Genomic DNA, 112,173 nt, shown 5'->3' on the forward strand with positions numbered 1-112,173 from the left:
CACTTTCCACGGTCTCGGCAGGCACGGGAACCGCCGGAGCCATCTCCTGGACAGCCGGACTTTCCACAGCATCCGCCTCGACCGTATCGTCAGTCTGCTCCTCACGGGCAATCTGAAAATCGCAGACATCACCAACCCAGTCGAAGACGGCCTGGATATCATCCTCGGCCGTGCCGCCCGGAGGTTCCGGCAGACGGACCGTCCAGCCCAGGCAAGCCTCCTCAGGCGCCAGCTCTGACAGCACGGGCAGGTCCTGCGTGTTGCAGGTTACATCCATGGCCCCGGCATCTTCGGCCGGCAGCAGCTCCTTCAGCCCCAGCAGAAGATTCCGGGCGTCATCGCCACGGCTGTACAGTTCAGCCTGTGGCCGGAAGGTCACGACCAGCTTCGGCCGGGAAGATTCACCGCTCTCTTCGGCTGGCTCATCAAAATCGAAGCCACCCAGATCTACCGTCACGGGGGTAAAATCTTCCGGAACAGGGGTTTCCCCCACGTCAGAAGCAGCGGGGGCATCCCCCCCTTGACCGATGATCGCCTCCAGCTTGCGGACAGTCTCGTCTATCCGCCCGCCATCAACCTCATCCCCGGCCTGTTTCGCCTCGGCCACCAGATCACTGAGAAGGTCCATCGCCAGAAAGAACGTCTTGATGATGGCCGGGTCCGGCTCCACCTGACCGGACCGCAGACCATCCAACGCACTTTCATAGACATGGGCAAAACGGACGAGACGGTCCAGACCGAAGGACGCCGCTCCACCCTTGATGGAATGTACCGCCCGGAAAATGGCATTGATGGTTTCCTGACTGGACTCCTCCGCAGAAAGTTCACCCAGCCCGCTTTCCAGCTCGGGGAGCAGCTCATCACATTCCTCAAAGAATATCTTGAGAATATCATCCATGACGTCGCCCATATCCACGCTCCCTTACGCTGTAACCCGCCGGATGGCCCATACGAGCTTCTCGGCATTGAAGGGCTTGGCTATCCACCCCGTAGCCCCGAGGGATCTGGCCCGGTTCTTCTTCTCCTCATCCGTTTCGGTCGTCAGGCAGATGATGGGAATACTGGAGAAAGCCTCCAGTTTCCGCACCGCCTCGATGAACTGGAAACCGTCCATCCGGGGCATGTTGATGTCCGTGATGATGGCCTGCGGCATGGGGTCCGCCTGCTGCAGCACCTCCAGCCCTTCAACACCATCACCCCCCTGGATGACATCATAACCGGCCTCACTGAGGGCCTTGCGCAGGACACCCTGCATGGTGCGGGAGTCATCAACCGTCAGGACTCTCACCTTCGGTTCATCCGTCATGGCGGCTCTCCTTCTCATCCATCGATTCCAGAAGCTGCTGCTGGACACCAAACAGCGTGAAGGCTTCCGCTGCCTTGTCAGAACACGGGCCAACTTTCAGCCCGCTGGCCAGAAGAAGCTGAAGGCACAGCCCCCCGACATAATCGACCCCGGAAGCATCCAGCAGTGGCGTCGTCCCGTCTGCCGCTCCGATCTCCTCCAGCAGAAGAGCCTTCAGCCCTGCCGCCGCACCGGTATCCAGACGCTGCGGCAGAGAAATGAGGGGGGTTCCCTCCTGTACTGCCGCCGCCATCAGAAATGATCCCAGCCTGCTTCATCATCAGAGTGGGTCGGCAATATCTTGCCATCCTGCTGGATCTCACCACGCTGGCTGCTCAGCATTGGCGTGCTGCTCTTCGGCTGTGTCTGGGCAGCTGTCTCATTGGGAAGGGCCGGACGCTCATGAGAAAGCTTCAGGCTCTGGCTGGAACCAATGGTAAAAGTTGCCAGTGTCTGACGCAGCTTGACGGTCTGGGTGGTCAGGTTATGGCTGGCTGCCGTGGATTCTTCGACCATCGCCGCATTCTGCTGGGTCATGCCATCCATGCTGCTCACAGCATCGGAGACTTCTGCCAGGCTGCGGGCCTGTTCCTCAGTCGCCTTGGAGACAACCTCCACCCGATCCGCCAGGGCTTCCGTCCCTTCTTCCACATCCTTGAGCAGACCGCTGGTCCGGGCCACAAGGCGGACACCCTCCTGCACATGGGCTGTGGCGGTTTCCAGCACGTCACGGATCATGTCAGCCGCCTTGGCGGACTGCTCTGCCAGGGACTGGACCTCCTTGGCGACCACGGCAAAACCACGTCCGGCTTCACCGGCACGGGCCGCCTCCACACTGGCATTGAGTGCCAGCACGTTGGTCTTGAACGCAATGTCACTGACAGAGCGTGTGATCTGCACGATATCATCAGACGAGGTCTTGATGGAGTTCATCGCCACGCTGGTCTGTTCCATCCCGTTAGAGGCCGTCTTGACCTTTTCCAGCGTTGCCTTGGTCTCGCTGCTGGCATGGGAACAGTTGCTGGCCGTGACCTTGAAGCCGGAAGCGATCGATTTGACAGAAGCCGTTACCTGGCCAAGGCTTGCGGCCTGACGCTCCGTACGCTTTGCCAGATCATCTGATGCCGTGGAGATTTCACTGGCCCCGTTGGCGATCATGTTGGAGCTTTCCGCCACGACGGACAAAGCGCCGCCAAGGCCTGTCAGGGATTCATTGAAAGCCTCCCGCACGGGACCGAATTCACCATCAAACAGGGCACTGGTAATGCGGATGGACAGATTGCCCTGTGCCAGAAGCTGCATGACACGGTTCAGCTCTTCCACGACGGCATGTGTGCGGGCCTCACGCTCCTTGAGCTTTTCCGTCGTTTCCAGCGCCTTGTTCACAGCCTCGCTGTGCGCCTTTTCTGCTGCCTTCTGCTCCTGGAGGCTCAGGGCGAAAGAGGCCAGCATCCGGCCAACGCGTCCAACACAGTTTGTCCTGTTATCATACAGGCTGAGATCAGGACTTTCACCACGGCTCAGGCCCATACCCATTGCCGTCAGCTTTTCAATGGGTTCGGTCAGGGCCTTGGTAAGGAAAAACCATACGGTCCAGACAAGCACCATCCCAAAGAGAAGTGTTGCCATATTGATGATGGAAACACGGCTGAAGATGCCACTCTGAACATAACCGACACCCTCCACGAGAAGCTGCACGGCGAGATAGAGCTCGATGGCCAGCATTGCCACCCGTACCTGCACGCGGAACGGGGCTGACTTATACAACCAGTTGAACATGAAAACGTCCCATCCCTCTAGAAATTTCATTCCTTCCGTCAACATGACCAAAGGCTTGGCTGATGACAGAGACTCAAGACATGAATTCTAAAAAAGACCATACAAATGCATGGTTTAGACTTGATTATGCCCAAAACATGATGAAATTTTTAACGGAATAAAAGACATTTTTTTGAAAACAATGAATAAACTATCAAAACTTAACCTGTTTTAAGGGTAAATCTGTATTTTATTTACTATCGACAGCTGTAAGATCACATGACTCCGGTCATGATCCCACAGCTTCAGATTGCTGAATTGGCACACCTCCCCGAGGAACTGTAAAATCGTGCGGACGTATTTTCTGCAGAACTCCATCACAACTGCTTTATGACCTGATGTTGTTCAGAATTTTACGATATGGGATCAGCCTTTCACCAATCCATCTTTTGAGACCAGCATGAAAAAACAGAAAAAGTGCCTCCCCAAACCCCTCTGCACCATTCTGGCCCTTGCGCTGCTGCTCCTGCCCGGCGCAGGCCGTGCAGGGTCCACAATTCAGGATGTCCGTGATACGGTCCGGGTCATTCCCATCAAGCTGGACACGGAAGCGCAGGTTCCCATCCAGAAAGGGGAAGTCCTGAAACTTCTCAAGCTCTATCACGACAATGCCAATGCGTGGTCATGGAACGAATATCTCGCCTTTGAACCCTGCCCCCGCGAAGCAGCCCTTCTCTGTGCCGTGCCTTTCCGGGACACGCAGGGAAAGGAGTACAGCCTGAGAGATGCACCACATGACGGTGAAGATGCCCTGACCACCGTTGGTTTCTACACAGTGCAGAGCGCACAGGGACGATGGAACCTGTTCATGATCCGCATGGAACGGCCTCTGGGGGATTCAACCTACGCAAAAACGGAAACAACAGCCCATGTCAGCCTCTTCAGGCTGGCTCCCCATGACACAGACGGGGCCACGCCGGAAAATAACCACTTCGAGGAAATTGCTACCCTGCCCATGGGCGGATACTGCAACAGCACGGTAGCTCTGGCCTCCTTCCTCAAACAGCCTCTTCCCCCCGGCACAGCACCCGATGGCTGCATGCAGGGCCAGTAAGACACATCACAGCTCCCTCCCAATGATCACGGAGGGAGCGAACCTCACGGTGCGATGTTGGAATCGATCGGACTGTTCATACGGTTGATCGTATCGGGACTGAGCTTGCGGATGCCCGCCAGATACTGGGAAAGAATGTTGGCACGGTCGGGCTGCATGTTGCCAATAACATCCGAAATCCGGCGGGGAATCATGTGCTGGGCCACAGGGACCAGCACCCGCATATCCAGAATATTGAACATGGCCGCCGCATCACGTGGAGGCATCTGCTCGTAGATATGGGCCAGCCGAGCAATGCTCTGCTCGACATCCTGCCGGCGCTGCTCCTGCTGGGCAGAAAGTTCGGAAGCATTCCGGCCCAGTGCCTGTAATTTTTCGTCCAGCTCCTTCTGCTCCTGCTCGAGAGCCTTCTGCTGGTGCTGGAAACGTTCCGCCTCTCCCTGCATGGCCTGCCGATGCGAGGCAAGGTCGTCATTCAGCCCCCGTTCAGCCAGACGGACACGGGAATCAGGCTGTTCCTCATCAACCTGCCCGGTGGCAGGATCATCATCCGCAAGACCATTGGCTGGCGTCCAGCCCTGGAGGTGGTTCAGAAACAGGCGCTGCCTGCTGGGCCGCACTGTCTCTGGCGCTTTCACACCCGCAGGCGGCGGTGCAGGTACCGCCTTTGCAGCCTTGCCCTGCGGGGCGGCCTCCCCCGACTTTCCATGAGCTGTCTCGGTCTGGGCAGAAGAACTGCTGATCTGTGCCGCAAGGGAATGAAGATTCAACGCCAGCAGCACCGTCATCAGGCAGGAGGCAAGATTGGTGATCCTGCTCAGGGAGAATCCCTTTTTTCTCATGGATCTGACATTCCCTCTCATGGCGTTCTTCCTCAATCCTTCATCAGATTGATGGCCCGTGCCAGCATGGACCGGGTCACCTGCATCGTATTGAGATTGGCCTCGTAAGAGTGCTGGGCATCGTGACTGTCCATGATCTCCACGATGGAGCTGACATTTGGCATCTTCACATAGCCCTGTTCATTGGCCGCCGGATGGGCCGGGTCATACCGCATCTGGAAGTCGGACTGATCCTCCCCGACAGAACGGATCGACACACTGGAAACACCACTCGCACGGTCCAGTGCTTCCCGGAATGTCACTGTCTTGCGGCGATACGGGTCAGCCCCGGGCGATGCACCCGTCGTCTCCGCATTGGCAAGATTCTCGGCAGCAACCCGCAGGCGGGCTGTCTGTGCTCTCATCCCGGCCGCTGAAACACCAATCGTGTCGGAAAAATCCATCCTCTCCTCCTCTCTCCTTTACCGCACCACGACTTACTGGCCACTACCGCCAAGGGCCATGCCGTAAAGCCCCATGTACCGGCCATATACGGTAGTGGCGAAACGCTGCTGATCACTCGTCTGGGCGATTTTCCCCAGCTCGTCCTCCAGCACCACACGGTTGCCATCCAGCGAGGCCCGACCGCCCTGCCTGCGGGCATGTGTTTCCCCCGCAGGCCCCAGCATGTGCCCCGGCTGTGTACGCGTCAGCGCCACGGCATGGGCAGTCTCCAGAACACCCTGAAACGGCGAAACATCCTTCGGGCTGTAATGAGGCGTGTTGGCATTGGCGACGTTGCCCGCCAGCACGGATTCACGATTCTGGAGCCAGCTCATCCGCCGCTCGGCCAGGTTCAGAAGGTCCGTCCCGCCCGTATGTGTCACACTCATCCCACGTCACTCCTTCCTCATGCGCTCACTGTGCCTGCTGGGCCGATACAAGAAGACGGAACATCCGTCCGGCATCACCCTCAAAAGGCCGATTCCCCACACGATTGCGTATCCACTCCAGCGCACCTGCATCTCCGGCCCGGGAAGCATCCGATGCCAGCCGCAGGGCAAGAAGCTGCTGGGACACCGTCATGTCTCCCTGCGGTGGCAGAAGCTGCATCACCATGCTGCGCAGATCCGCCACGGCAGGAGACCATTCTTCCCGATTCTCATGGATATGGGCCCGTATGTCCGCTGCCTGCGGGTCCTGATCCGCTCCCAGAAGATACAGGGCGACCTCCGGCTTGCCCGAGGCAGCCGCCATGCTGGCCATGAGACGGGTCCGGCGTGCCGTTTCCTGTGGGGGCAGGGACGCCCCACCCGTATCCGCCAATGTGGCCGAGGCCTTGTCCAGCTGCCCCCGTCTGATCTCATTCTCGGCCAAGGCATCCCCGGCAGCAGCCCGGTCCTGCGGGTCTGTCATCATGGGAATGGCCGTGTTCATGGCATTCCCGGCCTGTTCCTCCAGCCCCAGCCGGCCAAGCAGCCGCCCATAGGCCAACAGCAGGTTGCCCTTCTTTGCGCTGGCCGGGAGATCCTGCATGTGCGCCTTCAGCAGGGCGGCTTCATGCAGCAGGGTGGCCTCATTCTGCGACCCACCACCATCAGGCCCGGGCAGCCCCTGAACAACGCCCGACAGCGCTGCGGACAGCAGGGCCTGCATCCTTGCTTCATCATGAGGCGGTGCTGCCTGACGGGCCTGATCCAGCGCCTGAAGAGCAGCTTCCCACTGATGGGCCCGTATATCGGCCCCAGCCCGCAGCATGTTGACAATCCCATCACGACCAGACAGCCGGGCATCTGGCAAAAGCGACGCATATTGCCGGGCCGCTTTTTCTGCCGGGAGGTGCCCGTCCCGCAGGCTCAGGGCCACACCCTCTTCCATCGCCTTCTCGGCAATGACAGGGTCATGATCCACAGAGAGGGCCTCCAGCAGGCTGGTGGCCTTCTTCTCATCCCCATCCCGCAGAGCACGCACGGCCTGAATGAAACGGAATTCACTGCCCTCTGGCAGGGAATCCAGCGCCTTGCGGTCCGCTGGCGTGCCACGGCGGGCAATGAGTTCCGCCGCCATGGGCAGCAGAGACGCCCGCAACGGCTCCGGATAATTCAGCAGACGTGGCATGTCCCGGGCCAGCAGCCGGGCCGCCTCGGCGTCATTCCCCCCGGCGGCAGCCTCATACAGGCCCTGCCACAGTTTTGTGGCCCGCATGGCCTGCTCCGGCCATTCCTGCATCAGCTGGGCCGCACCTTTCATCCGGCCCGCCAGCAGGTCAGTCACCGCCAGAAAAAATCTTACATCCGGCCGGAAAGCTTCTTCCGGGTCATCTTCCAGAGCGACATCCATGATGGCCCGTGCATCGGGGAAGGCACCAACACCCAGAGCAGCACGGGCTGCGTCCAGCCGTTTGCCAAAACGTTCACCAGGGGATGAATCCGCTGCCGCCACAAGAGCCTGACGATAACGCTCCTGCGCCTGTGGAGCGGCAAGATGTTTCAGGCCAAGCCAGTTCAGGTCCACATCACTGGCGTAAACGGCCCGGTCCATATCAGCCAGAGGGCGGTCATCAGCCCGCTGGAGCAGGTCTCCCTGCATGATGGCCCGCATGACCACCTGCGGCGGCTCATGCTGGGCAATCACCACGCCTTCCATGGAAGGCCAGACATCATAATCCCTGCCCTTGCGCAGGGAGAGCAGGCCGCCATCATCCAGTGTCGTGGTCCCCACGACCAGAGACGTGCCTGATGCCGGGTCCTTGATGGAAAAGACACGTCCCGGCCGCCGCATGGGGAACAGGAGGCCATCCCCCCGTAACCGGGGCGTGATCTCCGGCCTGTCCGTATAATCCATGCCCGGCGGTGGCTGATCCCCTAGCACCCATCCATCACTCTGCTGGGAAAGGTAAAGCTGGCGCGTATCAGGCACTGGCAGGCTGATCATTGTCAGGTCAGGCAGGGTTGTCACACCCAGGCGGCTGAACATGCCATCCCCACGCAGGGCAGAGACATCCATGGGCTGACGGGCATCCACCAGAATGATGAAGCGGTCTCCACTCTGATAAGCCGCAATGCCCATCTGCCCGGGCACGGGAATCAGAATCCTGTTGCGGGACGGCGCAGATACAGCCGGTTCGTTTCCCGCTGGCTGGGAAGGCACAGCCAGCCCCGGTTTTGCAGCATCTGCCTCACGCCCCTCCGCCTGTAAAAATTGATGAAGGGACTGATCCCTGTGCTCCGCCCTGTGATCAGCTGAAGGCGCCTCTGGAGGTGTTTTCTGCGGGGGCGCCCCACCCTGGGCAGCACCAACACCAAGCACATGCGCCCCCCACCCCGCAGGAACCCCCTGCAAAAGCGGATCGCCTGCTTTCACATGGTCCTGCACCTGCAGGGGCGGCGGCACGGCAGGGCGCCCCCGCACCTGATGATGCGGAGAAACGGGACGGGGATGGCCATGATGGGGATTCGCCTGGGACTGCCTGTGCTCCGATGCTGGCTGAGAGTGTGACGGACCAGCTCCAGCCGAGGCCTCATCCATGAAGGGTGAAGACGTCCTGGCGGGCCCCTGCGCAGCCAGCGCCGTACCCGACAGCCACATCTGGCTGCCCACCACAGGCCCACCCAGCATGATGAGACCGGCAACACCACAGCCGGCCCTGCGCCAGATTCCATCGCCTGCCATGGCTTTAGAGACAGCCTTATGAACAGCGCATAGCATGGTGCTGCACCCCTTCATGCTCCTTGATCCGTTCCCGCATCCCCTATTTTCACGCAGAGCGGAGACCGCCCCGCATGACATGACCGGCCATCAGGCCAGAAGATTGACGAAGCTGGCCGTGGCAGAGTTTTTACGGACTCCTCTGGCACTGGGCACGACCTGACCCGTAGCATCGAACTGCATGGAGGCCTCCGCCCCATTGCTGCGCTGGGAAGAAACCTGCACACGGCCTGCCTTCTCCGACATGGCAGCTTTACGCATCTCATTGGCCTGCTGGGCTGTCTTGACCCGCATGGCTGAAGCGATTTCGGAAGCCACTGATGCGTCTGACATGATTCTTTTCTCCCTGATATTTCATTCTGCAACACTCAGATGGCCATTCTGATACCGAATACAGAAGGAAAAACAAAGCCATTTGCAGACGTATATATGAAAATAACCTTACATAAACCTTCTGTTAAAAGAAAAAGCATGGCGTTATGCCGAAATGGCTATTACAAACAGGCCACCATCATACCCATGACGGAAAGGAGGCCATAACCAGCCCATGTCCCTATCCAGCATTGCCAGTTCCGCAGCACAGAGCTTCGATGCCGGGCAGGCCTATGGCCGGGCACAGCAGCTCAGCCAGACCAGCAGCCCCGCCAGCGCAGGCCCTGCCGACGAAACAGAAAGCACCGATGCCGTTTCCAGCTTCAGCCACGTGCTGGACAACGCCATCCGGGGTGCCATCAACACAGGCAAGGTCGCCGAGAGCCAGACCGCCCAGGCACTTTCCGGCAAAGGCAACATGTCCGATGTCGTCGCCTCTGTCGAAGAAGCCAAACTGACACTCCAGACGGTCACCACCCTGCGGGACCGCTTTGTCAGCGCCTATCAGGATGTCATGCGGATGTCCGTCTGACCGGCACGGCAGGAAACAGGAGGACACCCATGGGTCACGCTGTTGATGTTCAGGAGATCCTGCGTCAGACACTGCTGGTTGCTGTCAAGCTGGGAGCTCCTTCTCTTCTGGCGTCCCTCCTGGCCGGGCTCTGTGTTTCACTGTTCCAGGCCATGACACAGGTCAGTGAGGCCACGCTGTCCTTCGTGCCGAAATTCATCGCCGCCATGGCCACGCTGATCCTGACAGCTTCCTTCATGCATGCCACCATCCATGCCTATGCGGAAATGATCTTCGACCAGCTCATCAAGGCCGGGGGAGTGTGAATGCTGTCCCTCTCCGACTTTTTCGGCTCGCCTGACCTCGCTGCCCCTCACGGATCGCTGGCCGTACTGACGGGCATGTTTGCCATCATTCTCTGCCGTGTCAGTGCGGTTGTCATGCTGGCACCAGGGCTGGGTGAAAGCGGAGCACCAGCACGGGTACGGGCCGGCCTCTGCCTGGTAATCACGCTGGCGCTTCTGCCCGTCCTCCAGCAGCGCCTGGTAGCCGTGTCAGGGGAGGCCCTGCGGATGCCCGCCATGGCTCTCCGACTGATTGCCGGGGAGCTCCTCTGTGGCTTCTTCCTCGGGATGCTGGCCCGGCTGCTGACCATGTCGCTGGCCATTGCCGGGCAGATCATTGCCGTCTTCACCGGCATGGCCAGTGTCATCCAGACAGACAGCCAGCTTGGGGCCTCCAGCACAGCCGTCAGCCACATGACAAGCGCTCTGGCGCCCATCATTCTCTTTTCCACCGGTCTGTACGCCCTGCCCCTGCTGGCGCTGTCCGGTTCCTACACGCTTTTCCCGGCGGGGCATGTCACAGCCATGATCGTCGGAGACATGGCCACCGACATGACACGGGCTGTCAGCACCAGCTTTCTCATTGCCATGCAGCTGGCAGCCCCCTATCTGCTGTTGGGCACCCTCTGGCCAGCCATGCTGGGCGTGCTGAACCGCCTCATGCCCTCCATACAGGTCTATTCCCTGGCCATTCCGGCCCAGATTCTGGGAGGCATCCTGCTCCTGGCCCTGCTGATCCAGATTCTGACAGGCACATGGGCCGAAAAGATGCAGCTCCACCTCTCCACCCTGCCAGGTCTCATCGCTCCCGCCAGTCCTCCGGTCTGACCTCCCATGGCGGAAGAGAATGGCAGTGGCGGTGGTGAAAAGTCACAAGCCCCAACAGAAAAGCGCCTCCAGAAAGCCCGTGAGGAAGGCAATGTTGCCCAGTCCAAGGAACTGCTGATCCTTGTGGCCCTGGGGACGTTTCTCCTCGTATTCGCCCTGAGCATTCCGGCCTCGGCACGCCAGTTCATGCATGAGATGAACGGCCTTCTTCTCAATTTCGGCCTTGTCCCCGACGACCCGGCTGCCCTGTATGGTTTCACCCTCCACGCCATCATGGCGGGCCTGCACCTCATCGCCCCGCTCATGGGCACAGGGGCCTGCGCCATCCTGATGGGCGGCGTGCTCCAGACAGGGTTCCTCTTCCGCCCCGCCGCCCTGAAGCCGGATATCAGCCGTCTTTCTCCCCTGAAAGGCATCAAGCGGATTGTCGGCCTCAATAATCTGATCGAGCTGCTCAAGACCATTGCCAAGATCACCGTATTCAGCCTGATTCTCTACAAGGTTGCCCTTCAGACCGTGTCTCTGGCCCCACAGACAGAACGATGGACAACCTGGCAGCTCGTCAACGCCATGAAGTCATGGTTCATCTACGCAGGTTTCATGGTGCTGGCCATACAGTGCATCATCACCGGGCTGGATGAGGTCTGGTCCCGCTATCACCGCTTTTCCAAACTGCGGATGAGCCTTCAGGACATCAAGGATGAGATGAAGCAGAGCGAGGGTGACCCGCAGATGAAAGCCCGCCTCCGGCAGCTCCGGCTGAGCCGCTCCCGCCGCCACATGAAAAAAGCCGTGCAGGAAGCCACGGTCATCGTGGTCAACCCGACCCATTATGCAGTTGCCATACGCTATGACCAGCATGACGGGACGGCTCCGCAGATCGTTGCCAAGGGAACGGACGAACTGGCATTCCGCATCCGTGACATCGCCCGGGAGGCGAAGATTCCTGTCATGTCCAACCCGCCACTGGCACGGGCCCTGCATGCCTTGCCGCTGGACAGTGAAATCCCCGAAGAATTCTGGAAACCTGTCGCCACCATCATTGCCTACGTCGTACGGCTCAAAACCCCTGGTGCCCGTGCAGCACGCCCTGCAGAAGCAGGTCCTTCCTGACTTTAACAGCCTGTTCATGAAATAAGCAGGTTATATTTGCTTTTATAAAAAGCGTTTTCTAGGGTTTGCCTACAAATAGCCTTAATCATCAGGTCACAGACAAGGATAGAATCATGTCCGGTGTGTTCAATGCACTTACGACGGCTGTCAGCGGCATCAATGCCCAGTCAGACGCCTTTACCAACCTGAGCAACAACATCGCCAACAGCCAGACCGTCGGCTACAAGGCCGACACGACATCCTTTGCCGACTTCGTGGCCGGCAACATCACCGGCAATTCCGCCTCGCAGGCGGAATCCAACACTGTCCAGGCCATTACTGTCCAGCATGTCGACAATTCCGGCACGGCCACCAGCAGCACCAATGGTCTGGCCATGGACATTTCCGGCAGTGGGATGTTCGTCACCTCCAAGCCGACAGGCGCCGGGACGGCCAATGCCGGTGTCACCAACTTCTCCGAACAGAAATTCTACACGAGGAATGGCGACTTCCAGCAGGACAAGAAAGGCTATCTGGTCAACACATCAGGCTATTACCTTGATGGCTACATGGCAGATTCCACCGGTACGCTGAACAATACCCTCACACCCATCAATGTCAGCAACATCGGCTTCAAGCCCACGGCCACAACAACCATGACACTGAATGCGGCCGTCGGGAAGCTGCCGGCCGATTCCACAAACTACACGCCGCAGAGCTATACCACCGCTCCCACCACGACATACGACTCCAGCTCCAATCCACACAAGATCGCCGTGCAGTGGCAGGAGAGCGACACCAATCCGCTCATCTGGACCGTCTCTGCCTATGATGCTGATGGCAACGGGACCGTCTCTCCGAACAGCTACCAGGTCGCTTTCGACCATTCCGGCTCCCTGGCCTCCATCACCGACATGCAGACAGGCAAGGCCGTTGGCTCCACCACGGCGGGATCCGCTGCGGAAATCCCCGTCACCGCCCATTACGCCAACAATGAAGAGCAGACCATGACGCTCTCTCTCGGCACGATTGGCGGAACCAGCGGTACGACCATGGTGACATCCAACAATTCGGCTGCAACCAACCAGGCCAACCCCCTCACCCTTTCCGGCACGAAACTCACCATGCCGGCCACCACGCTCGGCACCACCACCGACAGCCGACAGAGCTACATGAGCTCCCCCTTGACGGTGAGCAGCACGGACAAGAACGGCACGGCCACCAACACGCCTGTTGCCGTGAAATGGACACAGACAGCCGCCTCCCCGCCCACATGGTCCGTGCAGGCTGTAAATCCCTATGACGGCTCCGCCTCCTCTGCCGTGCAGATGGACAAAGCCCATTCCGTCATCTTCAACAAGGATGGCACGATGCAGAGCTTTGATGGCCAGCCTGTCAGCAAGGGCAGCCCGGTCACGGCAAATCTGACCATCAATGGCAGCAGCTACAGCCTGGACCTTTCCAACGCTTCTCTGACAACCGGCACTTCCACCGGAGCCGATACCAGTGCCCTGAGCAACGACAGCATCACCTCCGGGACCTACAAGGGTGCGGAGATTGAAAGCGATGGTTCTGTCATGGCGCAGTTCGACAACGGTTACAGCCAGCTGATCGGCAAGGTGGCTCTGACGAATTTCAACAACGTCAACGGGCTTCAGGCCGTCGATGGTCAGGCCTATCTGGCCACGGCACGGTCTGGCACACCCAAGACCGGTTTTGTTGGCGAAAATGGAACGGGCTCACTCGCCGTCGGGTATGTGGAATCCTCCACAACAAACCTGACAGGCGATCTTTCTGCCCTCATCGTGGCGCAGGAAGCCTACAGCGCCAATACGAAAACCGTCACGACGGCAGACAATCTGCTCCAGCAGACCATCGCCATGAAGCAGTAACATCTGCAAGACTTCACACAGGAAAAGGGCGCAGAGGGTTCATCCCCCTGCGCCCTTTCTGCATGGCCCTGGCGTGGCATCCTCATGCCTTGATGCGGGAGCGGCCTTTCTTCTTGCGGTCATAATGGCCAAGACCGGTCCTGGAGGCCTCCAGCTTCTTCATGGCCGAATAGCTCTCACAGGCCATGGGATAATCCGGGGACAGCCCCCAATAGACACGATAGCCATCCGGACTCTGGCGATGCTGCCGCTCGATATGGCGCTTCAGCATGCTGAAGGCCCCACCACAATGCAGACAGATGATCTCGTCACTGAAAATGGATTCTTCCGGGGCACAGTAAGGTTCATCACGGCTTGCGATCCACTGGCCGGGCTTTTCTTTCACTTCCGGGGACATGCCCTGCACGAAATGACCGCCAAACCCGTTCACACCGTGGCCTTCATGCTGTGCAGCCAGAGTGGAAAAACCGGCAAAAGAATGGCTGCCTTCCCGCTTCTCCGACGCCAGCCCTGCCTCCATCTTGCGGGCAATGATGGCAATCTCATCTGCGGCACTGGCCATGTCATGGATGATACCGACATCTGCAAGGCCAGAAAGGACATTCAGCACGGCACCCGCCCGGTCCGGATAATGGTGGGACAGTCCCAGCAAGGTTTCTGTCATCCCACGCAGACGCTCTGCCTGCCCAACAATATCGCTTAATGTCTGGGAAGGAGAAAACTCCTGCTGAAACCGTGACAGCAGGCGCCCAATCCCTTTTTCAATAAACGTACTGGCTGGTTGTGATGTCATATCCCACTCCCTTCTCCGGCCTATTCCTTAACGCCACATTAAATGATTGTTGCAGCCTTGCCTACAAGACCTTTCATAAGGCCATCACATTAATAAGATCAATACGATCCTATTTCAAACAGACAATGCCCATCAATCGGACAGTCATGACCATACTGCCGGAAAAAGCCAAAAAAATGGCCATATGAACATTTTCCGAAAATGGCCTTTAAAAAAATAAGACCCGCCGGAACAATCCCCCGGCAGGTCTCCCCGTAACAGATTGAAAAAAGTAGCCTCCCATGACCATTCACCCCCAAATGGGGATGATGCCACTCACAAAGGCAAATACAAGGTCATCCCTCCATGCCATCCACACTGAAGGCCACCATGCCTGCCAGCCCCAGCCCAGCATCCAGAGCCCGCTCATAAAGGCCCCTGTCCTGCTCATACCCTGCAACACACATGGCCGGAGGGCCGCAGCGTCTCAGCCTTCTACCCTGCCGGTCAGCTGAATCCACCATGCTCCCTTCAGCAAGCGCACGTATATCGGCAAGAAAATCCTTCATACGTCCCTCGGTTTCCGCAGGACAGGAAGAACCAGCTATACGAGGCATCAGGTAATCCTTCTCCAAAGTTTTGTCATGGCAGACCTTGTCCTCATATCACGTTGCCAAGAACACGGTACATAGGTCGATCATGTCACAGAAATCAGCAAAACCAGCCAGAAGTCTTTGCGTGCAAAGCTAACCGGGAGCGCTCATATACATTACTATCGTTAAATATATATTAAACAGCACTCACAGTAAGCATCACATAACCATCACAAAAGGCCAGAACAAAAATAACACCATGATTTCCCAGCATTTAATACTTTCTAAGCTATCATGACATGAGAAGGTCATAGACTGGCTGCCAGCAAAGTGGCCACATGATGCAGGAACCGTGAGATGACCCGTTTGCACTGTCCATCCATTGCCATCATTCTTCTTGCCCTGGCCGGCGGGGGCATCCTGCCTGCCAGAGCCCAGGGATTCTACGGCGGCAGTGAATACCTGCTCAGCCCGCCCCCTCCTCCGCCGCCGCCCACCGGGGAATTCACCCATCTGCCACCGCCCCCACCGCCGCCGCCATCCTTTTCCGGCACATGGCAGCAGGACCAGTACCGCCAGCAGGGCATACCGGCACCGTGGGCAGCGCCGCTCTGGGGAACGTACCAGACACCCCGTTACTCCCGCCAGAATGGCTGGGACGAACCCGGCTTCATGCCATGGAACACCTACATCCAGACCCAGGCCCCCTATCCCGGCCTGCCCTATCCGCCAGCCCCACCAAGCCGGAGCTGCATAGACCAGAACTGTACTGGCCCCTGAGACCAGCCTGCCATGCATTTCTGTATCGTCGGTGCCGGATTCAGCGGGGCGGTCACGGCCCGTCATCTGGCTGAGCGAGGCCACCGCATCACTGTCATTGATGAACGCCCACACAATGGTGGCAACTGCCATACAGCCCGGGACCCGCAGACGGGCATCATGCTTCACCATTATGGGCCCCATATCTTCCATACCGCACAGGAAACGGTCTGGCAGTATGTGCAGCGCTTCGGACGGTTTGCCCCCTACATCAATCGGGTCAAGGCCATCAGCCAGGGGCGGGTTTACACCCTTCCCATCACCCTGCTGACCATCAACCAGTTTTTCGGCAAGACCATGCAACCCGCAGAAGCCCGGGAATTCATCCGGCAGCAGGCCGTGCAGGACGTGGCTTCACCCCGCAATTTCGAGGAGCAGGCCCTGCACATGATCGGCCCTGCCCTCTATGAGGCCTTCTTCAAAGGTTACACGACCAAACAGTGGGGCCTGCCCCCGGCGGACCTTCCCGCCGCCATCCTGAAGAGACTGCCGGTACGCTTCAATTACGATGACAACTATTTCAGTCATCCCTATCAGGGCATTCCGGTGGAAGGCTATACCACCCTGATCGAAACGATTCTCGCCCATCCCCGCATCACCGTACGGCTGAACACGTCTTTCGAAACATTCCAGTCCTGCAACAGCATGGACCATACACTCTATACTGGCCCGCTGGACCGCTATTTCAGCTTCTGCCATGGCCGTCTTGGCTATCGCACGCTGAATTTTGAACGGATCGATGCGAAAGGTGACTATCAGGGGACGGCGGTCATCAATTACTGCGACGAATCCATCCCCTATACCCGCATCAGCGAGCACAAGCACTTCGCCCCCTGGGAGGCCGCACGCTTCAGCAGGACAGTCTGCTTCCGTGAATATAGCCGCCTGGCCGGGCCGGAAGATGCCCCCTATTACCCCATAAGGCTGGCAGGCGAGACAGCCATGCTGGACCGCTATGTCCGCACGGCCATGACTGCCCGAAACGTCTCTTTCCTCGGGCGGCTTGGGACCTACCGTTATCTGGACATGGATGTCACCATTGGTGAGGCTCTTGCGGCCTGCCAGATCATGGACGACCATCTCGCCGAGGGCAGGCCACTGCCAGTCTTTTTCACCAATCCGCTCTGAAGGGCGGGAAGGCGTTTCAGCCCTCCTGAATGGCCATTTCCAGCCCGTCCAGCACGTTGCGGGCTGTCTCTATGAGGGGAGCAAGGCTGAGCGTGGGGTCCAGCATGGCCCGTATGCCATACTTCTGGGCCTGATCGGCCATCCGGGCAAAAAGAAGCCTGTCTTCCGTCTCGACCATGCCAGCTTCCACCGCATTGGCACGCTGGATGAGCGACCAGAGACGCTGATTCTTCGCGATGACCTGATTCCGCGTGATGACATCCGTCTCATGGGCCACGCTTTCCAGCATGGCAATCAGCCTGCGGAAACATTCCGCATCCGCTTCCCTGTCCGACAGAGACGAACTGGCCGCCATACGATAAGCATTCATGGCGTTGTTCTGATACATGCTCCCTCACAACCTCCCGTTCCATCCGGCAGGCAGCCAATACGTCGTGGCTGCCTGCCCTGTTCATGCATCATCAGGCGCGATTCAGCTTGTGGCCTGCACGCTGGAGAGCGGAACCTCAGCCCCACCCATCATGACATTCATGCCCGTGCTGGTCTTCTTCATCCCCGTGACCGTGCCACGCACGGCAAAGGGCACGTCAGCCGTATTGCCCCGGCTGTCCACACTCTTCACCGCCACGCTATAGGCCCCATCACTGAGGGTCGTGCCATTGTCGTCCTTGCCATCCCAGTTCCAGGATGTCTGGCCGCCATCCGCCCGCACCACGTCGTGATAGACCACCTGCCCGGCACTGTTGGCCACGGAAATGCCAACCATCTGGCCCGCTCCTGCCTGGAAGGACAGACCAGCCGAACCGGACTGCAGGGGCAGCGTGGACCCGGAAGCACTGACCTGCCGCCCGACCAGCCCCTTGTCCTGCGTCAACTGGGCTGTCTCATTCAGAGAAATGAGGGTGTTGAGGTTGCTGTTTGTCTGGACCTGCTGCTCCACACTGGAGAACTGCGCCAGCTGGGCTGCCATGTTCTCCGTATTCATCGGGCTGCTGGGGTCCTGATGCTTCAGCTGGGCTGTCAGAAGGGTCAGGAAGTTGTTTTCATTCTTTGCCATCGAGGCAAAGGCACCTTCCGTGGTCCCTGCGGATGACCCGCTCTGCCCGGCGCCGGAGAGGGACGCTGCCCCACTGCGGGCGGCGCTGTCTGTCGCCTGCTGCAAGGCCAGAAGATTGTTGGAAGACAGTGAATTCACCATGTGGTTCTCCTTCCGAGATGATGCATGTCAGACTGAAATATTGAGATGGCCCATCCGTGCGGGCCTGACCGTGGCGGGGGTGACGGCACTTTCCTCTGCCTGAAGAGACGGTTCCTGCCGGGCTGGAGCAGGCACATCATCTCCCGAGCGGGAGCGCTGTTCCTGGGAGCTGCCGCCTTCCCCTCCAGAGAAAAAGGCACCGGCCTGCTGCCCTGAAGACTGATGCCCCCCCTGCCACTGATGCTGCGGCATGTTCTGCTCCTGGCCTCCGGCCATATGGCCGGCATCGGCAGGCAGGACATCAATCTTCATCAGGCTGGCATGAAGGCCTGCCTCATCCAGCTCTCTGGCCAGAACATGATGTGTTTTCTGAAGGGCCTCGGTCGTGCCATCATCCTGCCCCTGCAAGGAAAGGGCCGACAGACCTGCTGCGGAGCGGTCCAGCTGCACATGAACCGGCGTTGAATCCGCTGTCATGACGGTCATGGTCAGCGTCCCAGCCTGCCCGGCAGTCGCCCGCCCTGCCAGCACACCAGCTGCGGAACCACCTGTCTGAAGGGCAGAAAGACCTGTTTCTGCAGCGGCCTGCCGTGCTTCATGCGATGTCACGCCCGCTGTCACGCCACGGGTTTCCGGCTGGATGATGTGCCCCTCGGAGGATGTCACAAGGCCAGCGAAGGACGACAGGCTGCCCTGCACCTCCTGCCCGCCATCCCCACCAGAGCCTCCCGTCACCCCGGCACTCTCATGCCCGGGCATGTCCTGCCCCTCACCGGAAGCGCCCTGGTCGCCATGACCAGCAGAAAACGCCTCCGATTCTCCAGACGAAGCCTTCACCATAAGGCTGAACAGACTGTCTGTTGTCTGGCCCTCAGGCCCGCTGCGCAAATCCCCCTGCCGGGAGGCAGTCACCGTGTTTCCTACCATGGAAGACGGACCGGACAGGACACCCGCCATGCCGGACTGGAAATTCATCGCCTGCACAGCCGACAGTGCCCTGTCTTTCGGGCCCTGTGTGGCGGCATTCACCATTGTGGGAACCTGTGTGGACTGCCGGGCCAGCAGGGCTGCATCCATCATCCGTCCGGCGGCAGCATGACGGGACGACACGTCATCACGCACCCCGGTATCCTGCCCATGAGAAGACGCCGTATCACCGGACCTGCTGACGAGGCGCATCAGATCCGATGTCGAAACCATGGCAGAACTTCCAGCAGTGCCCGCCGCAGCGGAAGCCTGGGAAAGATGCTCCATGGATGAGAAAGAGGAAATGGCTGTGGCACTGGCCGTAGCATGAGCTGACGCCATGGAAGCCTCACCACCAGCCGGAACCGTACCCAGCCCCGCAAGCGCTGCCATTCCGGCATCACTCCGCCCGCCGGTCATCTGCCCAAGGCTGGAAGACGGCATGGCCGTGGCCGTCCCACCACCCGCCGGGCCAGACTGGGGCTGTCCCGCTTCCATCGTGACCATAGACACCTGAGGGGACGCCATGAACGCTGCCAGAGACAGACTCTGCGTGGCCAGCCCCTCTGGCGCTACCCCATTCTGGGACGACTGATCCCCTGTCATCTGCCGGTCAGCATGAGGCGCTGCCTTTGCAGATGTATCGGCCTTCTGCGACCCGTCCGCTCCGTCCCCCCTGTCGGCGGGAGAAGAAGCCGTCTGATCATCGTGAGCCCCGGCGGCCGGAGCAGATGACCTGCCCTGCGACCTGTCTCCACGATCTGTCCCATCCGTCCCGCCTGTATGAGGGGCGGCCGCCTTGGGCTGGTCCTGATCAGAAGGCGGCACATCCGCCCCGTCATGATCGGACGGTGTCTGCCCTGCCAGAACTCCGGCAAAGCCTTTCCCGCCCGATGAAGAGCGCACGGCGCCCCTCCCAGCGGACATGGCCGCCGAAGACCGGCTGCCACCAGCAGAAGGCAGGGGAAGGCTGGAGAGTGAAGGACGGGGCATTACCATGGCGTTCTCACATTCATTCAGGCAGCATCATGTCTGTCAGGTCAGCTCACTCAACATGCTGTCGACTTCTGCAAAGCCGGGCATGAATTCTTCCGGGATGTCCTTGCGGCCAATCTCGATGCACACCTGCGGCGGCTGCCCCTGCAGGTACGCCACCAGCACGGTGCGGATCGTTTCATAATAACGGTTGTCCATCTTCACGATGGCCTGCATCCGCGAGGCCAGCGGCCCGACCACACCATAGGCCAGCAGCACCCCGAGAAAGGTTCCCACAAGAGCACCGGCAATCATTTCCCCCAGCACGGCAGGCGGCTTGCTGATGGCAGCCATGGTCTTCACCACACCCAGCACGGCCGCCACAATGCCAAGAGCAGGCAGGGCATCGGAAATGCCGGAAAGTGATTCGGCAACGTGAAGATCCTCATGCAGGTTCTTCTTCAGCTCCCTGCCCATGATCTCGTCCAGCTGGTGGCTTTCATCCAGATTCATGCTGATGAGCCGCAGGTAGTCGCAGATCATGTCACGGGTCTTCTCATCCTGCTTGATGCGTGGAGACGTGGCAAAAATGCTGCTTTCCTGCGGCTCTTCAAAATCGTTTTCCAGAGAGGCGATGCCTTTCATGTTGGCCTGCCGCAGCAGGCGGTACATGAGGGCCAGAAGGTCCATGTAGCTCTGCTGACTGTGCCGGGGGCCTTTCACGACCAGCATCAGGTAGCCGAAAACCGACTTCAGCGCTGCCATGCTGTTGCTCATGACAAACACGCCCACGGCAGCCCCCAGGATGGTCAGCAGCTCAAACGGCATGGATGCCAGAAGTGGAGCCAGTGCCCCGCCCGAAGCCGCAAAGGAACCAAACACGCAGAGCAACGCAAAAATCAGCCCACCGATATATAGCATCCTATTGTTCCCCTCTCAAAACGGCTCTGACATCATGATCCATCATCTCTTCCTGCCTGTTCATCGTGCTGCCCCCTGCGGCGGGGCCTGCTGTGTACCGGCCTGAAAGGATGCCGGCAGCGGATGCAGACGATGGATGAGCAGAACAATCCGCCGGTTCTCCGGTGCCTCCGGGTGGGCGGGGTTGGCCAGACTGCGGTCCGCACGCCCTTCCACGCTCCTGATCCGCCGGTCTGGATAACCCGCCCGGACCAGAAGCTCCCTCACACGGTCGGCCCGCATCTCGGAGAGTGTCCAGTTGGACAGGCCATGTGGATTGACCTGCCGCAGATGGTACGGAACACCATCCGTCTCCCCGATGATGGAGATATCTTCCGGCAGGCTGCCAAGCCAGGAACCGATCTGCCCGAGCAGGGCCATGCCTTCCCTGTTGGGCATGGTCTCGCCATTGTCGAACATCGGCCTGTGGGCCGTATCCTGCACCTCGATGCGGATTTCATCCGCCCCCATCCTGAAGCCGAGATTATCCTTCAGCTCATTCAGTCCGGCCTGATGGGCCAGGCTGGCCTTCAGCCCTTCCACGGTCTGACGGAGATGGGCATCCTCCTGGGCGGCCTGATGCAGACCTGCCGCCACGCCTTCCGTACCAGCTTCATGGCTGCTCTCATGGTCGGCAGAAGCCCCGGTGGACTGAGCAGCAGAGGCTGGTCCCCCGGCACTGCCATCAGCAGCGGCATTGCCCTGGCCAACCTGGCCAACATTCTCTGCCGCCCCACTCTTCGGCCCTCCGAGAGGAATGATCTCGGGACGGCCGACACTGGCTTCATCCTCATCCGGACGGTCCGCCATACCGGGCGGAAGGATGCTGACGCCACTGGCGGTCAGGATACCCTCACTTGCCCGGCCGCCTCTTGAGCCCTGATCCTCTGGATGAGTCTCCGAGGAATCCGGCTTCGGCGGCGGCTCATGATCGGAATTGTGCACCGTACGCAGGGAGGAAGGTGCCGAAAGGGGCGAGGTTTCCAGCAGCGCCTGGTCTGATGTCGCCTTGCCCGTCCTGTCCGCCATCGGATTGAAGAACAGGGCAATGCCACGCTTCTGCTCATCCGTGGTGATGTTCAGCAGCCACATGAGCAGGAAGAATGCCATCATGGCTGTCATGAAGTCGGCATAAGCGACCTTCCAGGCACCGCCATGATGCCCTGCCTCCACAACCTCTTCCCGCTTGATGATGATGGGTCGGGCATTCTTCCGGTCAGCCATGGCAGCACCACCACGCCCCCGGGCCACCCATCACCGGCAGGCCACCAACGGTCCTGGCCATCATCAACGGCCCCTGTTATGGGCGATGCCCACACGTACGGACGGCATGCCGGAGAAAGACGCCGTGCCGGTGTGGGTCAACTCAATGGACGTATCCAGCCAGACCTCTCCACCAATCTCCCGCCAGCGTTTGCAGAACGTGTAATCTTCACTGAGATAGGTACCGCTCTCGGTATCCACGCTGCCCTCGAACAGGGCAAACCGTCGGCCATCCTCACCCTCGGGGGCATCAATGCGCCTGTATTCCAGCTCGGGATAGGCCTTGATCATGCGGCTGACCGCATGACGGCTGATCATCATGAATCCCGTCCCGGCATAGGCGGTCTGCAACAGCGGGCCACGTTCATAGGTCTCATGCATGGCCGCCGTCTCGCCCACATAACGCAAAGAGGCTGTCTGCTGGCGTTCCCCGGCAAGAATGTTGTGTTTTGTTTCTTCGTCCCAGAACCGCTCACGCAGTGGGTACATCCCGGCCACCACATCTTTCCCTGTTTCAAACAGACGTGTCGGGGCATTGGCGGGGAAGCTGATGTCAGCATCGACAAAAAGGATGTGCGAACAGTCTGACCGGAAATAGAAATTGGAAAGCAGTGTATTGCGTGCCCGTGTCACGAGGGCATCATCACCGACATGCATGACCGTCATGGGGATGCTCTGACCGCTGGAGGCATAACCGATGACGGACAGCATGTAGCCTGTCGTCACCATCCCGCCAAAGCAGGGCGTCGCCAGCATGATCTTGCCTGAAGGCGTGGTCCCCATCTGCATCGTTGCGATTCCCTCCATGAAGTATGCCCATGCGAAAAGGACATGAAAAAATAAGTTTAATCATGGCAATACCGCAGCGAATTGTTGAGTCTCAAGGCTTTTATAAGGAATAATATTAAATGATTGCCAAAACCACGCCCATGTAATCCTGATGGAACCAGATGGAAGCCTTTTCGTCATGGGAAGGAAATGTTCTGTTTACAGTTCCAGCTCTTCCAACATCTTCTGATGCTGCGCCCGTTCATCAAGAGCCACCTGTTCCTGCTGTCGCAGCCTGCCTGCCTGCTCCAGCCTGTCCTGCCGCAGCAGGCCATCCGTCGCCTCCTGTGCACGCACGCAGTCCATCACCCGGCCACGGGCTGCAGTACTTACCGCCCTGGCATTGTCCAGCGCCTGTTCCAGACGGTCCATCTCTTCCTGTGCGATGGGCAGCCAGTACCGGTATCCGTTCCACAGGGTCAGGTCCTGCGCTTCTTCCTCCCGGGCCTGACTGACAAGAATCCGGTTCTCCTGCATCTGGGCCTTCAGCTCGCTTATGCTGTTCTCAAGGCGTTTTTCCTCGGCCAGACAATGGGCCAGCTCTGTACGGGCCAAAGTCGTGTTACGCTTCTGGAGAGTAAGCAGAGATGTCAGGGCCTTGAGCCGTGCCGGTTTCATGACGTTCCCTCCTCACACGTCAGGCGGGGTGCGCTTCTACACGCTCACCCTGTGAGAGAAGCTCCCGCAGACCGGCAAAAGAGTCCTCAAGGGAGACACGCTCCGTCTTTTTCTGGATGAGGAATTCTTCCAGCTGCGGGCCAAGCTGTACGGCCAGATCGGCTTCCGGATCATTCCCAGCCTTGTAGGCGCCCAGCCGGACAAGGTCCCGCACCTCATCCCACTGGGACAGAAGACGCCGTGCCCGGACTGTCAGCTCATTTTCACTCTCGCTGTTGCAACCCGGTACGGAACGGGACAATGACCGCAGAACGTTGATGGCCGGATACCGGCCCGATTCAGCAATGGAGCGTTCCAGCACCACATGACCATCAAGAATCCCCCGTACCGTGTCCGTCACCGGTTCGTTCTGGTCATCCCCTTCCACGAGAACGGAGAAGAAAGCCGTCATCTGGCCTGCCTGGCCCTGTTCATCCAATGCACCGGGGCCAGCACGCTCCAGCAGGCGAGGCAGAGTTGCAAACACGCTGGGCGGATAACCACGGGTAGCAGGCACCTCTCCGGCTGAAAGACCTATCTCCCGCAGGGCCTGACAGAAGCGGGTCACACTGTCCATCAACAGCAGGACGGACTTGCCCTGATTGCGGAAATGCTCCGCCACGGCCATGGCGCTATAGGCAGCCTCCCGCCGCATGAGGGCGGAACTGTCCGAAGTAGCGACAACAAGCACGGACTTGGCCAACCCCTCCGGCCCCAGGTCATCCTCCATGAACTCCCGGACTTCCCGGCCCCGTTCCCCCACAAGAGAAATGACCGTGACATCGCAGGCCGTCTCCCGGGCCAGCATCCCCATGAGCGTGGATTTGCCCACACCGGAGCCCGCAAAAAGCCCCAGGCGCTGCCCCTGCCGACAGGTCGTGAAGAGGTTCAGGGCCTTGATTCCCAGATCAATCCTTGCCCCCAGCCGGGCCCGTCCGGCGGCTTCCGGCGGGCGGGCATGACGCTGCTGCCGGGCTGCCGATGGCAGAAGAGGCCCTCTACCGTCCAGCGGCTGCCCCATCGGGTCCACAACACGGCCAATCCATGATTCATTGACCGCCAGCCCGCCAGACAGACCCTGCCGCCCCTGGCCGTGAAGCTCATGAAAGACCGGACAGCCGGCCCCGATTCCTTCTATGGATTCGTAGGTCATCGCCAGTGCCTGACCATGGCGGAAGGCAATGATTTCCGCCAGAATGTCCCGGCCATCCAGCGTCCTGATGCGTATCTGGTCCCCTACGGCCGTAAAGGATGCCAGACCATCCACCGTCACGCACAAGCCAGAGACATCCACCACATGCCCGGTCAGCTCCCCTATGGGGGCATCCTCCGCAGCGGGGCGGATGGTCCCTGTCAGGGTCTCCATGAGATCCTTCTGCCGGGCAAGCTGGACGGAGAGCATCACATGGCGTTCCCGCACGGCCCGGCACTGGGTTTCAATATCCGGCAGGGTGAGGGCTCCGGGCATCAGAAGAGACCGGAGGACGAAGTCCCGCCATCACCGCTACCCCCAAACAGGGCGAGGATGCCGTCTCCACCATCATCCCCACCAAAAAGATCGATCATGCTGGCCGGCTTGTCATCACTGTTATAGCTGGGGTGAATCTGCAACTGCGTCAGGTACCGTTCGGCATAGCGCTGGACATTCTCCGGCTGCGAGAAGGTCTTCATGTCAACCTTGTTGCTGATGATGCGCTTCTGCTGGTCGAAATCCAGAGCCCCGAACTGGTCCGGATCATACCCGCTGACAACCTCTGCCACACGCAGCAGGGTCGGGTCCGCCATGAGGTCATCCACCGTCTTGATCTTGCCGGACTGCATCCTCCGGGTGAAATAGAGCGCATCCCCCACGCCATTCTTCTGCTGGGCATCGCTTGTCTCGTACTGGCGCTGCTCGTAGGCACTCACCGTCGATGCCATCATGTCTGAAGTAAAAGGCGTTGCACTGGCCGTGCCATGCCCCGCCCCCATGCTGGCGAAGGCATCAGCAAAGGCCAGCCAGCTGGCATTCCGGGAGGTCTGGGCCAGAGAAGAGGAGGAGGTGGGGTCCTGCGTCAGCAGGGCCTTTTCCACAGCCTGCTGCCCGCTGAGGGAACTGAGATTGTAGGCCTTCAGCACCACCTGATTGGCAGAGTAGTTGCTCATGAGCTGCTTGGCCGTGGTGATGGATGGTGCCTTGTCCTGGAAGTCCGACACCATGCGTTTGGCCGTATTGTCGCCCTTCACGCTGTCAGCTGCTGTCTGGACCTCATTTTTCTGGGCCATAAGAAACTGTGCCACGGGTGAAATGCCACCAAGCCCCATAAGCCGCCTCCTCCATAAAACCATAAGGCTGGCACGACATCTGCCAGCATCTGGCCTCACATTAAAACACGAATGATTAATGCAAGGCTAAAATGATCATGTTTTAACCATAACAGATATGGCATGACCTGGAAACATGCCATATCTTCGCAACACGACATGAAACAGGCCTGTCATGACAAGAAGGATATTCATGAAACATTACGTCATCAGCCTCGCCCGAACACCAGACCGGCTTGAGAGGTTCCGGCGGGTCAACCGGCATGGCCCTGACATCACTCATGCGCCCGGCATTGATGGCAAAACGCTGGACAAACAGGATGCCATACAGGCCGGCCTTCTGGCACAGGACTGCCACTTCACGGCCGGAGCCATTGGCTCGGGGCTGACCCATGTTGCCCTGTGGGGAACAGTCGCCCAGAGCGGAGAGCCTGCCAACATCTTTGAAGATGACGCTTTTCTCTGCCAGAATTTTGAACAGAAGAGCCAGCAGATCATCCAGCAGCTGCCGGAAGACTGGGAGATCATCCTGTGGGGACAGAATTCGGATGCCCCTCTCCATTATGAGGTTCTGCCGGGGCAGACAGACTGTTTCGCCTATTTCAACCAGGATGATGTTCGCTGCGGCATTGAGGAATTCCGGCACCAGACGGTCGAGACACTTCCTTTCCGCCTGAAGCAGGCCTTTGGCATCTGTGGTTACGCCCTGTCTCCCCGTGGGGCCGTCTCCCTCATGAAACGCTGCCTGCCCATGACCACACTGCCCATCAATTACCCTTCACTGGGCAACAGGACCCTGATGAGCACCAGTGTCGACCATCTCATGAACCGCCATTATGCCGACATGAAGGCCTATTGCTGTGTGCCGCCCCTGGTTCTGACGGACAATCAGACAGCCAAAAGCCTGAACCGGGAGTGACAACCATGGCCCAGACCATCCCCTCACCCTCTGCCATGGCGAGACATGCCTGCACGGCCCTGCTCGGCCTGGCTCTGGCTGGCTGCGTACGACCGGCCGCCCCCTATCTGGAGAAAGGCAGCCTGCTCAGCCATGCCGGATTTGTCGCCCACCCAGCCAACACGACCGCCCGTTTTGCCCTCATGAACAGCCTGCCACCCGGTAGCCTGACCTACCGCATGGCCCCGAGCGGGCAGCGCATCTACCTCTATGCTGACCCACTGGCCTGTGGCTGTGTGTATATGGGGGATGAAACCGCCTATGGCACCCTTCAGGCCCACATGCAGGCCATCATGCAGCGCAAACACGCCCATCATCCACCGCAGGACCCGCCCCTGCCCGCCATGACGGCTGAAAATTACCGGGATACAACCTCATGGGACTGGACCGTCTGGAGCCCGGCCGCAGACCCGGACAACAACCAGCCACGCCACATGATCGGCGGATACTGGTAAAAGAGACGCAACGGGCCTTTGGCCCGTTGCTCAGGCCCGGTCATTCAGTGAAAGTGACCCGCAGGACGTATCAGATCCCACCTCGCCCGTCCGGCCATAGCCATGACGGTTGGCCTCCACCGCACTTTCAATGAGCAGCTTCATCACGGCCTCCTGCGTGACAAGAGCCCGCTGCAACAGCTCCCCATTCTGGGCAGCAATTTCAGTAAAACGCCTCTGCACCTGCCGAAAGGCAGGAGAAAGATTCTCCACCCGTACATCATGCTTCCGTGCCCTGGCCACAAGGGCTGTCAGCTCTTCCATGGTCGCTGTCTTTTCAGGCAGAAGTGCTGCAGCAGCTGACACGTCATTATCCTGAAGAAAGCGGTTTTCCTGCGCCATGATGTCCGCGGCCCGGGCAAAACTGCCCATCAGATGGGGCAGGAAAGAGCCGTCCAGTTCATCCTCGTCCCGTCTGGAAAAATGCCCGGCAAGCCGACGTGCGGCTTTGCCAAGCCTCTGCAATGTCACGGTCTGTATCCTCCTGTCCTGTTGCTGGGATGTATGCTGCTGGCCTGGGCGGCCTGCTCCTGCATGGCCTTCATCCGGCCATAAACCTGGTGGGCAATCCCTATCCCCCCGCTACGGGCAACCTCCTTGCCCAGTTCCAGCACCTGCATGGAGCGGAACTGCTTCTCGGCATTGCCTCCCCCAAAGGGCGCTGCGGAATTGTCCACCGTATCGAACATGGGCTGAAGCATTTCTCCCAGCGCCATGGCCTCAAAATCCCGGGCCGTTTTACGGACCCTGTTTTCATCCTGCGGAGACATGGGATGGCTCCGGTCTGCCTGCTTTCCGGCAGACGGGGCCGCCACATGCGCAGACGCCGCATGTGAGACTGACGAAATACTCATGAACCGGTATTTTCTCCTGTAAAAGACAGACAGTCAGACTGGATTCATCCCTGCGATCAGCGCACTTCCAGCTCAGCCTGCAAGGCACCGTCCGCCTTGATGGCCTGGAGAATACTGATCATGTCTCTGGGGCCAACCCCAAGGGCATTCAGGCCCGTTACAAGATTGGCCAGGGAGGGGCCATCAGAGAGAATGCCCATCCTGTGTTCACGATCGGTCGTGGCATTGATCTGCGTCCTGGGCACGACTGCAGTCTGCCCTGCACCAAAGGCGTTGGGCTGGACAACTTCAGGGCTGTTGGTCACCTGCACGGTCAGGTTCCCCTGGGCAATGGCCACCGTGGTGATACGGACATTATCCCCGATGACGATGGTCCCAGCGGCTTCATCCACGATGACCTTGGCCATCGTGTCCGGCGTGACGGTCAGATCCCCGATCTCATACAGGGCCTCGGAGACGTTGCGCCCTGCCAGGTTGACGGCCACCGTCCTGGGATCATCCACCCGGGCTGTCCCCCGGCCCATGTGCCGGTTGATGACATCGGCAATGCGAACCGCCGTCGTGTAATTCGAATTCTTGAGAGACAGATGGATCACCCCACCAGCCCCCAGCAGAACGGGCACTTCCCGCTCCACCACGGCACCATTGGCGATGTGCCCACTGGTTGGCACATTACGGGTGGCGACGGCCCCCGGCCCTCTGGCCGTGAAGGCGTTCGTCACCAGCGACCCCTGCGCCACGGCATAAACCTCACCATCCGCAGCCTGAAGAGGCGTCACGATCAGCGTACCGCCTGTCAGGCTCTGGGCATCACCCACGGCAGAAACCGTTACGTCAATCCGGCTGCCACCATGCGAGAACGGCGGCAGACTGGCTGTCACCATGACAGCGGCCGTGTTGTGTGTCTGCAGCTGGATGGCCTTGTCCCGGATATTGACACCAAGACGGTTGAGCATGCCAACCAGGGTTTCACGGGTAAAAAGCGTATTGGTCAGCCGGTCCCCGGTGCCGTTCAGACCGACAACAAGCCCATAACCGACGAGCTGGTTGTCCCGGATTCCTTCATAATCCACAATATCCTTGATACGGACCGCAGAGGCATGGGCTGAGCCACCCGAAAACATGCCAGACAGCACGCATCCGAAGATCGCCAGCATCATACAGCGACAGGCAGGCCGAATCCCATCCAGACTTCGGGACAGCCAGGCGCAACAGCTCTTCAAAAACATCAAGCATAGTCTCCTACGCTCCAACTTAACCTTATATATGGATTATACAAGGAAAATTATTTAATGGTATTCCTTGGTTACCCTGAAAGTCCGCCAAAAGAAAGCCTTGAGAGACCCATGACCTCCATCTTTCAGCATGACAAACCCGGGCGCTGGCTCCACCTCGCCCTCTGGCGGGTCCCGGGGCTTCTTCTGGGCATGTTCCTGACCCCGCCTGCCATGGCCCAGATTTCACTCCCCCCCATGGACCCCACCCAGTCCCGCCTCTGCCGCACTGCCACGGAGCAGGTAGAACGGGCCCTGCGACTGCCGGATGGTTTCCTTTCGGCCATCAGCCGGGTGGAAACAGGCCGCCCGGATGGCAATGGCACCCTCACCCCATGGCCATGGAGCATCAATGTTGCCGGGACAGGTCACTATTATGCCTCACGCCAGGAAGCGGTAGAGGCTGTAAAAGCCTTCCAGCAGCAGGGCATACAGTCCATTGATGTCGGCTGCCTTCAGGTCAATCTCCTCCACCATCCAACAGCCTTCCCCTCTCTGGATACAGCCTTCGACCCCTACAGCAATGCCCGCTATGCTGGCCTGTTTCTCCAGAAAATGAAGGACCAGACCGGCAGCTGGCCACGGGCCGCTGCTGCTTATCATTCACAGACAGGCACCCTGGGCACGACCTACCTGCAACAGGTTCTCCAGCAATGGGCCACACCGCTGGACACTCCTCTGCCACACCCCCCTCTTTCCACATCGCCACATCCCGCTGTGGCGGCTGTCATGACTGGCGATCATTCTGGCGCTGGTCAGAACCACCCGGTGCAGACGACCAGGCCGTACCGGCCCTTCGTCATCAGGCCGGCATCAGCCTCCCCATCAGGGACCGGCATAACCCACGCCACTACAGGGCCCGCCAGTTTTCTGGCCGCTCTCCGCCATCAGGAAACAACACGCCCCCTGCCCCCTGTGGCGCAGCCTGCTGCTGCGGCCACACCGGGACAGGCTCCCTCACAGGGGCATCGTCCTTTCCGTCCCTTCCGGGGTTATTTCCGCCCTGCCATGCCCCCACCACCGCACCAGCGAATGAAAAGCTCACAGAATGGCCGGAGTCTTGCCGCCTACCGGGCCATGCCCGTCCACGCTGCCAGCAATGTCCCTTACGCCACGGCCTACTGACCATTCCGACAGGAGTGGCCCTCAGCGTCTGATATGACCAAGCAGCTCCACCATCACCTGTGACAGGCTGGCAAAGCCCTCCTGAAGCTGTGCCACCTGCCGGGACAGCTGCCCAAGCTGGGAACGCCCCAGATGATTCCCCTGGATGAAACCGGCCTGCATCTGTCTCAGGCGGTCTCCCCCCTGCATGGCCTTCCGGATGATGTCGTTCTTGTAGGCCAGCACGTAATCATGGGTCACCTCATGCTGGCTGGCATCATTGGCGTCACCGGTCGCAAGACGGTGATGGTATGAACAGAGGAACTCTTCCAGAATCCCGACCTCACCCGCCATCATGACACGCAGGAAGAGATCGTGGTCCTCGACGTAATCCAGCCGCGTTTCCACTCCACCCGCCACCGCCAGGGCCGTCCGGCGGAACAGGAAGGTGATCGGCATGATGACATACATGTGGGAGAGATACAGGCCGTAATCCACCAGCGAGCCACTCTTGCGGCCAAACTGGTCCGTCTTCCTGTCCGTGATGATCCGTCCATCCTCGATACGTTCATACACGTCATAATTGCTGGTCGTGACACCAGCATAGAAACCCGTCCCGTCCCGCTCCAGAAAGGCGACCGTCTCTGCCAGGAAAGAAGGCTCCAGCGTGTCATCATCATCATGGATGAGAATATAAGGCTCGTCGGACACGGCCAAGGCAAGGGCCAGTGCCTTGCTGCGCCCGACAGACCGGGGCAGGTCCACGCAGGAAAGGCGCTCCCCCCACAGCTTTCCCTGCTCCGCCACGCAGGCCTCCAGAAGGGCCTGATCCCCTCCGTCATTGATGACATGGATGCGAAAATCCTGAAAACTCTGCCCCGCCAGACTGTCCAGGGCACGACGCAGGAACAGCGGCCGGTTTCTGGTCCTCAGCAGGATGGCAACCTTGTGAGATGACATGATTCAGCCCTCCGCCACACGTTGTCTCAGGCAGTGTCCCACCTCCCGCAGGACAGGGCCGAGGGACAGCTCCTGTGCCCGGAAGATGCGCATGGTCGGATACCAGGGCGTCCGCTCCCCCTGATCACCCCACCGCCAGCAGGCATCCCATCGACTGACCAGCCAGACTTCCCGGCCCAGTGCCCCAGCCAGATGCAGCGGGGCCGTATCAACGGAAATGACAAGGTCCAGACTTTCCATCAAGGCAGCCGTATCCGCCATGTCCTGCACGTGTCCCATCAGATCATGCACGACCGCTCCCTGCCCCTCCACTGGCTCCAGCTCTCCCCGCCGGTCGCCATACTGAAGGCTGAACAGATCAGCCTCCACCGGCCCGAGGGCCTCCATCATCTCCGCAAAACTGCTGGAACGCCGCCTGTCTGCAGCCACATCCTGTGCGCTGGACCGAGAATCCCCTGCCCAGACGAGCCCTACACGCAGGCGCCGCCCGGCAGGACTGCGCCCCCCTGCCCGGCCACCCTGTGCCACGGCCTGCTCCACAAGTCGGGCAAAATGCTCCCGCCGCCGCACCGGAACTTCCAGATAGGGACTGAAAGCCGGAATATCAGCCACGTGCCTGAGATGACAGAGATAGGGAAGGTCCGGTATCGGGCAGGAAAAATCATACTCTGCCACACGCTCCGGATGGTCCAGAAGCTCCGTGATAAGGCAGACCTGCACCATGGGGTAGCTTTCCCTCAGCAGCCGGGCCAACGATGGCAGAACGGCCAGCGTGACCCGCCCTGCCCGGCGGACGATCTCCGGCAGGAAGCGAATGAACTGGATCGTATCGCCAAGCCCCTGCTCCTGATAGAAAAGAAGGTGGCGCCCTTCCAGCGGAACATCGTTCGTCAGTCTGGGCAGGTCCTGATAGAACCAGCAGTTCAGGCTCGGAATACGGGGCACACGCCTTACATAGCGGGCAAAGCCCTCCTCATACTCACCGGCTTTCAACAGGGCGATGGCATAGCCGAAGGAAACAGCCTCATGCCGGGAGGACAGCTCCATTCCCCGGCGATAATAGGCCAGGGCATCCCGGGAGCGGTTCAGCCGTCCCAGAGCGCAACCCATGTTGTTGTACAGCGAGACGGAGGGCGGTCCATCCGCAAGCCAGGCCAACAGCACCTGCTCAGCCTGATCCGCCAGCCCCGCCTCCAGCAGGGCCATTGAAAGATGCTCCCCGACAAGCACCCGATGTTCTGGCAGAGTCCGGGCAACATCCATGAAGAGGGCCATGGCCTCTTCCCGTTCGCCCGCCACCATGAGCGCCCCTGCCAGAAAAATCTTCACCTCGCCCCGCATGGAGGCCATGGCGGGTTCCGCCTCCGGCATCAAAAGCAGAGCCTTGCGGAAGACGGCAATCACCACCTCATGCCGGGGGGTGAAACGGACAAGAAAAAGGCCCGCCGCAAGAATGAGCGCCACATCCTGCGTCCCCTGGGCAATCTGTATGGCCAGACTGACAGCCTGGTCTCCCTCACCACGGGCAACAAGCTGCTGGCAGCAGGCTGTCACTTCCTGCGGGGTCAGTGCAGTCTGACCAGCCTCATGACTGCCATCTTCCACCCTGCCATGCTGCTCTGCTCCTGCCATCATGCTGCCTTTCTCCATGCCTTGAACCATCAATGACCTGACAGGTCATGTTCATGGCAAAACAACATGTCCCCATAAACCTTGATGGGCAAGACTTTAATGGCTAAATTGCAAACTCATAGATAACAGGCCTTAATAAACCTTGTTGCCACCTTCCCTACCCGTCACCCAAGCCGGGGAAGGCAGCACATCATCAGTCAGGATGACAATGCCCGCTCCTTCTTCTTCCCCGCAACGGTCAGGTTCTCCCGCCCCCAAGGCGGCTCCCGGTGCAGGGGGAGCTGGCGGACTGGGCGGAAGGCTGGGCACGCTGATACGAAACCCGGCAGACCTCTTCACACCCAACGGAGCGGCCTCCCGTCTTGCCGCCCGCCTGCCCGGCACCGACATCCTGCTGGCGCTGGGCGTGATCCTGCTCATCTCCATCCTCATCGTACCGCTCCCCACGCTAATCCTGGATGTCGGGCTGTCACTCTCCATCACCTCATCCGTGCTGATCCTCATGGTGGCGCTGTTTCTGGAACGGCCTCTGGACTTCACGTCTTTCCCTACATTGCTGCTGCTGACGACCATGTTCCGTCTCTCGCTGGAAGTGGCGACAACACGGCTCATCCTCAGCCATGGCAATGAAGGTGCCTATGCAGCCGGGCATGTTGTCGCCTCCTTTGGCGGCTTTCTCATGGGCAATGATGTGGTGATCGGCGGGATCGTCTTCTGCATCCTGCTGGTGGTGAACTTCATGGTCATCACCAAGGGGTCGGGCCGCATTGCGGAGGTCTCGGCCCGCTTCTTCCTCGATGCCATGCCCGGCAAACAGATGGCCATTGATGCCGACCTCGCCTCAGGGGCCATCAATGAGCGTGGTGCCCGCTCCAAACGCAAGGAACTGGAAGAGGAAAGCTCCTTCTACGGAGCCATGGATGGTGCTGCCAAATTTGTCCGCAATGATGCCATTGCCGGAATCCTCATCACCGCCATCAACATTCTGGGCGGTCTGACCATCGGCGTGCTGCGCCATGGCATGCCCATCAGTGAGGCGGCACAGACCTTCACCACCCTGACCATCGGTGATGGTCTCGTCTCCCAGATTCCTGCCCTGCTGGTCTCGCTGGCCGCCGGTATCGTCGTCACGAAGGGCGGTACGGATGGCTCGGCGGACGTAACACTTTTCCGCCAGCTGGCGGGCAATGCCAAGCCGCTGGCCATTGCGGCCACCCTGTCAGCCCTGTTTGCCGTCATGCCCGGCCTGCCGGCTTTCCCCTTCCTCATGATTGCCGCCGTGGCCGGGATCGGGGCGTGGATCCGCTACAGGACTCCCCGGCAGGATGAAGGTGAGGAAGCCCTCACCCAGCCCGCCGCTCCCACCACGCAACCCATTTCCGACCTTCTGAAAATCGACCTCCTGCGGCTGGAAATCGGTTATGGCCTGCTCCCGCTGGCCAGCGGGGACAATGCACAGATCACCAAACAGATCAAGGCCCTGCGCCGCAAGATGGCAGCGGACATGGGCTTCATTACGCCATCCGTGCGGATTCAGGACAACATCCAGCTGCCGACGGACCGTTACGTCATCAAGCTCAAGGAAATCGACATTGCCTCGGGTGAGGTCAGGCCCAACCACCTGCTGGCCATATGCCCGTCCCACAAGAATGGGCAGGCCCCCCTGCCGGGTGAGAAGACAACCGAACCCTCCTTCAACCTGCCTGCCATATGGATTGATCCCGACCTGAAGAAACAGGCCACAGACCAGGGATACACAGTGGTGGACCCGGTCACTGTCATCATCACCCACCTGACGGAATCCATCAGCCAGAATCTGGGCGATCTGCTGACCTATGCCGCCACGCAGTCCCTGCTGGATGATCTGCCGCAGGAAGAGCAGAAGCTCGTCAACGACCTCATCCCCTCACAGGTGTCCCTCAGCACGGTCCAGCGTGTTCTCCAGTCCCTGTTGCAGGAGCGCATCTCCATCCGTGACCTGCCCACCATTCTTGAAAGCATACAGGAAGGCCACGCCCTGGCCGCCAAGGGCATCAAGGCCCTGACAGCCCATGTCCGCATCCGCCTCGCCCGACAGATATGCAACAGCTATGTCGGGCCCTCTGGCTGCATTTCCATGATCACCCTCTCTGCAGACTGGGAGAGCAACATCCTCAACAACACGGTCGGACAGGGGGATGACCGCACGCTGGCCATGCCCCCAGCCATGCTGGACCGCTTCGTCACGGCCCTGCGCCGTGCCTTCGACCAGACAGCCACACTGGGGGAAATGCCCGTCATTGTCACGACCTCCGCCACACGGGATTCCGTGCGTATGATCGTGGACCGAATCCGCCCTTCGGTTGCCGTCATGGCACAGGCGGAAATCTATCCCCGGACCCGCATCCGTACCGTCGCCACAGTGAACTGACTGGCCCCGACAGACTGAAACCCCTCCAACACCGGACCTGACCCATGACCAGCTTTTCCTCCACCCAGACATCTCCCCAGCATCACACCGCCACAGGTGCTTCCGGCATGGCTGGCGGAGATGTCGCCCTGCCCGCCAATGCCCTGAGCATACCGGAGATTCTGGCGTGGCATTCCATCCCGCAGGAACTGATCAATGCCATGGCAGGCAGCAGCCTGGCGGCAGGGCTGGAACGTGTGATCAACTTTTCCCCTTTCCCGCTACGGCTGGGCGTGCCCATGGCACTGGGCGGGGCCTCTGGCTCTGGCAAGTCCCTGACACTGGCCAAACTGGCCGCCCGCTATGCCCGACAGGCCCGGCAGTCCGGCGGGAGGATCAGACGGCCGCTCGTCCTGGCCTGCGACAGCACGCCGGGCAGCTACATCAAGCTGGCCTCCATCCTGCGAGGCTGCGACATTGATCTGATGAAAGCCTATGGCGGCATCAACCCCCGCTTCATCGACAGCTACAACCGCATCATTCTGGTAGATCTGCCGGGGCTCTGCGTCTATTCCCCCAAGGCCATGAGCGAAATGAAGGATGTCGTGGCCCGTACGGAGGCCAGCCTGTCTCTCGTCATCCCCGCAGGGATGGACCCGGAGGAAAGCACGGATATTGCCGCCGCCTTCCTGCAATGTGGTGCAAAATCAATGATCGCCAGCCGCATGGAACAGTCCGGACGGATCGGCAGCATCATCACCGCCGCCGCCTGCGGCCTGCCGCTGACCTATGGCAGCTATTCCGGCAGCATCAATGAAGGCTTCACCCAGCTGACACCGACCATTCTGGCCCGCAGGCTTCTGGTCCTGCCGGGGTGAAAGGTGGCGGGGCTACCCCCCGCCAAAGCTACGGACCAGCCCGCCCGACACCATCTGGAACCCATCCACCAGCACAAAGAAAATCAGCTTGAAAGGCAGGGAAATGGTCGGGGGTGGCAGCATCATCATCCCCAGGCTCATCAGCACACTGGACGTGACAAGGTCGATCACCAGAAACGGCAGATAGAGCAGGAAGCCCATCTCGAACCCACGGCTCAGCTCACCGACCATGAAGGCCGGAACAATGACCCGCCATGGTGGAGCCGGAGCAGCTGCTCCATTGGCTGGTGCAGGCTGGGGCTTCAGCCCTGCCAGATGGTAAAAGATGGCCACGTCATTCGGACGGGCATTATGGACCATGAAATCACGGAACGGCTCAGCCGCCGCCTGGAGACCTGCCATCTCCTCCACCCGACCGTCCATCAGGGGTTCAATACCCTGCTGCCATGAGCGCTCCAGCGTCGGCTGCATGACAAACAGGGTCAGGATCAGCGCAAGGGCCACCAGAACCATGTTGGGCGGTGTCCCCTGCGCCCCGATGGCGCTCCGCAACAATGAGAGCGTGATGATGATACGGGTGAAGGCCGTCATCATCACCAGCAGGCTTGGTGCCAGGGACAGAAACGCCACAAGGGCCGTCAGCTGGATCAGACGGCTTGTTGTTCCGGCCTCACCAATTCCACCCCCCTTGCCCATATCCAGCGTGATGGACTGGGCTGTGGCCGGATGGGAAAGTACACACAGCAGCGTTATGCCAGCAGCCAGACAGCACAGCCCCACCGCTCCCAGAACCATGGCGCGCCGCAGGCGTTTCCAGCAGGCTGACATGTCTGCCACCATTCCGGTACCCGAACGGCCTTTCATGATACGATCTGCCCTCATGTCATTTCCTGCCCTCTTCCGCCACCTGTCCGCACTGTTTCGCCGGCATGGAGGCAGCACCGGCCCCCAGCCAGCCCACGCACAGGTCGGACGGCCCACCTGTCAGAATGATGGCTGTTGCCTGCCGCCCCTCTGCATCCCTGACAGCCACAGAAAAAAGGGTCCGCTTGCCACCGAGCGGTATGGCGTCCTGCACCTTCAGGGCACGATCTTTCAGGCCCTCATCCCGCAACAGGGCTGGCATCCGGTGTTTCAGCCGCCGCAGGCACCAGGGCGTGACAAAGATCAGCCCCACGACCAGCAGAAGAGCCAGAAGCGGATTCATGTGCAGGCCCGTGACAGCCTGCATCATGGCATCCGAGCCGTGCCTCTCTCCCACAGAAGGTGCCATCATGTACTGGCAGAGGAGGACATGATCTCCGTCATCGTCACGGCAATGTTGTCATCCTCAATGATGGTGATCTCGCCACGGGCGATCAGCCTGTCATTGGCGTAAATATCGATGGAAGACCCAAGCTTGCGGTTCAGCGGCACAACGGCACCACGGCCAAGACGGACCAGGTCCCGCACGGGCATCTTCACATCTCCCACCACAGCGGTGATCTTGACCGGGACATCCAGAATCGCTTCCCGCTCCCGTTCCCTGTCCTGCCGACCATCATGCTGGGTGGCGCCCTCCTCCGGCACCTCCGAGGAGAAATCGGCCAGATCGACCTCCGGCGTACTGGTCTGCTGTGTTTCTGGTGCTGTCTCCGGCGTGTTCATATCCTCTGCCATCGTCACTCTCCTTCATGCTGTGCTGTCTGTTCACCCTGAGGCTGGTCGGTAGCGGGATCAGCCTCCGGGGCCGGTGGACGGGTCAGGGCCACCATGGCATCGGCCACCCGCTGGCGAACCGTTTCCGCCCATTTTCCCTGGTCCAGAACAATCCGTGTCCTGTCTGCGGCAATCGTGAGATGCCCGGCCTGCTGCGCCGCCTCCACATGCAGGGAGACGGCCGCCATCCCGGACAGGGCGTGGCGCAGAGAGGCCTCATCCGCCGCAGCGCAGGTCAGACTGACCGGACCACTACAGTGCCGGACCAAGGCCGCCGCATCCTCTGCCAGGTCCCGCCCCAGTGTTGTCCGGGACAGATCGCCCGCCACCAGCTCTTCCACCGTCTGGCACACACCCTGCACGAAGAGATCGGCCATCCGGCTCACGATGTCATGGCGCCGGTTTTCCTCCTCCTCCATGAAAGCAAGCACCTGCTTCACAGAAGCGGCCATCTGGCTGGAAAGCTGCTGCCCGGCTGACATTTCCCCCTGCTCATGGCCCTGCTGCCAGGCCTCCTGCTTCAGTCTTTCCAGCTCATCAGGATGCAGCGTGACAACCGGCTCTGGAGCGGGGCTTTCATCCGCCGCATCCTCGTCAGCCACCGGCTCCGCTCCAGCGGCCAGAGACGGGTCATGAGCGGCAAAATCTTCCAGGCTTTCACTGAAGGCCTGACTTCCAGACCGGGAAGACGCCTGCGCTGCCCTATGCTGCACATCCTGTCCCATTGGCGTCACTCAATGATCTCATCGTCAGAAGAAGAAGGTGAAATATCGATCTCGCCATCATTGGCCATGGTCTTGATGAGCGTGATCAGCTCCATCTGGGCTGCTTCGGCGTCCCGCAGACGCACGGCACCCAGCCCCCGGATTTCATCCTCCAGCAAACCCGCCGCACGTTTGGAAACACAACCGAAGAAGAGCTGCCGGATGCTCTCGTTGCTGCCCTTGAGAGCCAGGGGCAGCCTGCTCTTGGCCTCACCATCACGATTGATGGCTGCCATGACACGCATCATGTCATCCGGTGTCAGACGCTTGATGTCATCGAAGGTGAATTTCAGCTTGTTCACCTTCTCCATGTCTTCCTCGCTCCGGCGGCCAAGCTGCTCTGTCAGCATGGCCTCGGTCTTGCGGTCGAAATTGTTGTAGACCTCCGCCACGAAAGCATAGCTGTCCCGCTTCGTGGAGCGGCCAAAGGCGGTGATGAACTCCTTGCGCAGGGTTGTCTCCAGGCTCTCAAGCACATCCTTGCTCACCGGGCTCATATGCAGGATGCGCATGATGACATCCGTAGCAAAATCTTCCGGGAAGAGGGACAGGACACGGGCGACATGCGCCGGTGAGATGTAACTGAGAATGACGGCCACTGTCTGTGGCTGCTCGTTGCGCAGATAGTTTGCCAGAGCGGTCTCCGGCATGTTGCCCATTTTTGCCCAGACGCTGCGCCCGGAGGGGCCCCTGATATCCTCCATGATCTTCTCGACCATTTCGGCAGGGAGGGCCTTCTTCAGATAATCTTCCGTTGTTTCGTAACTGCCGACGAAACCCTCTGCACTGGCGAATTTCTGCGAAAATTCATTGCAGACAGCCTCCACCACGGAAGCCTTGACCAACCCCAGGGAAGACATTGCCCGTGAAATGTCACGCACCTCATCCTCCTGGAGTGACCGGAAAATGCGAGCGGAATGTTCCTGCCCTATGGCGAGCATCAGGATGGCGGCCTTCCGGCTGCCACTCATCCCGGCCGTCAGGCTGGACGGAACCATGCCGGATGATGACGCTTCATTGCCTGCTGTCTCAGCGGAGATGTCCTGTTCTGCCATGATTGCGTCTCCTCAGCCTTCTGCTGTCTGCTTGGGGGGCTCCGGTTCTGCCAGCCAGTTGCGGACGACAGCGATGGCATCATCAGGATTTTCTTCAACACGCTGCGTCACACGGGCCAGAGCCTCACGGCGCATTTCCCCTTCCACACCGTCCACACTGATGCGATCACTCCGGCCTGCCTCACCACCTTCAGCAGAGCTGCCATCAGCTGCAGCTTCGGCCCCGGCAACAGCCCCTTCTGCCCCGGCCCCTTTGCGGGCACGCCGCAGGATGGGCCCAAGCAGCATGGCCGCCGCCCCCAGAAGAAGAAGAATGGGAACAATCCATTCCGCCAGATAAATGATCATCTCCCGGGTGAAGAAAGGCGTATCCTGATGAGGCATATCTGCCCCACCATCCACACGGAACGGCATGGACACCACATTGACCTCATCCCCGCGGGTCTTGTCATACCCGATGGCCGTCTGCACGAGCTGGGTCAGACGTTTGACCTCAGCTTCATCCAGCGGTTTCCACGAAGGTTTGCCAGCCTGGTCTGTCGTGACGGTCCCATCGACCATGACAGCGAGACTGATGCGAGAGACACGGGGCCGGGTCTGGTTGATGACACGGGTCCGTTTGCCGATCTCATAATTGTTTGTTTCGTCCGTCCGCTCTTCGCTGGAGCCAGTACGATTGTTCTGCCCTGCATTGGCATTGGGCAGATTGTTGCCAACGCTGGTGTTCTGGTTCGCCTCGCTGTTGGCGCTCTTGTCCGTGCTTGTGCTCTGGGAACGCAGGACCTGCTGGTTGGGATCGTAGGATTCATCCGTTTCATGGATGATGTCCGTATTCATTGTCACGGCAGCACGGGCCCGCACATGACCCAGGCCCAGCGTGGGGGTCAGGATATCTTCCACCGCCTGGGCAAGGCGCTGCTCTTCGGAATGACGCTGCTTCTCCAGCGAGGATTCCTGCCCTGCCAGACTGTCTGGGTCCCCCGGACGGGCCAGAACATCGCCCCGTGTGTCGACAATGGAAATCCCATGCATGCGCAGCCCCGGTACGGCAGCTGATACCAGATTCTGGATGGCCGCAATGGCATCCTCGGACACAGCACCAGAGCGGCCAACATCCAGAATGACACTGGCCTGCGAAGGATTCGTCTCCGTAGAAAACAGGTCCCTATGTGGCAGGACAAGGTGGACCCGCACATTCCGCACACCATGGATCAGACGGATGGAACGCTCCAGCTCACCTTCCAGCGCTCTGGTCTCATCAATGCCCTGTTCAAACTGGGTACTGGTCAGCGTGCCGCTCTTGTCGAACAGTTCATAGCCAACGGCCCCTCCCCCGGGCAGACCAGCCTTGGCCAGCAGAAGACGGGCCTGGGCCACATCATTCCCCGGAACATAAAGGCTGCGACCATCCGGCCCTGTTGTCGTGGGAATGTGAGCCTTGGCCAGATCATCCACCATCTCCGCCGCTTCATTCAGCTCCAGGTCCCCATAGAGCAGCGCCATGGGTTCTGACCGGTTGTGAAAGGCGATCACGCCGAGAGAGAGCAGCAGCAGCACGCCGACAACCCCGAGAGCCACAAGCCGCATGCGGCCCAGACTCTTCAGCCCTTCCATGATATTTGGCAAACGGAGCTTATCAAACTGCATATGAAGGGTATCTACCTGCTGCTTTCACCCCGGACGTCAGACATGCTGGTTCCGGTCATTCACCATACTCTGCCCTGCTCGGAAGAGGACAACCGACCGGCCATCAATTAACCTTGAGAAGAGCATGTGTAAAGCCAATAACAAGGTTAATAATGGCCCTATTTCATAACAATTTCATCATGGTGCATAATACTGGCTGGAGGGAGGAACTTTAGCTTCCGGCATCATGAGGCGGTTGGCATTCTGCTGGGTCGTCAGGCCACGGGGACCTTCATAGACTTCATGGGCCATGTTCGGGGTCAACTCAGGACGGGCCCAGCAATCCACGCCATTCCAGCTCTGGGTGCAGTAAGGCTGTGGAGGCAGGACACGTTCCGGTGGATTGCACCAGTCTTCCCCCTCCTCCAGATAACCGGCCTGGCAGTCCCGCCCTGTCAGCTTGCTGGCAATATAATCCGGGGCACAGGCTGACAGTCCCGCAAGAACAGGCAACAGAACCAGCATGTGCCGCCACGGGACCTGAACGGGAAAAGACCGCCTCATCATTCGTTTCTCTTTCATGCCAGCCCCATTACTGCCGCGAGGGCAACAGGGGCCCGTGCTGGGACATGGTCTCGTAGTGCAGATGTTCCACTGACGTATCAGTCGGCACATCATCCTGCCCGGTCGGAAGAACCACACCAGAGCCCCCCAGTGCCACGGGAACGGACAGAACAGCATGATGGAAATGCCGCACTCCCCCCAGATATTGCGACACCAGATTGACCCGGTCCGGCGACATGTGAGCCATGATGCCAGAGAGCTTGCGGATATTCATGGAAGCTGCGATGGCGATCAGCACGTGCGGGTCCATCACGTTGAAAACCGCTGCGGCCTCACGGGGGCGCATGGCCTCATAAATGCCCACCAGCCGGGCTGCTGCCTCCTGCGGGACAAGCTTGTGATTGTCCACATGGTCCGACAGTACAGCCATGGACTGGTTCAGCAGATGGAAGCGCATTTCCAGCGCCTTGCGGGCAGACCCCAGAATGCGCTGCTGCTCCTGCATCTGCTGGGCCATACCCTCATCAGGCATGGCCACGTCCTCCGCCACAGCCGCAGGACAGCCAACCTGCACCCCGCAAAACAGGGCAAGCGACAGAAAGACGGCGAACCAGCCGTCATGCTGATGGAAGCATCTCCTGAGCATCAGCCCCCCAGCGGAATGTCGGCATCCTGATCAGCCTCGCTGATGTCCGGCGTCTGGGCCGGCCAATGCAGGTCTGGCTCATCATCTCCAGCCGGGATATTGGCCTGTGGCGTGGCAGAACTGGTGCTGTTCGTTCTGCTGGAACCACTGCCGGAAGCAGAGCCCCCAGCCCCGCCCTTGCGGGACACGGAAATGCGTACATCCCCTTCAAAACAGGCATCTTCGTGAATGGCGCAGCCAGTCGGGCTGCCCATCTCGATCACACAGTCCGAAATACGGGCCCCGGCACCGGCAGAAAGCCGTGGCGTCGTGAAGGTCACCCCGGACACGCTGCCATCAATGACGATGGAGTCCGCCTCCACCTGACCATCTTTCATCACGCCTGTCTCCGTGACACAGAGATGCCCGGCCTGAAGCTCGACATTTTCCACCTCACCGGCGATGGTCAGCGCACCCTCCAGCGTACCGCAGAGATGGTCGATGACCAGGCCGCCAGGAATGAAGCCTTCCGGCTGTTTTGAATCAGACATTCACTACCCCCTCACTTTTACACCGCCACAATGGCCATCGCAGCACAGGCATCACAAGGCTATTTTCAAGATAAAATCTTCATAACCTGAAAACATTCAATGTTCAAACCATGCTTCCATGACAACTCAGAATGGAAGAACACTGTCCAGCACTTTCTGCCCATAACGGGGCTGCTGATACTGCGAGAGCTGCCCCCGTCCGCCATAGGAAATCCGGGCCTCCGCAATGCGGTCATGTGTGACGATGTTGTCTTCCGAAATATCCTGCGGCCGCACAACACCACTGACCATGATCTGCCTCAGCTCGCCATTCACCCTGACCTCCTGCCGTGCGACGACAACAAAATTGCCATTGGGCAGAACCTGCGTGATGACACCTGCCAGCGTCAGCGTGACCGTATCGATACGCCTGATGGTCCCGGCCCCGTTATTGGAGCTGGAACTGTTGGTCTGAAGAGCATCAGCACTGGTCAGATGGGAGATGAAGCGGCCCTTGAAGCCGAAAAAACTTGGAATCCCGAAAGCCTCGGCACCACTGCCGGAGGCTGTCGTGTTATTGGTCACGTTGGCCGTATCTGCCACCTGGATTTTCACTGTCAGAAGGTCACCCGCCTGCGCAGCCCGCTGGTCCTTGAAGAACGCCCGACTACCCGGCCGCCAGAGGCTGCCCACTTCAGTCGGCGGAGCCTGAAGGGGCGGGGTTGGCATCGTCACGGGGCGGTAATCCGGGGCCAGGGTGGGGTCGGCCGTCCGTGTCATGCGGGGTGGATGTCCCAGCTCACTGAGCGTACCAGCGCCCATGCAGCCTGCCAGCCCGGTCAGGACCACAACGAGCCCCGCCATGCAGGCACTCCTGTGAAGAAGATGGATCATGGATGGCTCCCGTCACCAAGCATCAGGCTGTTGATCCCCAGACGTTTCACTTCCTCCGAATCCGGCGGAATGGCTGTGGAAGAGGCATCAACCCGCACCTCGCCCGAAGCCGTGACCTTGCCGATGAGGACCATCCGGCTTCCCAGATTCAGGGCATGGACGAACTGCCCGCTTCCACCATCCTCCAGCGCCCGGCCTGTGGCTGTCAGCCGGATGCCGGTGCTGTTGTAGCTGAGCAGGACAGGGTCCCCCCGATGCACGAGCACGGCCCGCCGCAGGTCCGTACCCTGCACGGGCTGTCCGGCCCCGACAGTGCGGACAAGTGCCATGCCGATCATCCGCTCCGGCTCTGGCAGAGAACGGGCAAGCGGTGGCACCGTACCTGAAAAAGCGGGGTCGATATGCATGTCGTCCGGCTGGATGATGTGACCGGACGGCAGGGCATGGTCATACACCATCACCGGCTGCACGGGACGGATGCTGCCCCGCAGCGGGAACCTGTCCGCCCCGGCGTCTCCTGCTGCATGAGCAGGCTGTACAGTTGCCGAGAAAAGACCGGTCTTATGATCCCAGTTCAGATTCAGGAGGGTTGCCGGGTCCTGTTCATTCTCACCGGCAACGAGAGGAGTAAAGCTGGTGACATCCACCACGACACTGCCCGTCTCACCATCCTGCGAAATGGCCTTGCGGACAAGAGCGGCATATTCGTCCCGGCCCAGCACATGCCCGGCCCGGGTCAGCGACAGACTGGTGGATGATGACTGGTCATCCCAGTCCACACCGTACTGGTCCGCCAGTGCAATGAGCTGACTGCCCCCGATGGTGATGGTCTTGCCCGGCGCAGGAGCCGGGCCAAGCAGCCGGTCCTGTCCGGCATCCAGCCCATCAAAAACATCGGACAGATAGACCGATGCACCATGCACCACACCGGAAGGTCGCAAAGTCGCCGCCATGGCCGTACTGGCAGCGGGCTCTCCAGCCAGCACAAACCCGACCGCCAGCCAGAAGCAGGCTGGCAGGAAGCTACGCCCGGTACCCCGGTATCCAATGCCAAGAAGTGCCATGCCGCCCGCCTTCAGCGCAGGTTGGTCAGGGTCTGGAGCATCTCATCAGAGGCGGTGATGCTTTTGCTGTTCATCTCATAGGCACGCTGCGCCGTGATGAGATCCGTGATTTCCGTCACCGCATTGACGGCTGATTCCTCGACAAACCCCTGACGGATGGTCCCGAAACCTGTTGTCTCCGGGTTGCCGATGATCGGGTCACCCGAGGACGTGGTCTCCGTAAACAGGTTCTGCCCCATGGCTGCCAGACCATTCTCGTTCTGGAAGGTCGTCAGCTGGATCTGCCCGGCCACCTGGGAGTTGGGCTGACCGGAGAGCGTGTACTGCACCTGCCCGGTCTGATCGATGGTGATGTTTTCGGCATTGTTCGGGATGGAGATGTTCGGTGTCAGCGGATACCCGTCTGCCGTCACGATCGTACCATCCTGCGAGAGGGAGAATGTCCCGTCGCGGGTATAGGCATATTCCCCGTTGGGCAGCAGGATGCGAAAATAACCGCGGCCTTCCACGGCGAGGTCCAGCGCATTGCCGGTCTGGGACAGGGTTCCCTGCTCGTTGATGCGGTAAATGGCCGCCGTACGCACACCAAGCCCCACCTGAGCCCCGGCAGGCACACGGTACCCCGTGTCGGAACTCATCGTCCCGACACGACGCAGGTCCTGATAGATGAGGTCCTGGAATTCAGCCCGGCGGCGCTTGTACCCGGTTGTCGTCATGTTGGCGATGTTGTGGGAGATGGTCTCCACATTGGTGGACTGGGCCTGCATGCCCGTTGATGCAACATCCAATGATCTCAGCATAAATGAACATCCTCACGACTTGCCACAACCCACGCTCCCAGAAACGCAAGGCCACCCTGATGATGGCAGGCACCGAAACATTTTGACTGTGCCCTCCCATAAACCGACACGAAAAACATTATCAAGGTTAATTATCAGAATATGATATGAATTGAGCCGTTTGTTAATGTTCAAGCCCTATATTCTCTTCCAATAACCATGAACAAATGACATTATAACAAAACCTACCATGATATAGCCTTTAGGACAGTCTCCCATGGATGTGACCGGTTATCTCGCCCTTTCACGCATTGATGCGCTGACACGGGGGCTTGAGGTTACGGCCAACAATCTGGCCAACAGCAGCACGGATGGCTTCAAGGAACAGCGGGTTCTTTTCTCCGACTATCTGTCCCGCCAGAAGGGCGATCAGCTGGCCAATGGCGAGAAGACGCTCTCCTACAACCAGGACAGATCCACCTATCTGGACACGCTACAGGGTGAGCTGCGACAGACGGGAAATCCGCTGGACCTCGCCATAAACGGGCCGGGCTATTTCATGGTCCGCAGCCAGCAGGGAATCCGGCTGACCCGCAACGGCCAGTTCCACCGCAGTGAAGATGGCACTCTTGTCGATTCCCTGGGCAATGCCCTGCTGGACGACCAGCGCCAGCCCATTACCCTGACCCCTGATGATCAGGTGCTGCCCCTTGGCATCGGCTCTGATGGCATCATCTCGACAGAAAAAGGTGACATCACCCGCCTCGGCCTCTCGACAGTCGATAACCCCAATACACTCCATGCTGAGGGGAACCATCTTTTCAGGCCAGCCAACGAGAATGACCTCCGGGCCGTTCCTGCCCAGGAAATCCGGCAGGGAATGCTGGAATCCAGCAATGTGAACCCCGTGGAGGAAACCACGGCGATGATAAAAACCCAGCGGGAATATGATCTCAACTTCCAGCTGCTCCAGACCGAATTCACCCGCCGTCTGAACGCCATCGACAAGATTGCGACGGAAGTCACAGCCTAGCTGTTTTTGATCCAGATCAAGGACAAATCATCAAATACAGGCTTTCCATTTAACTTCCTGTAAACTCATGACCTTAGGATGGCCTTAGGGTGAGGTCGCCGGACCGTCATCCAGACCTGTCTGGCCTCGGCCAGTCCCTCATTCCGGAGAAAGACTGAAACCATGGATCTTGGCCTGTCCCTCAATATCGCCACGTCCGGCCTCAAGACGATTGAGAACGAACTCTCAACAGCCTCCAACAATGTCACGAACGCATCCACCCCGGGCTATGTGTCAGAGACTGCCAACACATCCTCGACGGTCGTCTCCGGCACTGGAGTCGGTGCGACTTCAGCGGCCAACCAGCTGAACATTTCCCAGCCTCTTCAGGATGCACTCTACCAGCAGAATGCCCGTGTCTCCGGCCTGACGGCCACCAGCAACTCCCTTGCGGCCGTCTCTGCCGTACAGGGAACGACGACAGGCTCTGATGGAGCCAATACCATCGGCACGCTGACCAACAACCTCCAGAATGTCAGTACGGCCTTCATCAGCCTCTCCAACACACCGCAGAACAGTGCTTCGCAGCAGGGCGTGGTCTCGGCTGCGCAGACCCTTGTCAGCAACATCCATACCCTCTCTTCGGTCTATCAGGCCCAGCGCCAGGGCGCACAGGATGCCATCACCAGCACAGTCTCCGGCATCAATACGGACCTGACAACCATTGGCCAGATCTCACAGCAGATCATGCTGGCACGCAGCTCCCACGCTGACACGGCAGACCTCGCCAACAAGCGCCTGGAAGCCATGCAGAGCCTTTCCAGCAAGCTGGGTGTTACCTTTACCGAAAAACCGAATGGCGACATGCTGGTCAGCACGCAGGACGGCACACGCCTGCCAACCCGCCCGGATCAGGCCGGATTGCCCAACGGACAGTTCCAGGCGCCCACGGCAACATGGCCCCTCTCCACGAAGTCCCCTGCCACACTGACACCAAGCATGTATCACGCCACCGATGGCAGCGATCAGGGTGTTGCCGGTATCATGTTGGCCGGAAAAGACATCACCTCCCACCTGACCGATGGCACGCTGGGTGCCAACCTGACCCTGCGGGACCAGACCTATCCACAGATGCAGGCGCAGCTCGATTCCTTCTCATACACGCTGATAAACCGCTTCAAGGCGGCCGGAGTGCCCCTCTTCACCAATGGCGGGACGCAGCCCCTCTCCAGCGATCCAACCAAAACAGCACCAGCAGGGCTGGTCGGGCTCTCCTCCAGGATTGCCATCTCCACGGACTATCAGCAGACTCCGTCCCTGCTGACAGCCAACAGCGATGGTGGACAGACCAGCGCCCTCGCCAATGCCGTGCTGAACAAAGCCATGGGCAGCGCCAGCGCCAGCACATCCGGCTCCCTGGCGGCACCCTCCACCTCTCTCGGGCCAGATGGCACACAGGCCACGGGCTATGACGGCACGCAAGGGCTTACACAGCTGGCAACCTCCCTCACCAGCAGCCAGGCCGGGGTGATCAGCCAGAACAGCAGTGACCTCTCCACGGCAACATCCATCAAGACATCCCTCACGACAAAGGTTGCCGATGTCTCTGGTGTGGATGTTAACAGCCAGATGTCCGCCATCGTGTCCCTGAAAAACTCTTACGCAGCCAATGCCAAGGTCGTCTCCATGGTGCAGTCCATGTTCAGCACGCTGCTGGATGCCGTCCACTGACGGACTGCCCCCACATGGCAGCCTGCCCGGCAATGAAACCGGGCAGGCCCTACCCTGACCTGCCCCCCTCACCCTACAGACCATCACAGGAGTGCCACCCATGAGCATGAATGTCAGCCAATATGGCGCCGCCGGTGCAAACCTGATCCTCAACACAGGCATCAGACAGATTGAATCCGAGCAGACAGACATTGCGTGGCAGACCTCACAGGGGACGACATCGTCCAGCATTTCCGGGTTGGGCAGTGACCGGCAGACCATCCTGTCCCTCAGCCCGAAACTGGCCGAGCTGACGGGCTATCAGAGCAACCTGTCTTCGGTACAGAACCGCCTCTCTCTCAGCTCCACAGCCCTCAAGCAGGTCACTGATCTGGCACAGTCCCTCAACTCCCAACTGCTGAGCATGCTCTCCTCTGAGGGCGGAGAAAAAGCATCCACCACAACCGCAGCTGACAGCGCCCGGACAGGGCTGGGCAGCCTGGGAACGATCCTCAACACATCCGATGGCAGCAGCTTCATCTTTGCTGGACAGAACACATCCACAGCGCCCGTCACCTCCCCCTCAACACTGAATGACAGCACGCTGGCCCATACCATCTCCCAGATCGTTTCCGGCCTGAAGGACGGCAACAGCGGGACAGTCTTCAGCCAGGCCACCGCCGCCAGTGCGGACAACAGTGCCAGCATGAGCGTCTTCTCTCAGGCTCTGTCACAACCTGCCGAACAGGCAGGGGCTCTTCAGGCTTCCGCCATCATCGGGCCGGACGGCTCCACCGTCCAGACCGGCCCGGTCGCCACACAGGGCGGGCAGGCCAGCAGCACGTCCACCGGCTCCCCCATCCGGGACCTCATGCGGGACATGATGATCATGACGTCCATGAAGGGAATGGACACGACCACACCCGGCTTCACCAATCTCGTCCGCCAGCTGCATACCTCACTGGGAACAACAGCCAACCAGCTCATCGACATGAACACCAGCGTCGGCGTGACGCAGAACACCCTGACACGCCAGCAGGGCATCTATTCCAGCCTTCAGCTGATGGTGAAAGAACAGCTCTCCAACGGCCTGAACGTCAATCTGGCCGAGGTGGCCACACGCTCCTCGGACCTCAGCCTCCAGCTGAAGGCCTCCTTCTCGCTCATCGCCGACATGAAGAACATGTCTCTGGCGGACTATCTCTGACCGTACCTTCCAGCACGATACCAGCCTGATGACGGGCCGTCTTCCACCGGGAGGCGGCCCGTTCTTTATCCCAGCCTGTACGGAACGCCCCTCCATTTATGGAAAATAAGGCAAGCTTTGCGCAGGATCCTTCTACCGCTGCGCCATGATGAAACCCTAGAAAAAGACTGTAACGCCAGACCAGACGAGGCGTTGAACCGCATCAAGGTCACTATGGAGACAGTCATGCAACATACTGGAAAAACAGACATATCCCATGACATCCTTCTGTCCGCCTACCGGCGCATGAAGACGATCCGTACGTTCGAGAACCGTCTGCATGAGGACTTCAAGGCTGGCATCGTCCCGGGCTTCACCCATCTCTATGCGGGACAGGAAGCAGTAGCCGTCGGCATTTGCAGCCATCTGACCGATCAGGACCAGATCGCCAGCACCCATCGTGGCCACGGCCACTGCATCGCCAAGGGTGTCGATGTCATGGCCATGATGAAGGAAATTCACGGGCGGCAGGGCGGCATCTGCAAGGGCAAGGGCGGCTCCATGCACATTGCCGACCTGAGCAAGGGCATGCTGGGGGCCAATGGCATCCTTGGGGCCGGGGCTCCACTGGCCTGTGGTGCCGCCCTCGCCGACAGGCTGGAGGGCAAGGGCCATGTTGCCGTCGTCTTCGGTGGTGATGGCGGCGTGAATGAAGGCGCCGTGCTGGAGAGCATGAATCTGGCCAGCGTCTGGAAGCTGCCCCTGATGTTCGTCGTGGAGAACAACGGTTATGCCCAGTCCACACCACAGCACAGGACAACCTCCGTCAGCAGCTATGAGGACCGGGCCAGAGGCTTCGGCATGCCTGCCGTCACGGTGGACGGGCTGGATTTCTTCGCCGTCTACCGTGCTGCCGGGGAGCTTATCGCCAGAATGCGGGCCGGAGGCGGACCTGTTCTTCTGGAATGCCGAACCGTCCGTTTTTACGGCCATTTTGAGGGAGACACCCAGCGTTACCGCCCTGCCGGAGACGTGAAGAACGCCTGGGAGGAACGGGACTGCCTGCGCCGCTTCGCCCAGACATCAGGCCTCAGCCCGGCGGAACTGGAAGCAGTGGACCGGGACGTGGAGCAGCTGGTCGATGCTTCCGTTCAGGAAGCCCTCAAGGCCCCGCACCCTGCCCTGAATGAACTCCATGACGGCGTGTACGTCTCCTACTGAACCCATCATCTGAAGGAAAATCTGTCATGACCAGACATGTCTCGCTGAAATCAGCCATCAACGAAGCTCTGGATCAGGAAATGGCCAGAGACCCGAAACTGCTCATCTTCGGGCAGGACACCGCCGGTGGTGTCGATGCTGGGGGAGAAACGGATACATGGGGTGGCGTGCTTGGTGTCACCAGGGGGCTCTATACCCGCTATGGTGACCGGGTGATTGATGCGCCCCCCACCGAGATGGCCTATGTCGGGGCTGCCGTCGGGGCCGCCCTCTCCGGCTTCCCCGTCGTGGCGGAAGTCCCGTTCATCGACTTCATGGGCGTCTGCTTCGACCAGCTGCTGAACCAGGCTGCCAAGATGCGCTACATGTTCGGCGGCACGGCCGAAATCCCGCTTGTCGTCCGCACGATGGTCGGGGCAGGCATCAATGGTGCAGCACAGCACTCCCAGATGCTGACGGCCATGTTCACCCACATTCCGGGCCTGAAGGTCGTCTGCCCCAGCACGCCGCATGATGCCAAGGGGCTGATGATCGAGGCCATCCGGGACCGGGGCCCCGTGATCTTCTGCGAGCCGAAATATCTCTATGAGACGACCGGCCCCGTTGCCGAGGCTCCTTACGCCATTCCCTTCGGGCAGGCCCATCTCGCCAGGGAAGGACATGACGTCTCCATCGTCACCTACGGGCCCATGGTCCCCCGGGCACTGGAGGCCGCCACCCGGCTGGCGGAAACGGGAATCGAGGCCGATGTCATAGACCTGCGGACTCTCTCCCCGCTGGACATTGCCACGGTCCTGAAGTCCGTACAGAAAACAGGTCGGCTTGTAGCGGCTGATGAGGCCCATCCCCGCTGCAACATGGCCACCGACATCGTGGCGCAGGTCACCGGGCAGTGCTTCACCAGCCTGAAAGCCGCCCCGCAGATGGTCAGTGCCCCACACACGCCCGTGCCCTTCTCGCCCGTGCTGGAGAAAGCCTACATCCCCGGTGCGGAGCAGATCATGGCCGCCGTGACCCGGATCATGGCATGAACAGGCATGGGAACAGTCAAAAGCAAGGAGTCCTCAGAAATGACTACCAGACACCATGTCTCACAGGCCACCATCACCTGTGAGGCCGCCAACAGCCTCGTGCAGGCTGTCCTCAAAGAAGGAGCTGCACAGAAGATTCCCGTTTCTGTCGCCATCGTGGATGCAGGCGGGCATCTCCAGGCCTTTGCCCGCCATGATGGAACAGCCTTCCTGACGGTCGAGATCGCCATCGACAAAGCATGGACGGCCTGCTCCTTCGGTCAGCCGACCCATGTCTGGAACCAGCTCGTGCAGAACCCCCACATGGCCCCCCTCGCCAGCAGACCCCACCTTGTGGCCGTAGGCGGTGGATGCCCCATTTTTGCCGGGGGGCAGCTGATCGGCGGCATTGGCGTCTCCGGCGGTACCTACGAGCAGGACCGGGACCTGGCTGAAAAGGCCCTGAACAGTCTGGGATTCGAGGTCGCCTGAAAACCCCTTCCATCCCTGCCAGACAGGCCATCTCTCCAACCGGAGGGATGGCCTGTCTGCCTGTTGCACGGCCAGGACAGCCCAAACCATCACAACGGCCTCTTTTCTCCCTCATGCATATTGGTTAATAAATAACTTACAAACTTTCTTTAAGAAAGTCAGAATGTTCATGGACGTACAATCACTTTCAGCGGATCGGACGGCCCTTTCATGAAGGCCCACCTCACTGTTGCGACGGGCCTGGATGAAAACAACCTCATTCCTGCTCTGGTCACCATACAGTCCACCATCAGCAATGCGCAGGACAAGTCCCGCCTGTCTTTTGCCCTCTTCCATACGGGACTCGATGACCATGTGAAACAGCTGGTAAAAGGGCTGCTCAACTCGTATGGCGTCGCTTTCTCCCTCATCAACATGCCCGGCATCCTTTCCGGCTTCACCTACAAAGACACCATCTGCACCCACCGTCTTTATCCCCTGCTCATTCCCCAATATTTCACATCACGAAATTTCGTACTCAGCATCGGGGCAGGTTCACTCATCCGGGGGGACATTCTGTCCCTTCTGTCCGATTTCCCTACCGGAGCAAAGATCGGGGCTGTCCGCTGCATGTATCATGCCCTCATGGACCAGCCCGACTCCGGGCCTGTCAGGTCGGAGGACCATTTCAGCCGCAACCTGCTTCTCTTCAACCGGCAGGCCATCTCCCCGGAGGAAGGGCAGGCCTGCATCCAGCTGCTGGACGAAAAATGGCCGGGACGGGACGAAACCATCCTTAACTACCTCTTCCGCCACGCACTGCACCTGTTCCCGCAGTCATGGAATCTCCAGATGCCGCTCTTCCAGCAGCCGGATGAGGCCTTCATCCCTTCCATACGGACAGCCATTACCTCCGCCCGCAACAACATGAACCTCGGCCAGTTCGCCAGCCATCTCGACCCTGATGACATGACAGCAGCCCTGGAGCAGACCAACATCCACGCCCGGGATTACAGAAAGATCGCCGCCTCCCTCATGCGTCAGATACAGGACAGGATGCCACCTCTCCTCTTCGACCCCATATGGACCGCCTTGCAGAACATTACATGATCCCTGCCAATGTCCGACCCATCCCCTGACGCACGCAAGTTGTCCCACATCATGCAGACCATTCCCATCGTCATGTCGCTGAATCAGGCGTATGTCGTCCCCGCCATCGCCACGATACGGTCCGTTCTCAACTCGATATCCGACAGGAACCGCATAGAATTCGTCATCTTCCACAAGGAGCTCTCACCAGCTGCCATCAGGATCATGACCACTCTGGTGAACGATTCGGGGGGACGGATCACCTTCATCAACGTGCAGGAGCATTTTGCAGGCCATAACCTGAAAAAAGAAGAAATGTACCATGCACTGCTCATACCGGGACTGATGGCAGGGCATGATTTTGTCTTTTTCCTTGATGCCGACATGATCGTGACGGGCGATCTGCTGTCTCTCATCCACGCCATGCCCGCAGACAAGAAAATAGGGGCTGTCCGCTGCTTCTTCCGCAACACCATCCTGCCTCCCAACGTACCCCGCCCCCTGCATGATCAGACACTCAGGACTGGCCTGAAGGACACAAGCCGGTATTTCAATGCCGGTCTCATGCTCTTCAACATGAAAGCCATAAGACCAGAGGATGGCAGACGCTGCCTCCAGCTCATCTCCCGCAGGTGGAAGGGCCATGCCGAAAGCATCCTCAATGTCGTTTTCCATGATTCCGTGCAGTTTTTTTCAGTCCGCTGGAATTACGCCATGACGCACATCGCCAAGGATGTTGTCCCCTTCCAGCCGGAGATACGGAAAGATGTCGAAGAGAGCAGACTGGACATCCAGGTCCAGCATTTCCTTTTCCTCTCCAAGCCGTGGCTACCCAAGGCCGAGCACGCCCTCTTCCTGAAGGAAGGAGACTGCCCGGAATTCAGATACCATGTGCAGAATTACAAAAACGCTCTGGCTGCCGTCATGAAGGATATTTCTCATGTGGCACCCCGCCTTCTGTGCGGGGCCTCATGGGAGATGACGGAACGCCATCTGGACCCCGAGGAGAAAGCCCTTCTGGCATAAAAAAAACGCCACCGTAAAAATACGGTGGCGTCTGGCACATGGTCGCCCGAAGGCTCCGGCCCAACAACAGGGCCGGATACTTCCCCTTACTGGAACAGGGACAGAATGTTCTGGGACTGACCGTTGGCGATGGAGAGGGACTTGATGCCCAGGGACTGCTTGGTCTGCAGGGATGTCAGCTTGGCAGACTCGGCAGACATGTCAGCATCCGTCAGAGCGCCGGAAGCAGCTGTCAGGGAGTCGGAAGACTTCTGACCATAGGAGCTCATGGAGTCGATGGTCTGCTGGTTGGAACCGAGATCAGACGTGACGTTCGTCATGGCAACGATGGCCTTCTGAACACGCCCGATCATGTCGGCAACAGCCTTCTTCGGATCGCTGGAGCTGTCAGCCAGGGAAGCACCCGTGGCGCTGGCGTTCAGGAAGACGTTGGAGGTCGGGTCAGAACCGGCCACACCATTCGTTGTCAGGCCCAGAACGTCGGTCAGGGTCGCACCCTTGGCACCTGTCGTGGCGGAAACGAGGGCGCCATAGCCGGTCAGTGTCTGTGTATCACCCTGGAGACCCGTAACGAAGGTCAGGCTGCTGGCCGTGATGCCCAGACCATCGGCTGTACCACCTGTCGTACCACCGGCCAGCAGGTTGATCCCCTTGGTCGTGGCGTTACGGGCGATGGTGTCAATGCTCTTCATGTAACCTGTCAGCTCCTTGTCGAGCTGGCCGAGGGAAGAAGAGTTGCCCAGGTTGTTACCGACAGTGGTCACAGCGTTCTGGACGTTCTGAAGGATGTTGATGATGCTGTTGGCAGCAGAGTTTGTGGAGCTGACAATCTGGGAAGCGTAGCTCAGGCCATCATTGACAGCGCTCTGGCCGGCAATGTCACCACCGATCTGGGAGGAAATGCCAAAAGCAGCCGGATTGTCGGAAGCATTGGCGACCTTCTTGCCGGTGGAGACGGCATTTTCCGTCTTGGCCAGATCGCCCTGTGTGGTGTTCAGTGTTTCCAGAGCAACCATGGAAGACTGGTTGGTATTGATGGAAAGACTCATGGTCTTCTCTCCTTGCACATCTGTATAGAAACCAACGAACTCATCGTTGACAGATGGATAGAAACACAGAACCCTTACATGTTTCTTACAGAGGACATTTCAAAATGACAGGCATGGCAAAATGCCTGCCTTAACCATCGGCCTCATTCTGCCTCATATAAGGCCTTGGGCTACGCAGGCGGCCCGGAACAGGCATGACAATCTCATCGGAGAAATGCGGGGCAGAATCGCCCTCAGCCGGGGCAGGCCCGGCGGCGGCCCTGCTCTGTTCCAGCGCCTTCTTCTGCATTTCCAGCTGTTCTTCCAGCTGTTGCAGCATGGCCTGGGCCGACTCCACGGCCTGGTTCAACCCGGCCTCCTGCTTTTCCGACCGCTCCAGAACACCAGAAAGCGAATCGGCAGTCTCCTGCGTCATCTTCTGCTGGTCCATCAGGTCCTCTTCAGCATTGCGGGCACGCTCCAGCAGGACAGACAGGCGCCTGTCCCCCTGGGTGACCTCATGCCGGACCCGCTCGAACATATGGTTCATCTGTTCTGTCGAAGCATCAAGCGTGGCCACCATCTCATTCAGTGCCGTATAGGAATCCCGGATGACCCCAAGCCGCCGGACAATGAGACGGGAGCTGACAATCCCGGCTATCAGGACGACCATCAGAAGAATCTCGATGATGAGCTGGCTATTTTTCAGAAGCATGATGTCCCCTCTGCTCTGCTGACTGCTGATCCACCGAAGCAGAACCAAGAGACGCCAGCAGTTCCGGCGTCAGATCTTCCTCCAGCGGGATGAGGCGCTGGTCTATCCGAACAGCCTGCATCCGATGCAGCCGCCCCAGCGTGCCCTCAAAAATTGGCGTTCCGTCACATTCCATCCGCACACGATGCGGCGCTTCGCCCTTACTGGGCAGATGGAGGACACTACCTTCCTTCAGCTCCAGAATCTGGGAAAGCGGGAAAGACGCCGTCTCAAACACGGTGGAAACGGTCACGCTCGTTTCCATGATTTCGGAAATGAGATGATTCTCCCATATGGAGTCATTGCCGAAATTGTCCCCCATGAACTGCTGGGAGAGTTTCTCTCTTACCGGTTCCAGCGTGGCATAGGGGATGACGATATCCATGTCCCCGCTCCTGTCGCCCATATCAATATGGAAGCGGGCCGCAATGGCCGCATTGGAGGGCCGGGCAATCACCGCCAGGCTGGAGCTGATCTCCAGCCGCTCGAAAGAGAGATCCACCTTGCCCACTGGCGCAAAAGCCTCGGAGAGATCCGCCAGCGTAATGACAATCAACTTCTCTATGAGGGCTCTCTCCAGAGCAGTGTGGGGCCGATTCTCTATGATCTTGGGTCCACCACCGCGCTCTCCGCCCATCAGGATGTCCACAATGGAATAGGACAGCGACGAATCCACAACAACCAGACCATAATTGCGCCACTGCTCTGCCCGGAAGACGGAAAACAGGGAGGAAGACGGCACTTCTCCCATATAGTCCCCAAAACGCAGGGACCGCATGTTCTCCATGGTGATGTCGACATTGTCGTTGGTAAAACCACGCAGGGTCGAAGAAAGGAAACGCACCAGCCGGTCAAACACGTTCTCCAGCATGGGCATACGCTCATAGGCCACAAAACCGGCCTTGATGATGCGCTCCATCCCGCTCTCTTCCCGCATGGCAGAACCGGAAAATGCATTGCCGAGCATGGCATCAATGGCAGACTGGTCCAGCGCATGGCCATCCGCCTCACCATCATCCCCCCCATGCGCAGCGACCCCGGAGGAGGATGTTCCTTCCTCTTCCGGGGCTTCAGTCCGTGCAGCATTGTCTTCTGTATCCGGGCCGGGCTGTTCCGCTCCCTGCCCTTCTGTCAGGTCAGGCTGGTCAGCCTGTGCCTGCTCCTCTTCATCCGCCATTGGGTCCAAATCCACCTTACTGGGTTAGAAGTTCCGTAATGTAAATGTTCGTGACATTCAGCGGGGCAAACGCCACACGCAGGCGCCTCAGCAGGGCCTCACGCAGGCGATAGAAGCCACTGCCATGCAGGTCCTGCGGGCGGCTTTCGTGCAGATAGGTCTGGAAAATGTCCTGCACCTCGGGAATACGCCCCTGAAGAGCTGCCAGTGTCTCAGCTCCCTCCACCTCGACACTGGCTGTCATCTTTACATAGACCGTCCGCCCGGCCCCGTTATCCAGATTGGCCGTGGCAGAGGGAACCGACAGAAGGAGGCGATGTGAGCCCGCCTCCCCGCCTTCCGCTGCGGCAACCTTGGGGGCAGGCTTCCCGCCACCGCCGAATGGTGGAAGGTGGGCCTGCCAGGCACCCACGCCCCCACCTATCAGCAGCAGAGGCACGGCAGCCATGATGGCCATTTTCTTCCTGGACATGCCCTTCCTGCCATCAGCCGAAGCGGCTGTACCATCACCTCCGGCGTCTGGACTGGTCTCATCACTCATGACGCTGCGCTCCGTTATCAGTCCTGATGAACCGGCTGTCTGGCGGCTTTCTCCACAGTGCGACGGCTTTCCGCCTCGCCTGCCATGGCTGTCACACCCAGACCCGCCGATACGGGCATGCTGGCCTCACGGATGGCCTGCTGGACAGGGTTGCACTCATCCTCGGCACGGGCACCCAGCGGCAGGAAGGCTTCCTCATTCAGCCGATACCCCATGCCCCAGCTCGTGATGAAGGGCTTCTGGATACCTCTTGCCCGCAGCTTCTGACGGATGCGGCAGACCATGACATCGATGGTCTTGCTGATGGGCTTCTCCCGCCCAGCATACAGGGTGGACAGGATGGCAGCCTTGTTCAGCAGGCTACCCCGACGACGCACCATGAGGGACATGATGTCATATTCACCCTGTGTCAGCGGCAGGAGGTCATCATCCACCAGCACCTCACGGGTGTCTTCCTTCACCGTCAGACGGCCGACCGTGATGATCTGGCTGGTCACGCCATGATCCATGACACGCCGGACAATCGCCTTCAGCCGGGCCAGCAGTTCTACCGGCCCTACCGTGATGGGCACGCAGTCATCAGCACCAGCGGCAAGGGCCTCGGCCACGTTGTGGGCTGTCAGATTCCGGGCAATGACCAGAATCGGCAGGCTGAAGCGGTTGTTGCGAATCGTTCTGATCAGAAGCGGATCCGGGTTGGTCTGCTGGATGACGGCCACATCGGACTGATCATTGCGCAGGGCGCTCAGCACGCCTTCCCTGCCAGAAATGCGCAGAAAGATTCCTCCTTCAGAAACCGCTTCAGAAAGAGTGGAGCAAGGCCGTCCGTCCATATTCTTTGGACTATCACCAACGCAGATCAACCTCATGGAAGTTTTCCTTTTCTTCATCGTTTCGTACTCCTCATTATCAAGACATAATGCTAACGCGACATTAAAATATCCTTCCATCTTTTAAATGCAATCAAAATATTCCTTTAAATTCGTTAAAATGCTGCCACAAAGCCCATGAGATTATGGCAATTCAATGGCCTTTTACAAAGCACTAAAGGCCATTTTCTCCCCTTGACACCAGCGGTTCCGATTAATGAACTGGACATCTTCATAACCCTCATGAAAGTCCCCCAATGACCCACATCCACCTCATCAACGGGGCGAAACCTTTTGCCCACTCTGCCGGAAAACTGAACCAGACCCTCCAGAATCTTGCCGCAACCTGCCTTCAGGAACACGGTTTGTCCGTCAGCCAGACCGTCATTGATGAAGGCTATGATGTCGAAAGCGAAATCCGGGCGATCCAGAAAGCGGACATCGTCATCTACCAGTTTCCGGGATGGTGGATGGGCACGCCGTGGCCTCTGAAAAAATATATGGATGAGGTTTTCACACAGGCACATGGCCTTTTTTACAGCAATGATGGCCGCAGCCGGCACGATCCCTCAAAGCGTTATGGCTCTGGTGGCCTGCTACAGGGCAAACGCTTCATGGTATCCACCACGTGGAATGCCCCACTTGAAGCCTTCGAAGACAGGGACCAGTTCTTCGGCGGCGGTGGTATTGATGCCGTGCTTTTCCCGTTCTATCGGGCCCATGCCTTTCTCGGCATGGACCGCCTGCCCACCTTTCTGGCAACGGATGTCATGAAGAACCCGGATGTCCCAGCCATGGAGGCTGCCTACCGGCGGCATATCGAGCAGGTCATCATCATGGCCTGACCGGCTCCACGGATCAGGAACAACCGGCACAGAGAAAGACTGCACCATGCCACAGGACCGACTCGCCGCCCTCCAGGCGGCTGTCAGCCGCCACTGCCCGGAAAAAGTCACCCATACGGCTTTCGACTTCCTGACCCTCTATCGCACCGGGACCGTGACCGATCCCGTTCTGGTCGTTTACGAACCCCGCATCTACATCGTCGTGCAGGGGCAGAAAATCCTTCACCTCCATGACCAGCCCCTGCCCTATGGCGAGGGCGAATATCTGATCTCCACACTGGACCTGCCCGTTTCCGGCCAGATCACCAGGGCCTCGGCGGAAAGACCCTATCTGGCCCTGTGCATCAGCTTCTCCTCCACGGAGATGGAGCAGCTCCTCCGGGAGAGCCAGTCCGCCCTCAACCGTCAGACCCGGAAACTGGCCCTCCGAAAGGAGAACAGCTCTCCCATATCCGCCATGGGAGTGAGCCGGATCACCGACGACCTGCTGGATGCCCTGCTGCGCCTGGTAGGGCTGCTCGCCCGGAATAGCGACCAGAAATTTCTGGCGCGGCTCTACAAGAAGGAGCTCCTCTATCTCTTTCTTCATGGCCAACAAGGCCATGTCCTTCAGGAAACGACCCACCTCCAGAGTGACCTCTCCCGCATCAACAGGGCCATCATCCATCTGCGCCACCATTTTCAGGAACGGTTCGAGATCGGCACGCTGGTGAAGATCGCCGGGATGGGCCAGTCCAGCTTCTACAAACGCTTCGGAGAGCTGACAGGCATGACGCCCGTCCAGTACCGCACGAAGCTGCGCCTGCAGGAAGCACGCCGCCTCATGGTGCATGAAGAGATGAGCGCTGCCAGCGCAGGCTTTCAGGTAGGATATGACAGTCCCTCCCAGTTCAGCCGTGAGTACAGGAAAACCTTCGCCCGCCCGCCCCAGGCCGACCTCCAGCACATCCGCCGCATGGGCGTGGATGCCTATACGGCCCAGCATGAAGATGTGTGGTTCTGAAGCAGACCTGCCATCCCTCCTGAAAGATTGAACAGAAGGTTAACGTTCCATAGGCTCGCAGCTGGCCCGTTCAATCGCCGCTCTTCAGGGAAGGATGATCCCATGCGCACCATTGGCTTTGCCTGCACCTCTGCCGAGGCCCCTCTCGCCCCCCTCCATTTTGACCGCCGCAATCCCCGCCCCAATGACGTGGTGATGGAGGTCCTCTATTGCGGGGTCTGTCACTCCGACCTGCACTGGGTGCGCAATGACTGGGGCCATACGTCCTATCCGGCCATTCCCGGCCACGAGATCATCGGCCGCGTGCTGGAGGTCGGCCCGGAGGTGACCCGCCACAAGGCCGGGGACATCGTTGCCGTCGGCTGCATGGTGGACAGCTGCATGACATGTGACCAGTGCCGCAAAGGTGAGGAACAGTATTGCCGGGAGGGCAGGAAATATCCCATCGGCATGAATGGGGTCTATGGTGGCATTGATGCCGTGGACGGAACTCCCAACATGGGCGGCTATTCCAGGCACCTCGTCGCCCGGCAGGAATTCGTCCTGAAAGTACCAGCAGGGCTGGATGCCTCCAGGGCGGCACCGCTGCTCTGTGCCGGCATCACCACATGGTCCCCCCTGCGGACATGGCGTACCGGGCCCGGATCACGGGTTGCCGTCATCGGCCTTGGCGGGCTGGGCCAGATGGCCGTGAAGCTGGCTTCCGCACTCGGGGCGGAAGTCACCGTCCTTTCACGCAGCGGGAAGAAAAAACAGGAAGCCCTCGCCCTGGGGGCAGACAGCTTCCTCGCCTCTGGCGATGAAAAGGCCATGCAGGAAGCGGCCAGCCGTTTTGACCTCATCATCGACACCATACCGGTGGAGCATGACATCAACCCCTACCTGTCCCTGCTGGATGTGGACGGCACGATCTCCCTTGTCGGGCAGGTCGGCCCCATACCGGCACTCTCAACCCTGCCGCTGGTCTATGGCCGCCGCAACATCACCAGCTCGCTCGCCGGAGGCATCCGTGAAACGCAGGAGCTTCTGGACTTCTGTGCCCGCAAAAACATCCTGCCCGACACGAAGACCATCGCCATGCAGGACATCAACGAGGCCTTCCGCCAGCTGGAACAGGGCGACACGCACTACCGCTTCGTGATCGACATGACCACACTGAAGACCGACTGACCGACCACCCCCGCCGGGACCGAACCCCGGCGGGGCCACCCCGTCACGCTCCGGCCAGCACCTCCCGCAAATATGGCCCTGTCCGGCTTTCAGGGGTCCTGACCACCTCCTCCGGCGGGCCGGAGGCAATGATCCTGCCGCCCTTTTCCCCGCTGCCGGGGCCAATATCGATCACCCAGTCACTCGCCGCCGCCACACGCATGTTATGTTCGGTCACAACCACGCTGTGCCCCTGCTCCACCAATGTCTGGAGCTGGCCCAGCAGCCTGTCCGTATCAGAAGGATGCAGGCCGGTCGTGGGTTCATCCAGAACATACAGCATGGGGGCGGGCCGCCGCTTCTGCAGTTCCGTTGCCAGCTTGAGCCGCTGCGCCTCACCGCCGGACAGTTCCGGTGCAGGCTGGCCAAGACGGAGATAGCCAAGGCCGGACTGCTCCAGCGTTTCCAGCCCGCGGGCCAGTGCCCCTTCTCCAGCAAAGAAGGTACAAGCCTCCTCCACGGTCATGGCCAGCACGTCGGCAATGTTCTTCTCCCGCAGCGTGATGGCCAGCACCTCATCCCTGTAGCGTGCCCCATGACAGACCGGACAGGGAGCCTCCACACCAGGCATGAAGAGCAGACCGACCGAGACCGTCCCCAACCCCTCGCAATGCGGGCACCGCCCCTTGGCCACATTGAAGCTGAAGCAGCTTTCATCCAGCTTCGCCCTGCGGGCGGCTTCCGTTGCGGCGAAGAGCCTGCGTATCTGGTCAAAAATGCCCGTATAGGTCGCCAGATTGGAGCGTGACGTCCGCCCGATGGGCTTCTGCGTGATGATGGCCAGACGCCGGACATGCTCCAGCCCTGCCACGATACGCCCTTCCGGCTGGGCCTCCACGGCCTCGTCCGCCAGTGGCGTGGTGTCGTCACCATCCTGCGGTTCGTCCGCTTCCTCGACCTTCTGGCCCAGCGCATGCCCCAGAAGGCTCACCAGAGCCTGACTGACCAGACTGGACTTGCCGGAACCGGAAACACCCGTCACGCCCACCAGAACACCCAGTGGCAGCTTCAGGGACAGGTCCTTCATGTTCCGCCATGTGATGCCCTCAAGCTGGAGCCACCGCTCCACCTGTCGGCCAGGACCACGCTCCAGAGGCGGCGGGTCAAAGAGATAAGGCCTTGTGCGGGAGGCCTCCACCTGCCGCAGACCATCCGGCGGCCCACTGTAAAGAACCTGCCCGCCATGACTGCCCGCACCGGGGCCGATATCCACCAGCCAGTCCGCCCGCCGCATGACGACAGGATCATGCTCCACGACCAGCAGGGAGTTTCCGGCCCGGGGCAGACGGGCCAGCACGTTCAGCAGGGCCTCGATATCCGCCGGATGCAGCCCGGCGGCGGGTTCATCCAGCACGTAGGCCACGCCGAACAGGGCGGAATGGACCTGCGTCCCCAGCCGCAGACGCTGATATTCGCCGGGGGAAAGGCTGTCCACGGTCCGGTCCGTCTGAAGATAGCCCAGCCCCAGCTCCAGCAGGATCTCCAGCCGCCGGAGCAGGGCCGTCCCGATTTCCTCAATCACACGCCCCTGTGCATCATCCCGCCGCTCTCCTGCCAGCTGGTCTTTCAGCACGGCATGAAGCCGTTCCAGCGGCAGGTGGAACAGGGCCGCAATATCCTGCCCCGCAAACGTCACGGCCAAGGCTTCAGGCTTCAGACGGGCACCGTGACAGACCGGGCAGCGTGTCGCCTGCATGAAGGTCGCCGCACGGGCACGCATCTTCGCACTCTTTGAGCCGTGGAAACTCTGCATCACATGGCGGCGTGCGCTGGCAAAGGTGCCCTGATAGGTCGCCGGCTCCCCCCGCTTCATGGCCGCCTGACTCTCGGCGTAGTTCAGGCCCCGGTAGATCGGTTCTGTCGGGGTTTCATCCGTGTACAGAATCCAGTCCCGTGTTTCCTTCGGCAGGTCCTGCCACGGCGTGTCCAGATCGACCCCACGCATCATGAGGATGTCCCGCAGGTTCTGCCCCTGCCACGCACCGGGCCATGCGGCCACGGCCTTTTCCCGCAGGGTCAGCGTCGGGTCGGGCACCATCTTTTCTTCCACGACGTCATAGAGCCATCCCGTGCCCTGACAGCGTGAACAGGCCCCCTGCGGCGTATTGGCGGAGAAATCGTCACTCTCCAGCATGGGCGCACCGGCTGGATACGTCCCTGCCCGGGAATAGAGCATACGCAGCAGATTGGAGAGGGTCGTCACGCTGCCCACGGATGACCGGCTGCTCGTGCCCACCTGCTGCTGAAGGGCAATGACAGGCGGCAGCCCTTCGATGCTGCGGATTTTCGGTGGAGGCAGCTGATGGAACAGCCGCCGTGCATAGGGAGCGACCGTCTCCAGATACCGCCGCTGCGCCTCGGCATAGAGCGTCCCAAACGCCAGAGACGACTTGCCCGACCCGGACACACCGGTAAACACCACCAGACAGCCCCGTGGAACCTCCAGCGAGACATCCTTCAGGTTATGCTCCTGTGCGCCTTCTAGGCGGATCATGTCCACTGATTTCCAGTCGTGAGAAGGCTGATTATCCGATGACACCATGGCCGTGCGCTCCTTCTGACCAGCTCCAGACATAACAATCGGAGCTGGTCGCTATCATGAAAAAAATACTAACATGACCATACGCAGCAAAATAGTTGGGGCCAACACACCCCTCTACCGGACTTTTTGAAACAGGCAACAGCATAATAGATCATGAACCAGATAACAGATAAAGCTGAATTACCCGATGATAAATGCCTTGTTCTTGGAGGAGATCTGACAGAAGCTGTCTGGACAAGCAATGGCCAGCCCATTCTTCTGGAAGACCTGCCCATAACGGACCAGCTCCGCACCAGACTAGACAAATGGATACGCCTTACCGATGATTTTGAATATTACCTGCCCAAAAAAGACCGCACCCCTTTTGACCTGAAAGGTTTTGCAGCTACCGGTCTAACCATTGCCAAAGACCTGAAAGGTGAACTCCCAGACTGGACCATACTCTATTGCGATGAATGGCTCTGGCAGAACCGGGATGATCTTTTTCTAGCGGACGATGACTGCCGCTATGAAGTAACAAAAGATACCCCAGCACAACCCCGCACACCACGCAAAGCCCCCGGCAGAAAGGGGTCGATCCATAGCTCTGAGCACCAAATAAACCGAGAGTTGCAAACTCCCAGAAGGGAATAATTTTTTGGGGCCTCGAAAAAGAAAAGCCGCCCTGTTTCTGGGGCGGCACTGCGCTTTTTCTGATTACCTGTGGTGGAGGGGGTTGGATTCGAACCAACGTAGGCGTACGCCAGCGGATTTACAGTCCGCCCCCTTTAGCCACTCGGGCACCCCTCCGAACTCAGGATGTGCGTGTGATAATATGCATTTACTGCTATGTCAATGCGAGCCAGAAAGATTATACAAAGACTTATGGCTAGAAAATCATCCTCCCGCCGTGTGGCCCTGCCCGAGGCGCAGAATCTCTCCCGCAACCGCTCCCGCCGCAGCACGACCCGGCACGGTGCCCCCGCCACGGGCAAGGGCTACTGGATCTACGGCCAGCACGCCGTGGAGGCCGCCCTGCTCAACCCTGCACGGGTCATCTACAGCCTTCTGGCGACAAAGGAAGCCGCCGACTCCCTGCCCGAGACGGCCCATCAGCCCCGCATCGTCAGCCGGGAAGAGCTGGATGCCCTCTGCGGGAAAGACGCCGTGCATCAGGGCGTCTGCCTGAATGTCGAACCACTGGAAAATCCCGCCATCGTGGATGTCATCGACCGCCCCGGCCCCATTCTGGTGCTGGACCAGGTCACGGACCCCCGCAACATCGGGGCCATCCTGCGCTCGGCCGCCGCCTTCGGGGCCGCTGCCCTTCTGGTGCAGGACCGCCATACACCTGATGAAACCGGCACCATGGCCAAAGCGGCCTCCGGCGGGCTGGATGTCGTGCCCATCATCCGGGAGACCAACATTTCCCGTGCCCTACAGGGCCTTCAAAAAGCCGGGTTCTGGGTCGTGGGGCTGGATGCAGGCGGCACAAGGCTGGACCGCAACCAGCTCGGCGACCGTCGTGTGGCTCTGGTTCTGGGGGCCGAAGGGGCCGGCCTGCGCCGCCTGACACGGGAAACCTGCGATGAAATCGCCTCCATCCACATGTCCGGCCCGATGGAGAGCCTGAACGTCTCCAACGCCTCCGCCGTTGCCCTGTACGAGCTGACCCGCCCGCTGGACTGATCCCAGACACAAAAACGGGGTGGGACCGGAGAACCCGGTCACCACCCCGCTCTCAAGCGATACTATCGGCCATCACTTGGCGAACGGATAATCCGTATAGCCCTTGGCTCCAATCGGGCCATACCATGTCGCCATGTCATCATCCTGAAGCGGCAGATCGTCCTTCAGGCGGCGCACGAGGTCCGGGTTGGCAATATAGGCACGACCAAAGCTTATGGCGTCAGCCCTGCCATCCGCCACGGCCTTCAGGGCCTCATCCCGTGTATATTCCTGATTCAGCACCAACGGACGGGTAAAGACCTTACGGATTTCCGGTGACAATTTCGGCTGTTCCGTAGCCCCAGCAAATGTGAAGGTGCTGGACGGGTTGGACTCACGGAGTTCCAACCACGCCACGCCCAGATCATTCAGCATCTTTGCCGCCGGGATGAAGACGGCCTCCGGGTTGCTATCAATCGTGCCCTGCACTTCCCCATTCGGAGAAAGACGGACGCCGACATGTTCGGCCCCAACTTCCTTGATGACAGCTTCCGTCACCTCACGCAGCAGGCGCAGACGATTCTCAACAGACCCGCCGTAAGCGTCCGTCCGGTGATTAGTGCTGTCCCGCAGGAACTCATCCAACAGATAGCCATTGGCAGAATGAATCTGCACACCATCAAAACCGGCCTTCATCGCATTGCGGGCCGCATGGGCATAGCTTTCCACAATCCCCGGAATCTCATCCAGACGCAGCGCACGGGCTTCCTCATAAGGGGCCTTGCCCTCATAAGTATGAATATGCCCCGGTGCCGTTGAGGGAGACGGTGCCACTGGCTGCTCGCCTGTAACGGAGGAATGAACCATCCGCCCCATGTGCCAGAGCTGGCAGACAATCTTGCCGCCCTTTTCATGCACGGCATCGGTAACGGCCTTCCAGCCCTTCACCTGCTCCTCATTCCAGATGCCCGTGGCATAGGCCCAGCCAAGCCCCTGACGGGAAATGCCCACCGCCTCGGAGATGATCAGACCGGCACTGGCCCGCTGGCCATAATATTCCGCCATGATGGGGGTCGGGACGGCATCCTTGCCTGCCCTTGCCCGTGTGAGCGGTGCCATGACGACACGGTTGGCCGCCTTGATGGCTCCGAAGGAAATGGGATCGAAAAGTGTTGGCATGGTGTTTTCTCCTGAAAAACATGACCAGACAGATGACGGGGACACATGGTGTCACCGCCCGTTCTTCTCAAACGCTAACACTTCCTTTTTGTTCTATCAACATAGAACAATGAAACCTTGACAAACGGCCCCCCGACTCCCGATACACGATCTCATGGCTGCGCTGTATCATCACCCCGCCCCGGAAGACATCACCCTCCTGCCCCTTCTGCGGGCCGTGGCGGACCCTGTCCGTCTGGGCATCATCTGCCACCTGCACGGCCTGAAGGAAGCCAACTGCACGACCCTTCTGCGTGGCAGGCCAAAATCAAGCATGTCGCACCATTTTCAGGTCCTGCGGGAGGCCGGCATCCTGCACACCCGTGTGGAAGGGGTCCAGCACCGCAACACGCTCCGTCTTGACGTGCTGGAGGACCGCTTCCCCGGCCTGATGGCCTCCATCCTGCGGGAATGTCCGGCAGAGTTTCCAGAAAAAGACTGACCCTCCAACGAGGGCCGTCCCCATCAATGAGCGGCAGGCCCCGTCAGGTCCAATTCCGCCACAAGGCGGGCCTGCTCCGGCTGCCAGAGCAGGATGCGGGCATCGCCCTGCCCTGTCTTGAGCGTGACGGCCAGAAGGCCATCAGGGCGGGCCGTGACGGCCATGACCTGCTCATCCGCCTGCCTGGGCAGTTTCAGCAGGGCTGGCCCTGCCAGAGAAGCAGGCCCTGCCGCTGCCCGTGAAAGCCCGGAAGCCGCCGGAGCGGGTGAAGCCGAAGAGTGGTTCATCATCCGATGAATGATGATTCCCACCAGCAGGACCGTCCCCAGAATGATCATCACCCCCATGATGATGACAGCCGCCACCAGAGCCCTGGGCGTGCGTGGCGGGTTCGACTCGCTGTTTTGTCCCGGCTCGACTAGATTGGGGGCCATGTCCGACTCACTCATCTCCGATTCTCTCCCTGCGGATGCGCCCGCTCTCTTCTCATTCACCATCACGCCCGAGCAGACAGGGCAGCGGGCCGACCGTATGCTGGCAGACGCCATCGGTACCCTCTCCCGCTCCCGTGTCAAAGCCCTGATTGAGACGGGCCACCTTACCTGCAACGGCACGCCCCGGCGAGACCCCGCCTTCGCCCTGCGAGAGGGAATGACGCTGGAGCTGCGCCTGCCCCCGCCAGAACCGGCCCGCCCGCAGGCCGAAAGCATCCCGCTAGACATCCTCTTTGAGGACAGGGACCTCATCGTGCTGGACAAACCAGCCGGGCTGGTCGTCCATCCCGCCCCCGGCAATGAAACAGGCACACTCGTCAATGCCCTTCTTGGCCATTGCGGGCCGGACTTTGAAGGAATTGGCGGGGAAAAACGCCCCGGCATCGTCCATCGGCTGGACAAGGACACATCCGGCGTGATGGTCGTTGCAAAAACCCCCCTCGCCCATGAAGCCCTGTCCGAAGCCTTTGCGACCCGTACGATGGAACGGGCCTATCTCGCCCTGGCGTGGGGTCTCCTTCCGCCTTCAGGCGAGTTTGAAGGGGCGATCGGACGGGATAAGCGGGACCGCAAGCGCATGGCCGTCGTCCCTAATGGCGGCAAACACGCCCTGACACGCTTCACGACGAAAGAAACTTTTCATGCGGGGGTATCGCTCGTGGAGTGCCGGCTGGCCACGGGACGGACGCATCAGATCCGTGTCCACCTGTCCCATAATGGCCACCCCCTGCTGGGCGACCCGGTCTATCTGCGTCGTGTCCCGGCAGCGGCCCGCAAACTGCCCGTGAACGTGCGCCATCAGGCTCTCGACTTCCCCCGTCAGGCCCTTCATGCCGCCACTCTGGGTTTTACCCACCCACGAACAAAGGAAGAACTGCTTTTTTCCGCCCCTCTCCCTGATGATCTCCAGACCCTGATTGAAGCTCTCTCGGAAGGGTGAAGCACCTGACTTTTTATTAAGTTTGACTCTCGGCAGGAATCAATTAAAGAATAATAGGACGAAAAAAGTCCTATAAAGAATGGACATGTCTCTATTGCCTTATTTGCGATGGAGATACGGCCTGACCGGCGTTAAAATGCAGGCGCTGGTCTCATCGTTCCTGTAAGGGATAGGCTGGTATGATCTGCCCGCCTCTTCCCCAGTCGGGTGCAAGGAGTCGAAGTCGCATGAAGTCTCCCTCAACTCTTCCCGCCATCGGCCCGGAGACCAACCTTTCCCGTTATCTTCAGGAAATCCGGCGGTTCCCCCTTCTCACCTCCGAGCAGGAACTCGCTCTTGCCCGCCGCTGGCGTGACAAACACGACAGCACGGCGGCTCATGAACTGGTAACATCCCACCTGCGCCTTGTTGCCAAGATTGCCATGAGTTACCGGGGCTATGGCCTGCCTGTCAGCGAACTGATCAGCGAGGGCAATATCGGCATGATGCAGGCTGTCCGCCGTTTTGACCCGGAGCGAGGCTTCCGGCTGGCGACCTATGCCATGTGGTGGATCAGGGCAGCCATTCAGGAGTACATCCTGCACAGCTGGTCTCTGGTGAAAATGGGCACGACCGCTGCCCAGAAGAAGCTCTTCTTCAACCTCCGCCGCCTGAAAGGGCAGATGCAGGCTTATGAGGAAGGCGACCTGCAGCCAGAGCAGATTGATCATATTGCCAAAACACTGGGCGTGCCGGAGCAGGATGTCATCTCCATGAACCGCCGCCTTACGGCACCTGACCACAGCCTGAACGCCCCGCTCCGTGCAGATGGCGAGCAGGAATGGCAGGACTGGCTTGTGGACCAGAACGAGAATCAGGAAGACACGCTGGCCGAAAGCGAGGACATGAGCGGGCGCAAGGCTCTGCTTGCCGAAGCCATGCAGACGCTCAATGACCGTGAGCGCCACATTCTGACAGAACGCCGCCTGAAGGAAGACCCCTCCACGCTGGAAGAACTCTCCCATCATTACGGTGTCTCCCGTGAGCGCATCCGTCAGATTGAAGCCCGTGCCATGGAAAAATTGCAGAAAGCCATGGCCTCCGCCGTCAAGGAACGCCGCAGGGAACAGGGCTTCTCCGAAGAAGAGGTGGCCGAAAAAGTCAAAGCCTGATCCCCACCTCCTCCTTCAGAACTGCACTGAACAGAACGCAGCGGGGCCATACCTTGGCTGCGTTTTTTCATGCAACAGGAAGAAACAGTAGACACAAAAAAGGCGGCGTCCCGAAGGACACCGCCTCTTCCGTAAAACCAGCGAAACCGATCTTACTTGGCGCGCAGCACCTCAACACCCGGAAGGGTCTTACCCTCCAGCCATTCGAGGAAGGCACCGCCAGCCGTGGAGACATAGCTCATACGGTCAGCCACGCCAGCGTGACGCAGGGCAGAAACGGTGTCACCACCGCCAGCCACTGTCAGCAGCTTGCCTTCTTCGGTCAGCTTGGCAGCGGCACGGGCCACTTCCACGGTTGCCTTGTCGAAAGGCTCGATCTCGAAAGCACCCAGCGGACCGTTCCAGACAAGAGTCTTCAGGTCAGCAAGATGTTTGGAGATCAGCTCGGCTGTCTTCGGGCCAGCATCAAGGATCATGGTGTCTTCCGGCACCTTGTCCACCGGCACAACCTCGGAGGCGGCACCTGCCTTGAACTCACGGGCCACGACGGCATCCACCGGCAGGACCAGCTTGCAGCCTTTTTCCTTGGCGCGGGCGGCAATCTTGCGAGCCGTCTCATGCATATCGGATTCCTGGAGGGACTTGCCAACCTTCACGCCTTCAGCAGCGAGGAAGGTGTTGGCCATGGCCCCACCAATGAACAGAACATCCACCTTGTCCAGCACGTTGCCGATCAGGTCCAGCTTCGTGGAAATCTTGGACCCGCCAATCACGGCGCCGACAGGGCGCTTCGGGCTTTCCAGCGCAGCGGAAAGAGCCTTCAGCTCAGCTTCCATCAGGCGACCAGCATAGGCCGGCAGCAGATGGGCCACGCCCTCTGTGGAAGCATGGGCACGGTGGGCAGCAGAGAAAGCATCATCCACATAGATGTCCCCGTTGGCAGCCAGTGCCTTGGAGAATTCGGGATCGTTCTTCTCTTCCTCAGCGTGGAAACGTGTATTCTCCAGCAGGAGAACCCCGCCATCCTTCAGCGCATCCACAGCCTCTTTGGCCTTGGGGCCCACGCAGTCCGCAGCGAAGGCGACCGGGCGGCCAAGCAGCTCACCCAGACGTTTGCCAACCGGTGCCAGCGACATCTCGGGAACGACCTTGCCCTTGGGCCGGTCGAAGTGGCTGAGAAGGATGACCTTGGCCCCCTTCTCAGTCAGCTCACGGATGGTCGGCAGCACACGCTCGATACGGGTCGTATCGGTAATGGCACCCTCATGCATGGGGACATTCAGGTCAGCGCGGAGAAGTACGCGTTTGCCACGTACCTCCGCCTTATCAAGCGTGCGAAAAGCCATGATCAGAGTTTCCCGAACAGAGATGCCGTGTCGGACATACGGTTGGAGAAGCCCCACTCATTGTCGTACCAGGCACAGATACGGACCAGCTCACCACCATCAACCAGCGCTGTCTGCGTGGCATCAAAGGTGGAGGAGAACGGAACGTGGTTGAAGTCGTGGCTCACCAGCGGCTCCGTGTTGTAGCCGAGGATGCCCTTCAGGCGGCCTTCGGAAGCCTCACGGATGGCCTCGTTGACTTCCTCGACGGAGGACGGCTTGCGCTTCGGCACGAAGTCCAGGGAGACGAGGGAGACGTTCGGCGTCGGCACGCGGATGGCCGTGCCGTCCAGCTTGCCCTTGAGGTGCGGCAGAACCAGACCAACGGCACGGGCAGCACCCGTGGATGTCGGAATGATGTTGACAGCAGCGGCACGGGCACGACGGGGATCCTTGTGCAGCGTGTCGATGGTGCGCTGGTCACCCGTGTAGGAGTGGACGGTCACCATGTAACCACGCTCGATGCCGAACTTTTCATCCAGCACGGAAGCAACCGGGGAGAGACAGTTCGTCGTGCAGGAAGCGTTGGAGACGATCTGCATGCCCGGCTTCAGGGCGTCGTTGTTCACGCCGTACACGATCGTGGCGTCGGCATCCTTGCCCGGAGCAGAAACCAGCACATGCTTGGCACCGGCCTTCAGCAGGGCAGAAGCCTTGTCACGGGCCGTGAAGAGGCCTGTGCATTCCATGGCCACATCAACACCCTGGAGCGGAATCTCTTCCGGGTTGCGCTGGGCTGTCACCTTGATCGGACCGATGGTGCGGCCCTGGTGGGTCTTGATGAGCAGATCACCATTGACGACCTCGACCTCAGCCGGCAGACGACCATGAACGGTATCGTACTTCAGAAGGTGAGCGTTGGCCTCCACGGAGCCGAGATCGTTGATCAGAACCGGCTCGACGTCAGTGCGCCCGCTTTCGATGATGCCACGAAGAACCAGACGCCCGATACGTCCGAACCCGTTGATTGCAATTTTAACGGCCATTGGTCGCTTCCTCCGTAATTGGTAGCTAAAGGACTCCTTATCCATAGCACCACTGCCAGAGAGCAACAGAGGGAAAATGAAGTTTTTGAAGCAGCCCTGCTTCCCTCTTGCGTCATGCCCGGCTTCCTGTAACCTGTTGTTTTATGATGGCTCTCTCTGTCCCCCGCTCTCTTCTGCGATTCCGCTCCACTGCCCTGCTTCTGCTGACGGCGTCCCTCTGCGGCTGCAATCCCATCGATCAACGCACGTTCGATGCGCAGGCTGGCAGGCCTCCCAGAACGGCCACCCCGGCCCTGCCTGCTCCCGCCCCGGAAAAACCGGCCTTTCTCCAGATTGCTGGCGGCACGCCAGAACGGGATTACGGGCCAGCGGTGGAGAAAGCCACCAAACTTGCACTGGGCCGCAAGAGCAACATCCTGTTCATCATCCAGGGCATGGCTCCCATGCAGCAGACGCCTGAGGCCGAGAGGCAGTCCCTCCAGCAGCTGACAGAGACGCTCGTCAACCCGGTCGCCAGCCATGTTCTGGCAGCCGGTGCCCGCCCCATCCAGCTGGAGATGAAAGTCGGCTCCAGCCCGACCGTCCAGAACAACATGGTCCGTATTTATGTCCGATAGGCACCCCCGTCTCACATGTGCCGTCCTTCTCAAGCAGGCAGACCATACCCTGCCGGGGTGGCTGGCATGGCACCTGGCCCTCGGGATTGAGCATATCGCCATCATTGATGCTGGCGCTTTTGATAATGTGCGGCAGATTGTCCAGAGTCTCCAGCAGGACTGGCCCCTCTCATGGCACCCGGTGGAGCTCCGGGAAGAGCTGAGCCCGGAAGGACGGCGCCTTGAGCTGACCCGGCAGGCCATCACCCACCTCCGGCAGATCACCCAGAACATGCCTCGGGACGTCCAGGAGGAAGCGGAGGGCGACACCATTCCCGTAGAGGACTGGATCATCATTCTGGATGCGGATGAATATCTGTCTCCTACCCGCGAACTGGCACGCCTATTCCCCCCATCCACGGATGAAATCGCTGCCATGGCCATACATTGGCGGATTTATGGCAGCGCCGGGCATGTTCAGCCTCCTCCGGGGCATGTGGTGGCCAACCATCTCTGGCACGCCATGCCCTCTTTTGCCGATCACCGGTTCGTCCGGCTCATGGCCCGGCTGGACCAGCTGCCCACCCCAGCCAGACTGACCGATGCGCATATGCTGGGCCTGCTGCCGGAGCAGATCATCCGGGCGGATGGAGAGCCCTACCAGCCCGACAGGGAAACCCTTCCAGAAAAACCCTGGGCCGGTGGCTGCATCCAGCATTACATCTGCGCACTGGCCCATGGTGAGGATGAACTGCCTCCCCCCATGCGGGCCCACTACAACCGCAACGAGCAGGTCACCCCTCCACAGGAACGTGACCTCCGGGCCATGCGCGTGCTCTCCAACCGGATGCGGGAAAGCGCACTGAAGGCGGGGCTCTCCCGTTTGCAGAAGCTCGTGGAGCCGCAGCTTGAAGAAGCACGTCTGCACTATCAGGAAGATGCCACAGCACCGGGCATCCGGGACCTTGTGCAGCACGGAACCTTCCAGTACGAGCGGATACGCCCCTCCACCCAGAGTGGCCTGCTGCTGAACAACCAGTTTTCAGCCCGCTATGAAGCCGGACAGACCGTCCTTCTCCGCTTCCCTGAGGGCAGACTCCTGACGGGGGACCAGTCGGACCACCACGAACCACTCATCGGATTCTGGCTGAAGAGCACTCCGCATCTTCTCACTCTCCATGAGCAGGACAGGTCATCCTTCACACTTGGAGATGCACCCTGCCCGTTTGGCATGGCCAGCCTGCGCATCACCTTCAACACACAGAGGCAGGCCATCCACCTGCCACACGAAACAGGCCATGCCAGCATGCTGCTGGAGCTGATACCGACCAGCACAGCACCTGCCTGCCTCTTCACACCGCTACCCCCCGTTGATGAGCCGGAGGGCCTGAGCGTGCACGGGCTGCTCACATGGCTTGCCGGGCACCCCGGCCTTCCACCACATGACCTGGCACGGGCACTGCTTCTGCTATCTCCGGATTCTGCCCAACATTTGCACAATCTGGCTCCCATGCTGGGGGAATTTCTTCCATTACGGCCCCGGCCTGAATTCCTGCCCTGAGGCCCCATAGGAAAGGGGGGCTCAGCCCCCCTGAAAAAGATGGTGCAGGCCCCACAGGCTGGCTGCAACCAGCCCCCCGCCGAGACACAGCCCTGCCAGAAACAGAAAAAGTGGTGATGGGGAGCTGCTCTCCCCGGGACGCTCTGCCAGGGCAGCAAGACTGGCCCGCAAGGCTGCCAGCTCTTCCTGATGTGCCCGCTCTTCATCCTGATGCTGCCGCACCACGCTGCTCTGCTGCCTTATGAAGGTCGCCGCCTCCACAGTCGTCCGGAAAAAACAGTCGACCATATGCGGCAGAATGGCAGAAGGCAGCCCATCATCTGCTGCGGCATCATAGACCAGAACACGATAGGCCGGACAGTGCAGCAGCGCCTTCATGAACATGGCGGACTCCGTCTCCACCGCCTGTGCACCGGCAATGACCAGAAAAACGATATCCTCTTCCACCCCATGCAGAGACTGGCCTGCTGCCCCATCACCCTGCACGGCACGGAATGTCACGTTCCGTTCTGTCCAGAAACCACCAAGGGCCTGCTCCATGCTCTTCAGCCGGTCCACCCCGACACCAATACCCAGCAGCAGCATCCGCGCCCCTTCACGGGTTGGAAAGCTGCGCCGCTGGGGCGGCGTCCCTCGCAGAAACTGCAACAGCTCTTCCCGCTGCCTGTCGGCCTTCTCTTCTGCATCCCGCCCGACGGCCAGAACCTCAAAACGGGGCATGACCTGTCCCTGATGCAGATGCGCCCTCAACAGGCCGCAGACACGCACACGTTCTCCCGCATGAAGCCCGTCTCCCTCCAGCAGGGAAGGGGAGATGTCCAGCAGAATGGCCGTGCCCGTCTTTTCATCCAGCAGGGGCGTACTTTCCCGACGGCGCCAATGGTCCGGCCGCACCTCCCCAATCACCCCTCTGACAGTAACGGGCATCTGCCAGTCTTCAAAACGGGCGCATATCTCCGAAAGGCGGCGTCGGAACAGGAGCTGTACCTGCTCGGGCGCCATGACAGGAAAACCCTTTTCCGGCCTCACCGAAGGAGCCACAGAGGACCGCCGTGAAAACACCTCCATAACTGCACCTCCTTCTCAAAAATAAAGGCCCCGAAACTGGAGCCTTCTCTATCATCTCATGAACGGAACGGCGAAGAGCCTTCCCTGCATGCCTGAAAAACCATGGTCAGGCTGTCGGAGCGAACAGCCCTTCATAAAGCTCGGGCCGGAATCCCACCGTAACGGTCTTTCCGCTCTCAAGCACGGGGCGACGCACCAGGGTTGGATGCTCCAGCATCAGCGCCACGGCACGGGCTTGTGTCAGGTCCTGCTTCTGTGCCTCATCAAGACGGCGAAATGTCAGGCTGGACCGATTGAGCAGCTTCTCCCACCCTACAGCTTCAACCCAACCTTCCAGCAGGGCAGCTGTCAGCCCGTCCTTGCGAACATCATGATAGCGGACGGGAATCCCCCGGTCCTCGAGCCACTTCATGGCCTTCTTCACCGTAGAACAGGTCTTGATCCCGTACAGGACAACCGTATCAACCATAATGACCGTGCCTCTCCAGCAAGGAAACAGAAGACATCATATTATCAGGAAAAAACAGGAGACAGATAAGAGGCTTCATCAAAAACTGAAGAATGGTGCTGCTGGCGAGGATTGAACTCGCGACCTCTCCCTTACCAAGGGAGTGCTCTACCACTGAGCTACAGCAGCACTGCTGTCCCATGGCGGGTTAACTAACCTGTTCGCCCCCGCCATGCAACCCCTAATCAGTCGTCCCGATAAATCTTTTCGTGCCGCTCGTGCCGTTCCTGCGCCTCCAGCGACAGGGTGGCAATCGGACGGGCCTCCAGACGCTGGAGCCCTATCGGCTCACCCGTTTCCTCACAGTAACCGTAAGAACCATCCTCAATCCGGGCCAGAGCCATGTCGATCTTGATGATGAGTTTGCGGGCACGGTCCCGGGTCCGCAGCTCGAAAGCCCGGTCCGTCTCCACGGTGGCACGGTCTGTCAGATCAGCCTCACGTATCCCACCCTCGGAAAGGCTGGCCAGAGTTTCCCCCGCCTCCTTGAGAAGGTCCATCCGCCAATGCAGCAGCTTCTGCCGGAAATAGGCAAGCTGCCGTTCATTCATGAACTCTTCATCATCGGAAGGGCGATAGTCAGGTGAAAGCGTGATCATGCAGAACTCCCTCTCGCAGAGCTTCCCTCACCTCACCGCTCCAAAGCGAGACGGGCAGAGAAGTCGGATGCCCGGGTTATATCGACCCCACCAGATAACGCCAAGACAGAGAACCGCTTTTTTTTAAATGGATACTCCCTGTCATCCCCAGAATATTGGCAGATTCCTCCTTCCCCTATTTTATGAAATATAATTCACAAGAGATATTCATTGTGAATTTACAAAAATTATACTTGTAATTTAATCCATATTAACTGATTTTCCCCAGCATATTAAGGGGGATTTTTCAGTTCTTCGCCAAGGCCCAACGGCTGGCCCGGACCCGCAGAACACGCCGCCGCTCCATTTCCAGCACCTCAAAAAGCCAGCCAGAGAAAACCACCTTGTCCCCCTTGGCAGGCACCCGACGCAACAGGGCCATGAGAGCCCCTCCCAGAGTATGATAACGGCCATCATCCGGTGGTACGGCGATATCCAGACGGACACAGACATCATCAATCGGCATGGTGCCATCAAGGATATATTCCTCCTTGCCACCGGATTCAGAATTTTTCTGTGCGGCCACGTCCAGCGCCTCATCACCAATAATGGCCTCGAACACATCAGAGGGGGTCACGATCCCTTCGAAAGAGCCATACTCATCAAAGACAAACACGATCCCGAGGGAAATCCCCTTGAGGCGCTCGATCATCCCCTGTGCGGTCAGACTGTCCGGAATGGCAGGCGGGGTCCGCAATACAGCGTCCACGGACAGGGGCAGACCCAGCAGAAGCCTGTCCATCACATCCTTGGCCAGCATGACACCGACAGGATGGTCCACATCACCATCACAGACCACAATGCGCCCGTAAGATGACTGGCGCAGTTTCCTGGCCAGTGTTTCCTCATCAGCATTGCGATCGACCCAGAACAGCTCGTTGCGAGGAGTCATGATGGCCCGGACGGGGCGATCCGCCAGACGGAGCAGACGCTCGATGATGGCCCGCTCCTCCGTTTCCAGTATTCCGGCCTGCATCCCCTCCTGGAGGACAGCCTTCAGCTCTTCCTCCGTCACCGTCACACGGGGCATGGAGCCAAGGCCGATCAGCCGCAGGACCATGTCCGTCGTTTTGCTCAGCAGCCAGACGACCGGCCTCGTACACCAGGCCAGCACCACCAGGGTGGATGAAAGATGGATGGCAATGGTTTCCGGGCGCCGCAGGGCTATCTGCTTCGGCACAAGCTCACCAAAGACGAGCATGGCAAAAGTGATCGCCGCCACGACACTGATGATGGCCAGCTCCCCCGCAAAAGGCTGTGGAATGGCCAGATGTTCAAAAAAATGCTGAACTCCCTCCTCCAGCTGGCTGCCCCCGAAGGCACCTTCCAGAATGGAGACAAGGGTCATGCCGATCTGCACTGTCGGCAGGAAATTCTGAGGGTTTTCAGCCAGCTTCAACGCCCGCTCCGCACCGGCAACCTTTTTCTGTGCCAGATTGGAGAGCCGGGCCCGCTTGGCCGAAATAAGCGCAAGCTCCCCCGTGGCGAAAACGCCATTAAGGAAAATCAGAAGAACAATTGTCAGGACAGGAATCATCATGAGGCCATCCTGCCCTGATCTGCCCCATGCCACAAGGACAGACGGGACAGTCAGGGCAGGAAGACAGAGCGTGCCTTACTTGGCAGCCGGAGCCGCCGGGCCTTCCATACGGCCATTGATGCGGACACGCGGCCCACGAGCCGGCTTCTTGCCGCTTTTGGCTTCTTCGCCTTCGATACGCTCGAGCTGGCGGGCCACTTCATCATCGTAGCCATAAGAGGCCGGACGCTGGTTGGCCAGAGAGATTTCCGGAGCCATCGGCTTTTCCGTCTCCGGTCCCTGAAGAGCCACCTTGATGAAGTGCAGCGGGCGGCGGACCGCGTCCATCACGGCCGTGGACTCGTACCCGGAATGGACCATGCAGTCGGCGCATTTTTCATAAGCACCTGTGCCGTACTGGTCCCAGGCCGTGTCGTCCATCAGCTCCTTGAAGGTCTTGGCATAGCCTTCACCCAGCAGGTAGCAGGGGCGCTGCCAGCCAAACACGGTACGCAGCGGCTTGCCCCACGGCGTGCAGTGATAGGTCTCGTTCCCGGCCAGGAAGTTCAGGAACAGCGGGGACTGCGTGAACCGCCATTTGTGGCCCTTGCCAAGGCGGAAGATGTCACGGAACAGCGTCTTGGTCTTCTGGCGGTTCAGGAAGTGTTCCTGATCCGGCGCACGCTCATAGGCGTAACCCGGAGCCGTCATCACGCCATCCACACCCAGCTTCATGACCTCATCAAAAAAGGCAGCCACACGCTCGGGCTTCACACCATCAAAAAGGGTGCAGTTGATGGAAACACGGAAGCCCTTGGACTTGGCAAGCTTGATGGCCTTGACCGCACGCTCGTACACGCCTTCCTGACAGACGGACGAATCGTGCATCTGCTGGTCACCGTCCAGATGGACATCCCATGAGAAGAAAGGAGACGGCTTGTAGTCGTCGATCTTCTTCTCCAGCAGAAGGGCGTTGGTGCAGAGATAGACATACTTCTTGCGGGCCACCAGACCTTCAATGATCTGCGGCATCTCCTTGTGCAGCAGCGGCTCGCCACCGGCCACGGCGATCACAGGGGCGCCCGCCTCGGTATCAGCATCCATGCACTCCTGATAGCTCATGCGCTGATTGAGGATCTTTGCGGGGTAATCAATCTTGCCACAACCTGCGCAAGCCAGATTGCAGCGGAACAGCGGCTCAAGCATCAGCACCAGCGGATAGCGCTTGCGTCCTGTCAGGTGCTGCTTGAGAACGTACCGTCCAACTCGGACAGCCTGCATCAATGGTACGGCCATTATAATCCTCTGATCATTCTCTCCATCGGGGCTGCATCACGGTATCAGGACACCCGTGCCCAGCCATGGAACATCCCTCCATGACCGGGACCCACCACGAAACCTGCCGGTTCCTTCGCAGAAGCAGCCGGGAATTGCAAGCACAAGAGAGGCTCCCTCCCCTGGTTGTCACAGGCTCCCGGCACCACATGCACCCGCTATAACGCCGACAGACTCGTTCATTCAATGATAATGCGCTATACTGCCGCCCCGACTGTAGCAGATTCACCACAGTGACGCGGCATCCTACAGGGACCCCGTGCCAAGAGTCTCATGGCCTCTTGCATGGACAGGAACATAGGAGGAAAGAACATGCACATGAAACGTTGTCTTATGTTTTCCATCAGCATGATGGCCTTGCTGGCAGGCGTCCCCGCCGCCATCGCCCCTATCTCCGCCCATGCGGCCGGGCGCACCCCCGCCGCCGCCCCGGCAGGGGCAGCCACACCACAGGCCCCGATCAGTGGCCTCTACAAAGCACTTGAGCAGTCCGAACATTCCGGGGCTGGCATCGGCAAGCGCAGCGCCATGATCGCCCCGCTGGTTGACCAGGCCTTCGACATGGATGCCATCCTCAAGCGTTCGGTCGGCCTGCATTATGACCAGCTCTCCGCTGATGAACGCAGTGCCCTCATCAATGCTTTCAAGCGGTTCACCGTGGCCCGCTATGCCTCCACGTTCAAGCCTGGGACGAATGCCGTTTTCACTGTCAGCCAGACTACGGAAGAAGATGGACGCACCATCGTCCACACGACCATCGGCAACAGGAATGACTCCGCCGAATCAGCCACACCCATTGACTATGTGATGGTCAAAGGCCCGAATGGCTGGCGCATCGTGGACATCCTGCTGGATGGCCATATCAGCCAGGTTGCCGCCCAGCGTTCCGACTTCAAGACCATTTTCAGCCAGAGTGGCGCCAATGGCCTGGCTCGTACGCTGACAAAGAAAGCGGATGATTTTCTACAAGACTAAAACCGGATTGCATGGCTTTTTTCTTTCCAGCTCTCTCTGACAACGTATCAGGCCATCAGAAACGTCATGACATGGCTGGCAGAGCTGTTCTGCCAGCCAGGCAGACGACCATGATGCCCCTCTGCGGAGCTCTTCCACACCAGTTCCATCATTCCTGCGGACACTCCTGCTGATGCCCTCACTGCTTGCGATCGCCTCTGCCGTAAGCGGCATCTTTTCACTGGCTGGGCATCTCCAGGGGGCCATCGGCACCGGGCTGCTGCACCGTTTCCGCCGGACAGCCCATATCCCCGATGAAACATTGAGCCCCCTGCACCATGATGGCACCCTGCCAGCCGTAACCATCATGAAACCCCTTCACGGGGACGAGCCGCTGCTGGAAGAGGCTCTGGAAAGTTTCTTCAGGCAGGATTATCCGGCGCCCCATCAGATCGTCTTCGGCCTTCAGGATGAACACGACCCGGCACTGGCCGTCGTCCGGCGCCTCCAGAAGCGCTACCCCGAACGGGACATATCTGTCGTCATCGACCAGACAGAGCACGGCCCTAACCGCAAGGTGGGCAATCTCATCAACATGTTTCCTGCCTGTAAACATGATGTCCTGATCATTTCTGATTCCGACATCCATGTCAGCGCAGACTACACGGCCAGCATCGTACGGGCACTCCAGCAAGACGGCGTGCAGCTTGCCACAACCCTCTATGCAGGCCTGCCCGCCAGCAACACGCTCGTCCGCAAGCTGGGGGCATGTGGCATAAATACAAACTTCCTGCCCGGTGTCATGATGTCCCGCCTCATGGGGCGGCAGGACTGCCTGGGGGCCACCATGGCCCTGCGGCGCAAGCATCTGGAAGACATCGGCGGACTGGAAGCTCTTGTCCAGCATGTGGCTGATGACGCCGTGCTGGGGCAGCTCATCCGCCACAATGGCGGCAGAATTGCCCTGGCATCCACCATCTGCCAGACAACCGTTGCCGAAACGGGCCTGGGGGCCCTCTTCCAGCATGAACTGCGCTGGGGACGGACTGTCCGCAGTGTGGAGCCTGTCGGTTATGGTCTTTCCGCCCTCCAGCTGCCGCTCTTCTGGGGCAGTCTCTGTGTCCTTTTTGCACCAGCCCGGTTTTTTTCCTGGGCACTGCTGGGCGGGGGGCTGCTCTGCCGCAGTGCCATGACGTGCCACATCGGACGGCTGACAAACTGCGCCATGCCCGGCCTTTTCCCCCATCTCATCTTCCGGGACTGGCTGTCGGCCGCTGTCATGGTTGGCAGCGCCCGTGGCACGCAGGTGACCTGGCGGGGGCAGTCGCTGCACATCTCCCGTGGCAAAAAACTTCCGAAGTCCCTATAACAAGCTCAATTAACCTTGTGTGCCCCTTTTCCCGTCAACGAAACCGGCGTTGACAGGCCCGACATTATCAGGAGTGTCCGTTCATGTTGAGAACACTGTTTCTGCAGCCCCCATCTTTTGATGGCTTTGATGGCGGTGCTGGCTCACGCTACCAGGCAAAGCGGGAAATCCGCTCCTTCTGGTACCCCACGTGGCTGGCCCAGCCTGCAGCAATGGTGCCTGGCTCACGCCTGATCGACGCTCCCCCGGCCAAGATGGGCATGGGCCCCATCCTTGAGGATGTGAAGAATCGTGATCTGGTGATCATGCACACCTCCACGCCGTCCTTCCCGTCTGACGTCCGTGTGGCCAAGATGCTGAAGGAAACCAACCCGAAGCTGAAGATCGGCATGGTCGGAGCCAAGGTGGCTGTCCAGCCTGACGAAAGCCTTGCACAGGGCAGCCCGATCGACTTCGTGGCCCGCAATGAATTCGACTTTACCATCAAGGAAATTGCCGAAGGCAAGCCCCTTGCCGAGGTGGATGGCATCACATGGCGCAATGAGAATGGTGAGATCATCACCAACAAGGACCGCGCCATGATTGAAGACATGGACAGCCTGCCTTTCGTGACGGAAGTGTACAAGCGTGACCTGAGAATTGAAGATTACTTCATCGGTTACCTGAAACACCCGTACATCTCCATTTACACGGGCCGTGGGTGCAAGTCCCGCTGCACCTTCTGCCTCTGGCCGCAGACAGTGGGCGGGCATCGCTACCGCACACGCAGCCCGGAGCACGTGGCAGCCGAGATCAGGCTTGCCATGAAATATTTCCCGCAGGTGAAGGAATTCTTCTTTGATGATGACACCTTCACCGATGACCTGCCCCGTGCCGAGGCCATCGCCCGGGAGCTTGGCAAGCTGGGCGTGACGTGGTCCTGCAATGCCAAGGCCAATGTGCCTTACGACACGCTGAAGGTGCTGCGGGACAATGGGCTGCGCCTGCTTCTTGTCGGGTATGAAAGCGGCAACCAGCAGATCCTGCACAACATCAAGAAGGGCATGCGCATCGAAACGGCCCGTGAATTCACGAAAAACTGCCACAAGCTGGGCATCAAGATTCACGGAACATTCATCGTTGGCCTGCCGGGTGAGACAAAAGAAACCATCCGTGAGACCATCGAATATGCCAAGGAGATTGACCCGCACACCATGCAGGTGTCTCTGGCAGCTCCCTATCCGGGGACCTTCCTGCACAAGCAGGCCTCTGAAAATGGCTGGCTGAATGAAGACGAGGCTGAGCTGATTGATGAGAACGGCGTGCAGATCGCCCCGCTGCATTACCCGCATCTCTCCCATACGGAAATCTTCAAGAGCGTGGAAACCTTCTACAAGGAGTTCTACTTCCGCCCCTCCAAGATTTTCGCCATCGTCAAGGAAATGATTACGGACCCACAGATGCTCAAACGCCGCCTGCGTGAGGGTGTGGAATTCTTCCAGTTCCTCCGTCAGCGTCACTCCTCCTGACACTGGCCTGAAGCGACTGAACAGGGAAAAGGCGGCCTCTGGTGAGGCCGCCTTTTTCATGACATGCCCTGACATTCACATAAGAGCCTGATTGAGGCATCATGCGGGCCCACTGCCACACAGGGCCACCCTCTCACCTTCCTCCCACGAGCCAGACCATGACAGTTTCCTCCCCCCGCCGCGTCATTTTCTCTGCTGATGATTTCGGCATGAGCGTGGAAGTCAATGAAGCAATCGAGGAAGCCCACCGCAACGGTCTCCTCAGCACAGCCAGCCTCATGGTGGCCGCCCCTGCCTTTGAGGATGCCCTGCGGCGGGCAAAAAGACTGCCCAACCTGCGGTTGGGGCTTCATCTGGTCGTCATTGAAGGGGATTCCCTGCTGCACCTCCCCATCATTACGGACCAGAAGGGCTGGTTTGGCAGCAATCAGCTACAGCTGGGCCTCCAGTATTTTTTCTCGCCCACCACACGTGCTGCCCTGAAAAAGGAAATCCATGCCCAGTTTGAGCAGTTCGCCCGTACAGGCCTGCAACTGGATCATGCCAATGCCCACAAACACATGCACCTGCACCCAACCATCGGGCAGATGATGATCCAGACGGGCAGAACCTACGGACTGCGAGCCATCCGCACTCCCATGGAACCTGCCGGCCCACTGGGGGAAACGCCCAGCCTTGGCGACCAGGCCCTGGAGCAGTGGACCCGTGTCCTGCGCCACCAGATTCGCCGCGCTGGCATGAAAACCAATGATTCCTGCTTTGGCCTGCGCTGGTCCGGCCATATGACACCAGAACGCATCCACAGACTGATCCCACAACTGCCATCTGGTATCAGTGAAATCTATTTTCATCCGGCAAAAGGCCAGAACAGCCAGATGGCAAGCCTCATGCCCGGCTATCAGCCCGAACAGGAACTCGCCACACTCACGAGCCCTGCGACAAGAGAGCTGCTCGCTGCCCACAACATACAGACCACCACATGGGGTGCTCTCTGACCCTCCCCATCCACAACCTGCAAAAAAGGCCAGCCCTCGAACCGCAGGGCTGGCCCTTTCTCTATCCCGGCTGCATGAGCCTCAGGCTTTCAGGGCGAAGCCTTCATCAGGGCGGCCTCCAAGACGGGCAATGACATGGCCTGCGGCCTCATTCCCCAGCGTGGCGCACTCCACCAGAGACCGCTTCCGGCCATATCCAGCCAGAAAGCCAGCAGCGAAAGCATCCCCGGCCCCCGTCGTATCAACAACCTTCACAGGCTTTGTCGGAACATCATGCCGTGTAGCACCAGCCTGCACGACAGCCCCTTTCTCACCCCGTGTCACGACACCCAGCGCCACATCCCCGGAGAGAGCCTTCAGGGCCTCATCAAAATCTTCCGTCTCGTAAAGGGCCAGGATTTCCCCCTCATTGGCAAACAGGATATCAACCGATTCCGACACAAAAGAACGGAACGCCGCCTGATGACGCTGGATGCAGAACGCATCTGAGAGTGTCAGGGCCACTTTGCGCCCCGCCTCATGGGCCAGACGGGCAGCCTGATAGAACGCCTCCTGCGCCTGCGGACGATCGAACAGATACCCCTCCAGATAGGTGATGGCCGAGCCAGACACGACATCGGCCATCACATCCTGCGGGGTGAACTCCACACAGGCGCCCAGATAGGTGAACATGGTACGCTGACCATCCGGCGTAATCAGCACAATGCAACGGGCCGTCGGGATTCCCTCTTCACCGGCGAGCGGAACAGACGGAAAGGCAATACCCTGCGCCTTCATGTCAGCCGTGAACTCTTCACCAGCCCTGTCAGCCGCTACCTTGCCCAGATAGGCCGTTTTCGTTCCCATACGGGCAGCCACAACGGCACTGTTGGCAGCCGAGCCCCCACCGGCCACCTGCTCGACACGAATACGCTGTTCGATCCGTGCCATCGTGGGGGCATCAATCAGGGTCATGCTGCCCGGAGTGGCACCAAACTCGGCCAGCATCTCGCTGCTGACGGTGGCCAGCACATCCACAATGGCATTGCCAATGCAGAGAAGGTCATATCTGGGAGCAGTGGAAGACATAAATGGCGACTTTCTTTCGTTTTCAGGCGATCAGCCTGATACCATAACGCCCGTGGCGGGCATATCAATGCCTCTTTGCCACCCGGCATTGACAGGTTATGAAAAAGCCCCCTTTACTGGTCCCGCCACCTGGCCAGAAACATCTTCTGGCTCTATCCGGGTCGTACACCTGCTGGAACGGTGTTCCGGTATCATGTTTCAACCGCTCTGCCGTGATGCAGCCCACTCCAATCACCCGACCAAAGGAAATCATGTCTCTTCCCACGCCTCCCTCCCCCATGCCCGGTTCTGCGCCCCGCCAACGGGCTTCCTCCAGCCGCTTCAGTGGTCAGGACAAAGGCGGCTACACCGATAATGCCCGTACGCTGGTTGTCCATAATGGCATCACCATCCGTGGTACTGTCGAAAACATCGAACGCCTCATCATTGAAGGCACGCTTGAGGTAGACCACCTCACTGTCAAGGAGCTCGCCGTCGCCCCAGACGGCTGCTTCCGTGGCAAGGTCGAGGCAGGAAGTGCAGAAGTCTCCGGTACGCTGGAGGGCGAACTGACCGTTCGCAACACACTCACCATCCGGGCCAGCGGGCGCCTGCTTGGCGATGCGGAATGCCGTCGCCTGCAGGTGGAAGAAGGCGGGCAGATCACCGGCAAGCTGGGCATGATCACCGCACCACTGCCTGGCACGAAAGACCATCCCCACAACCACCCCCATGAAACGGCCGAGGCCCCAGCAGGCAAGCCCAAGGGCTGACCTGCCCCCTCATCATCTGGAAACGGAAAAGGCTGCCATTCCTGCACGGGATGGCAGCCTTTTTCATGACAGCCCGCAAGCCGCAGTCACGCTCTCAGTGACGACGATCCCGAATCTTCACATAAGCAATGGCGGCATGTTCCGCACAATAAGGCTTGCCGGGCAGTGGTGTGGCACCGCAGAAATGGAAATCTGGCGTGCCGGGATCTCCGAGAGGCCACTGGCATGTCGGCCCCTGCCGCAAGGTGCGATCGATCGTATCACGCACACGCCGCGGCGGAGCCACCTTACGCTGGGCGACCGGCGCTGCCGGACGTGCCGCTGGCTCGGCTGCTTTGGGATTTTCAGCAGGAGCCGCTGCAGCTGCTTTCGGAGCTGATGCCTTGGCTGGCTTTTCGGCTCCGGCCGGTCTGTCCGCCTTGACACTGGCTGGTTTTGCCGGCTCCTCCGCAGCAGCAGGAGACACTTTCACCACCTTGGGAGCCGCAGCCTTTTTCTTCTCCACAGGCTTGGCAGGCGCTGCGGAGGCGGCCTTCTCCTCCACAGCCTCAGATGTGGCCTCGGCCTTGCGGGTCCGGGTACGTGCCGGTTTGGCAGAGCCCTCCGCTGCGGCCTTGTTGCGGATGGGAGACGGACGAGGCGGCAACCCAAGGCGATGAGCCTTGCCAACGACCGCATTCTTCGTAATAGAAAGCTGACGGCCAATCTCAGCCGTTGAGAGACCCTGCTCCCAAAGCTCCTTGAGCCGCGCGATCAGCTCATCTGTCCATTCCATAGCCATCCACGTTTTCTCCACTCGTTCCCACAGCACACAGCCATGGCGGTCTCCCACCATGCTTAGCAGAAACCGGGCCAACCCAAAACCGGCCCCATCTCCTCACCTGCCGTGTGGCTCATCCACCAGCGCAGTTTCCGGGCAACAGGGCTTCATCCCCTGTCCACGACCTGCAACTGGCCTTTACTGACAAACAGAACCTTCTCCCCCCGGAGCAGGGCCTGCGCCTCATGCCCGAACAGTTCGGCCCGCCATCCTTTGAGAACCGGCAGGTCCGTCTCCCCCTGCGCCAGACGCTCCAGCTCATCCGAGGAGGCAATCAGCCGGGCTGCCACGCGCCCTTCCTCACTCCGGGCCGTAAGAAGAACCTTGAGCAGAGCCAGCACACCGGAAGGCGCACGGGGCCGCTCCGCCTTGCGTTTGTGCGGCAGTTCCGGCCGTTCGCTCTCCGGGCACTGCTCCCCCCGCTGTACGGCAGCCAGCAGATCACGCCCCAGATCACTTCTGGCAAAATCAGCCGTGACACCACGGATCCGTGCCAACGTCCCGCTATCATGCGGACGGGCCACGGCAATCTCCAGCAGGCTTTCATCACGAATGATTCGCTGGCGGGGCATATCCGCCTGCTGGGCCGCTTCTTCCCGCCATGCAGCCACCTCCCGCAGGACAGCCAGTACCTTCCTGTTGCCTGTGCGGGGTTTCAGCTTCATCCAGAGCCCTCTGGGATCCGGCCGGAAGAGGCTGACTTCCCCCAAAGCCGCAAGCTCATCCTTCACCCAGGGCAGGCGGCCCTGTTCCTCCAGCTGGCCCAACAGCTTTTCATAAATGACCCGCAGATGGGTCACATCCGCACTGGCGTAGGCGATCTGCGCCTTTGAAAGAGGCCGGGCTGCCCAGTCGCTGAAACGGTGTGACTTGTCGATGCCCTGGCCTGTCATGGCAGACACGAGATTGTCATACCCGACCTGCTCACCAAACCCGGCCACCATGGCCGCTACCTGCGTATCAAACACATTGACGGGCAGCTGGTCGAATAAATGGAGGAAAATCTCAAGGTCCTGCCGGGCAGCATGAAAAACCTTCACGCACGCAGGCTCTGCCAGAAGAGCCGCCAAGGGAGACAGGTCAATGCCCGGCACACAGGCATCAATCAGGGCAACATCCTCACAACCACCAAGCTGGACAAGGCACAGGCGGGGCCAGTAGGTTCTTTCCCGCACAAACTCCGTATCCACCGTCACGAACGGTTCGTGACGCAGCTTCTCACAGAGGGATGCTACCCCAGCCGAGGTAGTGATCATGACAGGGGCAGGAAAATCGGGCTTTTTTGACATGGCGGCCATTCTACACCGTCTGCCGGAAACTGACCATCTCCCTCATGCGCTCCCCCTTTATGAAAACGGCCCGGCAGCAGGGTAACCCCTGCCATCCGGGCCTCATGCCATCCGCCATGGCAAAACGGCATCAATCGATATGGGCCTCCAGCCATGCCTTGAGCTGGCTCTTCGGCAGGGCGCCCATCTGCTGGGCAACCGGCTTGCCCGCCTTGAAGAGGATCATCGTCGGAATGCTGCGCACACCGAAGGTCGTCGGGGTCTCCGGGTTGGAGTCGATATCCACCTTTGCCACCGTGACACGGCCCTTGTAATCCCTGCCGATCTCATCCAGCGCCGGGGCAATCATACGGCAGGGACCGCACCATTCTGCCCAGAAATCCACCAGAACAAATCCCTCAGCCTTCAGGACATCCGCCTCAAAGCTCTGATCCGTCACAGCTACTGTATGCTCGCTCATGATATGATCCTTCCCCACACAAACACGATCTCACCTGTAGTGTCTCTGCCATAGATCAGACGCAGTGACCAGCAGCACACCCCACCATGACCGGGGCCTCATATGCCCTCATGAAATCATGACTTCTCCGGTACTGTTACCTTCGCAGATGGACCATCTACTTGAGAAACAGGTATTGCCGTGCAGCGTAATATGTTTTCTCTATGATAAACAGAGGGTAACAGACATCATGCCATGCCCCGGTCATCGGGGGAGGTTTTCCTGTACATCCAGCAGAGACTCCGGCAGCGCCGTCACGGCAGGCCCATCCACCCAGACAATGAAACACCGCACGGGACAATGGGGATACAGCCCCTGCATGACACGCCGGTAGCTGGCCATCTGCCCCAGATAGGCCGATGGTACACGCTCCGGCCGGGATGGGGGGCGGCCCGTCTTGTAATCGCAGAGCCAGACCGTCTGTCCATCAAAGCGGAAGCGGTCCACCTGCCCCAGCACGACCCGACCCGACCCGTCCCCCGGGCGGCCCAGCGTACCGGACACACCCTGCTCGGCCCGGCTCCCCGGCCCGAAAAGCGGCGCAAGAACATCCATCTCCACGACAGAAACCACATGCCCTGCCAGACTGGTCACGTCCTCCTCCGCCAACCCCGGCATGGTATGCCGCAGCCATGCTTCGGCCTTCAGCCGCCGCTCTGATGCAGGCAGGTCCGGCAGGAACTGGAGCAGCCTGTGGACCAGCGTCCCCCGCTCCATGGCATCCTGACGGCGACGGGTCGGCTGTGGAATGACCAGCCCCTCCCGCATGATCTCCAAAGGGGACCGGGCCGCAGGCAATGGCCCATAGGCCGCCGCTTCCGGTCGGCTTGGGGCCAGCGGACGGGCCAGGGCATCCTCATGGGGGGCAGGGGTCACCTGCCAGTCCGGTGCCTGCCCCATCCAGGCAGGCAGAGCAGGCCGGACCGGCGCCGCATCGGGACGTATCCCCGCTACTGCCGAAGCCATGACGGGCATCTCCAGCACAAGACTTTCCCCCTCCCAGTCTCCTGCGAAAGGTTCATCCTTCACCGTCAATCCCATCCGGAAGAGACTCTCCAGATCATCATGCCCATCCCCGGAAGAACCGACAGCCTCCTCTCCCAGTTGCTCTTTCAGACGGTTCATGCCAGCCAGACAATGATCATACCAACAGCTCTGACTGCTGTTCTTCTTTGGCTTCCAGCCACAGATGAGCAGCGCATCACTGGCACGTGTCAGAGCCACGTAGAGCAGACGGTTCTTCTCCTCCTTCTGGCGGGCCTTCTGGTGTGCCAGAAGCTCCCGTGTCCGCTCCGTCCCCATCTTGACCTGTGGTATCCAGAGCGGCCCATGTAACGCATCATCCGCAAGGCCACCCTCCGGCATATCGGCATCCAGCTCTGTCCAGAGCAGAGGGTCAGGCCGGCCAGCCGTACCTGTCATATCAGGCAGAATGACCAGACGGGCCTGCAACCCCTTGGACCGATGGACCGTCATGATGCGCACGGCATCAATCTCGGCCTCCACCTCACGCTTGCTCTCCACCGTACTGGCACGCAGCCAGTGCAGGAAACCCTGGAGGGATGGCGGATGCTGGGTTTCATATGTCAGGGCGACCGTCAACAGTTCATCTACCGGTTCGGCAGCTTCAGCACCAAGACGGGCCAGAAGGCGGGTCCGTCCCCCCTGCACACCCAGCGCCTGCATGAGAATCTCGTAGGGTGAATCATAATCCACACGTTTGTAGAGGGCCTGCAACCGCTCCCATGCCGCCCGCCATTCCGGCCGCTCCTCATGCCGCCGGGCCAGAAGACTCCAGAGCGGCATCCCGCCCCGCCCCAGCTCACGCCGCTGCCCATCCGCCGTGGCCAGGGCCATGAGAGACTCATCACTCAACCCACCAAGGGGGGATGTCAGCACGCTGGCCAGACTGAGATCATCCTGCGGCAGAAGCAGCGCATCACAGAGGGTCATCAGGTCCTGCACGGCTGGCTGCTCCACCAGCCCGCTGCTGATGAAGCTGGCCACCGGCACATCCCGTGCCTTCAGGGCCCGAATCAGCGCCCGCAGGAAGGCGGAGCGCTTGGGCACCAGAATCATCACCTCTCCGGCCTTCAGCGGGGCCGTGTCCGACTGGAGCGGACGGCCGATCTGCGCCCGTATATGCGTGGCCAGCGCATCGGCCAGACGCTGCTGGGTGCTACGCTGATCCTCGTTCTTCTCCGGCGCACGCCATGGATCAGGCACTTCTCCGGCTGTCCCATCCACAGGTACCAGAGGCCACAGCTCCACACGCCCCCCACCGCCGGACCGGGCCGAACGGTGGATGAGCCTGCCATCTTCCCCCGGCTCCCGCAGGCCGTCCCGTGCAGCCTCTCCCGCAAAAACGGCATCAACAAATTTCAGAACCGGCGAGAGGGACCGGAACGACACATTGAGCTGAGGTTCCTCCCAGAGAAGACCGGCATTCTTCACACGGCGAGCGAATTCCTGCCGCCATTTGTGGAACTGTTCCGGCTCTGCGCCCTGGAAACTGTAGATGGACTGCTTGAAATCCCCCACCGCAAAGATGGTCCGGGGACGGGGCATGTCCTCCCGCACGCCGGAACCAGAGAAAAAATCTGTCGTCAGGGCCCCGGCAATTTCCCATTGCAGGCCGGAATTGTCCTGCACCTCATCCAGCAGAAGATGGTCTATACCGCCATCCAGCTTGTACAGCACCCATGCTGCCCCCGGCTCCCGCAGGACAGCCCTCGTCCGGGCGATCAGATCATTATAATCGACCGTGCCACGGTTTCTTTTCTCATCGGCAAAACGCCCCATGACCGGCAGGGCAAGGGACAGAAAAGCCGTGTTGATCTCCAGAAGCCGCTGGATACGGATACGCTCCTGCATCTCCTGCTGGCGTCTGGCTTCATCCAGAAGACGCTGTACCAAATCAGGGGCCGCCTTGCGGGCCTTGGCCCCCAGATGGCGGCTCATGTCCATGACCCCGCCTTTCTGCTTGAACAGGAGCGACAGCAGGAAGGCATCATCCCGCTCGGCAGGATTGTCACACTCCAGCCATCTCAGGAACGTTTCGAACTTTTCCCTTTTGGAAGGCGCCAGCTGCGGCAAAGCTGCCTGAATGTCCGCCCGCCATGCCGCTTCATCTTCCAGCTGGCAGGCTTCGACCTTCAGAACCTCTGAAAACTCGCTCCCTACATCAAGCAGCCCCTGATAGGCCTCTTGCACCCGCTCCGGCCACATCTCCCAAAGCCGCAACAGGGGCTGAAGCAGACCTGACTGAGCATTGAACTGCCCAAGCAGGCCCATCAGCCTGTCAAAACCGGTCAGGCCTGCCAGAACCTGCACAGGGTCCTGATTCTGCGCCAGACTGTCCTCCAGCGCACGGCGAAGGGCCATCTGTCCGTCCGCCTCTTCCATCAGGACGAAATGCGGGTCCAGCTCTGCCTCCAGTGGGAAGCGCCGCAGAAGGGACTGGCAGAAGGCATGAATGGTTTCAATCTGCAAACCGCCCGGCGCATCCAGCACTTTCAGGAACAGCCCACGGGCACACTCCCGTGTAGCAGCCGTGTTGGGCACATCCAGTGCAGTCAGTGCCTCTCCCAGTCTTTCATCTGAAAGAGACACCCAGCGACCGAGATGGCTTTGCAGACGATGCGCCATCTCAGCGGCAGCGGCTTTCGTATAAGTCAGGCACAGGATGCGGGAAGGCTCCGACCCGTCCAGAAGGACAGGCTGCCCATCCTCACCAATCTGTTCCAGTGGCAGCATGAGACGTAACAGCCGGTCAATCAGCAGCTTTGTCTTCCCCGACCCTGCCGAGGCCGACACAAAGACGGAAGCCATGGGATTCGACGCCTTTTTCTGTGCCGTATTGGCCTCTTTCAGGGCCCGCTGATGGTTATCCTGTCCCTGTGATGCAAGCTGGATCATTCTTAATCGTCTCCTGCCAGACGCCATTCCGCCACACGGGCAAGCTGGGTGTAATCGCTGTAACGGTGCTCTTTCCCTGCCCATGGCTGAGACCGGTAAGGCCGGGATGGATCGTCATAATCCGTCAGAAGAGTCCGCAGCTGCTCAAGAGCCGGGCCAACCAGATCACCCAGCGTCACTTCTGCCTTCACGGCGGGAATGACCACTTCCTTGCCGGGTTCCTCTCCGCCGCTCAGTTTCCAATAGGCCAACGCGTCCGTTTCCACGGCAGGCAGGCCTTCGAAAGCACCCTCCTTCAGAAAGGCAGCCTCCAGCACCAGCTGGGATGACCAGCCTGCGATCACCTCGTTGCTTTCAGGGGGTGTTCCTGTCTTGTAATCAAGGATGCGCCCCGTGGTGTCCTCCTGCCCCGGCGTATTCCACAGATCAATCCGGTCGGCCCGTCCTGTAATATGGAAGTCACCACCCGGCAGGCCCCGTAGCGTATATGCCAGAGAGACCTCTGTGTGAGACGTACAGTTCAGCCGCCCTACACGACGCCACTCCTCCTGCGCCAGTACCCAGTCGGCAATACGATGCAGGCGAGGCCGCCACCAGCTGGCAAGGGCCGGATTCACCAGAGCCTCATCAAGGGCATCATCAAAATGACGGTGCAGAATCTGTGCCGCATGGGCCGGCCATGTACCGGGATGCTCCCTGATCATGCGCTCCAGAGCCGTATGGACGATCTTCCCGTAATCGGCGTGTTCCGCCCCTTCTTCCAGCGGGGCCAGAACCTTCAGCCCCAGCACATGACGGGCATAGATGGTGTAGGGGTCCAGCTTGAGCGTATCCAGCTGGGTAATGCTCAGCCGCCGGGGGCGCAGAGGCAGGGGAGGCCGTGGCTCGGGGGGAGCTACGGGCTTTGCCTCCCCGGCAGGCATGTCCAGCATGGTCTGCCACGCCAGTGCCGGGTGAACGGGAAGCGTGATCTGCCTCCCTTCCAGAAACGCTGAAAGGCGCATCAGCCACCGGGCCGGGACGGCGGGTGACCCTTCCCGCCGCTGGGCATTGGACAGGATGACCTGCTCCGACGACAGGGCAGCAGATACAAAGTCATGCGCCTGTGCACCAATCCGCCGCTCCGGTGACGGCAGGCCGACACGCTGGCGCATCGGGCGGCTCATCCACGGGCCGGATTCCGCTGCGGGAGGCCAGCTGCCTTCATTCAGCCCTCCCAGAATGACGGTATCAAAAGCCAGCAGGCGGGCTTCCAGCACGCCATAGATGGAGATTCGGGGATGGGCGAGTTCCACACCCCCCTGGTAGCCCCGCAGCCCTGTCAAAGTCTTGCCCGCCATGCTGGCCGTCAGAAACCCCTCCAGTGCCCTCAGGGGCTGGGGTGGCAAGTCCCCCGTATGGCTCATCAGCTCCACGAAATGCCGGGACAGGGCCCCGCCATCTTCCCCCAGCCAGAGACGGGACCCAGGGCGGGGCTGGTCAGCCTCGTACCCCTCACCCTCCACCGCTGCGAGCTGTTCGGCTGTCTCCAGAAGGGCAGCCAGAAGCTCTGGCACACGGGCGGTTGACTCCAGCCCCAGCAGGGGCCTGAACGCTTCTTCCATCCTGTCCAGAAATATTGCGAGACGTTCCGGGCTGTCTGGTGCATCGGCCTGATAGCCATTATCCGTCTGCTGCGCCTCCTGCAAAGCCTCAAGAGCATGGCGCAGTCCATCCAGCCCCGGCTGGGGAGCCGGCCCCCGTAGCAGCCGCCTTTCCAGAAGGCGGGCACTGGCCCGGGCACGGCCGGGGCTCCCCCCCAGAGCTGCCAGCGGATGCTTGAGAACGGACAGCAATGCCACCGGGCTGAACCGGGCCGTCACGGCCTGGGCGATCAGCCGCAGGAATACGGCCGCAGGGGTACGGACCAGCGGCTCTCCTGCACTATCATCCGCATGGATACCAAAACGCAGAAGCTCCGCCCGGACACGGTCGGCCAAACCACGATCCGGCGTCACAAGAGCACCGGAACGCCCCGGCTGGCTGGCCACGTCCCGCAGGATCAGGGCAATGGCCTGCGCTTCCTGCTGCGAATCCGCTGCTGGCAGCAGACTGATGCCAGAAGGACGGACATCACCCACCGGCTGCCCCCAGCAGGCAATGCCTGCCTCTGGCAACATGACATGCTGGAAAAGATTTTCCCGCTCCGGCCGCAGCGGATATCCCCATATGGCAATATCCGCCCGATTTATCCCGGCCCGGGACAGGAATTCACGAAACAGGGCCTGTGGATGGGTGGGAGGAAGCTGGTTCCACCACTCATCCTCCATGCCGCAATCCAGCCCCTGAAAGACCACCATGCCTCGTGGCAGGGCCGCCACAGCCTCCAGCGCCGTGGCCACCCCGGCAGACCCATCCACAAAGCCTACGGCCCAGAGCGGATAATCCGGCGGCATATCCGCCCAGAGGCGGGCCTGCGCCTCAATCAGGGCGACCTGACGGGCCATGATGTTGCTACGCTCTTCCTCCCGTAGAATGGCAGGCCATGCTTCCGTGACGATCCGAAGGAACTCCAGCGTCTTCTGCCAGTGTCCGGCAAAATCATCAGCCACGGCTTTCGGCAGGGCTTCATATAAGTCCACACCATTCCGCTCGGCATCATCCATCAGCTCTGCCAGAGCCTGCGCCAGCGGCCAGACCCGGTCGATCGTACCGCCGTCCCGGCCTGATACGGTCGTGAAAAAAGGTGCCGCCAGAATCAGCCGGGCCAGAATGGCCAGCCGGAAAACCGGTCCCACAGAAGGCGGAACAGTCTCATCAACCGTCATGGGAAACAGGCTCTGCTGCTCCACATCTCCCAGAGCCACGATGGCAGGCAGCAGGGCCGGACGGCCATCCAGAACCCGCAGGAAGGCTTCCATCAAGGCACGGGCCACACGGCGGCCAGGCACCAGAATCGTGCCATTGTCACCACCGCTGCGCCCGTCCGGGCCAGCCTCCACCCCCACACGCTCCAGCCAGTTCTGCACGACCGTATCCAGAAACGGACAGGATGCCGGAATGGTTGCAATATTGAGCGGATGTGCCTGTCCCATCAGCCTCTCCTCCCTTCAGAAAAAGAGGACAGGGCCTTCAACCGTTCCTCCGGCCAGCCATGCAGGGTCACGATGCGGGCCTCCTCGCCGGTCCCCTGCGCAAATGTCAGATGCAGGGCCCCGGCTGGCAGCATATCCTCAGCACGATCGGGCCACTCCACCAACATGATGCTTTCACAGGCATCATCCCATGAGAGTTCATAAAGTTCATCCGGCCCGGAAAGTCGCCAGAGGTCATAATGGAACACCGTTCCGGCTTTCGTCTCGTAAGGCTGGACAAGCGCAAAGGTCGGGCTGGGGACCTCCAGAGCCTCATCACCAGCCATATGGCGGATCAGTGCCCGGGCAAACGTACTTTTGCCGGCTCCCATCTCACCCTGAAGGGCCACACAGTCCCCCTGTCGCACCATGTCCGCAAGATGCCGTGCCAGAAGCACTGTCTGCTGCTGAGAAGAAAGATACACGTCCATCAGACACAACGCCCCGTATCGCTACCCGTAACAGGCGCCAGCATTGCTGAAGCCTCCCCCGGACACAAGAGGGAGCCCACAACCCCCGGCCGTTTCTCTCAGCAGACCAGCCAATGGGGCCTGTTCCGGGCTCACATGGCCAAACAAACCTCTACTCGAGCGGCAAAAAAATGCTTATGAATACCAGCATGACACATGCAGCTTCTTCCCACACGACAGATGTCGCCATCATTGGCGCAGGCCCCACGGCACTTTTTGCCGCCTTTGAATGCCGGATGTTACGCTTGGACTGCATCCTGACGGATGTTCTGGACAGTGTGGGCGGGCAATGTGCGGCCCTGTACCCGGAAAAACCGATCTACGACATTCCGGCCCATCCCTCCATCACCGGAGGTGACCTGATTGCCGCCCTTGAAGAGCAGATCGCTCCCTTCAACGTGCCCCGCCTTCTCGGCAGCCGGGTCAGCCATCTGGAAGGTGGGCCGGGGGCCTTCACCCTGAAGAATGAGCGTGGCGATACTATCCATGCCAAGGCCATCATCATCGCTGCCGGTGCTGGTGCCTTCGGGCCAAACCGCCCTCCGCTGGACGGGCTGGACGCTTATGAGCGCAGCGGGGCCGTGCAGTATTATGTGAAAAAACGGGCCGACTTCACCGGCAGGCGCATCGTTGTGGCCGGGGGCGGAGATTCTGCGCTGGACTGGGCCCTCTCCCTCTCCGACATTGCCGAAAAGGTCTATCTCGTCCACCGGCGGGACCGCTTCCGTGGGGCACCGGAGACACTGGCGCAGATCGAGGCCAAGATCACCGCCGGGGCCATCGAAAAAGCCGTTCCCTACCAGCTGCACGGCCTGAAGGGCGAAAACGGCCAGCTGACCCATGTGGACCTCATCGCCATGGATGACACGGTCCGCTCTCTGGAAGCGGACGTGCTGCTGCCTTTCTACGGTCTCTCAACCGACCTTGGCCCGGTGGCCGCATGGGGGCTGGAGACACAGCGCAGCACCATCCCCGTGAATCCCGCCACCATGCAGACCAGTCTGGAAGGCATCTTCGCCATTGGCGACGTGGCCCAGTATCCCGGCAAGATGAAGCTGATCCTTCAGGGCTTCTCGGAGGGAGCCGTGGCCGCCCATGCGGCCCACCATGTCGCCCATCCTGACAAGGCCCTGCGCTTTGAACATTCCACAAGCCGGGGCCAGCCGGGCACGCCCTGATACGGCTCCCCCACCCACCGCCCATGAAAAAAGCAGGTGCCCTATGACGGGACACCTGCTTTTTTTCGTCTGCCGGATGGTCCCCGTTCAGGCAACGCCCTTCAGGAACACGACCCTGGAGGCACCACCTTCAACAAGGGTTTCGATGGCCTTGTTGAACACACGGCCATGCTCGGTCCCCATATGGGCCTTGAAGGCCGCCTCATCCCGGTAGCTTTCCTCGACATGGAACAGGTCCGGCTCATCTTCCAGCGTGTACACCACGAACCGCACGCAACCCGGCTCGGCCCGCACGTTCTCGGCCAGAGCCGTCAGCAGGCTGGCCACCTTTTCCCGATGACCGGGCAGGGCTTTCATGGTCGCATAAAGACTTTTGGTCATGACATTTTCCCTTCTTCCCTTATGAAGCCCCGCCATCATGCCACAGAGGGGCAGACATCTGATACAGCCTGACATGGAAAAAGGCCGGAGCAGACGCCCCGGCCTTTTTCATGACCCAAAACGGAAGTCCGGGCCTCAGCCCTTCGCACCACGGGCGGCACGCTTGCGCTCGTGCGGGTCCAGATAACGCTTGCGCAGACGGATGGCAGACGGCGTGACCTCCACCAGCTCGTCATCCTCGATGTAGGCAATGGCCTGCTCGAGGCTCATCTTGCGGGGCGGAACCAGCACAACGGCATCATCCTTGCCGGAGGCACGCATGTTCGTGAGCTTCTTCTCACGCACGGCGTTCACTTCCAGATCATTCTCACGGGAATGCTCACCGAGGATCATGCCGGTGTAGATCTTCTCACCCGCATCCACGAAGAGCGTCCCACGATCCTGAAGGGAGAAAAGCGCATACGGAGTCGTCGCACCATCCTCGGCAGAGATCAGGGAGCCGTTGCGGCGGCCTTCAATCGCACCAGCATGCGGCTGGTAGGAGTGGAAGAGACGGTTCATCAGACCGGACCCGCGGGTGTCGGTCAGGAACTCGCCGTGATAGCCGATCAGACCACGGGAGGGGATCATGAAGGTCAGGCGGACCTTGTCACCGCCGGACTGACGCATGTCCTGCATCACGCCCTTGCGCAGGGACATCTTCTCCACGACCACGCCGGAATAAGGCTCGTCCACATCGATGACGACTTCCTCGAACGGCTCTTCCTGCTCACCCGTTTCCGGATTCTCACGGAACAGCACACGGGGACGGCCGATGGTCAGCTCGAAACCCTCACGGCGCATGTTCTCGATCAGCACGCCCAGCTGCAGCTCACCACGGCCGGCAACCTCGAAAGCCTCGCTTTCCGGGCTGTCCGTCACCTTGATGGCCACGTTGCCTTCCGTCTCCTTGAAGAGACGGTCACGGATCTGGCGGGACGTCACCTTCTTGCCCTCACGACCACCCAGCGGACCATCATTGATGCGGAAGGTCATGGAAAGGGTCGGCGGGTCGATCGGTGTGGAGGGCAGCGGCTCCTCGATGGACGGCTCGGCCAGCGTGTCGGGAATGGTGGCCTCGGAGAGACCGGCAATGGCCACGATGTCACCCGCTTCGGCTTCCTCGACGGGCACACGGTCCAGACCACGGAAGGACAGAAGCTTGGTGATGCGGCCTGTCTCGACCACGCTGCCATCAGCCCGCAGGGCACGGATGGGCATGTTCACCTTCGCACGGCCCTGCTCGATGCGGCCTGTCAGGATACGGCCAAGGAAGTTGTCGCTCTCCAGAATGGTGGAGACCATGGCGAACGGCTTGTCCTTATCCAGGCCCGGGCTGGGCACATGCTTCAGGACGAGGTCGAACAGCGGGTGCAGGTTCTCACGGGGGCCTTCCAGCTCCGTATCCGCCCAGCCCTGGCGGCCGGACGCATACAGCATCGGGAAGTCCAGCTGCTCGTCATTGGCACCGAGGGCGGCGAAGAGGTCGAACACCTCGTCATGCACCTCGTCCGGGCGGGCGTCGCCACGGTCCACCTTGTTGACGACAACCATCGGGCGCAGACCACGGGCCAGGGCCTTGCCCAGCACGAACTTGGTCTGCGGCAGGGCACCTTCGGCGGCATCCACCAGGATCACGGCCCCATCGACCATGCTCAGGATGCGCTCCACCTCACCACCGAAGTCGGCATGGCCCGGAGTGTCGATGATGTTGATGCGGGTGTTCTTCCACACGACGGAAGTACATTTGGCCAGGATGGTGATCCCGCGCTCACGCTCGAGATCATTGCTGTCCATCGCACGCTCGGTGACGGCCTGATTCTCACGGAAAGTGCCGGACTGCTGGAGCAGCTGATCCACGAGTGTTGTTTTCCCATGATCGACATGGGCAATAATGGCAATGTTACGGATGTCCATGGACGATCTTTCAGGAAGTGACAGATTGGGACAGAATGGTGCCCTTACTGCACCGAAACTGATTTTTTTGCAAATCCGAACCGTGTATCAAGCCATGCAGCATCGTATTTCATGCCTTCATCTTTCTCATTCCAGCAGAAAAGGAGCCGTTTCATGACCACCCATCCCCCCAAAGGCCCCACCGCCCCCGGCACGGAAAGCCTCAGCCAGCTTGGCCGACAGACCGTACAGCCGGAGTCGCCTGAAACCGCCGAGCTGGAGCGTGTCCCGGCTCCCCATAAAGGGCGGCGTTATGTTGTCCGTTTCACCGCTCCGGAATTCACCTCCCTTTGCCCGGTGACAGGACAGCCGGACTTTGCCCATATCGTCATCGACTACATCCCACGGGACTGGATCGTGGAGAGCAAGTCCCTCAAGCTCTACCTCACCAGTTTCCGCAATCACGGAGCCTTCCATGAAGACTGCTCGGTAACCATCGCCACACGCCTTGTCGAACTGCTGGACCCGGAATGGCTGCGCATCGGGGCCTACTGGTACCCTCGTGGCGGGATGCCGATCGACGTCTTCTGGCAGACAGGCCCCGCCCCGGACGATGTCTGGATTCCCGCACAGGATGTGCCCGGATACCGGGGGCGTGGCTGAAATTCCCCCTCAGAAACCGAGCGTCACGTCTCCGCCAATCAGAATACGGTTCTGATGCCGGAAATCCGCAAAAGGCCGGGTGTTGTTCAACGAACGGTCAAACCGGATTTCCGGACGGATCTGAAGCAGCTTGACATGATGGCCGATATTCGGCCGCCACACGGCATTGAAGGACAGGTCGCCATACGTCGTTGCCGGGGCGCTGTAGGTCCGGGCGGGCAGGCCGAGCAGTGACCGGCCATAGCCTGTGTCCTCCGGGTACTGCACGACAAACTGGCCCGTGCTGTCCCGATAGACTTCCGCCCGGGCATTGAAGGTCAGGGTGGATGTTGCCGCATAGGCTCCCCAGATGACGCCGCTCCATGTATTGGCATCCAGCCCCTCATCATGAACCTGCGTGGCCTCGGCTGTCAGGCTCCATTTGGGGTTGATCTGCCATGTGGCGTTGAGGTCGTTCCAGAAACGCTGCGCCTCATGCGCCCTGTGGCTGCCCAGCGCACGGCGGGGGTCTTCCGGCCCGACACGCAGCAGATAGGTCAGGGACAGGGCACCTCCTGCCAGCTGGCTGGCATTGAAGCCCACATAACCGGCCGGTTCGCCATTGTTGTTGCCCCGGCCAAATGATTTCTGGTTCCCGGCATCCATCCCGAACAGAACAGCGTAATGCGAATTCAGGTGCCACTGCCCATAGAAGCCGACATGCTCGAACGGATTGGAATACTGCGCCGTATAGGACATGGTGTAGAAGGCCCGCCCTGCCGGATTCAGCACCTCCACCCCCATGGGGGAGGACAGGATGCCCAGCTGCATGTCCAGCCCGTCTTTCGTCAGCCACGGCATATGCAGGGCGATGTTGGCCTGAATGGGGGTAAGCTGGTAGCGATGATGATCCAGCCAGCGGTCTGAAATCCCCGTGATGACGTAAGCTCTGGCATCAGAACCATAAAGCATCTGGATGTTCGCCCCCAGCCCGTAACCGTCACCAATCGGGTCAACGGGTTTGGTGATGGTCAGGGCGACCTGATTGAGCATCCCCGTATCACTGTGGGACTGGAGAAGCTGACCGAAATTCATGCCATTTCCAGGATGGCCGGTATTGGCCATGGCCCCGCCCTCAATCTGGAGACCGACATCAATGTCGGAAAACCAGCTCTTCCCGGCCGGTGCGGCAGGCTGGACGGCACTGGGGGCCGCCACCGGAGCAGGTGATGGAGCTGCCGGAGCGGGAGAAGAGGACGTGCCGGCCAGCGTGGCCTGAACGGGCCCCCCCTGCTCGCTGGGAGCGGCCTGTGCGCCTTCCAACCATGACACAGCTCCACCGCACACCCCGACCACCAGAAGATACTGCCAATACCGCATTGAGCCACCCCACCTATTGTTCCGGTATCGTAAGTATATCCACCTTCTGAAAAGCGGGACAATATCCAGAACAGACAGAATGGGATGAAAAGTGATATTCTGCTGCCGAAAATGAAAAAAGGCCGTCCCAAAGACGACCTTTTGTGACCTGCAGCAGGCGGGATGACCTCAGAAAGAAATGGCTGATTCCAGATCAATCAGCATGGCATCCTTGTACCGTTTCAGAGCACCGGGGCTCCAGAGATACTGCAAGCCGGGCCGCAGCAGCAGCCAGCGTGTGGGCCAGTATCCATAATTGAGTTCGATGGCTTCTTCCGAATGCGGAGCATACAGCCCGGCACCCCGGCCCGTGTGCTGGAGATGCTCGATCCAGTGTGTGACCTTCGGATTGGCCCAAAGGGCCTTCATGCCAAGGCTGATTGTGTCATTGGGGCGGCTGGCGAACGTTCCCTTCCGGGTAATACCCGCCGTCACAAAATAGGGCGCAATGGCCGTGCGGGGATCGCCCCATGTGAAGGAGGCAAAAAACGCCGTTCCCCGGTGCGGGTCCGCTCCATCCCGCTGCAACATGCGGTCAAACTGGAACCACCCACCAAACCGGCCCCTCACCTTGGAGACGGGCGCATCCTGCGCCGCAGAAGCCGGAATGTAATATGTTCCCATCTGGCCATAGACGTTCTTGACCTCGGACGTGTCCCAATAGCCGCCGATCTTCACGTTCGTCTGTAACGGGCCGCTATAATCATCCGTCCCGCCCCGATGCCAGCCCAGCTGGAACGGCAGATAGGTACCTGTTGCCCCGTGCAGGTTCATCTTCCAGCCATTCCGCACGCCGGTGATCGTCGGGTCCACACTGTAAGCCCCGAACTGCACCAGATAATGGTCATTCCCCGCCGGATAGAGCTTGATCCACGCACCGGGATGGGCCGTCGGATAGAAGCCGTAACCCGAATTCATGGCAATGGACTGCGGCATCCCGCAGATGCCGTTGTTCTGGAACTGGCAGTACAGGTTGGCCCCCCAATAGGTGGAAGACTGCTCGAAGTCATTCTCCGTGTTGATCTCACCAACCTCGGTATGTACGTACTTGTTCCAGTGCATTTCCCAGCTGAGGCGGCCAAGGCGCATGGTCTCACCGGCCCCGTAAATTTCCATCGGGCTGTCAACAGCCGGCAACGTGTTTCCCAGCCCGGCCCCCTGACGGGCCAGTGTCAGGAAGTGCAGTGTGCCCGCATTGAAGGCAACGCCCAGCAGCTTCTTCAGGTTGAAATCCAGAGACAGGGCCTCTTCATCCGCATAGCGGACCGCACGGGATTTCCCCCCGAACGGATTGCCTGCGGTGTCCTGAAAGTAACGCCCGCCGATCGTCACGCCATGATCGGCCAGCCAGCTCCGTGCGCCCCAGGGGTCACCAAAAAAACCATCCTGATTGGCAAAATCGTGCCAGCTGTTGGGGAAAAGCCCCTTCTGCTTCTCTGGTGAAGCCTGCTCGCTGGCCCCGCGGGAGAAGACGTCACCCGGGATCGGGAGAGGCACGGACCCGAAAGCACGCTGCTCATCCCTTGCAGGCGCACCGTAATTCCGCTCCTTCAACAGCTCATCCCTCTGGGCCGTCGTGATCTCCCCACCTGCTGCCGCTTTCTCCTTCACGGCAGCCGGCCCGGCAGCATCCTGCGCAAAAACGGCATGGGCTCCCAGCATCCAAGCGACACCTACTGCTGCTGTACCAGCCTTTTGCCACATTCCACGCATAGATTAGCCTTCATAGCCGTTGATCAGGACAGGAACCTGAAGGCCAGATGCGCCATGGCAGCCTTCAGCACGACAATGCCAGACAGGCCACAAGCGGCACTGCGGCAAAGGATGACACCGTCCCTTTATATAAATTTTATCGCTGACTTCCAGTGGTGAAATCTGTCTATACCAGATCAGTCGTCATCCACCTCTTCAAGTTCATGTGACCGTTGCCGGTTTATTTACCGTCCAGCTACGATGCTGTTGCCCGAGGCGGCGGGTCAGCGGCAGAAGCAGGGCCAGCACAACACACAGCCCCACACACCCCAGAAACAGTTCCCGGAACAGGGCAGCATAACCCGCCAAGCTGCCCCCACCATCGGCCGGAACACTGGCGAGATCAGCCACCAGGCTCCCCAGATACATGCCGACCCCCCAGAGCAGGAACAGGGCCCCCATCAGCACTGCGCTGACACGGGCCGGGGCATAACGGGCCACAATGGCCAACCCAAGACCGATGGTCAGCAGCTCCCCGAGGGACATGGTGCCATACCCGGCCACCATGACCCACGGCGAAACAAGCCCCGTGCTATGGCCAGCGGCCAACCACCAGATGCAAAAAGCCAGAGCGACCAAGCCATAACCGAGCAGTATCTTGATGGCGGGTGAAGCATCCTGCCCCCTACCCGCATGACGACGGTACAGCCATGCCAGCAGCGGGCTGAACAGCATGACAGCGATCGGATTGAGCGCCTGGAACTGGCCTGCCGACATGGTGAACAGCCGCCATGACCCCAGCTGGTACACGCCAGAGACATCCCGCATGGCAAACAGTGTCAGGGAGGTCTGCATCTGCTGGTAGAAGATCTGGTAGGCCATTGTCTGAGCACAGAGGATGTAGGTCAGCAGCAGACCGGGCCGTTCACCGTCCTTCGCCCGCACATAAAGCCAGACCCAGAGCAGAAGAAGCCCCACCCCTGCCAGAATGATGCAGAGCTGGACCAGCGCCGGGCTGTACAGCACCCATGTGCAAAATCCCCAGACCACCAGCAGGGCCAGCAGGATTCCAGCGCCCAGCGCCCCTTTCAGCACGGGAGTGGAAAGACGCTCCACCAGAGGAACAGGCATGGAGGATGGCCCATGCCGCCGGACTGCCTCAACCGCCCGTGCGGCAAGAAACCTCCGCATACGCCCGGCCCGCATTGCATAATAGCCAAGCCCGACCAGCAGCCCCCCGGCACAGGCCAGAAAGGCCACAGCCGCCCCATAGCGCTGCTGGAGCCACGGCATCAGCAGCATGGAGACGGTCGACCCAACATTGATGGCCATATAGTAGAGTGTGAAAGCGGCATCCAGTGCCGTGCCATCCCCAGCGTAAATGCGCCGAACGAGCGTCCCCGCATTGGGTTTGAACAACCCGTTGGAGAGGGCAATCAGTGTCAGGGCCGGAAGGAAAACAGCCTGACTGCCAAGAGACATGGCCAGAAGACCATATCCGGCTGTCAGCCCGAAGGCCCCCACCAGCATGGTGGGTCTTGTCCCGAGGCACTGATCCCCCAGAAGCCCCCCCAAAACAGGAAGACTGTAGATGAAAAATCCCAGTCCCCCCTGCATGAGGTTAACGTCATGATCCCGCATGTGCAGCTGGGTGACCATGAAAACGGTCAGGACAGCCTGCATGCCGTAATAACCGAAACGCTCCCACAGCTCGATGGCCATGACGACAGCAAAAGCCTGCCGCCGTGCGACAAAAAAGGACGCCGCAGAATGTTGCTGATCGGTCATGAGGGCACGCTACTCCGTTACGGGAAGGACACTGGCTCCCTCCTCACTAGCGCAAAAATCAGCCCCCTGCGAGGTGGAACCCATCCACATGGGCAATCCCCACCAGGCCCAGCACACACAGGGCCACCACAAACACGATGGCCACCAATGCTCCCAGAACGCTGGACTGTCTGACACGCAGCCAGAAAGACATCCCCCAGACCATGGCTAACCCGTCCTTTCCCCGCCACTCCCAACCCCTTGCAGGGCCATCACCAACACACCAGAGGCAGGCCCTTCACATCCCAAAGCGGGACAGAGGGCCTGCCTTCCTTTTTCACCACCCTGCCACACACCACACTCCAGCAGGGACTGGCCCTCAGCTCTCCGTTTTCTCCTCGGCTTCACGCCGCACGAGGGCTTCCAGCTCCGGCGAAATGGTCCCCAGCACAACACGCAGGGTCACCAGCAGATTTCCCGCCTCATGCCGTTTATCCGCCGCAATACCACGACCAGTCAAACGCAGGACCGTGCCACTGTCAGAATGTGGCTTGACCTTCAGCGCCACCGTTCCACCCGGGGTACGGACATGCACCTTGCCACCCAGAATGGCCGTATGGAGGTCAACATCCTGCGTGACACGCAAATTCCGCCCCTCACGCCTGTAATAAGGGTCTTCCGCCACATGAATCTTCAGCAGCACATCCCCGGCAGGGCCGGGCCGACCATCCATGCCGGGCTGCCCCGGCTGACCTTTCCCCCTCAGACGAAGCGTCTTGCCATCCTCGATGCCCGCAGGAATGGTGACGGACACCTCACGCCCTCCACCAAGGCTGACATCACGCCGGGTACCAAGAGCACATTCCTCCATGCTGATACGCAGCTCGCCATGCAGGTCCTCGCCCCGCCGGGGACGGGCAGACCGGAAACCACCGCCCCCGCCACCAAAGGCACCGAAAATGTCCCCCAGGTCCTCCGGATTGAAACCACCGCCCGAGAAACCGCCAAATCCGCCAAAGCCACCACCTGGGCCACCGGCCCCGGCACCGCCACCAAAACCGCCCCCGCCAAAGGGACCCCTCATCTGGCCATCCGCATCGATCTCGCCACGATCGAACTGGGCGCGCTTCTCCTCGTCACCGACAATCTCGTACGCCTTGCCAATCTCCTTGAAGCGCTCCTCCGCCTTGGTATCACCGGGGTTGCGGTCGGGGTGATACTGCTTGACCAGCCGACGGTAGGCGCTGCGGATTTCCTTCTCCGACGCTGTACTGCTTACGCCAAGAACCTTATATGGGTCAGTCGCCATTACTGTCCTGTATCCTCCAGATCCGTATCATCCAGCAGGTCGATCAGCACGGCCAGAACCCTGCTTCTGGAATAGCCAGCAGCTTCCGCCTCCCTGATGAGGGTCTGCACCCGGGGGCGCAGGAAATCGGCGGCTGACTGTACTGGTGTGCCTGTCATGGAAAAAACCTTTCTTTCCCAAAGAAGTGGTGTGCCTGTAAGGTAAGGTCAATAGAGAATGAATTTTTGCCCGTGCATTTCCCGACACTTTCCCAGACCTTGCCGAAAGACAGTTCTTCATGCTGCATGCTGACAGCCCCTCCCCTGCCAACCTTTCCCGCCGCCTCATCATTACAGGCAGCGACAGCCGTTATTTTCCCCTGCTTCAGGAGCTGGTCGCTTCCATCCGCCGCTTCCCGGAGCTGGCCGGGCTGCCGGTCGCCTGCATTGATGGCGGGCTGAAGCGGAAACAGGTCACATGGCTGGAGCAGAATGGCATCACTGTCCGTACCCCGAGAGCCTTTCCTCATGTCTCACGATGGGCCATGCGCAGGCGTCCCAATCTGGCCATCGAACTCTCCAAGATGTGGCTGGACCAGCTCTTCCCGGAGCATGACACGCTGGTATGGATCGATGCAGATGCCTGGGTGCAGGACTGTCAGGCCGTAGAGCTTCTCTTCCAGGCCGCCGAGCAGACGCCGCACGCTCTGGCCATCACGCCGGAACTCTTCCTGCACAAGCCGCTGTTCCGGCTGCGCTGGCTGCCCTTCGGCCTCGTGCAGCTCCGCACCATCCTGTACAAGAATTCCCGTCTGGCCCGGCTGCCCCGGGCAATATGCCGTCATATCGGCGTGCGCCCCACCCTCAATGCCGGTGTTTTCGCCCTCTCCCGCACGGCTCCGCACTGGCCCCGGCTCCGCCACTGGCAGGAAGAAGCCCTGCGGCACGGCAAGATATTCAGCTCCGGCCAGCTCGCCATGGCCCTGACAAGCTATCACGATGGCTACGCCACCGCCCTGATGCCTGCCGGATGCAATTATCTGGGACCGTGGCAGATCGACTCACGAACGGGCCTGCTCTGCGAGGTCACTTTTCCGCACCGCCCTGTCGGCATCGTCCATCTCGCCGGGCACGACGCCATGCGGCTGGACCCGACCGTGACGATGGACGTGCCCGACCGGGCAGGAGGAACACAGGCCCTCAATCTGCGGTTCGGCACGATGCAGGCTTACCGGGACACCCGCCAGCCAGATATGACCTAACGGCTGAAGGCCCGCAGGATCATGTCCTTGCTCTCATGCTGTTCCACCTTCAGAGTGGTGTTGGAAAGTTCCCGCCCCTGCCAACCGGCACCGAAAGCAATGTAGAGCGAGATGGCATCATCCATGCGCTTGCCGGTAGCCGACACGGCGGCCACCCGGCGGGACAGGTAGGTCTGCTGGGAGTTGAGAACATCCAGATAGCCCGTCAGCCCGGCGGCATAGAGCTTGCGGGCACGGGACAGGGCCAGACCGGCCTGCGTGGCGGCCTCCCGTTCTTCCCGCACCAGCTCGCTGTCCTGATGCCAGTCATCGAGGCTGTCTTCCACTTCCCGAAAAGCATTCAGAACAGTCTGACGATATTGCAGGCGACTGGCCTCCGCCTCACTTCTGGCCTGGGCGATCTGGGCGCTGTATTTACCCCCATGCAGGATGGGCAGGGAGGCCATCATCATGACATTCCAGCTCATCCCTCCAATCTGGAACGCCTGATAGGCGGCAGAGGCATTGGGATTGAAGGTCAGCGGGATGCTGAAATTGGGATACAGATTGGAAATCGTGATTCCGATGCGGGAGACGCTCGCCGCATAGCGCCGCTCGGCCGAACGGATGTCAGGCCGGTTGGTCAGCACGGTGGAAGGCAGCATGGCCGGGAACGGGGGCAGGGTCGGGATGGGCCGCCGCTCTTCAAGATCAGGCTGTTCCTTACCGGGCATCTCACCCATCAGCACGTTGATGGCATGGATGAGCTGCTCCTGCCGCGCCCGCAGGGGGGGCAGACGAGCCAGCTCGGCATGTTCTTCCGTCCGGGACTGGGCAATGGCCAGCGTATTGCCAACGCCATTATTGAAGAGCCTCTCCACCAGCTGGGTACTGTCCCGAGCCGTGCGGATGGAATCCTCTGTCACGCTCATGCGGGTCTGGATGGTCCGCAGCTCAACATAGTCTGTCACCAGCTGGCTCAGCAGAGAGAGCAGCAGCCCCCGCCGCTCCTCGATGCTGACTTCCACCAGCCTCTTACGCTCCTGCACCTGCCGGGAGATATGGCCAAAAACATCAATCTCCCAGCTTGCCCGGGCACCATAGGTCAGCACAGACGCATGGGGGTGATTGTTCGGGTTGCCCGGGCGCAGGGGCCAGTTGTCAACATTGATGGAGTAGCGGTTGTCTCCCCCACCCGCATTGGCATCCAGCTGGGGATACCAGTTGGCCTGTGCCTGCCGCCGGACAGACTGCTCAGCCAGAACATGCTGGGTGGCCACCTGAAGGTCGTAATTCCCTCTGATGGTCTGCTCCACCAGTCTGTCCAGAACAGGATCGTGAAACTGCGCCCACCAGTCCCGGAGGTTGGCTTCCGTCTCGGCAATTTCCTCCTTGGTGGCGGGGTGGGGCTCACTGGCAAAATGGCCCGGCACTTTCATCCTGTCCGGCCTGTATTCCGGTCCGACCATGCAGGACGTCAAGAAAAGACAGCTGCTGACAACAAGGGGAACAAACCGCATCTTCATCTCACAGGTGATCCTGCAGCCATGTCGTCAACAGCCCCCTGCCTCCGGCTTTTGCCTTCCCCACCGCCACGGTGGCTGTCATGCCTGCAGACAGAATGACCTCTGGCGGCATCTCATCAATTTCAATACGCACGGGAATACGCTGAGCCAGCCTTACCCATGTGAAGATCGGATTCACATCTGGCAGGCCGAGCCTGTCCGACATGCCGTTTGCATCATTGATGCCTCGGCCAATACTGACGACATGCCCCCGCAGGACATGACGATATCCCATGAGCTTGATACGGGCCTCATCACCAACATGCACACCATGCATCTTGGTTTCTTCAAAATAACCATAGACCCAATAGCTGTTCGCATCGATCACGGCCATGCGGGACTGTCCAGCCGTCACATAATCACCGACACGCAGATTGAGATTGGTCACGTAGCCATCCACGGCAGAATAAACCGTGGAACGCTGAAGATTGAGCAGGGCCGTATCGAGGGCAGACCGGGCTTCTTCCAGCCGTGCCCGGCGTACTTCCATCTCGGAGTCGAACACATCCTGTTCCTCACGGGACACGACGCCACCAAGCCCGCGCCGCCTCTTCGCATTCATGACGCTCAGCTTGTAATCTTCCGTCACACCCGCCAGACGGGCCCGTGCCTCATCGATCCTGAGCCTGAAACGCAGTGGATCCACCGTGAAAAGCGGATCCCCCTTATGAACGAACTGGTTGTCCACAACCGGAACAGATACGACCGTTCCCGACACTTCAGGCGTGGCCGTAACGACGTAAACACGGACACGACCATCACGTGTCCAGGGATCAAGGACATAAAGGTCCCACACGACATACCCCAGACCAATAGCCAGAGCGATGATGATCAGTGTCAGCAATGGACGTACAAGACGCCGAAACCAGTTCATACCCCCGCTCCACCTCAGACGAAAATAACCAGAAGACAGAGAACACAGACATACAGGGCAATCTCAAACAAGGCGACATGCCAGAACCAGCCCAATGCTCCGAGACGCCACAACACATAGCGCAGGGCCAGAGTCACCAGCACTGCGCAGACAGCATAAACAGCTATTGGAGAAACGAACACTCCGCAGAGGCTGACTTCCGAAAGCATCATGCGCCGCAATCCCCGAAAGAACGGGACCGTGCGGGTGATGTGTCTGATGCTTTGCTCACGTTGTTCCCTATCGCACCTGCAAAAGGCCCGGTGTCCGTCCAGACGGGCCGGACTCTGCTTCCTCCCGAAGGTACCATGCCGGGTATCCATCCAGAGGACGACACGGCACCACCGCCAGGCCATCTTCCCGTTTCAACCACAGAGGCAGAAGCAGCTCTTACCACTTCTTAACGTCAATTACAGGCGTCTGACCAGATGGAACCCACCTGGAAACAGAAAGCCCATAGCAGAAGCGGCCCCTGAAGGCCGCTTCTTTTGTCTCATATGCCTATGGAACCGACAAAATCACTTTTTCCGGCGTGTGAAGACACCTTTGGCCATACGCCATGCCTGCCCACCCGCATAACGGCCCACCGGACCACTGGCGAGACCAAGCAGGGACGTCAACGCAAAGCTCTGCTTCAGCTCATGCATCTTCCTGTCCCGCTCCATGCGGGCGCGGGCCTCTGCCAGGCCGGAATGACCAGCACGCACCGCCAGAAGCAGGAAAATGATGAAGAACAGCAGGTCTATCCCCAGTACACAGGTAGCAGACAGCAGAAGACCCAGATGGCAGATCTGCCTGAAAAAGGCCCAGAACACTCCGTGCAGGGT

110 protein-coding genes and 2 tRNA genes (2 of these 112 cut by a window edge) are annotated in these 112,173 nt (G+C 59.9%); 39 read left to right on the plus strand and 73 right to left on the minus strand.

The window, feature by feature from the left end:
• The 4 genes in view from CO583_RS06660 to CO583_RS06675 are tightly spaced (at most 12 nt apart) and all read right to left on the minus strand, a layout consistent with a single transcriptional unit that may run on beyond the window.
• On the minus strand, nt 1-910 hold the 5' end (the start) of the coding sequence (locus tag CO583_RS06660) for a chemotaxis protein CheA (protein ID WP_103765238.1). 1,307 nt of this gene lie to the left of the window's left edge; the window shows 910 of its 2,217 coding nt (coding positions 1-910); it begins with the start codon at nt 908-910; its stop codon lies off the left edge, out of view.
• A 12-nt stretch (nt 911-922) separates the two neighbouring features.
• A complete protein-coding gene (locus tag CO583_RS06665; protein WP_043558224.1) occupies nt 923-1,306 on the minus strand; it encodes a response regulator in 384 nt (127 codons plus the stop codon).
• Nucleotides 1,296-1,598 (minus strand): hypothetical protein, encoded by a 303-nt coding sequence (locus CO583_RS06670; protein ID WP_154981162.1) that lies wholly within the window; start codon nt 1,596-1,598, stop codon nt 1,296-1,298. The genes CO583_RS06665 and CO583_RS06670 overlap by 11 nt, the downstream gene beginning before the upstream one ends.
• Complete coding sequence (locus CO583_RS06675; protein ID WP_154981161.1) at nt 1,598-3,124, minus strand: methyl-accepting chemotaxis protein; 1,527 nt, start codon at nt 3,122-3,124, stop codon at nt 1,598-1,600. Before CO583_RS06675 ends, CO583_RS06670 begins: the two co-directional genes overlap by 1 nt.
• A gap of 439 nt (nt 3,125-3,563) precedes the next feature.
• Here CO583_RS06675 and CO583_RS06680 point away from each other — a divergent pair, with 439 nt between their 5' ends.
• Nucleotides 3,564-4,217, plus strand: coding sequence for a hypothetical protein (locus CO583_RS06680; protein ID WP_043558217.1), 654 nt, complete (start codon nt 3,564-3,566; stop codon nt 4,215-4,217).
• A 44-nt stretch (nt 4,218-4,261) separates the two neighbouring features.
• On the opposite strand, the gene CO583_RS06685 is transcribed toward CO583_RS06680, so the two are convergent.
• From CO583_RS06685 to CO583_RS06705, 5 genes are all read right to left on the minus strand, one after another.
• Nucleotides 4,262-5,059, minus strand: a complete 798-nt coding sequence (locus CO583_RS06685; RefSeq protein WP_081562775.1) for a MotE family protein — start codon at nt 5,057-5,059, stop codon at nt 4,262-4,264.
• Nucleotides 5,060-5,091: 32 nt separating this feature from the next.
• Complete coding sequence (gene flgC / locus CO583_RS06690; protein ID WP_043558212.1) at nt 5,092-5,502, minus strand: flagellar basal body rod protein FlgC; 411 nt, start codon at nt 5,500-5,502, stop codon at nt 5,092-5,094.
• A 33-nt stretch (nt 5,503-5,535) separates the two neighbouring features.
• A complete protein-coding gene (locus CO583_RS06695) occupies nt 5,536-5,931 on the minus strand; it encodes a flagellar basal body protein (RefSeq protein WP_043558209.1) in 396 nt (131 codons plus the stop codon).
• Between the two features lie 25 nt (nt 5,932-5,956).
• Nucleotides 5,957-8,746, minus strand: coding sequence for a hypothetical protein (locus CO583_RS06700; protein ID WP_248630645.1), 2,790 nt, complete (start codon nt 8,744-8,746; stop codon nt 5,957-5,959).
• A gap of 90 nt (nt 8,747-8,836) precedes the next feature.
• Complete coding sequence (locus CO583_RS06705; RefSeq protein WP_043558207.1) at nt 8,837-9,079, minus strand: hypothetical protein; 243 nt, start codon at nt 9,077-9,079, stop codon at nt 8,837-8,839.
• Nucleotides 9,080-9,293: 214 nt separating this feature from the next.
• Here CO583_RS06705 and fliE point away from each other — a divergent pair, with 214 nt between their 5' ends.
• From fliE to CO583_RS06730, 5 genes are all read left to right on the plus strand, one after another.
• Nucleotides 9,294-9,650 carry a flagellar hook-basal body complex protein FliE gene (gene fliE, locus CO583_RS06710; protein WP_043558205.1) on the plus strand — a complete coding sequence of 119 codons (357 nt, stop codon included), beginning with the start codon at nt 9,294-9,296 and terminating at the stop codon, nt 9,648-9,650.
• Nucleotides 9,651-9,679: 29 nt separating this feature from the next.
• On the plus strand, nt 9,680-9,955 hold the full coding sequence (locus CO583_RS06715; RefSeq protein ID WP_043558202.1) for an EscS/YscS/HrcS family type III secretion system export apparatus protein: 276 nt from the start codon (nt 9,680-9,682) through the stop codon (nt 9,953-9,955).
• The gene (locus CO583_RS06720; RefSeq protein WP_227449682.1) at nt 9,956-10,801 is read left to right on the plus strand and encodes a flagellar biosynthetic protein FliR; all 846 of its coding nucleotides are present in this window, start codon (nt 9,956-9,958) and stop codon (nt 10,799-10,801) included.
• Between the two features lie 6 nt (nt 10,802-10,807).
• Entirely contained in the window at nt 10,808-11,914 is a 1,107-nt protein-coding gene (locus tag CO583_RS06725; protein ID WP_043558199.1) for a flagellar biosynthesis protein FlhB, read from the plus strand.
• Between the two features lie 113 nt (nt 11,915-12,027).
• Nucleotides 12,028-13,785, plus strand: a complete 1,758-nt coding sequence (locus CO583_RS06730) for a flagellar hook-basal body complex protein (RefSeq protein ID WP_043558197.1) — start codon at nt 12,028-12,030, stop codon at nt 13,783-13,785.
• Between the two features lie 82 nt (nt 13,786-13,867).
• Here CO583_RS06730 and CO583_RS06735 read toward each other — a convergent pair whose 3' ends face one another.
• Entirely contained in the window at nt 13,868-14,578 is a 711-nt protein-coding gene (locus tag CO583_RS06735; protein ID WP_248630646.1) for a MucR family transcriptional regulator, read from the minus strand.
• 335 nt (nt 14,579-14,913) lie between these two features.
• Complete coding sequence (locus CO583_RS06740; protein ID WP_249103284.1) at nt 14,914-15,174, minus strand: hypothetical protein; 261 nt, start codon at nt 15,172-15,174, stop codon at nt 14,914-14,916.
• Between the two features lie 333 nt (nt 15,175-15,507).
• Here CO583_RS06740 and CO583_RS06745 point away from each other — a divergent pair, with 333 nt between their 5' ends.
• Together CO583_RS06745 and glf are read left to right on the plus strand one after the other, a co-directional pair.
• Nucleotides 15,508-15,930, plus strand: a complete 423-nt coding sequence (locus CO583_RS06745; protein ID WP_043558192.1) for a hypothetical protein — start codon at nt 15,508-15,510, stop codon at nt 15,928-15,930.
• A gap of 12 nt (nt 15,931-15,942) precedes the next feature.
• On the plus strand, nt 15,943-17,097 hold the full coding sequence (glf, locus tag CO583_RS06750; protein WP_249103287.1) for a UDP-galactopyranose mutase: 1,155 nt from the start codon (nt 15,943-15,945) through the stop codon (nt 17,095-17,097).
• A 16-nt stretch (nt 17,098-17,113) separates the two neighbouring features.
• On the opposite strand, the gene CO583_RS06755 is transcribed toward glf, so the two are convergent.
• From CO583_RS06755 to CO583_RS06795, 9 genes are all read right to left on the minus strand, one after another.
• The gene (locus CO583_RS06755) at nt 17,114-17,467 is read right to left on the minus strand and encodes a flagellar biosynthesis regulator FlaF (protein WP_052348933.1); all 354 of its coding nucleotides are present in this window, start codon (nt 17,465-17,467) and stop codon (nt 17,114-17,116) included.
• A 102-nt stretch (nt 17,468-17,569) separates the two neighbouring features.
• Entirely contained in the window at nt 17,570-18,295 is a 726-nt protein-coding gene (locus CO583_RS06760) for a flagellar hook assembly protein FlgD (protein WP_043558182.1), read from the minus strand.
• Nucleotides 18,296-18,322: 27 nt separating this feature from the next.
• Nucleotides 18,323-20,260, minus strand: a complete 1,938-nt coding sequence (locus CO583_RS06765) for a hypothetical protein (RefSeq protein WP_248630649.1) — start codon at nt 20,258-20,260, stop codon at nt 18,323-18,325.
• A gap of 36 nt (nt 20,261-20,296) precedes the next feature.
• Nucleotides 20,297-21,157 (minus strand): flagellar motor stator protein MotA, encoded by an 861-nt coding sequence (gene motA / locus CO583_RS06770; RefSeq protein WP_043558177.1) that lies wholly within the window; start codon nt 21,155-21,157, stop codon nt 20,297-20,299.
• A 60-nt stretch (nt 21,158-21,217) separates the two neighbouring features.
• On the minus strand, nt 21,218-22,420 hold the full coding sequence (locus CO583_RS06775) for a flagellar motor protein MotB (protein WP_143539865.1): 1,203 nt from the start codon (nt 22,418-22,420) through the stop codon (nt 21,218-21,220).
• 63 nt (nt 22,421-22,483) lie between these two features.
• Entirely contained in the window at nt 22,484-23,266 is a 783-nt protein-coding gene (locus CO583_RS06780; RefSeq protein ID WP_227449683.1) for a hypothetical protein, read from the minus strand.
• Nucleotides 23,267-23,446: 180 nt separating this feature from the next.
• Nucleotides 23,447-23,905: a hypothetical protein gene (locus CO583_RS06785; protein ID WP_248630650.1), complete on the minus strand. Its 459-nt coding sequence runs from the start codon at nt 23,903-23,905 to the stop codon at nt 23,447-23,449.
• A 19-nt stretch (nt 23,906-23,924) separates the two neighbouring features.
• On the minus strand, nt 23,925-25,310 hold the full coding sequence (fliI, locus tag CO583_RS06790; protein ID WP_052348932.1) for a flagellar protein export ATPase FliI: 1,386 nt from the start codon (nt 25,308-25,310) through the stop codon (nt 23,925-23,927).
• 101 nt (nt 25,311-25,411) lie between these two features.
• Nucleotides 25,412-26,224 (minus strand): DUF1217 domain-containing protein, encoded by an 813-nt coding sequence (locus CO583_RS06795; RefSeq protein WP_227449684.1) that lies wholly within the window; start codon nt 26,222-26,224, stop codon nt 25,412-25,414.
• A 217-nt stretch (nt 26,225-26,441) separates the two neighbouring features.
• Between CO583_RS06795 and CO583_RS06800 the strand changes: the two genes are divergently transcribed.
• Together CO583_RS06800 and CO583_RS06805 are read left to right on the plus strand one after the other, a co-directional pair.
• A complete protein-coding gene (locus CO583_RS06800; RefSeq protein ID WP_043558168.1) occupies nt 26,442-27,167 on the plus strand; it encodes a glycosyltransferase family 25 protein in 726 nt (241 codons plus the stop codon).
• A gap of 5 nt (nt 27,168-27,172) precedes the next feature.
• The gene (locus CO583_RS06805; protein WP_043558538.1) at nt 27,173-27,661 is read left to right on the plus strand and encodes a hypothetical protein; all 489 of its coding nucleotides are present in this window, start codon (nt 27,173-27,175) and stop codon (nt 27,659-27,661) included.
• A 30-nt stretch (nt 27,662-27,691) separates the two neighbouring features.
• On the opposite strand, the gene CO583_RS06810 is transcribed toward CO583_RS06805, so the two are convergent.
• From CO583_RS06810 to CO583_RS06820, 3 genes are read right to left on the minus strand one after another with little or no spacing between them, the layout of a single operon-like run.
• A complete protein-coding gene (locus CO583_RS06810) occupies nt 27,692-28,171 on the minus strand; it encodes a hypothetical protein (protein ID WP_143539917.1) in 480 nt (159 codons plus the stop codon).
• On the minus strand, nt 28,168-28,554 hold the full coding sequence (locus CO583_RS06815; protein WP_081562786.1) for a rod-binding protein: 387 nt from the start codon (nt 28,552-28,554) through the stop codon (nt 28,168-28,170). Before CO583_RS06815 ends, CO583_RS06810 begins: the two co-directional genes overlap by 4 nt.
• Before the next feature lie 56 nt (nt 28,555-28,610).
• Nucleotides 28,611-29,714, minus strand: a complete 1,104-nt coding sequence (locus CO583_RS06820; protein ID WP_052348903.1) for a flagellar basal body P-ring protein FlgI — start codon at nt 29,712-29,714, stop codon at nt 28,611-28,613.
• A gap of 186 nt (nt 29,715-29,900) precedes the next feature.
• Here CO583_RS06820 and CO583_RS06825 point away from each other — a divergent pair, with 186 nt between their 5' ends.
• Nucleotides 29,901-30,953 carry a transglycosylase SLT domain-containing protein gene (locus CO583_RS06825; protein WP_081562787.1) on the plus strand — a complete coding sequence of 351 codons (1,053 nt, stop codon included), beginning with the start codon at nt 29,901-29,903 and terminating at the stop codon, nt 30,951-30,953.
• 21 nt (nt 30,954-30,974) lie between these two features.
• On the opposite strand, the gene CO583_RS06830 is transcribed toward CO583_RS06825, so the two are convergent.
• The gene (locus CO583_RS06830; RefSeq protein ID WP_248630651.1) at nt 30,975-31,892 is read right to left on the minus strand and encodes a glycosyltransferase family 2 protein; all 918 of its coding nucleotides are present in this window, start codon (nt 31,890-31,892) and stop codon (nt 30,975-30,977) included.
• 3 nt (nt 31,893-31,895) lie between these two features.
• Nucleotides 31,896-33,527, minus strand: a complete 1,632-nt coding sequence (locus CO583_RS06835; RefSeq protein ID WP_248630652.1) for a tetratricopeptide repeat protein — start codon at nt 33,525-33,527, stop codon at nt 31,896-31,898.
• Nucleotides 33,528-33,732: 205 nt separating this feature from the next.
• Here CO583_RS06835 and flhA point away from each other — a divergent pair, with 205 nt between their 5' ends.
• On the plus strand, nt 33,733-35,934 hold the full coding sequence (gene flhA, locus CO583_RS06840; protein ID WP_081847639.1) for a flagellar biosynthesis protein FlhA: 2,202 nt from the start codon (nt 33,733-33,735) through the stop codon (nt 35,932-35,934).
• Between the two features lie 44 nt (nt 35,935-35,978).
• Nucleotides 35,979-36,791 (plus strand): hypothetical protein, encoded by an 813-nt coding sequence (locus CO583_RS06845; RefSeq protein WP_043558159.1) that lies wholly within the window; start codon nt 35,979-35,981, stop codon nt 36,789-36,791.
• Nucleotides 36,792-36,803: 12 nt separating this feature from the next.
• On the opposite strand, the gene fliP is transcribed toward CO583_RS06845, so the two are convergent.
• The 12 genes from fliP to flgG all read right to left on the minus strand — a co-directional run bounded on the left by fliP (nt 36,804) and on the right by flgG (nt 46,411).
• Entirely contained in the window at nt 36,804-37,586 is a 783-nt protein-coding gene (gene fliP, locus CO583_RS06850; protein WP_052348930.1) for a flagellar type III secretion system pore protein FliP, read from the minus strand.
• An 88-nt stretch (nt 37,587-37,674) separates the two neighbouring features.
• Complete coding sequence (locus CO583_RS06855) at nt 37,675-38,067, minus strand: hypothetical protein (RefSeq protein WP_248630653.1); 393 nt, start codon at nt 38,065-38,067, stop codon at nt 37,675-37,677.
• Nucleotides 38,064-38,450 carry a flagellar motor switch protein FliN gene (fliN, locus tag CO583_RS06860; protein ID WP_227431519.1) on the minus strand — a complete coding sequence of 129 codons (387 nt, stop codon included), beginning with the start codon at nt 38,448-38,450 and terminating at the stop codon, nt 38,064-38,066. Before fliN ends, CO583_RS06855 begins: the two co-directional genes overlap by 4 nt.
• A 2-nt stretch (nt 38,451-38,452) precedes the next feature.
• Nucleotides 38,453-39,214, minus strand: coding sequence for a hypothetical protein (locus CO583_RS06865; RefSeq protein ID WP_043558152.1), 762 nt, complete (start codon nt 39,212-39,214; stop codon nt 38,453-38,455).
• A gap of 5 nt (nt 39,215-39,219) precedes the next feature.
• Nucleotides 39,220-40,308: a flagellar motor switch protein FliG gene (locus CO583_RS06870; RefSeq protein WP_193699502.1), complete on the minus strand. Its 1,089-nt coding sequence runs from the start codon at nt 40,306-40,308 to the stop codon at nt 39,220-39,222.
• Between the two features lie 12 nt (nt 40,309-40,320).
• Nucleotides 40,321-41,955, minus strand: a complete 1,635-nt coding sequence (gene fliF, locus CO583_RS06875; RefSeq protein WP_248630654.1) for a flagellar basal-body MS-ring/collar protein FliF — start codon at nt 41,953-41,955, stop codon at nt 40,321-40,323.
• Between the two features lie 177 nt (nt 41,956-42,132).
• A complete protein-coding gene (locus CO583_RS06880; protein WP_227449686.1) occupies nt 42,133-42,516 on the minus strand; it encodes a hypothetical protein in 384 nt (127 codons plus the stop codon).
• Between the two features lie 10 nt (nt 42,517-42,526).
• Complete coding sequence (locus tag CO583_RS06885; RefSeq protein ID WP_081562792.1) at nt 42,527-43,144, minus strand: MotE family protein; 618 nt, start codon at nt 43,142-43,144, stop codon at nt 42,527-42,529.
• Nucleotides 43,144-43,674, minus strand: a complete 531-nt coding sequence (locus CO583_RS06890; protein ID WP_043558150.1) for a polymer-forming cytoskeletal protein — start codon at nt 43,672-43,674, stop codon at nt 43,144-43,146. The genes CO583_RS06885 and CO583_RS06890 overlap by 1 nt, the downstream gene beginning before the upstream one ends.
• A 126-nt stretch (nt 43,675-43,800) precedes the next feature.
• Complete coding sequence (gene flgH / locus CO583_RS06895; RefSeq protein WP_227431522.1) at nt 43,801-44,517, minus strand: flagellar basal body L-ring protein FlgH; 717 nt, start codon at nt 44,515-44,517, stop codon at nt 43,801-43,803.
• 26 nt (nt 44,518-44,543) lie between these two features.
• Nucleotides 44,544-45,611 (minus strand): flagellar basal body P-ring formation chaperone FlgA, encoded by a 1,068-nt coding sequence (gene flgA / locus CO583_RS06900; RefSeq protein WP_052348899.1) that lies wholly within the window; start codon nt 45,609-45,611, stop codon nt 44,544-44,546.
• A gap of 11 nt (nt 45,612-45,622) precedes the next feature.
• The gene (flgG, locus tag CO583_RS06905; RefSeq protein ID WP_043558144.1) at nt 45,623-46,411 is read right to left on the minus strand and encodes a flagellar basal-body rod protein FlgG; all 789 of its coding nucleotides are present in this window, start codon (nt 46,409-46,411) and stop codon (nt 45,623-45,625) included.
• 256 nt (nt 46,412-46,667) lie between these two features.
• Between flgG and flgF the strand changes: the two genes are divergently transcribed.
• The 8 genes from flgF (at nt 46,668) to CO583_RS06945 (ending at nt 55,115) form a co-directional block, all read left to right on the plus strand.
• Nucleotides 46,668-47,423, plus strand: coding sequence for a flagellar basal-body rod protein FlgF (gene flgF, locus CO583_RS06910; protein WP_043558141.1), 756 nt, complete (start codon nt 46,668-46,670; stop codon nt 47,421-47,423).
• A 162-nt stretch (nt 47,424-47,585) separates the two neighbouring features.
• The gene (flgK, locus tag CO583_RS06915; protein WP_248630655.1) at nt 47,586-49,133 is read left to right on the plus strand and encodes a flagellar hook-associated protein FlgK; all 1,548 of its coding nucleotides are present in this window, start codon (nt 47,586-47,588) and stop codon (nt 49,131-49,133) included.
• A gap of 100 nt (nt 49,134-49,233) precedes the next feature.
• Nucleotides 49,234-50,319 carry a hypothetical protein gene (locus CO583_RS06920; RefSeq protein ID WP_043558137.1) on the plus strand — a complete coding sequence of 362 codons (1,086 nt, stop codon included), beginning with the start codon at nt 49,234-49,236 and terminating at the stop codon, nt 50,317-50,319.
• A gap of 225 nt (nt 50,320-50,544) precedes the next feature.
• A complete protein-coding gene (locus CO583_RS06925) occupies nt 50,545-51,519 on the plus strand; it encodes a thiamine pyrophosphate-dependent dehydrogenase E1 component subunit alpha (RefSeq protein WP_086431367.1) in 975 nt (324 codons plus the stop codon).
• 26 nt (nt 51,520-51,545) lie between these two features.
• Entirely contained in the window at nt 51,546-52,550 is a 1,005-nt protein-coding gene (locus CO583_RS06930) for an alpha-ketoacid dehydrogenase subunit beta (RefSeq protein ID WP_043558134.1), read from the plus strand.
• 39 nt (nt 52,551-52,589) lie between these two features.
• Nucleotides 52,590-53,021, plus strand: a complete 432-nt coding sequence (locus CO583_RS06935) for a heme-binding protein (RefSeq protein ID WP_248630656.1) — start codon at nt 52,590-52,592, stop codon at nt 53,019-53,021.
• A gap of 210 nt (nt 53,022-53,231) precedes the next feature.
• The gene (locus CO583_RS06940; RefSeq protein WP_248630657.1) at nt 53,232-54,110 is read left to right on the plus strand and encodes a glycosyltransferase; all 879 of its coding nucleotides are present in this window, start codon (nt 53,232-53,234) and stop codon (nt 54,108-54,110) included.
• 9 nt (nt 54,111-54,119) lie between these two features.
• A complete protein-coding gene (locus tag CO583_RS06945; RefSeq protein ID WP_248630658.1) occupies nt 54,120-55,115 on the plus strand; it encodes a glycosyltransferase in 996 nt (331 codons plus the stop codon).
• A gap of 86 nt (nt 55,116-55,201) precedes the next feature.
• On the opposite strand, the gene CO583_RS06950 is transcribed toward CO583_RS06945, so the two are convergent.
• The 5 genes from CO583_RS06950 to CO583_RS06970 all read right to left on the minus strand — a co-directional run bounded on the left by CO583_RS06950 (nt 55,202) and on the right by CO583_RS06970 (nt 59,484).
• Nucleotides 55,202-56,164, minus strand: coding sequence for a flagellin (locus CO583_RS06950; protein WP_043558127.1), 963 nt, complete (start codon nt 56,162-56,164; stop codon nt 55,202-55,204).
• Between the two features lie 130 nt (nt 56,165-56,294).
• The gene (locus tag CO583_RS06955) at nt 56,295-56,858 is read right to left on the minus strand and encodes a hypothetical protein (protein WP_043558125.1); all 564 of its coding nucleotides are present in this window, start codon (nt 56,856-56,858) and stop codon (nt 56,295-56,297) included.
• Nucleotides 56,842-58,074 (minus strand): flagellar motor switch protein FliM, encoded by a 1,233-nt coding sequence (fliM, locus tag CO583_RS06960; RefSeq protein WP_052348898.1) that lies wholly within the window; start codon nt 58,072-58,074, stop codon nt 56,842-56,844. The genes CO583_RS06955 and fliM overlap by 17 nt, the downstream gene beginning before the upstream one ends.
• A 16-nt stretch (nt 58,075-58,090) precedes the next feature.
• A complete protein-coding gene (locus CO583_RS06965) occupies nt 58,091-58,615 on the minus strand; it encodes a flagellar basal body-associated FliL family protein (RefSeq protein WP_081562799.1) in 525 nt (174 codons plus the stop codon).
• A 17-nt stretch (nt 58,616-58,632) separates the two neighbouring features.
• Complete coding sequence (locus tag CO583_RS06970) at nt 58,633-59,484, minus strand: response regulator transcription factor (RefSeq protein ID WP_166651581.1); 852 nt, start codon at nt 59,482-59,484, stop codon at nt 58,633-58,635.
• A gap of 257 nt (nt 59,485-59,741) precedes the next feature.
• Here CO583_RS06970 and CO583_RS06975 point away from each other — a divergent pair, with 257 nt between their 5' ends.
• The 3 genes from CO583_RS06975 to CO583_RS06985 all read left to right on the plus strand — a co-directional run bounded on the left by CO583_RS06975 (nt 59,742) and on the right by CO583_RS06985 (nt 62,502).
• The gene (locus CO583_RS06975; RefSeq protein ID WP_043558122.1) at nt 59,742-60,329 is read left to right on the plus strand and encodes an NAD(P)H-dependent oxidoreductase; all 588 of its coding nucleotides are present in this window, start codon (nt 59,742-59,744) and stop codon (nt 60,327-60,329) included.
• A gap of 46 nt (nt 60,330-60,375) precedes the next feature.
• Nucleotides 60,376-61,332, plus strand: a complete 957-nt coding sequence (locus CO583_RS06980) for an AraC family transcriptional regulator (RefSeq protein ID WP_248630659.1) — start codon at nt 60,376-60,378, stop codon at nt 61,330-61,332.
• A 102-nt stretch (nt 61,333-61,434) separates the two neighbouring features.
• Nucleotides 61,435-62,502, plus strand: a complete 1,068-nt coding sequence (locus tag CO583_RS06985; RefSeq protein ID WP_248630660.1) for an NAD(P)-dependent alcohol dehydrogenase — start codon at nt 61,435-61,437, stop codon at nt 62,500-62,502.
• A 43-nt stretch (nt 62,503-62,545) separates the two neighbouring features.
• Here CO583_RS06985 and CO583_RS06990 read toward each other — a convergent pair whose 3' ends face one another.
• Entirely contained in the window at nt 62,546-65,083 is a 2,538-nt protein-coding gene (locus CO583_RS06990) for an excinuclease ABC subunit UvrA (protein ID WP_248630661.1), read from the minus strand.
• A 153-nt stretch (nt 65,084-65,236) separates the two neighbouring features.
• Between CO583_RS06990 and CO583_RS06995 the strand changes: the two genes are divergently transcribed.
• Nucleotides 65,237-65,716, plus strand: a complete 480-nt coding sequence (locus CO583_RS06995) for a hypothetical protein (RefSeq protein WP_086442156.1) — start codon at nt 65,237-65,239, stop codon at nt 65,714-65,716.
• Nucleotides 65,717-65,786: 70 nt separating this feature from the next.
• Here CO583_RS06995 and CO583_RS07000 read toward each other — a convergent pair.
• Nucleotides 65,787-65,872 (minus strand) — tRNA-Tyr (locus CO583_RS07000).
• Nucleotides 65,873-65,947: 75 nt separating this feature from the next.
• Here CO583_RS07000 and rlmB point away from each other — a divergent pair.
• Nucleotides 65,948-66,751 carry a 23S rRNA (guanosine(2251)-2'-O)-methyltransferase RlmB gene (rlmB, locus tag CO583_RS07005; RefSeq protein ID WP_081562805.1) on the plus strand — a complete coding sequence of 268 codons (804 nt, stop codon included), beginning with the start codon at nt 65,948-65,950 and terminating at the stop codon, nt 66,749-66,751.
• 72 nt (nt 66,752-66,823) lie between these two features.
• Here rlmB and CO583_RS07010 read toward each other — a convergent pair whose 3' ends face one another.
• Nucleotides 66,824-67,909 carry an alkene reductase gene (locus CO583_RS07010; protein WP_248630662.1) on the minus strand — a complete coding sequence of 362 codons (1,086 nt, stop codon included), beginning with the start codon at nt 67,907-67,909 and terminating at the stop codon, nt 66,824-66,826.
• A gap of 154 nt (nt 67,910-68,063) precedes the next feature.
• On the opposite strand from CO583_RS07010, the gene CO583_RS07015 reads away from it, so the two are divergent.
• Nucleotides 68,064-68,390 carry a helix-turn-helix transcriptional regulator gene (locus tag CO583_RS07015; RefSeq protein WP_248630663.1) on the plus strand — a complete coding sequence of 109 codons (327 nt, stop codon included), beginning with the start codon at nt 68,064-68,066 and terminating at the stop codon, nt 68,388-68,390.
• A gap of 23 nt (nt 68,391-68,413) precedes the next feature.
• Here CO583_RS07015 and CO583_RS07020 read toward each other — a convergent pair whose 3' ends face one another.
• The gene (locus tag CO583_RS07020; RefSeq protein ID WP_248630664.1) at nt 68,414-68,839 is read right to left on the minus strand and encodes a DUF6476 family protein; all 426 of its coding nucleotides are present in this window, start codon (nt 68,837-68,839) and stop codon (nt 68,414-68,416) included.
• Here CO583_RS07020 and CO583_RS07025 point away from each other — a divergent pair.
• The gene (locus tag CO583_RS07025; RefSeq protein ID WP_081562808.1) at nt 68,823-69,824 is read left to right on the plus strand and encodes an RluA family pseudouridine synthase; all 1,002 of its coding nucleotides are present in this window, start codon (nt 68,823-68,825) and stop codon (nt 69,822-69,824) included. The genes CO583_RS07020 and CO583_RS07025 overlap by 17 nt on opposite strands.
• A 227-nt stretch (nt 69,825-70,051) precedes the next feature.
• Nucleotides 70,052-70,975 (plus strand): RNA polymerase sigma factor RpoH, encoded by a 924-nt coding sequence (gene rpoH / locus CO583_RS07030; protein WP_043558106.1) that lies wholly within the window; start codon nt 70,052-70,054, stop codon nt 70,973-70,975.
• Between the two features lie 152 nt (nt 70,976-71,127).
• Here rpoH and CO583_RS07035 read toward each other — a convergent pair whose 3' ends face one another.
• On the minus strand, nt 71,128-72,321 hold the full coding sequence (locus CO583_RS07035; protein ID WP_043558103.1) for a phosphoglycerate kinase: 1,194 nt from the start codon (nt 72,319-72,321) through the stop codon (nt 71,128-71,130).
• A 2-nt stretch (nt 72,322-72,323) separates the two neighbouring features.
• Nucleotides 72,324-73,346, minus strand: coding sequence for a type I glyceraldehyde-3-phosphate dehydrogenase (gene gap, locus CO583_RS07040; protein WP_043558101.1), 1,023 nt, complete (start codon nt 73,344-73,346; stop codon nt 72,324-72,326).
• A 143-nt stretch (nt 73,347-73,489) separates the two neighbouring features.
• Here gap and CO583_RS07045 point away from each other — a divergent pair, with 143 nt between their 5' ends.
• Nucleotides 73,490-73,963 (plus strand): hypothetical protein, encoded by a 474-nt coding sequence (locus CO583_RS07045; protein ID WP_081562809.1) that lies wholly within the window; start codon nt 73,490-73,492, stop codon nt 73,961-73,963.
• Nucleotides 73,953-75,503: a glycosyltransferase family 2 protein gene (locus CO583_RS07050; RefSeq protein WP_248630665.1), complete on the plus strand. Its 1,551-nt coding sequence runs from the start codon at nt 73,953-73,955 to the stop codon at nt 75,501-75,503. Before CO583_RS07045 ends, CO583_RS07050 begins: the two co-directional genes overlap by 11 nt.
• 21 nt (nt 75,504-75,524) lie before the next feature.
• Here the strand turns inward: CO583_RS07050 and CO583_RS07055 are convergent, their stop codons facing one another.
• From CO583_RS07055 to hpnH, 6 genes are all read right to left on the minus strand, one after another.
• The gene (locus CO583_RS07055) at nt 75,525-76,505 is read right to left on the minus strand and encodes a hypothetical protein (protein ID WP_248630666.1); all 981 of its coding nucleotides are present in this window, start codon (nt 76,503-76,505) and stop codon (nt 75,525-75,527) included.
• Between the two features lie 172 nt (nt 76,506-76,677).
• Nucleotides 76,678-77,040 carry an arsenate reductase gene (locus CO583_RS07060; protein WP_043558089.1) on the minus strand — a complete coding sequence of 121 codons (363 nt, stop codon included), beginning with the start codon at nt 77,038-77,040 and terminating at the stop codon, nt 76,678-76,680.
• A 93-nt stretch (nt 77,041-77,133) separates the two neighbouring features.
• Nucleotides 77,134-77,208: transfer RNA gene (locus tag CO583_RS07065), tRNA-Thr, on the minus strand.
• 56 nt (nt 77,209-77,264) lie between these two features.
• Entirely contained in the window at nt 77,265-77,678 is a 414-nt protein-coding gene (gene dksA, locus CO583_RS07070; protein WP_043558086.1) for an RNA polymerase-binding protein DksA, read from the minus strand.
• A gap of 286 nt (nt 77,679-77,964) precedes the next feature.
• Nucleotides 77,965-79,257 (minus strand): hemolysin family protein, encoded by a 1,293-nt coding sequence (locus CO583_RS07075; RefSeq protein WP_043558084.1) that lies wholly within the window; start codon nt 79,255-79,257, stop codon nt 77,965-77,967.
• A gap of 75 nt (nt 79,258-79,332) precedes the next feature.
• Nucleotides 79,333-80,532: an adenosyl-hopene transferase HpnH gene (gene hpnH, locus CO583_RS07080; RefSeq protein WP_043558082.1), complete on the minus strand. Its 1,200-nt coding sequence runs from the start codon at nt 80,530-80,532 to the stop codon at nt 79,333-79,335.
• Nucleotides 80,533-80,889: 357 nt separating this feature from the next.
• Between hpnH and CO583_RS07085 the strand changes: the two genes are divergently transcribed.
• The 4 genes from CO583_RS07085 (at nt 80,890) to hpnK (ending at nt 85,397) form a co-directional block, all read left to right on the plus strand.
• Nucleotides 80,890-81,546, plus strand: a complete 657-nt coding sequence (locus CO583_RS07085) for an ABC transporter substrate-binding protein (protein ID WP_166651580.1) — start codon at nt 80,890-80,892, stop codon at nt 81,544-81,546.
• A 172-nt stretch (nt 81,547-81,718) separates the two neighbouring features.
• Nucleotides 81,719-82,894 (plus strand): bacteriohopanetetrol glucosamine biosynthesis glycosyltransferase HpnI, encoded by a 1,176-nt coding sequence (gene hpnI / locus CO583_RS07090; protein WP_081562812.1) that lies wholly within the window; start codon nt 81,719-81,721, stop codon nt 82,892-82,894.
• 83 nt (nt 82,895-82,977) lie between these two features.
• The gene (hpnJ, locus tag CO583_RS07095) at nt 82,978-84,402 is read left to right on the plus strand and encodes a hopanoid biosynthesis associated radical SAM protein HpnJ (RefSeq protein ID WP_043558074.1); all 1,425 of its coding nucleotides are present in this window, start codon (nt 82,978-82,980) and stop codon (nt 84,400-84,402) included.
• Nucleotides 84,403-84,560: 158 nt separating this feature from the next.
• On the plus strand, nt 84,561-85,397 hold the full coding sequence (gene hpnK / locus CO583_RS07100; protein ID WP_043558072.1) for a hopanoid biosynthesis-associated protein HpnK: 837 nt from the start codon (nt 84,561-84,563) through the stop codon (nt 85,395-85,397).
• A gap of 81 nt (nt 85,398-85,478) precedes the next feature.
• Here the strand turns inward: hpnK and CO583_RS07105 are convergent, their stop codons facing one another.
• Nucleotides 85,479-86,465, minus strand: a complete 987-nt coding sequence (locus tag CO583_RS07105) for an adenosine kinase (RefSeq protein WP_043558069.1) — start codon at nt 86,463-86,465, stop codon at nt 85,479-85,481.
• Nucleotides 86,466-86,716: 251 nt separating this feature from the next.
• Between CO583_RS07105 and CO583_RS07110 the strand changes: the two genes are divergently transcribed.
• A complete protein-coding gene (locus CO583_RS07110) occupies nt 86,717-87,217 on the plus strand; it encodes a polymer-forming cytoskeletal protein (RefSeq protein ID WP_232317282.1) in 501 nt (166 codons plus the stop codon).
• A gap of 94 nt (nt 87,218-87,311) precedes the next feature.
• On the opposite strand, the gene CO583_RS07115 is transcribed toward CO583_RS07110, so the two are convergent.
• From CO583_RS07115 to tsaE, 6 genes are all read right to left on the minus strand, one after another.
• Nucleotides 87,312-87,998: a GcrA family cell cycle regulator gene (locus CO583_RS07115; protein WP_249103291.1), complete on the minus strand. Its 687-nt coding sequence runs from the start codon at nt 87,996-87,998 to the stop codon at nt 87,312-87,314.
• Between the two features lie 146 nt (nt 87,999-88,144).
• Nucleotides 88,145-89,335 (minus strand): ribonuclease D, encoded by a 1,191-nt coding sequence (gene rnd, locus CO583_RS07120; protein ID WP_081562814.1) that lies wholly within the window; start codon nt 89,333-89,335, stop codon nt 88,145-88,147.
• Between the two features lie 121 nt (nt 89,336-89,456).
• On the minus strand, nt 89,457-89,786 hold the full coding sequence (trxA, locus tag CO583_RS07125) for a thioredoxin TrxA (protein WP_043558061.1): 330 nt from the start codon (nt 89,784-89,786) through the stop codon (nt 89,457-89,459).
• A gap of 243 nt (nt 89,787-90,029) precedes the next feature.
• Nucleotides 90,030-93,743 (minus strand): double-strand break repair helicase AddA, encoded by a 3,714-nt coding sequence (gene addA / locus CO583_RS07130; protein ID WP_249103292.1) that lies wholly within the window; start codon nt 93,741-93,743, stop codon nt 90,030-90,032.
• A gap of 2 nt (nt 93,744-93,745) precedes the next feature.
• On the minus strand, nt 93,746-96,817 hold the full coding sequence (gene addB / locus CO583_RS07135) for a double-strand break repair protein AddB (RefSeq protein ID WP_249103294.1): 3,072 nt from the start codon (nt 96,815-96,817) through the stop codon (nt 93,746-93,748).
• Nucleotides 96,817-97,287, minus strand: coding sequence for a tRNA (adenosine(37)-N6)-threonylcarbamoyltransferase complex ATPase subunit type 1 TsaE (gene tsaE, locus CO583_RS07140; RefSeq protein ID WP_283163485.1), 471 nt, complete (start codon nt 97,285-97,287; stop codon nt 96,817-96,819). Before tsaE ends, addB begins: the two co-directional genes overlap by 1 nt.
• A gap of 188 nt (nt 97,288-97,475) precedes the next feature.
• Between tsaE and CO583_RS07145 the strand changes: the two genes are divergently transcribed.
• Complete coding sequence (locus CO583_RS07145; protein ID WP_249103295.1) at nt 97,476-98,504, plus strand: NAD(P)/FAD-dependent oxidoreductase; 1,029 nt, start codon at nt 97,476-97,478, stop codon at nt 98,502-98,504.
• 87 nt (nt 98,505-98,591) lie between these two features.
• On the opposite strand, the gene CO583_RS07150 is transcribed toward CO583_RS07145, so the two are convergent.
• Both CO583_RS07150 and typA read right to left on the minus strand, forming a co-directional pair.
• Nucleotides 98,592-98,885 (minus strand): putative quinol monooxygenase, encoded by a 294-nt coding sequence (locus CO583_RS07150; protein WP_043558466.1) that lies wholly within the window; start codon nt 98,883-98,885, stop codon nt 98,592-98,594.
• 135 nt (nt 98,886-99,020) lie between these two features.
• Nucleotides 99,021-100,841: a translational GTPase TypA gene (gene typA / locus CO583_RS07155; protein ID WP_043558056.1), complete on the minus strand. Its 1,821-nt coding sequence runs from the start codon at nt 100,839-100,841 to the stop codon at nt 99,021-99,023.
• A gap of 153 nt (nt 100,842-100,994) precedes the next feature.
• Here typA and queF point away from each other — a divergent pair, with 153 nt between their 5' ends.
• On the plus strand, nt 100,995-101,483 hold the full coding sequence (gene queF / locus CO583_RS07160) for a preQ(1) synthase (RefSeq protein ID WP_043558053.1): 489 nt from the start codon (nt 100,995-100,997) through the stop codon (nt 101,481-101,483).
• Between the two features lie 9 nt (nt 101,484-101,492).
• Here the strand turns inward: queF and CO583_RS07165 are convergent, their stop codons facing one another.
• From CO583_RS07165 to CO583_RS07190, 6 genes are all read right to left on the minus strand, one after another.
• On the minus strand, nt 101,493-102,842 hold the full coding sequence (locus tag CO583_RS07165; RefSeq protein ID WP_086431320.1) for an outer membrane beta-barrel protein: 1,350 nt from the start codon (nt 102,840-102,842) through the stop codon (nt 101,493-101,495).
• 168 nt (nt 102,843-103,010) lie between these two features.
• Complete coding sequence (locus CO583_RS07170) at nt 103,011-104,543, minus strand: carbohydrate porin (protein WP_248630671.1); 1,533 nt, start codon at nt 104,541-104,543, stop codon at nt 103,011-103,013.
• A 252-nt stretch (nt 104,544-104,795) separates the two neighbouring features.
• Entirely contained in the window at nt 104,796-106,361 is a 1,566-nt protein-coding gene (locus CO583_RS07175) for a peptide MFS transporter (protein ID WP_086431322.1), read from the minus strand.
• Between the two features lie 58 nt (nt 106,362-106,419).
• Entirely contained in the window at nt 106,420-106,566 is a 147-nt protein-coding gene (locus CO583_RS07180; RefSeq protein WP_156878828.1) for a hypothetical protein, read from the minus strand.
• Between the two features lie 153 nt (nt 106,567-106,719).
• Entirely contained in the window at nt 106,720-107,649 is a 930-nt protein-coding gene (locus CO583_RS07185) for a DnaJ C-terminal domain-containing protein (protein WP_043558046.1), read from the minus strand.
• Nucleotides 107,649-107,807 (minus strand): hypothetical protein, encoded by a 159-nt coding sequence (locus CO583_RS07190; RefSeq protein WP_166651579.1) that lies wholly within the window; start codon nt 107,805-107,807, stop codon nt 107,649-107,651. Before CO583_RS07190 ends, CO583_RS07185 begins: the two co-directional genes overlap by 1 nt.
• Before the next feature lie 119 nt (nt 107,808-107,926).
• Between CO583_RS07190 and CO583_RS07195 the strand changes: the two genes are divergently transcribed.
• Nucleotides 107,927-108,889, plus strand: coding sequence for a glycosyl transferase (locus tag CO583_RS07195; protein ID WP_103765275.1), 963 nt, complete (start codon nt 107,927-107,929; stop codon nt 108,887-108,889).
• Here CO583_RS07195 and CO583_RS07200 read toward each other — a convergent pair.
• The 4 genes from CO583_RS07200 to CO583_RS07215 form a co-directional block, all read right to left on the minus strand.
• The gene (locus CO583_RS07200) at nt 108,886-110,394 is read right to left on the minus strand and encodes an efflux transporter outer membrane subunit (protein ID WP_043558044.1); all 1,509 of its coding nucleotides are present in this window, start codon (nt 110,392-110,394) and stop codon (nt 108,886-108,888) included. The two genes, CO583_RS07195 and CO583_RS07200, sit on opposite strands and share 4 nt — an antisense overlap.
• 1 nt (nt 110,395) lies before the next feature.
• Nucleotides 110,396-111,307 (minus strand): HlyD family secretion protein, encoded by a 912-nt coding sequence (locus tag CO583_RS07205; protein WP_043558041.1) that lies wholly within the window; start codon nt 111,305-111,307, stop codon nt 110,396-110,398.
• Nucleotides 111,308-111,321: 14 nt separating this feature from the next.
• Nucleotides 111,322-111,516 carry a DUF1656 domain-containing protein gene (locus CO583_RS07210; protein WP_043558458.1) on the minus strand — a complete coding sequence of 65 codons (195 nt, stop codon included), beginning with the start codon at nt 111,514-111,516 and terminating at the stop codon, nt 111,322-111,324.
• A 348-nt stretch (nt 111,517-111,864) separates the two neighbouring features.
• Nucleotides 111,865-112,173, minus strand: partial view of a hypothetical protein gene (locus tag CO583_RS07215; protein WP_154981131.1) — the 3' portion only. The gene runs 135 nt beyond the window's last position; 309 of the gene's 444 nt are visible here — the last part of the coding sequence; the start codon falls outside the window, past its right edge — the gene reads right to left on this strand; the stop codon is at nt 111,865-111,867.

It is taken from the genome of Parasaccharibacter sp. TMW2.1882, assembly GCF_023337635.1.
Classification (GTDB): domain Bacteria; phylum Pseudomonadota; class Alphaproteobacteria; order Acetobacterales; family Acetobacteraceae; genus Bombella; species Bombella apis.

What these genes read in the sequence shown, in the direction of transcription:
- CO583_RS06665 (WP_043558224.1), bottom strand. Translation starts at nt 1,306, where the DNA reads ATGACGGATGAACCGAAGGTGAGAGTCCTGACGGTTGATGACTCCCGC.
- CO583_RS06670 (WP_154981162.1), bottom strand. Translation starts at nt 1,598, where the DNA reads ATGGCGGCGGCAGTACAGGAGGGAACCCCCCTCATTTCTCTGCCGCAG.
- CO583_RS06675 (WP_154981161.1), bottom strand. Translation starts at nt 3,124, where the DNA reads ATGTTCAACTGGTTGTATAAGTCAGCCCCGTTCCGCGTGCAGGTACGG.
- CO583_RS06680 (WP_043558217.1), top strand. Translation starts at nt 3,564, where the DNA reads ATGAAAAAACAGAAAAAGTGCCTCCCCAAACCCCTCTGCACCATTCTG.
- CO583_RS06685 (WP_081562775.1), bottom strand. Translation starts at nt 5,059, where the DNA reads ATGAGAAAAAAGGGATTCTCCCTGAGCAGGATCACCAATCTTGCCTCC.
- flgC (WP_043558212.1), bottom strand. Translation starts at nt 5,502, where the DNA reads ATGGATTTTTCCGACACGATTGGTGTTTCAGCGGCCGGGATGAGAGCA.
- CO583_RS06695 (WP_043558209.1), bottom strand. Translation starts at nt 5,931, where the DNA reads ATGAGTGTGACACATACGGGCGGGACGGACCTTCTGAACCTGGCCGAG.
- CO583_RS06700 (WP_248630645.1), bottom strand. Translation starts at nt 8,746, where the DNA reads ATGCTATGCGCTGTTCATAAGGCTGTCTCTAAAGCCATGGCAGGCGAT.
- CO583_RS06705 (WP_043558207.1), bottom strand. Translation starts at nt 9,079, where the DNA reads ATGTCAGACGCATCAGTGGCTTCCGAAATCGCTTCAGCCATGCGGGTC.
- fliE (WP_043558205.1), top strand. Translation starts at nt 9,294, where the DNA reads ATGTCCCTATCCAGCATTGCCAGTTCCGCAGCACAGAGCTTCGATGCC.
- CO583_RS06715 (WP_043558202.1), top strand. Translation starts at nt 9,680, where the DNA reads ATGGGTCACGCTGTTGATGTTCAGGAGATCCTGCGTCAGACACTGCTG.
- CO583_RS06720 (WP_227449682.1), top strand. Translation starts at nt 9,956, where the DNA reads ATGCTGTCCCTCTCCGACTTTTTCGGCTCGCCTGACCTCGCTGCCCCT.
- CO583_RS06725 (WP_043558199.1), top strand. Translation starts at nt 10,808, where the DNA reads ATGGCGGAAGAGAATGGCAGTGGCGGTGGTGAAAAGTCACAAGCCCCA.
- CO583_RS06730 (WP_043558197.1), top strand. Translation starts at nt 12,028, where the DNA reads ATGTCCGGTGTGTTCAATGCACTTACGACGGCTGTCAGCGGCATCAAT.
- CO583_RS06735 (WP_248630646.1), bottom strand. Translation starts at nt 14,578, where the DNA reads ATGACATCACAACCAGCCAGTACGTTTATTGAAAAAGGGATTGGGCGC.
- CO583_RS06740 (WP_249103284.1), bottom strand. Translation starts at nt 15,174, where the DNA reads ATGCCTCGTATAGCTGGTTCTTCCTGTCCTGCGGAAACCGAGGGACGT.
- CO583_RS06745 (WP_043558192.1), top strand. Translation starts at nt 15,508, where the DNA reads ATGACCCGTTTGCACTGTCCATCCATTGCCATCATTCTTCTTGCCCTG.
- glf (WP_249103287.1), top strand. Translation starts at nt 15,943, where the DNA reads ATGCATTTCTGTATCGTCGGTGCCGGATTCAGCGGGGCGGTCACGGCC.
- CO583_RS06755 (WP_052348933.1), bottom strand. Translation starts at nt 17,467, where the DNA reads ATGAATGCTTATCGTATGGCGGCCAGTTCGTCTCTGTCGGACAGGGAA.
- CO583_RS06760 (WP_043558182.1), bottom strand. Translation starts at nt 18,295, where the DNA reads ATGGTGAATTCACTGTCTTCCAACAATCTTCTGGCCTTGCAGCAGGCG.
- CO583_RS06765 (WP_248630649.1), bottom strand. Translation starts at nt 20,260, where the DNA reads ATGGTAATGCCCCGTCCTTCACTCTCCAGCCTTCCCCTGCCTTCTGCT.
- motA (WP_043558177.1), bottom strand. Translation starts at nt 21,157, where the DNA reads ATGCTATATATCGGTGGGCTGATTTTTGCGTTGCTCTGCGTGTTTGGT.
- CO583_RS06775 (WP_143539865.1), bottom strand. Translation starts at nt 22,420, where the DNA reads ATGGCTGACCGGAAGAATGCCCGACCCATCATCATCAAGCGGGAAGAG.
- CO583_RS06780 (WP_227449683.1), bottom strand. Translation starts at nt 23,266, where the DNA reads ATGGAGGGAATCGCAACGATGCAGATGGGGACCACGCCTTCAGGCAAG.
- CO583_RS06785 (WP_248630650.1), bottom strand. Translation starts at nt 23,905, where the DNA reads ATGAAACCGGCACGGCTCAAGGCCCTGACATCTCTGCTTACTCTCCAG.
- fliI (WP_052348932.1), bottom strand. Translation starts at nt 25,310, where the DNA reads ATGGAGACCCTGACAGGGACCATCCGCCCCGCTGCGGAGGATGCCCCC.
- CO583_RS06800 (WP_043558168.1), top strand. Translation starts at nt 26,442, where the DNA reads ATGAAACATTACGTCATCAGCCTCGCCCGAACACCAGACCGGCTTGAG.
- CO583_RS06805 (WP_043558538.1), top strand. Translation starts at nt 27,173, where the DNA reads ATGGCCCAGACCATCCCCTCACCCTCTGCCATGGCGAGACATGCCTGC.
- CO583_RS06815 (WP_081562786.1), bottom strand. Translation starts at nt 28,554, where the DNA reads ATGAGTATTTCGTCAGTCTCACATGCGGCGTCTGCGCATGTGGCGGCC.
- CO583_RS06820 (WP_052348903.1), bottom strand. Translation starts at nt 29,714, where the DNA reads ATGATGCTGGCGATCTTCGGATGCGTGCTGTCTGGCATGTTTTCGGGT.
- CO583_RS06825 (WP_081562787.1), top strand. Translation starts at nt 29,901, where the DNA reads ATGACCTCCATCTTTCAGCATGACAAACCCGGGCGCTGGCTCCACCTC.
- CO583_RS06830 (WP_248630651.1), bottom strand. Translation starts at nt 31,892, where the DNA reads ATGTCATCTCACAAGGTTGCCATCCTGCTGAGGACCAGAAACCGGCCG.
- CO583_RS06835 (WP_248630652.1), bottom strand. Translation starts at nt 33,527, where the DNA reads ATGATGGCAGGAGCAGAGCAGCATGGCAGGGTGGAAGATGGCAGTCAT.
- flhA (WP_081847639.1), top strand. Translation starts at nt 33,733, where the DNA reads ATGCCCGCTCCTTCTTCTTCCCCGCAACGGTCAGGTTCTCCCGCCCCC.
- CO583_RS06845 (WP_043558159.1), top strand. Translation starts at nt 35,979, where the DNA reads ATGACCAGCTTTTCCTCCACCCAGACATCTCCCCAGCATCACACCGCC.
- fliP (WP_052348930.1), bottom strand. Translation starts at nt 37,586, where the DNA reads ATGGTTCTGGGAGCGGTGGGGCTGTGCTGTCTGGCTGCTGGCATAACG.
- CO583_RS06855 (WP_248630653.1), bottom strand. Translation starts at nt 38,067, where the DNA reads ATGATGGCACCTTCTGTGGGAGAGAGGCACGGCTCGGATGCCATGATG.
- fliN (WP_227431519.1), bottom strand. Translation starts at nt 38,450, where the DNA reads ATGGCAGAGGATATGAACACGCCGGAGACAGCACCAGAAACACAGCAG.
- CO583_RS06865 (WP_043558152.1), bottom strand. Translation starts at nt 39,214, where the DNA reads ATGGGACAGGATGTGCAGCATAGGGCAGCGCAGGCGTCTTCCCGGTCT.
- CO583_RS06870 (WP_193699502.1), bottom strand. Translation starts at nt 40,308, where the DNA reads ATGGCAGAACAGGACATCTCCGCTGAGACAGCAGGCAATGAAGCGTCA.
- fliF (WP_248630654.1), bottom strand. Translation starts at nt 41,955, where the DNA reads ATGCAGTTTGATAAGCTCCGTTTGCCAAATATCATGGAAGGGCTGAAG.
- CO583_RS06880 (WP_227449686.1), bottom strand. Translation starts at nt 42,516, where the DNA reads ATGAAAGAGAAACGAATGATGAGGCGGTCTTTTCCCGTTCAGGTCCCG.
- CO583_RS06885 (WP_081562792.1), bottom strand. Translation starts at nt 43,144, where the DNA reads ATGCTCAGGAGATGCTTCCATCAGCATGACGGCTGGTTCGCCGTCTTT.
- CO583_RS06890 (WP_043558150.1), bottom strand. Translation starts at nt 43,674, where the DNA reads ATGTCTGATTCAAAACAGCCGGAAGGCTTCATTCCTGGCGGCCTGGTC.
- flgH (WP_227431522.1), bottom strand. Translation starts at nt 44,517, where the DNA reads ATGGCGGGGCTCGTTGTGGTCCTGACCGGGCTGGCAGGCTGCATGGGC.
- flgA (WP_052348899.1), bottom strand. Translation starts at nt 45,611, where the DNA reads ATGGCACTTCTTGGCATTGGATACCGGGGTACCGGGCGTAGCTTCCTG.
- flgG (WP_043558144.1), bottom strand. Translation starts at nt 46,411, where the DNA reads ATGCTGAGATCATTGGATGTTGCATCAACGGGCATGCAGGCCCAGTCC.
- flgF (WP_043558141.1), top strand. Translation starts at nt 46,668, where the DNA reads ATGGATGTGACCGGTTATCTCGCCCTTTCACGCATTGATGCGCTGACA.
- flgK (WP_248630655.1), top strand. Translation starts at nt 47,586, where the DNA reads ATGGATCTTGGCCTGTCCCTCAATATCGCCACGTCCGGCCTCAAGACG.
- CO583_RS06920 (WP_043558137.1), top strand. Translation starts at nt 49,234, where the DNA reads ATGAGCATGAATGTCAGCCAATATGGCGCCGCCGGTGCAAACCTGATC.
- CO583_RS06925 (WP_086431367.1), top strand. Translation starts at nt 50,545, where the DNA reads ATGCAACATACTGGAAAAACAGACATATCCCATGACATCCTTCTGTCC.
- CO583_RS06930 (WP_043558134.1), top strand. Translation starts at nt 51,546, where the DNA reads ATGACCAGACATGTCTCGCTGAAATCAGCCATCAACGAAGCTCTGGAT.
- CO583_RS06935 (WP_248630656.1), top strand. Translation starts at nt 52,590, where the DNA reads ATGACTACCAGACACCATGTCTCACAGGCCACCATCACCTGTGAGGCC.
- CO583_RS06940 (WP_248630657.1), top strand. Translation starts at nt 53,232, where the DNA reads ATGAAGGCCCACCTCACTGTTGCGACGGGCCTGGATGAAAACAACCTC.
- CO583_RS06945 (WP_248630658.1), top strand. Translation starts at nt 54,120, where the DNA reads ATGTCCGACCCATCCCCTGACGCACGCAAGTTGTCCCACATCATGCAG.
- CO583_RS06950 (WP_043558127.1), bottom strand. Translation starts at nt 56,164, where the DNA reads ATGAGTCTTTCCATCAATACCAACCAGTCTTCCATGGTTGCTCTGGAA.
- CO583_RS06955 (WP_043558125.1), bottom strand. Translation starts at nt 56,858, where the DNA reads ATGCTTCTGAAAAATAGCCAGCTCATCATCGAGATTCTTCTGATGGTC.
- fliM (WP_052348898.1), bottom strand. Translation starts at nt 58,074, where the DNA reads ATGGCGGATGAAGAGGAGCAGGCACAGGCTGACCAGCCTGACCTGACA.
- CO583_RS06965 (WP_081562799.1), bottom strand. Translation starts at nt 58,615, where the DNA reads ATGAGTGATGAGACCAGTCCAGACGCCGGAGGTGATGGTACAGCCGCT.
- CO583_RS06970 (WP_166651581.1), bottom strand. Translation starts at nt 59,484, where the DNA reads ATGAGGTTGATCTGCGTTGGTGATAGTCCAAAGAATATGGACGGACGG.
- CO583_RS06975 (WP_043558122.1), top strand. Translation starts at nt 59,742, where the DNA reads ATGACCCACATCCACCTCATCAACGGGGCGAAACCTTTTGCCCACTCT.
- CO583_RS06980 (WP_248630659.1), top strand. Translation starts at nt 60,376, where the DNA reads ATGCCACAGGACCGACTCGCCGCCCTCCAGGCGGCTGTCAGCCGCCAC.
- CO583_RS06985 (WP_248630660.1), top strand. Translation starts at nt 61,435, where the DNA reads ATGCGCACCATTGGCTTTGCCTGCACCTCTGCCGAGGCCCCTCTCGCC.
- CO583_RS06990 (WP_248630661.1), bottom strand. Translation starts at nt 65,083, where the DNA reads ATGGTGTCATCGGATAATCAGCCTTCTCACGACTGGAAATCAGTGGAC.
- CO583_RS06995 (WP_086442156.1), top strand. Translation starts at nt 65,237, where the DNA reads ATGAACCAGATAACAGATAAAGCTGAATTACCCGATGATAAATGCCTT.
- rlmB (WP_081562805.1), top strand. Translation starts at nt 65,948, where the DNA reads ATGGCTAGAAAATCATCCTCCCGCCGTGTGGCCCTGCCCGAGGCGCAG.
- CO583_RS07010 (WP_248630662.1), bottom strand. Translation starts at nt 67,909, where the DNA reads ATGCCAACACTTTTCGATCCCATTTCCTTCGGAGCCATCAAGGCGGCC.
- CO583_RS07015 (WP_248630663.1), top strand. Translation starts at nt 68,064, where the DNA reads ATGGCTGCGCTGTATCATCACCCCGCCCCGGAAGACATCACCCTCCTG.
- CO583_RS07025 (WP_081562808.1), top strand. Translation starts at nt 68,823, where the DNA reads ATGTCCGACTCACTCATCTCCGATTCTCTCCCTGCGGATGCGCCCGCT.
- CO583_RS07020 (WP_248630664.1), bottom strand. Translation starts at nt 68,839, where the DNA reads ATGAGTGAGTCGGACATGGCCCCCAATCTAGTCGAGCCGGGACAAAAC.
- rpoH (WP_043558106.1), top strand. Translation starts at nt 70,052, where the DNA reads ATGAAGTCTCCCTCAACTCTTCCCGCCATCGGCCCGGAGACCAACCTT.
- CO583_RS07035 (WP_043558103.1), bottom strand. Translation starts at nt 72,321, where the DNA reads ATGGCTTTTCGCACGCTTGATAAGGCGGAGGTACGTGGCAAACGCGTA.
- gap (WP_043558101.1), bottom strand. Translation starts at nt 73,346, where the DNA reads ATGGCCGTTAAAATTGCAATCAACGGGTTCGGACGTATCGGGCGTCTG.
- CO583_RS07045 (WP_081562809.1), top strand. Translation starts at nt 73,490, where the DNA reads ATGATGGCTCTCTCTGTCCCCCGCTCTCTTCTGCGATTCCGCTCCACT.
- CO583_RS07050 (WP_248630665.1), top strand. Translation starts at nt 73,953, where the DNA reads ATGTCCGATAGGCACCCCCGTCTCACATGTGCCGTCCTTCTCAAGCAG.
- CO583_RS07055 (WP_248630666.1), bottom strand. Translation starts at nt 76,505, where the DNA reads ATGGCGCCCGAGCAGGTACAGCTCCTGTTCCGACGCCGCCTTTCGGAG.
- CO583_RS07060 (WP_043558089.1), bottom strand. Translation starts at nt 77,040, where the DNA reads ATGGTTGATACGGTTGTCCTGTACGGGATCAAGACCTGTTCTACGGTG.
- dksA (WP_043558086.1), bottom strand. Translation starts at nt 77,678, where the DNA reads ATGATCACGCTTTCACCTGACTATCGCCCTTCCGATGATGAAGAGTTC.
- CO583_RS07075 (WP_043558084.1), bottom strand. Translation starts at nt 79,257, where the DNA reads ATGATGATTCCTGTCCTGACAATTGTTCTTCTGATTTTCCTTAATGGC.
- hpnH (WP_043558082.1), bottom strand. Translation starts at nt 80,532, where the DNA reads ATGGCCGTACCATTGATGCAGGCTGTCCGAGTTGGACGGTACGTTCTC.
- CO583_RS07085 (WP_166651580.1), top strand. Translation starts at nt 80,890, where the DNA reads ATGAAACGTTGTCTTATGTTTTCCATCAGCATGATGGCCTTGCTGGCA.
- hpnI (WP_081562812.1), top strand. Translation starts at nt 81,719, where the DNA reads ATGCCCTCACTGCTTGCGATCGCCTCTGCCGTAAGCGGCATCTTTTCA.
- hpnJ (WP_043558074.1), top strand. Translation starts at nt 82,978, where the DNA reads ATGTTGAGAACACTGTTTCTGCAGCCCCCATCTTTTGATGGCTTTGAT.
- hpnK (WP_043558072.1), top strand. Translation starts at nt 84,561, where the DNA reads ATGACAGTTTCCTCCCCCCGCCGCGTCATTTTCTCTGCTGATGATTTC.
- CO583_RS07105 (WP_043558069.1), bottom strand. Translation starts at nt 86,465, where the DNA reads ATGTCTTCCACTGCTCCCAGATATGACCTTCTCTGCATTGGCAATGCC.
- CO583_RS07110 (WP_232317282.1), top strand. Translation starts at nt 86,717, where the DNA reads ATGTCTCTTCCCACGCCTCCCTCCCCCATGCCCGGTTCTGCGCCCCGC.
- CO583_RS07115 (WP_249103291.1), bottom strand. Translation starts at nt 87,998, where the DNA reads ATGGCTATGGAATGGACAGATGAGCTGATCGCGCGGCTCAAGGAGCTT.
- rnd (WP_081562814.1), bottom strand. Translation starts at nt 89,335, where the DNA reads ATGGCCGCCATGTCAAAAAAGCCCGATTTTCCTGCCCCTGTCATGATC.
- trxA (WP_043558061.1), bottom strand. Translation starts at nt 89,786, where the DNA reads ATGAGCGAGCATACAGTAGCTGTGACGGATCAGAGCTTTGAGGCGGAT.
- addA (WP_249103292.1), bottom strand. Translation starts at nt 93,743, where the DNA reads ATGATCCAGCTTGCATCACAGGGACAGGATAACCATCAGCGGGCCCTG.
- addB (WP_249103294.1), bottom strand. Translation starts at nt 96,817, where the DNA reads ATGGGACAGGCACATCCGCTCAATATTGCAACCATTCCGGCATCCTGT.
- tsaE (WP_283163485.1), bottom strand. Translation starts at nt 97,287, where the DNA reads ATGGACGTGTATCTTTCTTCTCAGCAGCAGACAGTGCTTCTGGCACGG.
- CO583_RS07145 (WP_249103295.1), top strand. Translation starts at nt 97,476, where the DNA reads ATGACACATGCAGCTTCTTCCCACACGACAGATGTCGCCATCATTGGC.
- CO583_RS07150 (WP_043558466.1), bottom strand. Translation starts at nt 98,885, where the DNA reads ATGACCAAAAGTCTTTATGCGACCATGAAAGCCCTGCCCGGTCATCGG.
- typA (WP_043558056.1), bottom strand. Translation starts at nt 100,841, where the DNA reads ATGGACATCCGTAACATTGCCATTATTGCCCATGTCGATCATGGGAAA.
- queF (WP_043558053.1), top strand. Translation starts at nt 100,995, where the DNA reads ATGACCACCCATCCCCCCAAAGGCCCCACCGCCCCCGGCACGGAAAGC.
- CO583_RS07165 (WP_086431320.1), bottom strand. Translation starts at nt 102,842, where the DNA reads ATGCGGTATTGGCAGTATCTTCTGGTGGTCGGGGTGTGCGGTGGAGCT.
- CO583_RS07170 (WP_248630671.1), bottom strand. Translation starts at nt 104,543, where the DNA reads ATGCTGGGAGCCCATGCCGTTTTTGCGCAGGATGCTGCCGGGCCGGCT.
- CO583_RS07175 (WP_086431322.1), bottom strand. Translation starts at nt 106,361, where the DNA reads ATGACCGATCAGCAACATTCTGCGGCGTCCTTTTTTGTCGCACGGCGG.
- CO583_RS07180 (WP_156878828.1), bottom strand. Translation starts at nt 106,566, where the DNA reads ATGGTCTGGGGGATGTCTTTCTGGCTGCGTGTCAGACAGTCCAGCGTT.
- CO583_RS07185 (WP_043558046.1), bottom strand. Translation starts at nt 107,649, where the DNA reads ATGGCGACTGACCCATATAAGGTTCTTGGCGTAAGCAGTACAGCGTCG.
- CO583_RS07190 (WP_166651579.1), bottom strand. Translation starts at nt 107,807, where the DNA reads ATGACAGGCACACCAGTACAGTCAGCCGCCGATTTCCTGCGCCCCCGG.
- CO583_RS07195 (WP_103765275.1), top strand. Translation starts at nt 107,927, where the DNA reads ATGCTGCATGCTGACAGCCCCTCCCCTGCCAACCTTTCCCGCCGCCTC.
- CO583_RS07200 (WP_043558044.1), bottom strand. Translation starts at nt 110,394, where the DNA reads ATGAAGATGCGGTTTGTTCCCCTTGTTGTCAGCAGCTGTCTTTTCTTG.
- CO583_RS07205 (WP_043558041.1), bottom strand. Translation starts at nt 111,307, where the DNA reads ATGAACTGGTTTCGGCGTCTTGTACGTCCATTGCTGACACTGATCATC.
- CO583_RS07210 (WP_043558458.1), bottom strand. Translation starts at nt 111,516, where the DNA reads ATGCTTTCGGAAGTCAGCCTCTGCGGAGTGTTCGTTTCTCCAATAGCT.